A 115,343-nucleotide genomic window follows, 5' to 3' on the forward strand; every position below is an offset into this window, starting at 1 on the left:
GCTTGTACCCTACACGCCTCTTTCAAAATCGTATTCGCAAAACTTTCAATTCCATTCATCATTTTTCCCTCCCCACTATGTATATAGCATGAAGAAATCCATCTGAAAAATCGGTATTTTTGCATTTTCACTAGATAAAAAAGGAAAAATATGTTTGTGAAATTATGAACAATTTCCGAATTATTGTCTAAAATTACCTATACCCATGTTTATCTGTATTATAATGTTATTATCTTGGATAAAGTGATAAAGGTGGAGATCCTCATGGAACAAGCTTTAAAAATTACAGGTGTTTTAGCTGACCCAACTCGTTATTACATTTATAAATATATTTCTCAAAAACATAGTTACGTAACTGTACAAGAAATTGCTGATGAGTTTGACATTCATCCAAACGTAGCGCGTTTACATTTATCTAAATTAGAAGATGTTCATATGCTGAAATCTGAAACGAAGAAAACTGGAAAAGGCGGACGACCAAGCAGATTATATGTATTATCTGAAGATGTTATCCAATTACAATTCCCATTCCGTGACTATCAATTGTTAGCAAGAATCGCGTTTAATTCTTTACTTAGCCTTGGTGCTGCTGGTGAAAAAGCGCTCTACGAAACAGGGAAACAATTCGGGGCCGAATTAATGCAACAACATATGCAGCGCTTAAATGTGAGCGAAGATGCTTTAACAGTGGAGCAAAAAGTTCAAATTGCAAAGGAAGCCTTTTCAACAGCTGGCTTATCACCTGCATTTGAATTAAGTGCAGATGGAACAAAAATTTTCTATGATGTACACAATTGTCCATTTAAAGAAGTTGCTGTCCATCACCCAACTGAAATTTGTAATATGCACGGAGATATGATGAAAGGGATTTTTGAAATCCTATTCCCTAACACGGAATTAACACGAAATGATAGTTTACTAGATGGATGTAAATCTTGTAATTATAAACTAACAATTTGATTTCTCATATAAAAAGAAGCCAATTATAATTGGCTTCTTTTTATATGAACGAATATTTACAATAGTAAGAAAAATAAACTATAATGAAGTGAGGTTTACTTTTTTTAGAAAAGGAGGGAGATGGCATGGAGCGCATGTTTCGCGTTCTCGGCTTTTGGACTGGAATTTTCTCGGTTATGTTTTACGTAGGGGATATGCATTCGACTGCACTACTATTTTTAGGACAAACAGGATTCTTCGTACTTTTAAGCTATTTAAATTTAACAGAGCGTATGTATATATACGTATTCGGGGCATATTTAACTGTTTTCTTCATAGGATTTACATACTACACGACATTTTTACTTGTCCCTGGGGCTGGACATTAAAAGATGGCATTTTGCCATCTTTTTTTTAATTCCGGAATTCCCTAGTTGACTTATAGGTTTTATTGATTTATATTCTATATAACAGATTGGAATTAGGGGGAATCATCATGAATACACTGCTTGTCGGAATTAACGTTGCAGTCATGCTCATTTTAGTTGGCGTATTATATTATATGCAACGTAAGCATGTATCTTTTAATAAACGTGTATTTACCGCTTTAGGAGTCGGAATTATCTTCGGTCTTATATTACAATTTATTTATGAGCCAACTTCTAAAGTAATTATTGAATCAAATACTTGGTTTGGCTTAATCGGTAACGGTTATGTGAAGTTACTTCAAATGATCGTTATGCCACTTATTTTAGTATCTATTATTTCAGCATTTACAAAATTACAGTTAACGAAAAACCTTGGTAAAATTAGTGGTCTTATTATCGGAATTTTAATTCTGACTACAGGAATTGCTGCAGCTGTCGGTATCGCTGCAAGTGCAGGATTTGATGTTTCTGCAACTGGTCTGCAACAAGGTGATGCAGAATCTGCTCGTCTGAAGCTAGTTGAAGAAAGATTTACTTCTATTGAAAAAACAACAATTCCAGATAAATTATTAGAGCTGTTACCTACAAATCCATTTCTTGATTTAACAGGTGCTCGTCCAACTTCAACAATTTCTGTTGTAATATTTGCAGCATTTATCGGTATCGCCTTTATAGGTGTAAAACGAAAATATCCAGAACAAGCAGAGCTATTTAAGAAAATGCTTGATGCTGTATATGCAATTGTAATGCGTATGGTAACATTAATTTTACGTCTTACTCCATACGGCGTATTAGCTCTTATGGCAAAAACAGTTGCTGGTAGCGACATAAATGCTATTTTAAAACTTGGTAACTTCGTGTTAGCGTCTTACGTGGCACTTATCGTAATGTTCGTTATCCACTTATTATTAATTGCTCTATCTGGTTTAAATCCAATTCAATATTTGAAAAAGGTGTTCCCTGTATTAACATTTGCATTCACATCTCGCTCTAGTGCTGGTGCAATGCCATTAAATATTGAAGCTCAAAAAGAAAAACTTGGTATTTCTGAAGGGATTGCAAACTTCGCAGCCTCATTTGGAGTATCTATCGGACAAAACGGTTGCGCAGGTATTTATCCAGCAATGCTTGCAATGATGGTCGCTCCAACTGTAGGAATTGATCCATTACAACCACAATTTATTTTAACTTTAATCGCTGTCGTTGCGATTAGCTCATTCGGTGTTGCCGGCGTTGGTGGCGGTGCAACATTCGCAGCGTTAATCGTACTATCTACAATGAACTTACCAATCGGTATTGTCGCTCTTGTTATCTCAGTTGAACCATTAATCGATATGGGGCGTACAGCTCTTAACGTAAGTGGTTCTATGACAGCAGGTCTTATTTCTAGTAAATGGCTTGGTGAATTAGATCAAGATACGTACAATCAAGATGATACAAAAACTGGTGAAATTGCTTCATAATGAAAAGGACGCTAACAAAACGGTTAGCGTCCTTTTTTAGTTCTTTTCATCTTCCTCTTTATCTTTTATACATAAGGCATAACATATTGTTTCAAACACTATGTACAGATATAAAGAAATTACACCGTTTTTCATTTTTTTAATAACTATTAATTATAAACTACAGATTAACTATTATTCCTCACCCGCAAACTGTAAAAATTCTTCCAACCGCTCCTTTAACTCCTCCTCTATCTCACAATAAGATTCATCAACAAGTTCACCACTTAACTTACTTCCCCAAAACCTTATTGGAAGCGGTACTCCTAAAAAATAACTACAACATTCCCAGATAGGAACTGTATAAAATTCAACCATCTTTCCTTCTTCATCTAATACAGCTATCGAAATTGATGAAGAATATCCTGTTTCAAAAGGATTTTCTTTATCTCTGATGAGTTCTATAAATAATTCCATGTTTTTTTCTATGTACAAATGTGAATAATCTTTAAAAAGTTTAAATGCTATTCTCTCTATTTCCTTCTCCATGCATTGAATGTTCTCTTTTAACTCCAATGTAAAATCTCGTTCTGTATACTTCATCTCCGTCTCCTTACACATAGAAAAAGAGAATACAATAACATATTCTCTTTCCTCACATATACTTCATTATCTCACAGCCCGTCCTTTTCACAAATAACCATTTTGTTCGCACCATTTATGAAATTGTCCTACGTCTACTCCAACTAACACGATATCCTTTAGCTCTACCTCAATGATTTGTTCTCCAATTACAATAGCAAACTGCGATTCTAATTTTGTCTCGTTTTTCTTTACAATTCCAATTCGGTTCCGATGCGGTCCATCTTTTATATATGCTTTTTGTCCTACAATATCAAAGTTCAAGATCTTCACCTCTTTTACTGCGCTCAAATTGGAAATACGATCTCCACCTCGGAAAATTTCCTTTCATTGCACTATTTCTCTATATATATGACGAAACAATAAAAGAGTCCTTCCTTCTTTACAATTATTTTTTCTTTGTTTCATTTTTGTGATTGAAACGTAAAGTTTATAATAAAATACACTTGGAAGCGCTTTCTATGTAATTTTTTATGTTATAATGTATAAGTAGAACTTCGTAAAGAGGGTTAAAAAAAATGAATACAAAAATGATAAAAAAAGTAATTGAAGCATTAAAAGTATATGGCTTTCAGAATGTATCATTCTGTGACAAAACGAAGCAATTTTTATTTCATAACGAAACAGATATTATGAGCGGCTATGCAGAAATAACATATAGTAGTCAATTTGAAAAATTCAACGTACAAATTCATCCTATTGAAACGCATCACCAAGCAGAGTTACAAGAGGTTGAAAGACATATACAAGCCTGTATAAGAAAAGTGGAATATTTAAACGCACTTCTTAGCGGACAAACGAAACTAGATGATAAAATTATTATAATGTAAAAAAAGAACGTGAGGTGATCACGTTCTTTTTTTACATTATACATTCATCTTTTCTTTCAGTTGTAATCCTGTAATAGACTCTAATACATCCATTGCTTCTCCAAATGTCATGTCAAAAATTGTTTTATCTTCTATGTATGGAAATTGTCTGAAACGCTTTTCTAACATTTTCACAGCATCCGACGTAAAGTGTGCACTATCGATGCCAAATTCTGTTTCAAGAAGAACGATCCAATCTAACACATGAAAACCTAATCCATTTACGAATGAAATAAGTTTTTCTTCTGACTGTGAAGATAAGAATACGTGTCGTTCCATCTCACTAAAAAGTTCTTCTCCTAAAATATCAGCTAATTCATCATCATGTTCGCGGTCAATGATTTCTTCATAACCATAATCATCTACAAGCTCCTCAACTTCTTCACTATCTGCAAAAAGTAATTGGCTAAGAAGTGCCTCTTTCTTAAATTCGCTATTTTGTACGACTTCTAAAAAGCTCGTTTCCCATCCATTTTCTAATTTCATATTATGTACTCCTTTATATATGTTTCTTATCATCACTGTACCCAAAAGATCACTTTTATAACCTTTTAGATAGTTACTATTATTTCACATGATTCATAACATAAGATGCAAATTCTGCTGCATCTCCTTCAAAAAAAATCCCCATCTTTAAAACTTATTTGCGTTTAAATGATGGGATGCCTCATGGTCTTCTTTTATTTTTTGTTTTTTATAACTTTCATCAGCTAACATTTCTAGTTCTGCTGTTATTTCTGATTTTTCAAGCTCTCTTTCTTGCGAAAACTTCCTTGAAATATAAACAATAACACTACCAACGTACAACACAAAGCATATAATAAGTGCAGTATTTTCATAGAGACTTAGCTCCAACACAGTCACTCCTAATCCATTCGTATTTTCACGCTTCATTAATTGGAATTTCCCTACTAATTCATTTGCTATTGTAACATAAAAACACCGTTTCTTGGAATCTTTCATCCTACTAAAAGAGGCATGATTGTTTCATCATGCCTCTGAAATATGTTGAATGATTGTTTGAATTGCTTCTTTTCCATTATATTTTTTTAGAGCTGTTCTATACACTTCATTATTTTGATTTAATTCTTCGACATGCCTTATAAGAGATTTCACAGTCACATCTTCTTCATACAATACGGAAGCATATCCTTGTCTCTCAAAAGACTCTGCATTTAGTATTTGATCTCCACGACTTGCAAATTTCGATAGTGGAATTAAAACCATCGGCTTTTGCAATGTTAAAAACTCAAAAATGGCATTAGAGCCCGCACGTGAAATAACAAAATCTGTTATGGCTAATATATCTGGCAGTTCTCCGTGTACATACTCAAATTGTTTATATCCTTCTTTATTTTGTAAACTATCATCAAAATTACCTTTTCCGCAAAGGTGAACAATTTGATATTTTTTCAGAAGTTCTGGTAACGCTTCTCGAACCGTTTCATTAATTTTTTTTGCGCCCAAACTTCCTCCCATGATTGTAATAACTGGCTTTTTACGTGAAAAACCTAAAAATGCTAAACCTTTTTCACGATTTCCCTTTAGTACTTCTTCACGTACAGGAGATCCTGTATAAATTACTTTTTCTTTCGGTAAATGTTTCGCAGCTTCTTCAAATGTAACAAATATTTTTGAAGCGAAACGGAGCGCAATTTTGTTTGCTAGTCCTGGCGTCATATCAGATTCATGTAATAAAACTGGTACCCTGTTTAACCATCCTCCAATTACGACTGGTACAGATACGAAACCACCTTTTGAAAAAATTACATCTGGTTTTAGTTTTCGAATCCTTACATACGCTTCCATAACACCCTTCATCACAAGAAAAGGATCTTTTATATTTTTTAAATCAAAATAACGGCGTAGCTTTCCGCTCGCAATACTATAGTACGGAATGCCTTCCTTTTCTATAATCGTTTTCTCAATTCCTTGATGAGAACCAATATAAGAAATATCCCAATTTTGTTCTTGTAAATGTGGAATGATGGCTAAATTAGGTGTTACATGCCCTGCCGAACCGCCACCTGTAAAGACTATTTTTTTCATACGTCTCCCCCTTCTAGACTATAATACACTAAAATATCTTGCCTCGGGGTGAGAAAATACCATAGCCGTTACAGACGCTTCTGGCTCCATCATAAATCCTTCCGTTAATGAAATACCTATTTCCTCTGGATGAATTAAGCGAAATAACTTTTCTTGATCTGCGAGTTCTGGACATGCTGGATAACCGAAGGACACTCGTATCCCTCTATATTTCGTACGGAAGCGTTCTTCCATCGTCAATTCTGGCGAATCTGGAATCCCCCAGCGATCGCGAATGAGCATATGTGTTTTTTCAGCAAGTCCTTCTGCTAGTTCAAGCGCTAACGATTGAATAGCATGACTGCGTAAATAATCACCTTTCGCCTTCCACTCTTCAGCAATGTCACGAACACCTTCTCCAACCGTAACAGATAGGAAAGCAACATAGTCCATCTCATCTCCAACTGGGCGTAAATAGTCACCTAAAGTACGATATGGTGCTTTTCCTTGTCTTGGGAATGTGAAACGCTCTATAACACGCGTATGATCTTCTGGATCATATATTACAATATTCTGTCCGTCGCTTTGCGCTGGGAAAAATTGATACACTGCTTTCGGTTTTAACCAAGATTGTCCTTCCTGCAATAATTCATCTATTAAATCATTTAATTCATGCGCTCTTTTATCTCCCTCTCGCAAAAGTTTCTTCACACTTCCCTTTAGGCCAAGGTGATGTCCAAGCAGCATTTGTCTATTTAGAAATGGCGCGAGATGTGAAACAGGAACATCTCTTAATACAATTCGTTTTGTTGAATCCGGTACGATAACCTCAGCCTTCGGTAATGGCTCAATTACTGCTGGAATTTCTACTTTCTTCTCTTCTTTTGTTACGATATGAAGATGACGTTCTTTTTTATCCTGCTTCATCTTCTCACGCTCTTCTTCTTTTTGAAGCTTATTAATAATATCCAGCCCCGTCATCGCATCACTCGCATAACATACGAGCCCTTTATAAGATGGCGAAATGCGATTATCTGTAAACTTTCTCGTTAACGCTGCCCCGCCTACAACAATTGGAATATCAATATCCGCCGCTTTTAAATCTTCAGCAGTCGTTACCATTTGTTGAGCCGATTTTACTAATAAACCAGAAAGACCTATAATATCAGGCTTCTTTTCTTGTACTTCTTGCACAATTCGATCCGAGCGAACATTAATTCCTAAATTAATAATCTCATATCCGTTATTTGCTAAAATAATTTCAACGAGATTTTTCCCAATATCATGCACATCACCTTTTACAGTTGCTAATAATACTTTCCCTTTTTTCGCACTATCGCTAGATTCCATATGTGGCTCTAAATAACTTACAGCAGCTTTCATACTTTCAGCACTTTGCAATACTTCAGCAACGATAAGCTCATTATTATTAAATAATCTTCCTACCTCATCCATTCCTGTCATAAGTGGGCCATTAATAATATCCAAAGGTTTTCTTCCTTCTGTAAGTGCGAGACTTAAATCTTCGTGTAAACCTTGTTTCGTACCTTCTACAATGTAATTTGCGAGCCTTTCATCAAGTGTTAATGTTTCTTGGACAACAACATCTTTCTTTTTTGCCACGCGATAGAAGTTTGTAAATTTCTCCAACGTCTCTTGCGTCGTTTCAAAAAGCAATGCATCTGCAAGGCGTTTTTCTTCATCAGGAATTGACGCATAGCGCTCTAATTTTTCCGTATTTACAATCGCGTAATCTAACCCTGCTTTCGTTGCATGATATAAAAAGACGGAATTTAACACTTCGCGACCAGCTGGTGGTAAACCAAATGATATGTTACTTACACCTAAAATCGTTAAACACTCTGGTAATGCTTCTTTAATAAGGCGAATCCCTTCTATCGTCGCAGCCGCCGAGCCAATATACTCTTCATCACCTGTCCCTACAGGAAATACAAGTGCATCAAAAATAATATCTGATGGGCGTATACCATATTTCGTCGTCAATAACTCATAACTTCTTTTCGCAATTTCTAGTTTTCTTTCCGCACTTACTGCCATTCCATCTTCATCGATTGTTCCAACTACAATTGCAGCACCATATTTACGAAGAAGCGGTGTCACTTTTTTAAATCGCTCTTCTCCATCTTCTAAATTAATTGAATTAATAACAGCTTTCCCTTGAATATAAGTAAGAGCTCGCTCCATCACATGTTCATCTGTTGAGTCAATCATAATCGGTACTTTTAACACTTTCGTAACCTCTGCCAAGAAGTTTTCCATATCTTCTATTTCATCGCGATCCGGGTCTGCCATACAAATATCAATAATATGAGCATTTTTCTTCACTTGCGCTCTAGCGATTTCAGCAGCCTCTTCAAATTTCCCTTCTGCTACTAATCTTTTAAATTTACGTGATCCAATAACATTTGTTCTTTCACCAACAAATAACGGTCTCATAGAGTCATCATATTGCAGTGCCTCTAATCCACTAACCCCATGTCCCGCTCTCTCTTGCTGTTCACGAGGTTTAAGAGACGTTAATGCGGATTTCATTGCTTTTATATGTTCTGGTGTTGTACCACAACAACCACCGATAATATTAACCCATCCTTCTTCTGCAAATCGCTTCACTTTCTCGGCAAGCGAGGATGGAGATTCATGATAATGTCCATCTTCATCAGGAAGACCTGCATTTGGATAACAAGAAATGTAACACTCCGATAAATCAGATAGAGAACGAATATGGTCTCTCATAAACTCCGGACCAGTCGCACAGTTTAATCCAACAGATAATGGCTTCATATGTTCTACCGATAAGTAAAAAGCCTCAATTGTTTGCCCAGCTAGAGTCGTTCCCATCGGTTCAATCGTTCCCGAAATCATGATAGGTACAACTGTATTTAGTTCATCAAAAGCCGCTTGAATTCCAATATAAGCAGCCTTCACGTTACGCATATCTTGACTCGTCTCAACGAGTAATACATCCACTTCTCCTTTCAACAATCCTCTTGCCTGCCGTGTATAAGCTTCAATTAATTCTTCAAACGTTACACCACCAGTAACACTAATCGCTTTCGTTGTCGGTCCCATTGCTCCCGCAACATATACTTCCTTCCCGCTTTCTTCGACTGCTTGCTTCGCTAAACGCGCTGCCTTCTCATTTAGCTCCTCGTCTAAATGAGATAACTCATAATCACTTAGTACAATATTGGTTGCCCCAAATGTATTTGTTTCAATAATATCCGCTCCAGCTTCAATATAGGCTTTATGAATCTTTAAAATAACATCTGGTCTTGTTTCTACTAAATACTCATTACACCCTTCGTACTCCTCTCCTCCGAAATCTTCCGCAGTTAAATCCTCTTGCTGGATCATCGTTCCCATTGCACCATCTAATAGTAAGATGTTATTTTGTAATTTTTCTTCTATACATTTCATCAATTAATACCTTCTTTCACTTCTTGCTTTTCTCTCACATATTTAACAAGATGTTCTGTAATTTCATATTTTAAAAATGGTGTAATAAGATAAATGCCGTTAAAGTATTTCATCGCCGCATCGATTAATTCTTGAGAAATACGAATCCCTTCCTCAATTGCTGCCTCTTTCGTTTCATGTCCATCCATTCTCTCTCTTACTGCTTCAGGTAAAGTAATACCTGGCACCTCAAAATGAAGAAAATCTGCATTCCGTTTACTTATTAATGGCATAATCCCAATAAAAATAGGTTGTTCTAAATGCTTTGTCGCTTCATACACTTCTTCAATTAACGCGATATCATAGATTGGCTGCGTTAAGAAATATTCTGCTCCAGCATCTATTTTCCGTTCCATTCGCTTAACCGCTGCTTTTAAATGTCTTACATGCGGGTTAAATGCACCACCCACAGAAAACCTTGTTGCCGGTCCAATGGATTTCCCTAAAACGGAACGCCCATCGTTCATTTCTTTAATCATTTTAATGAGCTCGATAGAGGACAAATCATATACAGAAGTGGCACCTGGAAAATCACCAACGCGCGCTGGATCTCCAGTTAAAGCTAACACTTCTTCCATGCCTAACGCTGATAATCCTAGTAAATGAGATTGTAGTCCGATGACATTATGGTCTCTACATGTTAAGTGCGTCAATACCGGAATATCATGCTTCGTTAATAATGCTCCCATTGCCATATTCGAGATACGGGGCGATGCTAATGAATTATCTGCTAGAGTAATAGCATCTGCTCCAGCTCTTTTCAATACTCTTGCGCCTTCAAAAAACCGCTGCGTATCTAACGTTTTTGGTGGATCTAATTCCACTACTACGGTCGTTTGTTTTTTTGCTTTCTCTGCTAAAGTGACATGAGCTTTTGAACGTTTCTCATGTGTATGAACTACTTTCGGTCTTTGAACCGTATCCTTTTGTATTACAGGCGTAACATTTAGAGTAGCACGTTTCATACTTTCAATATGTTCTGGAGTCGTGCCACAACAACCGCCCAATAACCGAATACCTTGCTCAATAAATTTCGGTGTCATCGCTTCAAAATAAGCTGGACTTCCCTCATATACGTATCGTCCCTCTACATAATTTGGGAGACCTGCATTTGGATATGCTGACAAGTAACCATTTTTCGGAATCGATATCATTTTAAAAGCTTCCGTCATATGAAGTGGCCCTAGTTGGCAGTTCAATCCAACAACATTTGCACCGTAATCTAAAAGTTGTTTTAATATTTCATTTACATCATTTCCATTTTGAGTCGTACCCGCCTCATGTAACGCCAATTGCGCTACAATTGGAATATTTGTTTCTTTTCGTAACACCTGGACAGCATGAAGTAATTCAAACTCATCATAAAAAGTCTCTAATAGCAGTCCATCAACCTGTTCTTCTAATAATGCACTTGCCTGTTCCAGTAACATAAATTCTCGCTCCATATCAGTTGTCGTAACCGCCCCGATATGTTTCATACCACCAATTGTGCCTAAAATTGCATTTCTGTCTGTAACAGATGCTTTCGCCAGTTTTACTGCCGCTCTATTAATTTCAGTAACTTGATTTTCTAATCCATACATACGTAATTTCGCTTCATTTGCTCCGTACGTATTTGTTTGAATCACATCTGCCCCAGCCGCTACATATTGCTTATGAATCGATACAATTAAATCTGGATCAGATATATTCAATTCTTCAAAACTACTTTGCAAACCATGTGAATGTAATAACGTCCCAACCGCACCATCACCTATTACAATTCCTTTTGATAATAAATCTAGTAATTTCACAAATCTCCCTCATTTCTATCAATATAAAAACCCCCTCTTCACTTTGAAGAGGGGGACATAATCGATCCTCCTCTTATTATGCAAAACATTCGTTTTGCAGGTATTAGCACCGTTTCAAACATTTCGTTTGAAGGTTGCCGGGTTTCACAGGGCCTTTCCCTCCACCGCTCTCAATAAGAGTTTGTCTTTATTATTTTATTTATGTAGCTAAAAGGAAATGCGTTCCCCTTTTAACAATGTTTGTTAATTTTTTTATAAATTTAGCACGCACAAATACAAAAGTCAATGACACTTGCGGAAAAATAAAAATTATTTAAAATAAAGTTGCAATTCAATTATCTTTTGTTGTAAAGTTAAAAACATAATAAAATTTCATACGAACATTCTTATCTAGAGAGGTAGAGGGACTGGCCCTATGACGCCTCAGCAACCATTAACATTTGTTAATAAGGTGCTAATTCCAGCAAATTGTGAAAGATTTGACAGATGAGAAGAAGACTCTATTCAAACCGAAAGCCTTCTTCTTAGAAGGCTTTTTTATTTTATATTCAACTAATGGTTCAATTTAAAAAGGAGGAATTTTCACATGTCAACTATCGAAACAAAATTAGCGCAAATCGGAAACCGGAGTGAAACTACAACAGGAACTGTTAATCCACCTGTTTATTTTTCAACTGCTTATCGTCACGAAGGAATTGGTAAATCTACTGGATTTGATTATTCACGAACTGGAAATCCAACGCGCGGCCTATTAGAACAGGCAATCGCAGACTTAGAATGCGGTGAACAAGGTTATGCCTGTAGTTCAGGGATGGCAGCCGTTCTTCTTGTCCTTTCCCTATTCCGCTCTGGAGACGAACTTATTGTTTCTGAAGATTTATACGGTGGCACTTATCGATTATTTTCTGAGCACGAAAAAAAGTGGAACGTTCGATGTAGATACGTAAATACACAATCTATTAAACAAATTGAGCAAGCCATCACAACGAAAACGAAGGCTATTTTCATAGAAACTCCAACTAATCCATTAATGCAAGTTACCGATATTGCCGCTGTTGCAACTGTAGCGAAAAGACACGGACTACTTCTTATTGTAGACAACACATTCTACACACCTTATATACAGCAGCCATTAACAGAAGGTGCCGATATTGTACTTCATAGCGCAACGAAATATTTAGGTGGTCATAACGATGTACTAAGCGGACTTGTCGTTGCAAAAGGAAAGGAACTTTGTGAGGAAATCGCTCATTATCATAATGCCTCTGGTGCGGTCTTAAGTCCATTTGACTCATGGCTATTAATCCGTGGTATGAAAACGTTAGCGCTTCGCATGAGACAACATGAAGAAAATGCAAAAGCAGTTGTTGCTTATTTAAATGATGAGGATGGGGTGACAGATGTATTTTATCCTGGAAGAGGCGGCATGATCTCGTTTCGTCTGAAAGATGAAACATGGATTAATCCATTCTTACAATCTTTATCCTTAATTACATTTGCCGAAAGTCTCGGTGGTGTTGAAAGTTTAATGACATATCCAGCAACACAAACACACGCTGATATTCCTGAAGAAATTAGAACAGCAAACGGTGTATGTAATCGTCTTCTTCGATTTTCCGTTGGTATTGAAAATAGTAACGATTTAATTCAAGACTTAAAGCAAGCCATTAAACTTGTAAAAGAAGGTGTAAGAATATGAGTTATTCTATAGATACACTCTTACTGCACAACCAATATAAACATGACTCGCAAACAGGAGCTGTTAACGTTCCCATCTATAACACATCAACATTTCACCAATTTGATGTAGATACGTTCGGGAAATATGACTATAGCAGGTCAGGCAATCCAACTCGTGAAGCTCTTGAAGACATCATTGCTTTATTAGAAGGCGGAACAAAAGGATTTGCCTTCGCATCAGGAATTGCAGCGATTTCTACTGCATTCCTCCTCCTTTCACAAGGTGATCACGTACTCATTTCAGAAGACGTATACGGAGGAACTTATCGAATGATAACTGAAGTTCTCTCCCGTTACGGTGTTTCACATACATTTGTTGATATGACCAATTTAGAAGAAATAAAGCAAAACATTAAGCCAAATACAAAACTCTTTTATGTAGAAACACCTTCCAATCCACTTTTAAAAGTGACAGATATTCGTGCTGTTTCTAAACTTGCAAAATCTATTGGCGCCCTTACTTTTGTTGATAATACATTTTTGACACCACTATTCCAGAAACCACTTGACCTTGGCGCTGATGTCGTTCTTCATAGTGCCACAAAATTCATTGCCGGTCATAGTGATGTTACTGCCGGATTAGCAGTTGTAAAAGATACCGATCTCGCTCAAAAACTTGGCTTTTTACAAAATTCATTCGGCGCTATTCTAGGCCCGCAAGATTGTTCTCTCGTACTTCGTGGTCTAAAAACATTGCATGTACGTCTTGAGCATTCAGCTGCTAATGCCAATAAAATTGCACACTATTTACAAGAGCACGCTAAAGTTCAAAATGTCTATTATCCAGGATTACAAACACATCTTGGATTTAACATTCAACAATCTCAAGCTACATCAGCAGGAGCTGTCCTATCTTTCACTTTACAATCAGAAGACGCACTTCGCCAATTTTTATCAAAAGTAAAATTACCTGTCTTTGCGGTTAGTTTAGGGGCTGTCGAATCGATCCTTTCCTACCCAGCTAAAATGTCACATGCAGCACTATCGCAAGAAGCTCGTGATGAAAGAGGGATTTCAAATTCATTACTTCGGCTATCCGTCGGTCTTGAAAATGTTGACGATTTAATATCCGATTTTGAAAATGCCCTTTCTTATGTAGAAGAGCCTGTAAATGCATAGAGCGAAAAGAAGATATGAAATTAAATTTTCATATCTTCTTTTTATGTTTTCGATTATACTTTTTACTTTTCGTATAGTTCATAAAAAAAGAAAGAGTACACCCATTTCCAAGTAATGAATTAATTGATATATTAAGAAGTAAAAAAGGGGCAAAAATAATGGATACTTGTGCAGATATTTTAATCGTTATCGATCTACAAAATGGAGTATGTTATAGCGAAGAACATTTATTTGACTTACAAAATTTACTTACAAAAGTAAATAAAAGAATTTCTTCATACAGAAAATCAAATAAACCAATTCTTTTCGTTCAACATTGTGATGATGATTTAGTACCTGAAAAAGAACTTTGGGCTATTCATTCAGATTTAGATGTTCAAAAACAAGATTTTTTTGTAAGAAAAACACATGCCAATTCTTTTTATAACACAAACTTGAAAGAGATTTTAGATCAATTATCTGTACATCGTATTGAATTTTGTGGTGCCCAAACAGAGTACTGTATGGATACCACGATTAAATTTGCCCATGGACTAGGGTACGAAAACTTCATGTTCCAGAAAGCAACCTCTACGTTAAATAATCCATTTATGTCCGCAAAAGAGACAATTGATTTTTATGAAAATATATGGAACCACAGATTTTTAAAATTGATGAAAGATGAAATCTAGAATACATAACTAACATCTTGGTAATTCTAAGATTTATCAGCTATATTCAAACATTTCATTTTCACCATAAAGAAGCTGACTAAATTCGGCTTCTTTTCTTTTAACCTGTTTTATATTCTATATATAACATTATAATTCCTTTGTCATATTATTTTAAAAATTTCGTATATTCATTTGAAAGAATAAGAAAATCATGATAAAATTGTGTTACAAATATATCTATATCTTTCAATTTTTAAAACGCATCGAAATTTTCACCCAAAAATGTCATTTTACAAAACCGTGCTAAATTATCTACTTTATTTACATCAGGGTCTCTTTTCTTACAATTTCTTTACTTTAGGAATGTTTTTCTGCAACAACTGTTTTCTTTTCTTTAATTTTTTGGTATGTATAGTATGGTATAACAGCTCACACGGAGGTGGAAAAGAACATGTTAGAAACCTTTCAAAAAGAAATAGAACTATATGAAAGCAATGCAGAATTATTGAAAGTACTTGCTCATCCTGTTCGCTTATGTATTGTAAAAGGATTAATTGAACGCGGTCCAAGCAACGTTTCTACAATGTACACTGGCTTAAACATGCCACAATCTACAATTTCACAGCATTTAGCAAAGTTAAAAAGTGCTAAAATCGTTTCAAGTGAAAGAAAAGGATTGGAAATTTATTACAAAGTAGAAAACGAGACAATTATTCAACTCGTTCGCGTATTATTGGGTTAGGGACTCATAGACAGAAAAAAAGGATGTATTTTATATTTTTCATCTCATATCTTTAATATAAATATATATCATGAGAGGAAATATATGATGCTACATAAGTCGTATTAAAAAACAAGACACAGAACTATGCTGTGTCTTGTTTTTTATATTTTCAAATACCGATCCAAGTGTAACTGTTGCATATGTTTCGTATGTATAACAACATCACATGCACTCCCCAATCCTCCGCTCAAAATCATAGAATGAACTGCACGATTTTGTTTTTGAATTTCAGAAAAAGGATCCCGATCTTGATGATTCGTAAGCAGCTCTAGTATTCCTGCTGCTAACAAAAACTCAGATTGTTTCTTATGCCATACCATATTCATACCTTGCAGGCTAAACATTTCTTTCAGTTCGTCCCAATGAATATGAGTAGTAAGATCCATTTCACCTGGATACGCTAAAGGATTACGAATTAATTTATGCTCGTAATATCCTCGTAAACTACCTTCTTGATGTGCGGGATGCATCCATTCTTCTTTTGTATATCCATAATCAACTGTAATACATACACCTCGTTGAAACCATTTCGCAATTTCTTTTATATATTCTTCCATCGCAATTGGCACTTCAAAACGCTGGCCTTCAGCGAGATGAATATTATATTTCAATAAGTATCGACCAATTCTTTTATGTAACGGCCTACATACTTCTGCAAGTTTCCCTTCCTCTGTGTACGTAACACGTACTTCATACAATATTCCATTTCTCTTCTCAATTACTTCAACAGGAAATGCATCAAATAACTCATTCGAAAAAAGAATCCCCTCGAACGATTCTCCCATTTCACTATGCGACGTATAATATGACACATTAGAAAAGGAACAAAGAGTCTTTTGCTGCAATTTTCTATGAAAAGGGCTCATTTCAATTATCGAATAGTTTAAATCAATAAAGGTTTCCGGTGATAATTGCTTCCATTCTTGTAAAACATCATAGGCAAACCTTCCTGTCCCCCCACCAATCTCACAAATATGTGGAGCAACTTCACCATTTTCAACAAGACGAATAAAAAACTTAGCAAAAGTTTTTGCAAACACAGAGGATACGTTGCTACTTGTAAAAAAATCCCCTTGTCTTCCTATTTTTTCACGTTCTTTCATATAATATCCATGTTCCTCTGCATATAATGCGAGGTTCATATATGTACTGTATGAAATTGAATAATCCTTTTCTTTTTCCATCCATTCTTTTAAAATGAGCTCCATCCCCATACTAGCTCCTTACTGTAAAAATGGATTATTTTCTTTTTCAAAACCAATGCTTGTTTCTGGACCATGTCCACATAACACCGCTGTTTCATCAGGTAATACAAATAATTTCTCTTCAATACTTCCAATCAACTCTGCAAAACTTCCACCAGGTAAATCTGTTCTTCCAATACTCATTTGGAATAATACATCTCCAGAAAATACAGCATTCGCCTCTTTACAGTAATAAGAAATACTGCCTGGAGAATGTCCTGGTGTCTCAAAAATTTCAAAGTTAAATGAACCAATTGCTAATGCACCTTCTGCATCAATAATATGATCTGCTGGTTTTGCTGTAATGCTGCGATTCATCATAAAGATTTGAGAACCATTTACAGTTGCATCGCCTAACCAATCTGCTTCTTCTTTATGTACGTACACAGGAATATGAAAAGCGTCTCTTACCGCATCAACAGCACCAATATGATCAAAGTGAGCATGTGTTAATAAAACAGCCAGTGGCTTTAATTGTTCTTCTTGTAAATATGTAACGAGCTTCTCTCCTTCGTGACCAGGATCAAAGATAATACACTCATTTTGCTCATTCGTTAAAATATAAGCATTTGTTTGTAATGGGCCTAACGGCATTTGTATCCATTTCATATGAAAATCTCCTCCAATTATTAAACTTACTTTCAATGATACAACATTTTTTTCTCTTAGGAAAAGAAAGGATGCTATCTCGACAATCATTTTTAAAACATGTACAATATAAAAGAGTAAATATTCCAAAAACTCATATTAAGGAATGGGTAGACAGAGGAGGATATTGTATGGGCCTTGTTATTATTTTTACGCTTGTCACTCTGTTAGCTGTATTTGCTACGCTTAGAACACTTCGCGAAAAGAATTTTCTCGCGGGCGGCTTTGCAATTGCAACTGTACTCGTTTTCGGATGGTTTACAATCATGACTGTTCTATATAACGGGTACCCACCAGCAGCTTAATTCATTTACATGCTCGTCTTCATCAAGATTTCGCACAAAAAGAGGAAGGGTTTCCCCTTCCTCTTTTCATACTTCACAACTTATATCATCTTCGCTTCGTATTTGTGCTTTTTTACAAGCCAAGCTCCTCCGATAACACCTGCATCATTACCAAGTGTTGCAATAGCTAACTTCGTGCTCTTTACAGCACGTGAGAAAGCATATTGCTCAAAATAGCGTTGAATTGGTTCTAAAAGTGCATCTCCAGCTTTAGAAACGCCTCCGCCAATAACGATTTTCTCTGGGTTCAACGTGCTAGAAAGGTTCGCTACAGCTAATCCTAAATAAGAAGCTACCTTTTCTACTACTTCGCCTGCTAGTTCATCACCTTGTCCATGTGCTTCAAATACGTCTTTTGATGTGATACGTCCTTCTTCTGCTAACATAGAACGTAGAATACTTTCTTTATCAGTCTCTTGTATTTTTTGCATAGCAACACGCACAATACCTGTTGCAGATGCTACAGTTTCTAGGCAACCAGACTTCCCACAATTACATGGGAAAGCATTCTCTGTAACGACTGTAATGTGTCCGATTTCACCAGCAGCACCGCTTACGCCGTGTACAATCTCTCCATTGGCAATTACACCGCCGCCAACACCAGTGCCAAGCGTCATACAAATTAAATCTTTTGCTCCTTCACCAGCACCTTTCCACATTTCACCAAGCGCTGCTAAGTTCGCATCATTATCAATCACAACAGGTAATCCTGTTTCTACTTCTAATAAATCTTTTAACGGATAGTTCTTCCATCCTAAGTTAACCGCTTCATAAATCATTCCAGACGCCACGTGTACAGGGCCAGGAGCTCCCATACCAATACCGATTAACTTACTTTTTAATTCGCCTAACTCCTCTAACTTTTTATCAATAGCTTTCGCTACATCAAGTGTAATATGTTTTCCTTGCTCATTTGTATTCGTAGGGATTTCCCACTTATGTAAAATTTCACCATATACATTAATAAATGCTAATTTAATCGTTGTACCACCAAGGTCAACACCAACTAACCATTTCTCTTCCATGTTACTTACCTACCTTTATCTAATTCTTATTTAGCTCTTTTTGAATTTCTTGCTTCAATAAAAATAAAGCTGTTTGATAGTCTTGTGAATCGATTAGCTGTGATTGATTTAATTCACGCAATTCATCTTGCATTAATTGTAAATCTGCAATTCGATCTCCCGTATAAATAATCGTACCAAATTTCTTTAGCAATTGCTGAATATCATATATAGATAACATTTCATCACCCTCTATGCTCACTTACTATAAAAAATTATAATAAGAAAACGTTCACATATTTTATTATAATCAAGAAGAAAAAGTCTCGTCAATTTTTATTTGTCTATACAAGCCCATTTTTAACCATTGTTCCTTTTTCTGTAATAATTTTTTCTACATTTTTATCAAACGGCTCTATTGGAATATGGTCTACCATTTGAAAACTATAAGCTAATGATAGCGTTTTCCCTTTATAATGCATGAGATAACGATCATAATAGCCACCACCATATCCAATCCGTTCTCCTCGCTCTGTATAAGCTACACCTGGTACAATTTGAAGGTCAATTTCATCTGCATTCACTTCTTCCGTAAGCGCTGGAATTGGCTCACGTAAATTCATATACACTGTTTCCAATTGATCAAAATTACTAATTTGCCTAAAGGACATTGTTCTTGTTTCTTTATTACACTTCGGAACAACAACTTTCTTTCCTTCTTCCCAAGCTTTTTCGATAATAGGATATGTATTCACTTCATTTTCCATTGAAAGAGTGATTCCAATTGTTTTAGCTTCAGTCCACTCTTTTTGTGCATACAACGAAAATGCAATTTGCTCTGATAAAGTTGTATACCGTTCTTTTGATAAAGAATTCATGTGCTCTATTATTTGTTTACGTAAACGTAGTTTCTCTTCTCTCACACATTTTCCCCCTCACAGTGATACTTTGCTCTACGATGATAGTGTATCACTTTTAAGAGAGGAATCGAATAAAAAAAGAAACAGTAGGAAAATATTCCTACTGCTTACTTTGTTTCACGGTGTAACGTAGACTTCTTGTCACGCTTGCAATACTTTTTAAGCTCGATACGCTCAGCGTTGTTACGTTTGTTTTTCTTTGAGATATAGTTACGATCTCCGCATTCTGTACATGCTAGAGTAATATTCACACGCATTCTTATTTCCCTCCAGTACTAATAACTTAAATCAGACTATACTATAATACCACTTTTAAAATAAAAATTCTACACCTTTTGATATTGTCTAATTTTTTCTATAAGATTTTTCATGTTTTCCCTTGCTATTACTGGGTTTCTAGCATGTGAATACACTAAAAATTTCGGTTGTTTTGTGTCAGAAACGATATAAGACCACTCTTTTTCGGTATATTTGAACTGTACTCCTTCAAATATGCCTTCTTCCTTCCTTTCGATATCAGCCAATAATTTCCTCATCACCTTCCCTTTTTCATTCCACGAACATACAACTTCATCACAAAGTAAATAAAGCGGTGGGGATTGCTCTACTATGCTGAGAAAGGTTTTTCCCTGCAATGCTATTAACTCGAATAATTTTCCAATTCGATATAAAATATCTCGCTTCCATCTCGCTTGAAACGATTTTTTTTCATCCTGCGTATAAAATAGAAGATAACATTCTCCTAATTTCAAAGACATTGGGTAAATATTTCCTGCCGATTCCAGTAATAAATCTGGAATATCAATCTCTTCAAAATCCGTCCCTTGGTAAATATTACTATGATTATCATATAACTCGAAATAATTTCCTTGCTCTGAAAACATAAGCGCCATATTTGCTTTACTTGATTTCATTAAAGCTTTCACATGATCCTTTTGTTCACCAGCATAAATCCACGTAACTGTGCATCCGAGTCTTTGCAAAAAGAGCATAAGCAAATGTTGTAACATATCATTTCTCTTATTAATAAGAAGATGGAACTTCTGTTTTTTTATTTTCTCAATATCAATACGCTCTAATACAGCCTCTATATAATTATGTAAAGAAACGTGTACTAGCTTATTCCGCCCCATTTCCTTCTCACATACGTAATAAAACGACTCAGACATATACACTTGTTCTATCGCTTTTTGCTGCTTATACGTTAACTGTGCCCCATCCTTACCATACAACTTTATAACAATCTCTTTTTCTTTTTCCGCTTGAATGAAAACCCCGCCCGCACATTGCAAATCTTGAATGCTGTACTGAAAAAGTGATTCGTTCATTTCTTTGCATTCCATCGTATGAATCCCAATACCATGAATTGCATGAAGAAAAAGATTTTTATAAGAAGTCGTTTCTATATGTTCTTGACTCCCGATTAATATACTTTCCCCTTTTGTAAAAAGAGATCCGTACGCCATCGCAACCTTTACAATAAATTGAGGCGTAATCTCCACATTACCTCTTCCTACAATGCGGCTTTTTTGCAACCATCCTGCACTCTTCTCACTTTCTTGAACACCAGCCGATCCTACTACCGAATGACTATCAATCGCCTTATATGGCCATAGTTTTCCCTTTTGCTTAATTACCGTACTTTTCCCTATATGACAATGGTCCGCTACAATGCTTTTTTGAAACAATGTAACATCATCTTCCACCATTGTATGTTCTCCTATTGTCGTTTCTAGTAACTCACAATATTTCCCAATGTGCGCATTTGCAAAAATAATACTCTTTTGAAGATGAGAATAACTTGAAACAACACTATTTTTCCCGATAATAGAGTATGGCTCAATTACAGATCCAGCACCAATTCTTGCTCCTTCACCAATAAAAGAAGGACCGTGAATTTTCGTTCCTTTTCCAATCGTTACCCCTTCTCCCATCCATACCATCGGTAATACTTCCGTATATGGGATAGGTACTTGCAATTTTTTCGTTAACAAATCAAATTGTGCTTGTCGATATTGATCAAATGTACCGATATCTAACCAGTAACCTTCTGACAAATATGCAAATAATGCGTTCTTATTTGCCAATAACGGAAACACATCTTGACTAAAATCAAAAAATTCTCGGGGCGGTATGTAAGAAAAAATTTCTGGCTCCATAATATATATACCTGTATTCACAATATTAGAGACTACTTCATTCCAACTCGGTTTTTCTATGTATCGTGTAACCTCTTGTTCTTTGTTCATTACAACTAAACCAAATGAGAGTGGATTTTCTACTTCCTTTACAAACATAGTTACCATTCTTTTCTTTTGTTTATGAAACGTAATTCCTTTTGATAATTGAAAATCAGTTAACGCATCCCCACTTATGACAACAAACGGTTCATCCAAAAATTTTTCCGCTTGTTTAATACTCCCTGCAGTTCCAAGCGGTGGAGAGTCTTCAAAGTAGTACAAGTTAACGCCCCATTTGCTACCGTCACCAAAATATTGCTTAATAGCTGTACTCATATACTGAACAGTAATTGCAATCTCACGTATACCATGCTGACGCAATAATTCAATGTTGTATTCTAAAACTGGCTTTTCTAATAATGGCAACATCGGCTTTGGAGTATTACATGTTAATGGTCTAAGGCGTCGTCCTTTTCCTCCAGCTAAAATAACCCCCTTCATATACTTCAGCCTCCACTTATATAATGTTCAGTAACTTCATATACGATATGTATATTATCTACCCAGCATTAACTAGCAGTATAAAATAAAGTGAAACTTTAATCAGTGGAGGTTTTCTTCATCCCCTACTGATTATTAGCCTTGACCAATCGGGCCGACAGGCAGTAAAGTTCCCCTTATATACATTCACCTTTCAACAACTGAAGAAAGCGCTTACTATTAACTTTTAAAATATTACTTAATAAGCGAATAACATATACGCCCTATTTTTTCCATTATATTATGATACATCTTATCATCATAAACTAAAGGAAACAACGAGCTTTTTTTGTCATGTTTTGACTAAAAAAAGCAGGTGATGCTTCACCTGCTTTTTTCTTTATTCATTTAATAAGTAATGCTTTCCCTTTACTAAATAAAAAACATTTTCAGCAATATTTGTAATATGGTCTGCTACACGTTCGATATATCTCGCTACAAAGGATAATTGTGTAATTTGTGTAATTGCTTCTGGTTGTTCTGGAACTGAAGATATAAATTCACGAATCGCTTTCCCATATATTTCATCAACAGAATCATCCATTTCGGCAATTTGCTTCGCAAAAGTTAAATTTTCTTGCTCATATGCATCTAGCGCTAACTGTAACATCTTATTTGCAATCGCAAACATCTCATCAAGATTGTGCAAACTAACAGACACGTCTTTTTCCCCGAGACGAATGGTTGATTTCGCAATATTAACAGCATGATCTGCAATCCGTTCTAAATCTGTCGCTGTTTTAATTGAAATGAAAATCCTTCTTAAATCACTTGCTACAGGTTGCTGCTTCGTAATGAGCATAAGCGCAAGATCATTTATTTCCTCTTCTAAATTATCCATACGATAATCACCATCTATTACCTCTAACGCTTTCTCTACATCCTTTTTATGGAGCCCTTCCATAGCAAGCAATAAAGCTTCTCTCGCTAGTTCACCAAGCTCAATCACCTTTTGCTGTAACGTTTTTAAATCACATTGAAATTGTTCTCGTACCATTGTTTCTTCCCCCTCAATATTATGTGCCACTATATATAACTCTCCTACCTAGCCTACTTATAATAAACCTTAAGATAGGAGAAGTATTACTTCTCCTATCTTAAATAAGGTAAAAATAAGAAATACCCTCTGTTAAGAGGGTATTTGCTCTTAGCCTTGCTAGCGACATCAACCGAATCGGCCTGTAATATAATCTTCTGTACGCTTATCTGAAGGTGTCGTAAATAATTTATTTGTATCTGTATACTCCACAACTTCTCCACTTAAGAAGAAAGCAGTTTTATCTGAAATACGCGCAGCTTGTTGCATGTTATGCGTTACGATAACGATACTAAAATCTTTCTTTAACTCTTGAATTAATTCTTCTACTTTTAATGTTGAAATTGGATCTAGTGCTGATGTTGGCTCATCCATTAAAATAACGTCTGGTTCAATCGCTAAACAACGTGCAATACATAGACGCTGTTGCTGTCCACCAGATAAACCGTATGCATTATCATGCAAACGATCTTTTAACTCATCCCAAATTGCTGCTCCACGTAAACTTTTTTCAACAATTTCATCTAACGTTTTCTTGTCGCTAATCCCATGAATTTTCGGGCCATATGCTACATTTTCATAAATAGATTTTGGAAATGGATTTGGTTTTTGGAACACCATTCCTACATGTGTTCGTAATTCTTCAACTGGATATGATTTATCAAATATATTGCGCTCTCTATATTCAATTACGCCTGTAGTTCGCACGATTGGTACTAACTCTACCATACGATTTAATGTTTTTAAGTACGTTGATTTACCACAACCACTTGGCCCGATAATTGCTGTAACTTCATTCTCATGAATACTTAAGTTAATATCTTTTAAAGCATGGTCTTCTCCATACCATAAATTTAAGTTTTTCGTATCAAATACTACTTTCTTTGGCGCAGTCTCGATTTTCTCCTCGTTTTTCACCTGTACATTTACTACTGTTGCTACCATTTGAATTCCCCTTTCATCCATTTCCAACTTATTTTCGATTTCGTAACCATAGGACAACTATATTGATCAAGAGCAACAAACCTAACAAAACAATCATCCCAGCAGCTGCTACATACTGAAATTCTTCCTGTGGTCTACTCATCCAATTAAAAATTTGAATTGGTAAAACTGTAAATCTATCAAACATACTAAACGGAACATAATTTGCAAATGCAAGTGCCCCGATAACTAATAACGGTGCCGCTTCTCCAATCGCTCTTGATATCGCTAACGTACAACCTGTTATAATTCCTGGGAACGCATATGGCAATACAACTTGATACATCGTTTGCCACTTCGTAGCACCTAACCCGTAAGAAGCTTCTAATAATGACCTCGGTACAGATCGTATCGCTTCTTGACTCGCTACAACAACTGTCGGTAAGACGAGTAAGCTCATCGTCAGTGCCGCTGCAATAATACTCTCACCTAAGTGAAGAGCGTATACAAAAATGGTTAAGCCGAGTAATCCAAATACGACGGAAGGTACTCCCGCTAACGTTTGATTATTAATTTCTATTACCTTTTTAAATATAGATTCCTTCGCATATTGCTCTAAATAAAGAGCAGTTCCGACCCCAAATATAAAGGAGAGTGGTATAACAATACTCATAAATAATATTGTTCCTGACAAAGCTGCAGCAATCCCAGCTTCTTTCGGATTACGCGAAGCGAAGTTTGTAAAGAAATCTAACGAAAGGTAACTGACACCTTTTTCAAAAATTTGAAAAAGCAAAATAAGCAGGATTACTATTGAAAACAAAATTGCCATATAAAATAACAATTTGTAAATTCGATCTTTAAAAAAACGTGATGCCATATTTTCTTGTATTTTTTTATGATTCAACATGCGCATATTATGTCACCCTCCTAAAGCGGCGCATAATAAACTGCGAAATGATGTTCATTATAAAAGTAAACAAGAATAACGTTGCGCCTACAGCGTACATGCTGTAATAAGTAATTGTTCCATGCGGAGCATCACCTAAACTCACTTGCACAATATAAGCTGTTAACGTTTGAATAGAGTGTGTCGGATCGAGAGATACGTTCGGTGTGGACCCTGCTGCAATTACAACGATCATCGTTTCACCGATTGCTCTTGAAGCAGCTAATATAATCGCTGCCATAATCCCTGCGAAAGCTGAAGGAAACACGACTTGTTTTACCATCTCAAACCGAGTTGCTCCAAGTGCCAACGAAGCTTCTTTCGTTCCTTTTGCTACAGCTCTCATTGCATCTTCAGACAGAGATGCAATTGTAGGTATCATCATAAAGCCAATAACAATACCTGGACTAATCGCATTAAAAAACTGTAAATCAGGTATAATCCGTTGTAAAAGCGGTGTAACAACTGTTAATGCAAAAAAGCCATATACAATTGTCGGGATACCTGCTAATAGTTCTAACATCGGTTTTAATACTATTCTTACACTGTTTGAAGCATATTCACTTAAAAATACGGCACACGCTAAACCGATAGGAACTGCTACGCACATAGCGATTGCTGTTACAAGTACCGTTCCACATATAAGTGGTAATATACCGAATTTAGGATTTTCAAAAAAAGGTAACCATTCTTTCTCTGTCAAAAAGGAGAGCAATGATATTTTTTTAAAAAACATTATTGTTTCATTAGAAAGCGTAAAAATAATTCCAAGTGTCGTCGCAATAGACACGCTAGCAATTATTTTTAGTAATAATGGAACGATTCGATTGATTCGCTGCGTTTTTTTTCTATGTTTTGTATTTCTTTCAATCAAATGTTGTACAGAAAATGTAATTTGACTTTTGTCATTATAAGCCAAAGATGAAAACCCCTTTCCACCCTGACATTACCTTTTTATTTCTGTTAACATCCGCAGCTGTTCATTGTATTTTTCTTTTGGTAATTTTACATATCCAACCTCTTCAGCAAGATTACCAACATGCTGAATCATAAACTCAATATAATTTGCTATATTCATTTTATTTCGGATAGATGCATGATTCACATAAGCAAATAGCGACCTAGATAACGGCTTATACTCACCTGATTGGATGGTATCTTTCGTCGGAAGTACACCATTCACTTTTATTGCTCTCACCTTATCTCGATTGGCCATATAATAAGCATATCCTACAAAACCAATGGCATTTTTATCATTCATTACCCCTTGCATAATAACTTGATCATCTTCAGACAAAGAGACTTTTTTTACAATGCGACTTTTTTGTAAGATGACATTTTGAAAATAATCATACGTACCAGAGTCTACACCTGGCGCATAAAACTTTACCTGTTCACGTGGCCATGATGAATGAATTTGTGACCATCGCTTTTCACTTTCATCTTCACTCCATAATAGACGTAACTCGTCTACCGTCATATTATCTACCCAAGTATTTTGACGGTTCACAACGATCGTAAGGCCGTCATAAGCGACTTCAAACGGTGTAAACTGAATGGAGTTTTTCTTCATTTCATTTTCTTCCACTTGTTTCATTACTCTCGAAGCATTATTTATATCTACTTCTCCTTTACTGAAACGATTAAATCCTCCTCCTGTCCCAGAAACACTGATGGAAATTTTCACGTTTGGATGCACCTTTGTATATTCCTCCGCTACTGCTTCTATAATAGGAAAAACCGTTGAGGATCCATCAACTCTCACTTCTCCCATTTCATTCACAGCAAATGCAGTAGACGTGCCAACATAAAAGAAACATGTCGACAGTATGAAAACTTTAATTGATGCACTTATCCATTTCACGTGTTCTTCCTCCTAGAAGTAACCGGAAATAACAGGATTACAGATATAAGAATACTGCTAAACTATTAATTCGGTTTTAATTGTTTGTAAAAGTTTTGTAAAGTTCCACAAGAATCAACATTAGGTAAATTATTAATCCGTAGCCACTGTTCATCTTCACTGAGGATTGGTCCATAACTTCCATAGTGAATGCATACGTATTATTTGCAAGGTCCCTTAAAATTCCGATATGATCTGCTTGTCCACTTTATTAAAACGTATGCATGAATCAAAAAAAAAAGCACACTATCTTTTCAGATAGTGTGCTTTTTTACAACTTTTTTATTCATCATCTTGCTTTTTATTTTTCTTATCTATTTCCTCTTGTGTAGCTTCGCCATTTTCTACCTTTTTCAAATCAAAGTACGCGTCCATAATGTCACGACTAATATATCCGTTAATACCTGATTTATCATCTACCCAAGGTACAACAACAGAAAATGCTACTTCAGGGTCTTCAAGTGGCGCATAACCTACTAATGTTAAGTTATATGTTTCTTTACGCTCACCGTTTGCTTTTCTACCAATCTCTTTATCTCCGCCATACACAGTTTGAGCTGTACCTGTTTTACCAGCAGCTTTATATGATGCGCCTGTAAAGTATTTCGCAGCTGTACCACCAGACTCATTAAATACTTGTCTAAATCCTTCCTGAACACGTTTAATTTGTGATTCAGGCATATCAATACGGTTTAGTACTTTTGGTTCCATTGAATGAACGACTTTTCCAACTTCGCCTTGTTTCGCTTCCGGTTGACGAATTTCTTTTACAACTTGCGGTTGCATACGGTAACCACCATTTGCAATTGTTGAAACATACTGTGCTAATTGAAGTGGTGTATATGTGTCATACTGTCCAATTGATAAATCTAATAAGAAACCAGGCTGATTTCCTCTACCTATTTGACCCGCAGATTCGTTTGGTAAATCGATACCTGTTTTTACACCAAGTCCAAACTGTCCGAAATAATAGCGCATCGTATCAAATGCTTTTTTTGGTACATCTAACGTACCACCTCTCACATATTGAACACCTGCGATATTCATCGCTGTTTTAAACATATATACGTTAGAAGACATTTTTAATGCTGTCAGATCATTAATAGATCCCATCGTCTTCCAAGAAGATTTTTTCGGCGTTCCTTTCAATACGATTGGTTCATCCAGTTGGTAGGAACCCGGTTGAATCGCTTTTGTTTGATATCCTGTAAGTACTGTCGCACCTTTTACAGTTGATCCCATCGGATAAGAACTTGTCATCGTTCCTAATGCGAAATCTTGCACTTTCGTTTCGCCATTTTCTTCCACTAACTGTTTCCCTGCCATAGATAAAACTTCACCATTTTTTGGATTCATCATTACAACGAATGCGCGATCTAAAAGAGGTTGTCCCCCTTTATATCTCAATAAATTTTTCGTGATAATTTCTTCTACACGCTTTTGTAATTCCATATCAATTGTTAAATTCAGATTGTTACCACTTTGCCCTTTTGATACATTAATCGTTTCTAAAATATTACCGTTTTTATCCGTAATATTTCTCACTTCCGCTTTATTACCGTGCAAACTATCTTCATATTGCTGCTCAAGATAACTTTTCCCTACGCGGTCATTTCGATTATAATCACGAACAAGATAGTAATCTAGTCTTTCTCTAGGTAAACCTTCATCAGACGTTGACACGCCGCCAAGTACACTTCGGAATAAATCATCATAAATATACTTTCGATCCCAATCAACATTCGTATCTACACCTGGTAATGTTGCTAGATTTTCACTAATAATCGCATATTCTTGTTCTGTAGCATCCTTTTTAATGACTTGTGGCGTCATCGCATATCCGCCGTCCATTTTGCTTTTAATCGCTAGCACTTCTAAATCTTTTGCGGATAATTGATTCACTTCTTCTTCTGTCACGCGATTTCGTTGACGCTCATCTAATTCTTTATCGTCAATTTTTTTATCTTTAAACTCTTGACGATCTTTTTTCGTAATTTTTTCTTGCGCTTCTTCTTTATGAATAGCAAGCCAATAATCTTTTTTATCGCGATCTGTTAATTTATCTGTCGGTACTTCAATCAAATCTGCTAATCTTTTCGCTGTTTCTAAGCGAGCCTCTGCAGTTGATCCTTTCATTTTTGTAAATGTAATCGTACGTACAGCTGCATTATCTACTACAGCTCGCCCATAACGGTCAAATATTTTCCCACGTGGTACAGGATTACTTATCGTCGAGTTTTCTTTCCTCTCCACTTCATTCTTATATTCCTCACCGCGAACAATTTGTACATAACCAAGCCTTACAATAACCGCGGAGAACATTAAAAACACGCAGAAAAACAGCACGTTTAACCGAAAAGGAACGTGAGTCTTTTTCTTTTGTTGTTTCTGCTTCTTGCCCATACAAACCCCCTCTACCAACAGCTATGTAATTTGAAAGGGACACCTTCATACAGGTGTCCTCACTGCTGTCTTACATCTTTTTCTATTCTAGCATAAAACAAACGATAAGTTAACCTTCTGGTTCTGTTTGATTCTGCGTGGTTCCTTGCGCTACGACACTTGTGTTCCCTGCATTTCCTTCATCATATTTGACATTTTTAACTGCAAAATAAATAAGAAAATGTCCAGCACCTAAAATACATAGTAAGACAGGTAAACTCTTTTCAGGCGGAAAGAATAATACAGCACATAAAAAACTTAAAACTGAACAAATTCTCCCGGCATTTAACCATAATTCTCGGACAACAACATACTCTACACGCCACTCTCTCGCATTTTTCGCTCTACCAATTACATCATATGTCATCGATCCATATGGAACGAGTAAAATAGGGTATGCAATCGCAATGCATGCTGCATAAATAAGTAATTTTGTGTATGTAACATTGAATATAACTAAAAATACAACAGCATATAAAATAATGCCTCCAAGTAAAATTGCTTTTTTTCGCCACTCTTTCTTTAACATACGGGCGACTAAATAGTAACATACAAATGATACAGCAGAATTTACTAAGCTATATTTCCCTAATGCAAGCTCACTATCGGTTGCTAAGTACACATATACTGAAATAACAAAAATGAATGTCCCCTCTCTCAATCCTTGGAAAAAATGAGCGCGTGTAATTCTCCCCCAATTTTTATCAATCCGTCGCTCTTTCAAAACTTGTGTAACCTCATAACGACCTTCACATTCTCTCTTAGATACAAAAAAGCTTAAAACGACAGCAATTGCAAATAACAATAACGAGAGAAAGAATATGACCGTATAACCACTCCACTTCTCCATACGTGAAATTGTGTATCCAGCTGCTATCGGTCCAATCATGCCAGAGAAGGATGTAAGAAGCCCAAGAAACCCGTTAAAGAAATCTCTTGTTTCTGGTTCTGTAATCTCAAATGTTAATAAGTTAAACGCGAGCCAGTAAAAACCATATCCGACTCCTAAAAGAGCCCCCATTAATAAAATATAGTGAGAAGCGCTTTTCCCCGCTACTAAAACAACGATAAAAAAAATCGCTAACGTGCCTACGCCTATTCGTAACAAGATCGAGCGATCAATACGCTTCGCTAATTTCCCACCTATAAGAAATGTGAGGGGCTGCAATACAACGCTGGCCAAATTATACAAGCCGAGATTCACATAATTTTGTGTTTGTTTCCATAAATAAATGTTAACAAACGTATTCGATAAAGAAATTGCGAGCGTGTATAAACCTCCAATGAGGAGTAATAACACTAAATCCCGATTCACTTCAACGTCACCAATTATATGTTTCCACTTCATACACAACTCTCCTTTACTTCATGTTCTAGTCTTCCAAAGACAAGCTCAATTATGTAAAAGGAAAGCATAGAAAAAAGCTAGGAGCATTCTCCTAGCTTTTTCTATCGTTATTACAATTATTTTGCTTCTTGGTAACGTTTTTCAGCAGCGTTCCAATCTACAACGTTCCAGAATGCACCGATGTAGTCTGGACGACGGTTTTGATAATTTAAGTAGTAAGCATGTTCCCAAACATCTAAACCGATAACTGGAGTTTTACCTTCAGTTAGAGGAGAATCTTGGTTTGGCGTGCTTGTTACTTCTAACTCACCATTATTTACTACTAACCAAGCCCAACCAGAACCGAAGCGAGTTGCGCCAGCTTTTGCGAATTCTTCTTTGAATGCATCGAAGCTACCGAATTTCGCTTCAATTGCAGTTGCAAGTTCGCCTACTGGTTGTCCGCCGCCGTTTGGAGATAAGATTGTCCAGAAGAATGTGTGGTTAGCATGTCCGCCACCATTGTTACGTACTGCTGTACGGATTGCTTCTGGTACTTCGTTTAAGTTTGCAACTAATTCTTCTACGCTTTTGTCAGCTAATTCTGCATGACCTTCTAAAGCAGCGTTTAAGTTTGTGATGTACGTGTTATGGTGCTTTGTATGATGGATGTTCATTGTTTCTTTGTCAAAGTGAGGCTCTAAAGCATCATACGCATAAGGTAAATTTGGTAATTCGTGTTTTGCCATTGTTATATTCCTCCCAGTTTATGTATTGCCACTTAAGTGACATACAACTACATTCTACCCTAATTGCCATAGGGTGCAAACAAATAAATCACATTGTCTTGCTATCATTAAAGTAGCAAAATTCCCACTTCTTTTCAATTAAAATGCTCATATATTTCATAAAAAAAGCTCCCTTCTACAAGGAAGCTTCCTACTGACATAATAAACAGGTGAAATGGATATGGACCCTGTAGGACTCGAACCTACGACCGGACGGTTATGAGCCGTCTGCTCTAACCAGCTGAGCTAAGGGTCCACAATTATGTATGTAATAATACATCAAATAAAGGAATTCCTATCGGATATACCCTTTAAGAAATGTAAGATAAATTTACCATATAGAAAAGAAAACTGTCAATTGTATTTTTTTCATTTAAAAGAAGAAAATTAATAAAAATAAATTTAGTTATCGCTACTATATGTAAATATAATATATCTTGAGATTCCCTAGATTCCTACGTTACAATGATTTTATACATACATAAAGGAAGTGAATCTATGTCCATATTTACCCAATTAGTCAAAAGCGTATATTCGCCTAAAGATATGGCGCTATTCCGTTTTCAAAAAATCGGAAAAACCATTTTGTATATTATGCTACTTTGTCTAATCACTACTATTCCAAGAACATTCTTTTACGGTAGCTTTATCCAAGATAGTGTTACTATGGTAAATCAAGCAATTGAAAAAGATTTACCTGATTTTAAAATCGAAAATGGTGAACTAAAAGCTGATATTGAACAACCTATTCAAAAAGAAGAGGGAGATGCTCTTTTCGTATTTGATCCAAATACAACAGATATCGAAAAGTATCAAAATAAAACTGGTTTATTTATTTTAAAAGATAAAGTAGTTTCTATAGGAAATGGCCAGACGCAAACATACTCCTACAATGATTTATTAGGGACATCTCTTGAGAAAAAAGATTTGCAAGATTTCATTTCTGTATTTGATAGTATTTATCCAATTTTATTAGCTGTTATCGGAGTGTTAGTATATCTATTCCAATTGTTCATTACTTTCTTAGGAATTACTTTACTTGCGTTTATCGGTTCTGCTATGAGTGGTCAACGTAAATTATCTTATAAGCAAGTATGGACGTTAACTGCCTACAGCTACACAATTCCAACCATCTTCTTTATGATTATGGATTTATTCAAAATCGTTGTACCTGGCTCAACATTCATTTATATCGCAGTTGTTTTAATTGTCCTATACTTAACAATTAAAGAAGTTCCAAAACCGAACGAAAAAAATGCCTAAATAGGCATTTTTTTTTTGGACAAGCATATATTCCTAGCAAAGGAGTGAAGAATATGAAGAGATTAGGTATATTCTTATTCGTGCTTGTTCTTGGTTATATATTTTATTACGATATAAAAATCGGCACTTTACCGATGTTAAGTTCATATAAAAAGACAAATGCGGCCGAAACGATAAAACAAGAAAGTACAAATACAAAACAAAAGAAAGAAAACAAAGCGGAAAAAGAAACAGATGTCACTTATAAAACAATTGAAGTCAAAACAGGTGATACGGTTCTTTCCATTACAGAAGCGATTAATAAGAAGAAAATTCCTTCTATCGAAAAAGTAATTGATGATTTTAAACAATTAAATAAAAATACACCTGCTACAAAAATACAACTTGGAAAGTCTTATAAATTCCCGTTATATCAATAAGCAATCACTTAATCCTTGTCAATTACATAAAGGCGCTGATACAATAGTAAAAGTGAAACCGAGCACTTCGGTTTCTATAGCCCTGTATCACGTATACTATCATTGATATAAGGGACTAAATAAGAAACTTCTTTTATAAGGAGAGCGATCTATTCGTGAATGAAATGACTCATCGTACAAAAACACGTCCAGTTAAAGTCGGTAATTTAACAATTGGCGGTAATAATGAATTAATTATACAAAGTATGACAACAACAAAAACACATGATGTTGAAGCAACAGTTGCTGAAATTAAACGTTTAGAAGAAGCTGGCTGCCAAGTCGTGCGTGTTGCTGTTCCAGACGAACGCGCAGCAAATGCTATTGCTGATATTAAAAAACAAATCAACATTCCACTTGTTGCTGATATTCATTTTGATTATCGTCTTGCTTTAAAAGCAATTGAAGGCGGCATTGATAAAGTACGTATCAATCCAGGTAACATTGGTCGTCGCCATAAAGTAGAAGCTGTTGTAAATGCAGCAAAAGAGCGTGGTATTCCAATCCGTATCGGTGTAAACGCAGGTTCATTAGAGCGTCACATTTTAGAAAAGTACGGATACCCAACTGCAGATGGTATGGTTGAGAGCGCCCTGCATCACATTAAAATTTTAGAGGACTTAGATTTCCATGATATTATCGTATCTATGAAAGCCTCTGATGTTAACTTGGCAATTGAAGCATACGAAAAAGCTGCACGTGCTTTTGATTATCCACTACATTTAGGTATCACAGAATCTGGAACGTTATTTGCCGGAACTGTAAAAAGTGCCGCTGGTCTTGGAGCAATCTTAAGTAAAGGCATCGGAAATACACTACGTATTTCATTAAGTGCTGACCCAGTTGAAGAAGTAAAAGTTGCGCGTGAACTATTAAAGTCATTCGGCCTTGCATCTAATGCAGCAACACTTATTTCTTGTCCAACTTGCGGTCGTATTGAAATTGATTTAATTAGCATCGCTAACGAAGTGGAAGAGTACATTTCTACACTACAAGTACCAATTAAGGTTGCAGTACTTGGCTGCGCCGTAAATGGTCCTGGGGAAGCTCGTGAAGCTGATATCGGTATTGCCGGCGCGCGCGGAGAAGGACTATTATTCCGCAAAGGGCAAGTCGTTCGTAAAGTACCAGAAGAAATAATGGTAGAAGAACTGAAAAAAGAAATCGACGTAATTGCTGCTGAAATGGCTGCTGAACGAGAAAAAGAAAAAGAAACACAAGAACAATAAAAAGAAGGTTGCCCACAACATTTGTGAGCAACCTTCTTTTCTACGTAAAAAAGCTCGTCAGTTATAGAACTAACGAGCTTTTACTTTGCACATTTTGGACAACGTCCGTATATTTCAAACTTATGACCTGTTACTTCATAACCATTAAAATCTTTATTCATAAAATCCATCGGGCAAGAAGTAATCTCTTTCGTCCCTCCGCAATCTAAACAAATAAAATGATGATGATGTTCCATAATAGAACATGTAAAACGAAAATGTTTTTCACCGTTTAATTCCGTTTGTTCTAAAACACCGATTTCAGCAAACACCGTTAAGTTACGATAAATCGTGTCAAAGCTAAGACCTGGATAATCATCCTTCATATGCTCTAAAACGTCCTTCGCTGTTAAATAACGATTGTGAGCTGCAAATAACCTGAGCATTTCTTCCCTTTTCCCAGTATGTTTGTATCCTTTATCTTTCATTAGGCGTAAAGCTTCTGTTAGATTCATATCTATCCCTACTTTATGCAGTTTTTTTCTTCTTCCATAAAATCGCACCAATTAAAATAAGAACCGCTATCATAACAATTGTACCACCTGGTGCTAAATCAAGTTGATACGAAGCAAACATTCCACCAATTACTGCAATTTCACCAAATAAAATGGAGAAGAAAATTGTTTGTTTAAATCCATTTGCAATACGAATACTTGCTGCAACTGGTAATGTCATTAATGATGATACGAGAAGAACCCCTACTACACGCATTGATACTGCAATGACAAGCGCAACCAATATAATGAAAATAAAATGAATCCACTTTGCACTCAAACCGGTTGATACAGCGTATTCTTCATCAAACGATAGTAAAAATAACTCTTTGTATAATAAAGTAATCGTTACGATAACACCAATTGCTACAATGCCGATAATTATTAAATCCGTACTTGTTACAGCACTTACACTACCAAATAAATAACTAAATAAATCTGTGTTAAACCCATTTGCAAGTGAAATAAAAATAACGCCAATCCCCATTCCTGCTGAAAGAATAATTGGAATTGCTAATTCTTGATAATGTTTATATACAGTACGTAGTTTTTCAATAAGTAACGCCCCACCAATAGAAAAAATCATCCCCATATATAACGGATTTAAAAATCCCCCTGTGAAAATTGTTTTTTCTAGTAGTAAACTTGCAGCAATACCCGATAATGTCACGTGGCTTAATGCATCCGCAATAAGCGACATGCGGCGAATGACAACAAATACACCGATAAGCGGCGCAACAAGTCCTATTAAAATTCCTGCATATAAAGAGTTACGTAAAAAGTCATATTGTAAAAAATCTTGTATCATTATATCCTCCCGTGATGCTCATGCTCGTGTTCTAAACGATGAACATGGTGTCCATATAAGACGGACATTTCTGCATCTTCTAACTCTCGGAACTTTTCTACATTTCCATGGAAATGTAAATGTTTGTTTAAGCATGCAACATGTGTTACTTTCTCGGTAACAGCTCCCATATCATGCGTAACGAGAATTAATGTGATTCCTAGCCTTTTGTTTAAATCCTCTAATATCTCATAAAAACTTTCTACATTCTTCACATCAATTCCAACAGTGGGCTCGTCCAAAATAAGTAATTCAGGATCACTAACGAGCGCACGAGCAATAAATACGCGCTGTTGTTGTCCACCAGAAAGTTCTCCAATATTACGCCCTTGAAACTCACTCATTCCTACATCAGCAATCGCTTTTTCTACCTTTTTCTTATCGTTTTTCGTAAAAAAGCGAAACAGCCCTTTTTTCGAAACGAGTCCCATTGACACAACTTCAAACACAGTTGCCGGAAAACCAGAATTAAAGCTATTTGCCTTTTGCGACACATAACCAACTTTGTTCCATTCTTTAAACTTCTTACTATCAACACCAAACAAACGAATGCTTCCCTGTTTTGGCTTTAAAACGCCTAATAAACATTTTAGCAAAGTGGATTTCCCTGAACCATTTGGCCCAACTAAACCTAAAAAAGCTCCCTTCGGAACTTGCAAATTTATATCTTCTAACACATTTCGATCTTCATATCGAAATGACAATCCTTCTATTTCTAATATATTGTTCATAGCATCTCACCTATTTTAATTCAGAATGATTCCGATTTATATCTATTTGAATTATAGTACAGCTTATTATAGTTGTAAACCAATCTGCCTAAAATATATCTACTTTTTCAAGAAACCTTACTATTATAACAAAAAGCAGAGAAAAATTCTCTGCTTTCAAAAGATATTATAATTATTTTTTTAGTGAATAGCCGATTTAAACTTACCACCATTTGTCTCTTGTGTACTCATAATCGTAACAAACGCATTCGCATCAATTTCATACACAATTGATTTTAGCTTTGTCACTTCTAGACGTGTTACCACTGCATAAATAACTTCTTTTTCTTTATCCGTGTAACCGCCTTTCGCTACAAGCTTTGTAGTTCCACGACCAAGACGATGCAAAATCGCATTTGATACTTCCTCATATTGATCTGATACAATTAAAACAGCTTTCGTTTCATCTAAACCTTGAATGACTGTATCAATTGTTTTGAATGCAATGTAGTACGTCATAACAGAATACATCGCTTGTTCCACACCAAATACAAATGCTGCCCATGCAAAAATGAATAAGTTCACAAACATTACAAATTCGCCTACGGAGAAAGGTAATTTTTTCGTTAATAAAATACCCATAATTTCTGTTCCGTCCATTGATCCACCATGACGAATAACAAGCCCTACACCAAGCCCTAAAATAAGACCACCAAACACTGTCGCTAAAATTGGCTCTGTTGTAAATGGCGGAACAGCATGTAACGTTGATTCAATAAACGCTAAAGCTACAATACCGAACGCCGAAGATAACATGAACGTTTTTCCAATTTGCTTATAACCCGAATACATAAATGGGATATTGAGAATAACGACCAAAGTAGAGAAACTTAACCACCAAATATTAGGAGTAAGATAATCTAATATAAGAGAAATACCAATAATTCCACCATCAATAATTTTATTTGGCATTAAAAATAATTCAATCGCTACCGCTGCGCATGCTGCTCCAAAAATAATCATAACTAAACGATACATAAGATGGATAACACTTTCTTTTCGATGTTGCTTCTGCTCCATAAGTCCTCCCTTATACTCTTTTTCTATAGTTTTGTCCTTATATTATAACATACGCTTCTTTTTCTCATGAAAAAAGAAGCTCTATATGAATATGTACAAGCTACGTACTCATATATTTCGATAGAAGAACGTGTGAAGGAGGATAACTCGATGAACCTCATTAAACAACTTGTAAATAAAAAATTAAATCATATTTCTACAAAGGAATTATTGAAATATAGTAAAGAATATGATGTTCCAATTACGACTGCACAAGCTGATCAAATTGTTGGACTTATGAAAGGAAAGAATATTAACATTTACGATAATGACGAACGACTAGCGCTCTTAAAACAAATAGCTCAAGTAACCTCGCCCGCTACTGCCCAACAAGTAAATACTTTATTTCAACAACTACTAAAATAAGGAGGGGATATTCCCCTCCTTATTGCTTATTGCGCTTTAATTTTCTCAAGAAGTCCTTCATCAAAAGTACCATTTTTCAGCATTTCGATTTCCAATTTATATGGCGGCTTCTTGTCCTTTTTATCTTCACCTACATATGGTGTTTCCAGAATTTTTGGTACGTGCATTAATTGCGGATGATGCACAATATGATGCAATGCTTTATAACCGATATGACCGAAACCGATATTTTCATGACGGTCCTTTCCTGCGCCGCGTACATTTTTACTATCATTAATATGAAGTACTTGTAAACGATCGATACCAACAATCTTATCAAATTCGTTTAATACACCGTCAAAGTCATTTACAATGTCATATCCTGCATCGTGCGTATGACACGTGTCAAAGCATACCGATAGTTTTTCATTATATGTTACACCATCAATAATTTTGGCAATTTCTTCAAAGCTACGGCCGCATTCTGTTCCTTTTCCTGCCATCGTTTCTAACGCAATGTTCACCGTCTGATCTGGCGTTAATACTTCATTCAGTCCTTTAATAATTTGTTGAATGCCAGCGTCTGCCCCTGCACCAACGTGCGCACCTGGGTGAAGAACGATTTGTTTTGCCACACCTAATGCTGATGTTCTTTCAATTTCCATACGAAGGAAATCTACACCTAATTGGAATGTTTCTGGCTTCGTCGTATTTCCAACATTAATAATATATGGCGCATGTACGATAATCTCTTCGATACCGTTTTGTTCCATATGTTTTCTTCCTGCTTCTATATTCAATTCTTCAATTGGTTTTCTTCTCGTATTTTGCGGTGCACCTGTATAAATCATAAACGTCGTTGCACCGTATGAAACAGCCTCTTCACTTGCTGCTAATAACATTTTCTTACCACTCATAGAAACATGAGATCCAATCTTTAACATACAATCACCTCTTCAATATACAATAGATATAATGATAGCATAATTTGTAGAAATATGTAGTGAATTGTTTGTTCACAAAAAACGCACTACATAAATTTATACGACTATTTAAACAGACTATACTCTTCATTTACATTATCTAGATGAAGCGAAACTTTAATCAATATTTTCTATCCATATTGATTACGGCTCTCACAAATAGCTGGATAAAAAAAGATAAGGGAAATCCCTTATCTTTTTTTATTGCTATATTTTCTTTTCACTTTGTCACGTTCTGTTGCAAGTTTACGTTTATAGTTTGGTTTTACTTTTTTCGGTTTTTTAACAACTTTCGTTGCCATAACATCAAGTTCATCATTTGGTTTTTTACGGCTCTTACGACGACGACGTTCACCTAAATCTGCCCACTCATCTCCACGTAAATCTACATGTTTAAACTCGATATGACGTTGTTTTTCTAAACTATCTAATGCTTCTTCGTTTGCTGGATCATAAATCGTCACTGCAATACCTGAATAGCCTGCACGTGCTGTTCTTCCCACTCGGTGAACGAAGAAATCTAAATCTGATGGAAGTTCGTAGTTAATAACATGACTAATTCCTTCAATATCAATACCACGAGCTGCTAAATCAGTTGCAACAATATATTGGAATTCAAGGTCACGAATTTGTTTCATCATTTTTTTACGATCACGAGGTGATAAATCTCCGTGAATTCGTCCAACTTTTAAGCCGCGTTCCGTTAATCCGTCAGCAACTTGATCTGCCATTTTCTTCGTATTCGTGAAAACAACTGCTAAATACGGCTTAAATTGTAGCAACATTCTTTTCACTAAATCAATTTTGTTACGATGTTTAGAAGGCACTAAATAATGCTCGATATTTCCAGCCGCAACTTGTTTTGGATTGATATGAATATGCTCTGGATTCTCCATGTATTTCTTCAGAAACGGTTTTAGTTTTTGAGGAATTGTTGCAGAGAAAACTAACATTTGCAAGTTTTTAGGCATGCGTGCTGCAATCTTATCTACATCATGAATGAATCCCATATCAAGCATTAAGTCTGCTTCATCGACAATAATTGTATTTGCTTTATGAACAAACAGTGCTTGTTCTTCTACTAAGTCTTTAATACGTCCTGGTGTTCCAACTACAATATGAGGTTGTTTTTTCAACTTTTCAATTGATCGTTGTTTATCAGTTCCACCAATTAAACAACGTGCTGTAATCATTTGATCTTCCGCACAGAACTTTGTTAATTTCACGATTTCTTCGTAAATTTGTTGTGCTAACTCACGAGTAGGCGCTGTAATAACAAGTTGTACTTCTTCACGACCTGGGTTAATTCTGTTCAATGTAGGAAGTAAGTATGCATGTGTTTTCCCAGAACCTGTTTGGGATTGTCCAATTACACTTACACCTTTTTTCACGACCGGGAAAATTTTCTGTTGAATTCCTGTCGGCTCTGTAAAGCGTAGTTCACGAACTGCATCTATTAAAAATGGTTTAAAATCATACTGTGTAAAAGTTTGTTGTGTCATAAGTTACACCTTCTTTCTAAATTTCTACTGCGCGCACAAATCAGTCAAGTCTACATTATATCGAAATCTACAAGTAAAATCCATCTTTAGTTTAGGTTTTTACTTCAAAAACTAACCTTCTTCCCTCTTATTGCATATTGTATGTGTATATACCTAACTGAAGAAAGGAGGATTTCTCACATGTTTCCAAAATCCCCCATGAGGCAAATGTATCCGAATCCAGGGCAGCAACCTTATACACCATATCCAATTCCACAACTACCACCGATGGCACAAAAAAAGAAAGGATTTCTTGCTAAACTCTTTAAAAAACACGATCCAACCGAAGCTTTCATGCAAATGGTTCCGCCTTATCGACAAATGGAAGGACCGCCAATGATGCACCAGCAACCGCCACCTCAATATCGACAGCAATATCAGCAACAATACCAACACCAATACCCGCAACAATATCAACAGCAATATCAACCATACATGCAGCAACATCCCGAGCAAATGATCCCTCCTCAAATGTATGAATCAAACGACACGCGCGGCGGTGCAGCAAATACAGACACATCAAGTAGCGGCATCGGTAGTTTTTTTTCGAATTTAATTTCGAATCCAACTAATATGATAAATAATATCGAAAAAGTATCACAAGTCGTTCAATCTGTAAGCCCTGTCGTCGAACAGTACGGTCCCATTATGCGTAACCTACCAAGCATTGTTAAAATTCTAACCTCTGGAAAAAGTACGGAAGAAAATCCAACCGAAGATCAAACTGAAGACGTAACAGAAAAGGTTGAGGTAGCAACTCCACATCCTCCATCCAAAAAAAGAAAAAGAAAAAAAATGGTGATTGAGCCAGTCATAGAAAAAGAAGTACGAGAGGAGCCTGTTCAAAAAATAGCAACAAAACCAAAACTATATGTGTAACAATCCTTTGTTTTCTATCCACTCCTCCTTTATAATGTAAAAGACTATGCACAAAAGTATCCCTTGTTTAGAAGGAGAGGATTACTCGTATGAAAATTGTTAAAATTTCCCCTCGTGGTTATTGCTACGGTGTTGTGGACGCGATGGTTATTGCACGTAACGCCGCATTAGATACATCATTACCAAGACCTATTTATATTTTAGGTATGATTGTTCACAACAAACATGTAACAGATGCGTTCGAAGAAGATGGCATCATCACACTAGATGGTCCAAGTCGATTAGACATTTTAGATAAAATCGATTCTGGTACTGTTATTTTCACTGCACACGGTGTTTCTCCAGAAGTTAAACAACGTGCAAAAGAAAAAGGTTTAACAACAATCGATGCCACTTGCCCAGATGTTACAAAAACACATGACCTTATTGAAGCAAAGAAAGCTGAAGGTTACCATGTCATTTATATTGGCAAAAAAAATCATCCAGAACCAGAAGGCGCAGTTGGTATCGCACCTGACATCGTTCATCTTATCGAAAGAGCCGATGATTTAAAAACATTAGAAATTCCAACGGATAAAATTTTAGTTACAAATCAAACAACGATGAGTCAATGGGATGTTCAACATTTAATGGAGGACATTCAGAAGAAATTCCCAACAGCAGAGTTCCATAAGGAAATTTGTTTAGCAACTCAAGTTCGCCAAGAAGCGGTTGCCAAACAAGCTGATGTTGCAGACTTAACAATTGTTGTCGGTGACCCGAAAAGTAATAACTCAAACCGTTTAGCACAAGTATCGCAAGAAATCGCTGGTACGAAAGCATACCGCGTTGCGGACGTAAGTGAAATCAAATTAGAATGGCTACAAGGTGTCGAGAACGTAGCTGTTACAGCAGGCGCTTCTACTCCAACACCAATTACAAAAGAGGTTATCGCTTTCTTAGAGCAATATGACCCAATGAATCCTGCTACATGGGAAAGAGTTCGAAAAGTACCGTTACAAAAAATATTACCTCGTGTAAAAGTGAAAAAAGAACAATAATAAAAACCGTTGCCTATATGAGCAACGGTTTTTTATTTTTCTTATACAAATGTAAATGGATCTGTATGTAACTGCGAAGCATGAATATGTACATTCAGTTTCTTTGCATCTGCTTTTTCTTGTAATTGCTTTTGTACACCTTGCTTCATTACCTTTTCAACGTTATGTCCTGGGTCGACGATATTTAAACCGAGCATCATCGCATCATGGGCAACATGATAATACATGTCACCTGTTACATATACATCCGCACCTTTAAATTTAGCTTGATTGATGTATTTGTTACCATCGCCACCAAGTACAGCTACTTTGCGCACTTTATCCTCTAATTTCCCAACAACTCGCGCACCCTTTACATCTAACGATTGCTTTACATGTTCCGCAAACTGTCCAAGTGTCATTTCTTCTTGTAAATACCCTATTTTTCCAAGCCCTAACGTTTCACCTTTGTTATCAAGTGGATACACATCATAGGCTACTTCTTCATATGGATGTGCTGTTACCATTGCTTTAATCACTTTTCGTTGTAGTGAAGCTGGAATAATCGTTTCGATCCGCACTTCTTCTACGCGCTCTAACTGTCCAGTTTCCCCGATATAAGGATTTGTCCCCTCTTGAGGTACAAACGTACCTGTACCCTCGCTATTAAACGTACAGTGACTATAATTGCCGATATGACCAGCACCTGCGTCTCCTAATGCTTTTCGTACTTCTTCTGCATGAGTTTCAGGCACAAACACAACAATTTTTTTCATTTCTTCTGCATATGTCGGTGCCAAAACTTCTGTATTTTGCAATCCTAACGCCTCAGCAAGTAAATCATTTACCCCGCCCTTAGCAACATCCACATTTGTATGTGCGGCATAGATTGCAATATCATTTTTCATACACTTTTCAATAATTTTCCCATATGCCTTATCTGTATGAATCGCTTTTAGCGGGTTAAAAATTAAAGGATGATGCGCAATAATGACATTCGCTCCTAATTGAATTGCTTCATCCACAACTTCTTCCGTTACATCTAACGCAATTAATACGTGCTGCACGGGTTTATTAAGCGCTCCAATCTGCAAGCCAATCTTATCTCCTTCCATCGCCAAATGCTTCGGATACATACTTTCAAATAACGAAATAATTTCATGGCCATTTGGAATTTTACTCATGATAAAACCTCCCCTATCATTTTCATTTTCGCTTCTACTTCCGCACGCTTCGCTTTTGTTTCTTCAGAATCAGCCGCACGTTCTAACTGCTTTAAAATATTTTGGAAGTTTTTTAATTCTCCTTCCCACTTTTCAACGAAAGCTTCACTTTTTTCTTTCATTAAAAATGGTCCCATAAATAATTCAGCCTGTTTATTTTCAGAGTAAGGAACCGTGATATTTCCTCGCTCCCCTACTAAAATCTCGTAAATTTTCCCATCTTCTTTTACGATTTTTTCATGGATAAGCTCCCATCCATTCGCAATAAACCATTCACGAATGTGATGCGCTGCAATATTCGGCTGTAAGATTAAACGTGTTACACCTTCTAATTTTTCTTTACCACTTTCTAAAATATCACGAATTAACGCTCCGCCCATTCCGGCAACCGTAATTACATCTACTTCTCCTGGCGCGATAACAGCTAATCCATTCCCTTTACGCACATCTACTTTATCTTGTAAGCCACTTTCAGCTACAGTTGCCTGCGCAGAGCGAAATGGTCCATCTACAACCTCTCCAGCAACTGCTTTAGTAGCAATATTATTTATAATTGTATAACACGGTAAATACGCATGATCCGATCCAATATCGGCAACTGTAGATCCTACTGGTATTTCACGCACAACTTCTTCTAATCGTTTTGAAAGCTTTACTTCATTCATGTATTTCCATTACTCCTTCTCTTGTCAGTCTGTCTCCATGATAATGAATTTATAGTAGTTGTTGCAAGCCTATAACAACAATTCACTTCTCTATCATTCATCGTATTTTAGAAAATATAGAAAAACAAGCCTTTTGCTTAAGCAAAAGGCTTGTCATACGGAACTTTATTTTTTCTTCGATAACCAATCAGCTACTTTAGCGGCTTGATCAGCTGGAACTATATTCGCTGGCATATTGCCTTTTCCTTTCGAAAGAATTTCTTTAATTTCATCCTTTGAAAGTTTCCCACCAATTTTTTGTAAATTAGGTCCTACCGCCCCTTGTAATTGATCACCGTGGCAGCTCGTACAGCTTTGCTTCACAATATCCTCTGGCTTGGATGCTGTTTGTGCTGGCTTCCCGCCATTTTTTGCATCAGCTAACTCTTTAGATTTATTTAGCCCCTGAAATGAAAATACAAACATAACGATAATACCCAATGCTGCAATAAGAGCGAACGGAATCAGCGGATTACGTTTCATATCTCTTCTCCCCCCTCTATACCCCTAAATAGTTAGATGATTCAGTCATTTCCATTGTACTTGAAAACGCTCTATCAGAAAAGAGTAAACTACTAATCGTTAAAAATATTCCATAAATTCAGTTTATTGTTTTTTATTGTTATATCGCTTATTATTTCGATAATTATTAACGTTTCTCATCATATTTTTCACTTTTCTACATATATTTTTGTATAGAATAAACAAAATTAATCGAAAAATCGAAAAATGAGCATTTGCAAATCAAAAGACAATTCTGTAAAATAAATTACAAGAAATTGTAATCGTTGCTGACAGCTAAAGTTTAACAAAAATTAACAAAATAAAAAAGTTTACTTCACAAAAGTGAAGTAAACTTAAAGGTAGCCTATTCTAAGAAATCCTTAAGACGCTTACTACGGCTTGGATGTCTCAATTTACGAAGTGCTTTTGCTTCAATTTGACGGATACGTTCTCTCGTTACGCCGAATACTTTCCCAACTTCTTCAAGCGTACGAGTTCGTCCATCATCTAAACCAAAACGAAGACGTAGAACATTTTCTTCACGATCTGTTAGTGTATCTAACACATCTTCTAATTGTTCTTTTAGCAATTCATACGCTGCATGGTCCGCAGGCGATGTTGCTTCTTGGTCTTCAATGAAATCACCTAAATGGGAGTCATCTTCTTCACCAATCGGTGTTTCAAGAGAAACTGGCTCCTGTGCAATTTTCAAGATTTCACGTACTTTTTCTGGAGCAAGATCCATTTCTTCACCAATCTCTTCAGGAGATGGTTCACGTCCTAAATCTTGTAATAATTGACGTTGTACACGAATTAACTTATTAATCGTTTCAACCATATGAACTGGGATACGAATTGTTCTTGCTTGGTCTGCAATCGCACGTGTAATTGCTTGGCGAATCCACCAAGTTGCATACGTACTAAATTTGAAACCTTTACGATAATCGAACTTTTCAACCGCTTTAATTAGACCCATATTCCCTTCTTGGATTAAGTCTAAGAAAAGCATACCACGGCCCACGTAGCGCTTTGCAATACTTACTACAAGACGTAAGTTTGCTTCTGCAAGACGACGTTTCGCTTCTTCATCGCCTTCTTCAATACGCGTTGCAAGTCGAATTTCTTCTTCTGCAGATAGTAAATCTACACGACCAATTTCTTTTAAATACATACGAACAGGATCGTTGATTTTAACCCCTGGTGGTACACTTAAATCATTGAGGTCGAATTCTTCTTCCGATTTTGCTATTTGGCGATTATTAGGGCCTTCGTCGTTGTCATTGTCGCCAACTAAGTCAATCCCTTGTTCACCTAAATATTCATAGTATTCATCCATTTGATCGGATTCAATTTCAAATCCATTCATGCGTTCTGCAATCTCTTCATATGTAAGAACGCCACGTTTTTTTCCGAGCTCAGTGAGTTGTTCTTTCACTTGCTCAAGGGTCATTTCAGTTTCAATTTGTTTAGAACGAGCTGGTTTGTCAGCCATCTGTTCCCCTCCTTACGCGAGATACAAACATTCATTATACTAAAAATTTATCAAAAAAGCTATTTTCTCGCTTTTTGATTTTGTAAATATGCTACATAATATTTAGCAGCCTCTACAGGATCTGTTTTTTCCATTTGTTTTATCTTGAAGATGATTTCCATCTTTTCAAGTTTTTCTTGATGACGTCTAAGCGTCTCCAAATGGCCTTGTAACACTTCTTCTGTGTATTCTGGATTAATAAATTCATCCGTCGAAATATCAGTAATAATATTTTTCAACTTTTCATCAGAGAGCCAACTTAAAAATGTTCCGACTGAAGGTTCATTTCCCTTTTCATAATATGCGTATAGTTCATATAAAATCCCTTTATGTTCTTCTGTATGAAAATCTTCTATGTGGGATTCCATACGAACGGCCACTTCTGGACTTTGCAACATATGGTAAATAATTTCTCTTTCTGCCCTTTCAAAACCTGTTAACTTCGGTTTTGTTTGAACAATTTGAGACGGCTTAGAAACCTGCTTTACTTGTTTTTGCTGTACCTTTTGTTCTTTGCGATATTGGTGCAATTGATTCAAAAGTGTTTCCATTGAATACGAAAATTCTTGCGATAATGACTTCAAATATGATTCTGCCTGCATCGCATCCTGTAACAACGATAACTCTTTTAAAACACTTTTCACATACTCTTCTTTGCCCGACTCATCTTGCAAATTTTTCCCTAAACGCAAATAATTTATTTTAAAACCAACAAAACTTATACTTGATTTCACAAGATTTTCAAAAGCAGTTGTCCCATATTGTTGCACATATTCATCAGGATCAAGCTTATCTGGCAAGGATGTAACTTTCACTTGGCAACCAACTTGCAACAATAATTGCCCTGCTTTCATCGTCGCTTCTCGCCCTGCTTTATCACCATCATAGCAAAGAACAACAGTTTCAACGTTACGTCGCAGAAGTTTTGCTTGTTCTTCAGTTAAAGCTGTTCCCATTGTCGCAACAGCTTCTTCCACACCACTTTTTACCGCAGCTAGTACGTCAGCATACCCTTCAAAAAGGACCACTTGCCCACGTTTTCTAATAAACGGCCTCGCTTGGTGGAAGTTATACAACAATTTACTTTTGTGAAAAATTGGTGTTTCTGGGCTATTTAAATATTTCGGAGTGTCATCTCCTAATGCCCTTCCACTAAACGCTATCACTTTACCTTGTAACGTATAGATTGGAAACATAACTCTTCCACGGAAGCGATCATAATGACTACCATCCTTCTCGCTTCTTATGAGAAGACCAGCTTGTTCCATACTTGATAGCGATAAACCTCTTTTTTGTAAGATTTTCGTTGCTGCATCCCAAGCAGGTGACGCATAACCAATTTCAAACTTCTCAATCATCTCTTTTGTAATACCACGTTTTAACAAATACGAAAGTGCTTCATTTCCTTCTTCTGTATTTACTAATAAATGATGATAATACTTTTTCAAAAGTTCATGAGCCTGTTGCATGATGACAGTGTCATCAGATATGTCTTCTTGTTGTCCTTGCCCTGATGTATACTCTGCAACCGCAATTCCATTTCTTTCACCTAGCTTTTGAACAGCTTCGGTAAAAGCCAGTCCTTCCATTTTCATTAGAAAGGAAAATACATTTCCACCTTCTCCACATCCGAAGCAATGAAAAATTTGCTTGTCAGATGAAACAGAGAATGAAGGAGAATTCTCACCATGAAACGGACAAAGGCCGAAATAGTTACGTCCCTGTTTTCTAAGTTGAACGTATTCACCAATCACTTCGACAATATCGGATGATGTCCGAATTTGTTCAACAACTTCTTCAGGAATTCTGTTCCCCATAACTCCATCTCCGTGTCGTATTTTGTATTCGATATAAATTAAAAAATTCCTTTATAATTCGACAATATTTTTTCTAAACTTATTAGAAAATGTTGTCGATCACGTTATCAAGCGATTTTGCAGACCCTTTTCTGCGTAACTTCGCAGATACGTACCTACTATATAAAATTGTATCCATTTGCTCATCTATTACAAATGTACCTCATGGAGACAATACATATGCACTTTTTCATAAGAAGACTAGCAAGCATCATATCCTATGTGATCACGAGATCTGTTTTTTGCATGTTGATACATATAAAGAAATCAACTTTTGCTTATTCAGCATCTACATAGATCCAAATTCCCTCGCTGCTTCCTTAAACGATGAGCATACGATGTGACAAACAAAATTTTGACATGAAATTTCGTTCCAGCTCGCACAATTGTCAGCCTTCACAGTATATGCATCTGCATCAACTCATACCATATTGATGTTTTGCATATTTCTGTATTCTACATCCCTTCTGCGAATCCTTCCATAATGTGCGTTTTCTTGTATAGATTTTGTCGATTTAACGTAATTACATGTCATTTCTTAAATCCTATCCCTAGTTTATTCTGAAAAATTAAAGTCTAAACGTAAAATATAGGTTTTTATCACAATTTTTTATTATAATATATTTTCTTCAACTACGCTACATATCCCTTTATTTTTTCATCTTCTATTTCAGGATAGCGAAACCCTACCTTTAGCATAATAAAAAGACCGAAAAATATAAGCATAACCACTTCGCTATCATCTATTACGAAATCAGCAGGCACTGTGTTTCTCACGAGCGAAAAAAGCACATTCACCTTTGGTAAATGTGCTAAAACATTTTTTGGTTTTGCACTGCATTCACAATAATGTTAGCTGTTTCTTCAATCGCTTTGTTCGATACATCAATTACTTGACAATTTATTTTACTAACTACATTCTCAAAGTGATCAATCTCTTCTTTAATACGATTAATATTGGCATATGTTGCTCCATCACTTAGTCCAAGTGATTTCAATCGCTCTTTTCGAATATGATTTAACTTCTCTGGCGTAATTTTCAAACCGAAGCATTTTTCTTTAGCCACTTGATATAATTCTTCAGGCGGATCTACTTCTGGTACTAGTGGTACGTTGGCAACTTTCAAACGTTTGTTATGAGCTAAATATTGAGAAAGTGGTGTTTTTGATGTGCGCGAAATCCCAATTAACACGATATCTGCTTTTAAAATACCACGTGCATCTCTACCATCATCATACTTCACAGCAAACTCAATCGCTTCAATCTTTTTAAAGTATTCTTCATCTAACCTACGAACAACACCAGGCTCATATCTAGGCACTTGCCCGGTAATTTCTTCAATTTGATCGATTAGAGGACCAATAATATCATATGCCTCTACACCTTCTTTTGCAGCCTCTGTCACTAAATATTGGCGCATGTCAGGCTTTACTAACGTAAAACAAATAAGTGCTTGATTGCTCTTAGCAATCGAAATCACTTCTTTTAATGTCCCTGTATCTTCTACATACGGCACACGTCTAATATCAGGAGCAAATGGGAATTGCCCCATTGCTGCTCGAACAACCAAATCAGCCGTTTCTCCTACAGAGTCAGATACGACATATACGATTTTATTATCCATTACATTACCTCACTTTAAACAAATTACACTTATTCGTTATTTACTAAGTTTACAAACGCACGTGTAATATTTGTTTTTGTAATTCGTCCAACCACTTCTAAACCTTGTTTCGTATCTTTTACAACTGGCATCGCATCAATCTGTCTTTCTATTAATTCCATCGCAATATCATATAAAGAATCTTCTCTACGACACATCGCAATGTTTGGCATCCTTGTCATGATAATATTAACCGGAAGTGAGGTTAAATCCTGCTTCCCTAAGCTAGCTCGTAATAAATCTTTACGAGATACAACGCCTACTAATAGAGTCGATTGATCTACAACGAATAATGTACCTACATCCTCTAAAAACATAGTACAAATCGCATCGTATACCGATACATTTTTATCAATTACAACCGGTCTAGATTGATAATCTTGTACTTTAATTTTCTTAACAGCTTCAGATAATAACTGCCCCCCAGTTTTACCCGTATAAAAATAACCTACGCGTGGACGTGCTTCTAAATAACCAGCCATCGTTAAAATTGCTAAGTCTGGTCTTAGCGTTGCACGTGTTAATCCCAATTGCGCAGCAATTGACTCCCCTGTAATAGGACCGTGATCTTTTACAATCTGAATGATATGTTCTTGCCGTTTATTCAGCTCTATGATAATCACCACCTTTAATGCACAACGAAAAAAGTTATACTATCTCTTAAATATTATATACTAAATATGCTATTCGAAAAAGAAAGGATGTAAAAAGGACCGTATACGGCCCCAAATTATATTTGAAACTTATCAAGTTGTTCTAAGAAACGTCTTGATTTCAAATAAATCCCGCAATATTCATCATAATATGTATTCAATACTAAACGCATTTGTTTTTTTGTGCTATCCTTCACTGATACATTGCCAAGTCTATGTAAATCGAAGTGGTAGAAAAGACGTAATAATTTATGAACGGCTTCCCCCACTGGTATACGATACTGATCTTGCTCAGCATGACGTGAGCACAGAAAACCGCCCTCCCTAACAGAGAAGGCGACAAAATCTGTTTCTTGATGACAAATCGCACATGTATCAAAGTACGGGCGCATCCCTAATACCGGAAGCATTTTCGTTTGATAAATTAATGATAATACTTCTGGATCAACACCCTCACACATATAATGCAACGTTTGATATAACATTTCAAATAAATATGGATTATGTTTTTTATCTTCTGTTGCTTTATCAGTTAACTCAACAATAAATGATGCATAAGCAGTTAAAAATATATCCTCGCGAATTTCTTTCATAGTTGAAATAATCTCGCCTTGTTGCAAAGTTCCAAGTCCAGATCCCATTTGAATAAGAAAATGACCATGTGTCATAAGTTGCGAAACAGATGCTAACCGGCTTTTCGGTTTTTTCGCTCCTCTTGCCATTGCACTTACCTTACCCAATTCTCTTGAGAATATTGTAACAATCTTGTTCGTTTCTCCGTAATCTGTCGTACGGATAACGATGCCCTCAACTTTTTGAAACATGTTCGTCACCATCCAAGGTTTGAACAAAACGGGTCAAGAAATTGGAGAGTCTAGATGCGCTAGCTCCTCTTCATGTTGATCCATCTCATCGTTTACGTCTTTTTCCATTTCTTTCAAAAGCAAATACGTCTCAATGCTTCCTGTTTTGGAGAAAAACTTCCAGGTAAAATCTAGCATAAGAATCCACCTTTCTCAATAAGCGTAGCCTATAAACCAATTTCCTTTGTTGTTATTAAATTGACCCATTTTGTCCATTTTCATGTGAGAAAAATTTTTCCTAATTTATCAAAACTCGTAAAAACCAATAATCAGCGGATGAACAAAACATCCGCTGATTACAGCTTTACTCTATTTTAATACTCGTCTTCGCGGAAACCAAGGTCACGAAGCTGAGACATTTTATTACGCCAATCTTTTTGCACTTTTACCCATACTTCTAAAAATACTTTAGAACCAAGTAATGCTTCAATATCAAAACGAGCTCGCTTACCGACTTCTTTTAACATCTTCCCTTGTTTTCCGATAATAATCCCTTTTTGCGACGGACGTTCCACAACAATCGTTGCATTAATATAAACTGCCCCGCCCTCACGTTTTTGAATTGCATCGATAACAACAGCTACAGAATGCGGCACTTCTTCACGTGTTAAATGTAGTACTTTCTCACGAATAAGCTCTGCAATAATAAATCTCTCCGGATGATCCGTTACTTGATTATCTGGGTAGTATTGTGGTCCTTCCGGTAAATACTTTTTAATTGTACCAATTAGGGCCTCTACGTTATTACCGTCTAATGCAGAAATTGGTACGATTTCTGCAAAGTCATGTAATTTGCGATATTGATCAATTAGCTCTAATAATTGTTCTGGGTGAACTTGGTCAATTTTATTAATAACTAAAAATACTGGTTGTTTCGTTTCTTTTAACTTCTCGATGATGAATTCTTCACCACGACCAAAGCCTTCAACAGCATTCACCATAAATAGAACGATATCAACTTCTTTTAATGTCGTTTGCGCCATCTTCACCATGAAGTCGCCTAGTTTATGTTTCGGTTTATGTATTCCTGGTGTATCAATAAAAATTACTTGTGAATCATTTTCTGTATATACACCTTGAATTTTATTACGAGTTGTTTGTGGCTTGTCACTCATAATAGCAATTTTTTGACCAATAATACGATTTAAAAATGTAGATTTCCCAACATTCGGTCTGCCAATAATAGAGACAAAACCTGATTTATAACCTTTTCTATTCATGTAAATCCTCCGCTAAAAATGCTCCTGGTAACAATTCCCCGACTGTTGTCTCTTGAACGTCACCATGTAAATTTGATAGGTATACTTTCGTATCCTGTTTACATAATTCTACCATAACTTGTCGACATGCTCCACAAGGAGGTACTGGACGCTTCGTATCCGCCACAATTGCGATAGCTACAAACTCTTTATCTCCTTCAGAAACCGCCTTAAATAAAGCTGTTCTTTCTGCACAGTTACATAAGCCATATGAAGCATTCTCAACATTACATCCACGATATACTTTTCCATCCTGCGTTAATAATGCTGCACCTACTTGAAATTTAGAATATGGTACGTACGCTTGTTTACGCGCTTCGATTGCTTCTTGAATTAATTGTTGACCATTCATATTCCCGCATCCTTCCTGTTCACAGCTGTGAATAGATACACTCTCTTATTAAAGGCCTTTACGGCACCTTCAAAGCTTAAGAAAAGCTTTGGAATGCAACTATACCACATACGGTAAAAAGATAATAGCACCAATTATAACGGCTATTATCGCAAACAATAAAACCGCTCCCGCCGCGACATCCTTTGCGACTTTCGCAAACGGATGTATATCGGTAGTCGCTAAATCTACTGTTTTTTCCACAGCCGTATTTACCATCTCTAAACTCATTACAATTCCTATTACAATAAGTAATACCATCCATTCTACTTTTGTAATATGGAAATAAAAGCCGCAGCATATAACAACAACTGCGGCTAAATAATGAATTTTCATATTTCGTTCATGACGAAGACAAAAGAATATACCGACTATAGCATACCCAAAACTATCTATAAGTTTTCCTTTTTTCATCGTCCTAATCCAAATGCTTCTAAAATTTCTTTTTGTCTTCCGAACATTTCTTTTTCATCCTCTTCTGTCATGTGGTCATAACCAAGTAAATGTAAAAAGCCATGTAACGCTAAAAAGCCAAGTTCACGATCAAAAGAATGTCCATACTCTTCAGCTTGTTCTTTCGCTCTCGGAATAGAAATAATAAGATCACCTAACATACGCGGCATCTCTACACCTACAATTTCCATTTCTCCTTCTCCCATTTCTTCCATAGCAAAAGAAATGACATCAGTAGGCTGATCCTTATCTCGGTAATCACGATTAATCTCGCGAATGCGTTCGTTATCTACAAATGTTACTGATAACTCTGCACCATCCTCTATTTTTTCCATTTGAGCTGCTTTTCCTAATATCTCACGAATTAAATTCACATACTCTTCTTTCACTTCTTCTGTTTCATCAATGAAATCAATTAATAAACTCATTCTTTCTCCTTATCTTCCGGTGGTTCCGGATATGTAATACGCGAATGGAAAATACCATTTAACGTTTCACATAACGTTTTTCCAACGATTTGTAGTTCCTTAAATGTCAAATCACATTCACTAAATTGCCCATCCTGCAGGCGATCTTTAATAATACTTTGTACTAAATTATTAATTTGATCTGGCGTTGGGTGATTCATAGAACGTACCGCTGCCTCAACACTATCCGCAATACCAACGATTGCCGATTCTTTAGAAGTTGCTTTTGATCCCGGATAACGGAACATCTCTTCTGTATATTTTTCTTTATCTTCTTTAATCGCCTTATAATAAAAATATTTCAGGAGCGTTGTACCATGGTGTTGTCCAGCAATATCGATAATTTCTTGCGGAATATGGTATTCTTCGAGCATCTTTACTCCATCGGTTACATGACCAATGATAATATCTTTACTCGTCACAGGATCTAATTTATCATGCGGATTTTCAATTCCCATCTGGTTTTCAATAAAGAATTGTGGTTGTACTGTTTTTCCTACATCATGATAGTAAGCCCCTACACGCGCTAATACACCATTTGCTCCAACTGCTTCACAAGCCGCCTCAGAAAGATTCGCTACCATTACACTATGGTGATATGTCCCTGGCGCTTCTAATAAAATTCTACGCAACAGCGGATGATTCGGACTTGATAATTCCATAAGCTTCATACTTGATACAATTCCAAGTCCACTTTCTAAATATGGTAATATCCCCATAGCCAAAACGGATGAGATAATTCCTGAAAGGGAAGCCATTAATAATTGGGTACCAATTTCAAGAGGCGAAAAATTCCCATTACGTAATAATAATAACGCCGCCAAGACGACTACATTTAAGATTGAAACGAGTATACCAGCTTGTAAAATCATCGTACGACGATTTTTTTCTCTTAAGAAAATGCTCACTGATAATGAACTTAATAACACATAAATGCCTACACTATAATTTAGTGTACTTGTTACTCCTTCATTAAACATAATACTTCCGCACACAGAAAAAATCATACTTGTTAAAAATACAAATCGATCGCCAATCATTAGTTTTACAAGTATCGTTCCCATCGCAACTGGGACAACATACGCAATTCCTGCATATTCAAGCTTTTGAAACAAACTAATAATTTTCATTAAAACAATCGTGATAGACAAAATTGTAATATACGCTAAAATGTACGGTTTGTCTTCTCTTTTCCGCTGTAAAAATACTTCAAACTGTTTATGCATAAAGTATAGTAACACACCAATGAGCACCGCTAATCCAACATAAGGCTGAAAACTATTACCTTTTTCTAATAAACCGACTAATTTCAACTGATTATACATATCACTTGAAATTGTTTCACCTTCTCTAACAATAACTTGTCCTTGAAGAATATAAACAGGTGGAACTAAATCTTCTTCTGCTTTCTTCTTCTCTTTCGTTACAGCCGGGTCATAGAAATAATTTGCTGTAATCGCATATGATCCTAGCGCATTCACAGCTTCTTTCAATCCGCTATTCACATTCAGGCTTTTCATTTCATTAACAAATCGCTCTTTCGCTGCCATTTCTTCGGACATTTTAATATTTCCACCCATGATAACGCTAACAGACGTTAAAGCCGCATTCTTTGCTAATTCTAATTGATCCGGTTCTGCATTAATAAAGTATAATAAATTCTCATCCGATAATTCCTTCGTTAAATTAGATGGCAACTTCTTCTTCAACTTTTCTAATTTATTCGCATCGGTCATCTTTTTTTGCTCTTCAGGTCCAGCAGCTTTCATCTCCTGAATTACTTCATTCACCTTAGCAAAAACATCATTTACAATATCTACTCTATTTTGTTTATATTCACTTCTATATGTATATTGATCCCCGACTTTTTGAGCGGCCTCTTGTTTTTTTCTTTCCGTTATAACCTTATCTTCAATTTTAATAGGAGAATGAATTGTTTTTTTCGCAATAGAATACATATCAACATCTAATTGCTCTGGTTTCACATTATTCATAAGTGCGAAAAACAGCACTGCTCCTAATAAAACGTAAGAAATCCAACTTAGTTTTTTCGAATGTTGTAAATTACGAAACCACTTAGAAATTTCTTGAGATCTTAACATGATTTCAATACCTTCTCCTCTCTAGAAATAAAGTGAAACTATTTATAGCTTTCATTTCTTCTAGCCAACGATACTTTTAGGTAACATTTTTATACACCAGTACCTATAGTTTATTTCTCTTATCTTTTATGATAGTAAAAAATATGCCGTTCGCCAACCTTAATACAAAAAGAAATGATCCTGACAAATAGGATCATTCCATTTTATCATATGCCTCAATAATACGTTGTACCAGTGGATGCCTTACAACGTCCGTTTGTTCTAACGTAATGAATGAAAGACCTGATACACCAGATAAAATGTTAGCGGCTAGCGTAAGCCCTGATTTTACCCCCTTTGGTAAGTCTACTTGTGAAGGGTCCCCCGTAATAACCATTTTAGAACTAAAACCTAATCTAGTTAAAAACATTTTTATTTGTGCACCCGTTGTATTTTGCGCTTCATCTAAAATAACAAATGAATCATCGAGCGTACGTCCTCTCATATAAGCAAGAGGCGCGATTTCAATTACACCTCTCTCCATCATACGCTGCGTATATTCTTGTCCAAGAATATCGTGCAGAGCATCATACAATGGACGTAAGTACGGATCTACCTTCTCTTTCAAATCACCTGGTAAAAATCCTAAACTTTCTCCAGCTTCTACAGCCGGTCTCGTTAAAATGATTTTCTTTACATACCCTTGCTTTAAAGCTCTTACAGCCATTACTACAGCTAAGTATGTTTTCCCAGTCCCGGCAGGTCCTATTCCAAATACAATATCATTTTTCTTCATTGCATGAATATATCTTCTTTGTCCCATCGTTTTTACACGAATGGATTTACCTTTTGCCGTTTTAAAGATTTCTTCTTCATATAACTCTTCAAATTGAGCAATTTTCCCTTGTTGTGCGAGCTGAATTGCATACGCAACATCTCTTTCTGTAATTAACACACCTTTTCGAATAACAACAAGTAGTTGTTGTAAGATTTTTTCTACGAGTGTCACAGTTTCAACTGCTCCAGATGCATGAACAGTTTCACCTCTAGTTACGATTGATACATTCAGTTCCCGTTCAATTACTTTCAAATGAGCATCATTGACTCCAAAAAGAGCGATTGCTTCGTTAGTATTTTCCAATTGTTGGTTCATTTCTACTAATTGTTCTGCCATTACTCAGTCTCCTTGAATATCGGATTCGGATATTGGTTGTGGCTCTGCAATATTTTCAATCACAGTATAATGCAAAGTGACTTTTAGTTGATCCGCCTCAACCTCTTTACTCAAAATCTTATCACTTACAATCATAGCATGTTCATCCAATTTTTTCTTTAGTTCTTTTTCGGCCATTTCTTTCGCTACTTTCATTGCCTGTTTTTCTGTATATTCTCGGTTCGCCTCTTCCTCTTCTCGCACTACATCTTTTTCATATGCAATCGGCAGTGTAAAACCAAATAATTTCACATCATGTTTTACACTTTCCGTACGAGAACGTTTATACTTATCATGCTGAAATCCCCATATTTTTATTTTTGTACTCCCAAATGTAAGGTAATGCTCATTATACGTATTACCAGTATATACTTGAAATTGCGTCTTGAGTGGTACATTCACCTCAGAGGTGTACCACGTTTCTCCATATACAATACCTTTCGCCGAAACAATGGTTGGACTCTCCTCATTACCGTATATCCCTGATACGAGAAGCTGCCCTTTTTCTACATGATCATTTTTTAAAACGACTGGTTTTCCAACTTCAACAAATGTTTTTGTAACAATCGCTTCTTTTTTTGCCACTAAATTTTGCGGCCTTTGTTCTTTTTCTTTTTTCGGCTCATTTTTTTCAACAATTTTAAAATGGTACGTCGTTCCCCTTACTTCTAGTCCTGCCCAAGTAATCGCATTAATATTGTCCGTCAAATGACGTTGTACATCTTCTACACTAGGCATTTGGAATTGTAATTTTCCTTTTTTAATACCCATTTTGTCCAATTCTTTCATCAATATATATTCTGTTTCAGGTTTCGCTCCTGTAATTTCAATTTTCCAAACCATATTCGATAATGCAATCATACCAAAGAAGAAAATTAAAAAACCAATTAAGAATCCACTATTTTTAATTAAGCGCTTATTCCAAAATGGAAAACCGTAACGCCCAATAAAATATAGTTTACACTCATTTTTTCTATAAATCGGCTTTATTTTTTTCACATCTCGTAATAGCATACAAAAGACTAACGTTTCATCGGCAATTTTCTTAACGTCCCAAACTAATAATTTTCTACGCACACATTCGTTAACAAACCGCTCCGCTCCTCTACCTTCAATTCGTACCTTCACATATCCAAGCCACTTTATAAACCATTTATTTTTCATCTACTACCTTCACTACCTTTCCAAAAGTAGACACACTACTTTTCACTTTAATTAGCAAAATAGCTCGTACGAAAATGAAATAAAGAGTTTTATTTTCCATAAATAGCGGGATAAAGTGAGACTTTAATCAGCCCTCACCAATTGGACTTTAATGGATAGCCCGACCCCCACCTAACTTCTTTGCTTTCGCTGAATTTTGAGGCGGGGGCTTACTGCCCATTAAAGCGGGATAAACTTAAATAGTAGGGACAAATCATTAGAATAAAGAAGAAAAACTTCACATACGGAAGTTTCCCTTACTTCTCTTTCTGTTCGTCTTCTAAAAACGTCACTTGCTCAATTATCCCTTCAAGCAAAAGTTCTTCCGGAAGGATTGTTTTAATAACAAAGGACTGCCCCTTAATCAATAACTGACCATGTTTTAACAACAATCTTACTTCTTTATCTGAAAACACTAATAAACCTCGATGATTTTCTATATAGATATGCACTTGCCCAACAAGCGTGATCCGAGGTAGATCCATTAGCACATCCACTGGTAGGTCTATTTGCTTCGTTAACCAATTCTTCATTTGTTCTAATTTTTTCATCCCAAAAGACCCCCTCTCATCCCATATGTATGAAAAAAGAGCTTGTAATATCACGTCCAAACTGAAAAAAGCATAAAAAAACGTCTCATACGAAATGAGACGTTTTTTTATGCTAATAGCTGGATAACCAGCTTATTCACAAGCGATCCATCTGTTTTACCTTTTACTTTCGGCATAACAGCAGTCATCACCTTACCCATATCTGCTTTAGACGTCGCACCAACTTCAGAAATAACTTGCTTGATTATATCAACTAGCTCTTCTTCCGTTAATTGCTCCGGCAAATATGCGCTTAAAATCTGAATTTCACTTTGCAGTTTATTAACAAGGTCTTCACGACCAGCTTTTTTAAATTCAAGGAGGGAGTCCTTATGCTGTTTTACTTCACGAGCTAAAACTGTTAGTTCCTCTTCTTCAGTAAGAGTATGCTGTAGTTTAATACCTTCATTTTGTAAAGCAGCCTTAACCATACGAATGACGGTTAATTTTTCTTTTTGTTTATTCTTCATCGCTTGTTTCATATCATCGTTTAAACGACCGAGAAGACTCATAACTTACACCCTCTCTTAGAATTTACGCTTTCTTGCCGCTTCAGATTTCTTCTTACGTTTTACACTTGGTTTTTCATAAAACTCGCGCTTTCTTGCTTCAGCAAGTGTACCAGTTTTAGAAACCGATCTTTTAAAACGGCGAAGTGCATCCTCCAAAGACTCGTTTTTACGAACGACTGTTTTTGACATTCTCTTTCCCTCCCTCCGAAACATCACACTTACATACTAACTCCAGCATGCAAAAAGAAACACTTCTTCAGCATGTCTTTTACGATTATAATACATTTTATCACTTCAGGTCAACTATTTGACAGAATAAAAGAAGAATAGATGCTCTTCCTTTTTCAAAAACTATGCAGATAGCTGTTATCTTTTCCCCTGAAGGCAACTATATTTTTGTCATTATACCTTTTTTCATGCAGAAACGTACGGAAAAACTACTCATTTCGTACATTTTCAGTACTTAACTTCTCCACTAAAAAAGAAAGCATGCAAATCGTTTCCGTTTGCATGCTTTTTTATCCCGATTGGTGCGGGCTAATAATGAGCGGGGAATGAATCCCACGCTCATTAAAGTTTCACTTTATGCGCTTGCTGATTCCTTTTTCACATCATCTTCAAGGACACGAACAAATTGCGCTTCGTTATATGGATAACCAGCTTTTGTGATTTTTACTTTCACTAATTTACCGATTAATTCTTCTGATCCTTCAAATACAATTTTCAAGTAGTTATCTGTATAACCTACATATAGGCCTTCACGGTCGCCCTCTTTAAATTGTTCTTCTGGAATAATTTCAAGTACTTCTCCTTCAAACTGTGATGCATACTCTTTCGCTAATTGATTAGATAGTTCAATTAAACGGTGAACACGATCATTCTTCACATCTTCAGGAACTTGATCTTCCATACGCGCTGCAGGTGTTCCTGTACGTTTTGAGTACGGGAATACGTGCAACTCAGAGAAGCGATTCTCTTTAATGAAATTGTATGTTTCCATGAATTCTTCTTCTGTTTCACCTGGGAAACCAACGATTACGTCTGATGTAATCGCAAGACCTGGTAACGCTTCTTTCAAACGATCTAAGCGCTCCTGGAAAAATTCCATCGTATATTTACGACGCATACGCTTTAATACAGTATTAGATCCAGATTGCAACGGAATGTGTAAATGACGTACAACTACTTCAGACTTATCTAACACTTCAATTACTTCATCTGAAATCTGACTCGCTTCAATAGAAGAAATACGAAGACGTTTTAATCCGTCTACTTCCGCTTCCATATCACGAAGTAATCCAGCTAAGTTATAATCTTTAATATCTTCACCGTATCCACCTGTATGAATACCTGTTAATACGATTTCCTTATAGCCTGCATCTACTAATTGCTGCGCTTGTTTAATAACTTCTTTCCCATCGCGAGAACGCATTAAACCACGCGCCCAAGGAATAATACAGAATGTACAGAAGTTATTACAACCTTCTTGTATTTTTAAAGATGCACGTGTACGATCCGTGAAATAAGGTACATCCAGTTCTTCGTATACACGTGTTTTCATAATGTTGCGGACAGCATTAATTGGCTGACGCTCTTTACGGAATTCTTCGATGTATCCTAACATCTTTTCACGATCTTGTGTACCAACTACAATATCTACACCTGGAATCGCCATAATTTCCGCTGGAGATGTTTGTGCATAACATCCCGTTACACAAATAACCGCATCTGGGTTTTGACGAACAGCACGTCTAATAACTTGACGACTTTTCTTATCTCCCGTATTTGTTACTGTACATGTATTGATAACATATACATCAGCTTTCTTTTCATATTCAGTTCTTTCATATCCACCTTGTTTAAACAATTGCCAAATGGCTTCTGTTTCATAGTGGTTTACTTTACAACCTAACGTATGGAACGCAACAGTTGACATTGATCATCACCCCATCAATTCAAAATGATACGAAGCAGCACTTAACGCGTATAACGGCGCCGTTTCTGTTCTTAAAATTCTTGGTCCTAAACTACATGGTACAAATTTATGTTCACGAAGCGCTGTAATCTCTTCCTCAGCTAAACCGCCTTCTGGGCCAAATACAATCAATAGCTTTTGACCTGGTTTCATCATCGTTAAAGCTTTCGCAAAATTAGATTTCTCGCCTTGTTTCGCTTCCTCTTCGTAAGCAACAAGGCAAACATCATACTCACCACTCATTGACAGCAATTGTTTAAACGATGCTGGGGTGTGTACTTCTGGAATTTCACTTCTATGTGATTGTTCCGCAGCTTCTTTCACAATTTTTCTTAAACGCTCAACTTTTTTATCAGCTTTTTTCGCATCCCATTTTACGATAGAGCGAGATGCTTGAAATGGTAAGAATGCAGCTGCCCCAAGCTCAGTTCCTTTTTGAAAAATTAACTCTAGCTTGTCTCCTTTCGGCAGTCCACTTGCAATCGTCACGAAAACAGGAAGTTCACTTGACGTCTCTACCCATTCTACAATAGCCGTATGAATAAATTCACTGGTAATTTCATCAATTGAACATACGGCTGTTTTTCCGTTTACACAGCAATAAATGTGATCACCAGCTGACATACGCATCACTCTTGCTATATGATGTACGTCATCACCTACAATGCGAATACTTGTCTCATTTACATATTTCTCTTCTACAAAATAACGTTGCATATAATCACCTTAGTAGAGTTTCGTTCCTTTCGTAAGCCAATACTTACGAAAAGAACGAAACGTTATCATTTTTCATATAACAAACGGCAAGTCCCTCACCTTATAGTGAGAGACTCCCCTTTTCATTATAGACTAAAATCTATATTACGCATTTCGTGCAATAATTGCTACCCAATCTTCCATTCGCAACACTTCTTCAATTGTAAATCCAGCTTTTTCTAGCGCTTCAGAAATTACTTTTTCCTTTGCAGCAATAATGCCCGATGTAATAAATAATCCGCCTGACTTCACAACTCTTGCTGCATCTTCAGGGAATAAAAGAATAATTTCTGCTAATAAGTTAGCTACGATTAAATCAACAGGACCTTCAATACCCTCTAAAAGACTATTTTGTCCAACAGTCACGATATCATCTGTTTTATTTAAACGTACATTCATTTCTGCACTTTCAACCGCAACCGGATCTAAATCATATGCTTGAACAGAAGACGCACCTAGTTTTGCTGCTGCAATACTCAGCACACCAGAACCTGTTCCTACATCAATGATTGTGTTACCTGGCTGTACTGTTTTTTCTAAAGCACGGATACACATCGTTGTTGTTGGATGAGTTCCTGTCCCAAACGCCATACCTGGATCTAATTCAATAATTTTTTCTTCCGGAGAAGATGGTGTATATTCTTCCCAAGTCGGTACAATTGTGAATGTATCAGAAATTTGTACTGGATGGTAATATTTTTTCCAAGCAGTAGCCCAATCTTCTTCATTGACTTCGTTAACGGTAATATTTCCAGTACCAATTTCGATGTCGTAAGATGGAAGCACATCAATAGATGATTTTACACCTGCAATTGTTTCATGTAAAGAATCCGTTTGCGGGAAATATGCTTTTATTAACACACCTTCTGCCGGATACTCATCTGGGTTCAATGCATAAATTTCACCATATTGTTGCTCGCGCTCTTTCGTCAACTCCGCTGGGTCCTCAATCGCAACTCCACTAGCACCAGCTTCATGTAAAATATGAGAGACAGCTTCTACTGCTTCTTCTGTTGTATGAATACTAATTTCTGACCATTTCACAATTTACCAACTCCATTTTTTATTTCCATTATTCCCCTTTGAAAGCACGTTTAAGCTTTCCGAATAAACTATCATCCTGCTCTTCTTGTCCTGCAAATTCACGCAATAAATCTTTTTGCTGTGAAGTTAATTTCGTCGGTACAACAACACGCACGACTACATATTGATCTCCTTGACCGTATCCACGTACGTTCGGAGCACCCTTTCCTTTTAGGCGGAATTCTGTTCCTGTTTGTGTTCCTGCTGGAATTTTCAGCTTCACTTTACCATGAACAGTAGGAACTTCTACTTCATCACCAAGTGCCATTTGCGCAAATGTTAATGGCATTTCGCAAATAATGTGATCTCCTTCGCGCTCAAAGAATTCATGATTTCTTACATGAACAACAACATATAAATCTCCTGCTGGGCCGCCATTTACGCCCGCTTCACCTTTTCCAGATACGCGGATTTGTTGACCATTATCGATACCTGCTGGAATTTTAACATTGATTTTTTTACGTTTACGAACTTTACCAGAACCGTGGCATGTCGTACATTTTTCTTTAATGATTTGCCCAGTTCCTGAACAATGACCGCAAGCTTGACGGTTTACGATACGACCAAATGGTGTATTTTGTTCTACACTTACTTGCCCTGATCCTGAGCAATGTTTACATGTTTCTTTTGAAGTTCCTGGTTTTGCCCCGCTACCTTTACAAGTATCACATGGATCTTCTACTGGAATCTCAACATTTAACTCTTTACCAAAAATAGCTTCTTCAAAATCTAAAGTGACTTGATATTGTAAGTCAGCACCTTGGCGCGGAGCATTTGGATCACGACGTCTGCCGCCACCGCCGCCAAAGAATGAACTAAAGATATCTTCAAAACCGAAGCCACCACCGAAGTCTCCTCCGCCGCCAAAGCCACCGAAGCCTTGATTAGCACCAGCATGACCAAATTGATCATATTGCGCACGCTTTTGATCGTCGCTTAATACTTCGTATGCTTCTTGTACTTCTTTAAACTTTTCAATTGCATTTTCTTCTTTACTTACGTCTGGATGGTATTTTTTAGCCAAACGACGATACGCTTTTTTTATTTCATCTTTTGAAGCACCCTTGCTAAGTCCAAGGACCTCATAATAATCTCGTTTACTCATAAATTTACAACCCCCGAATCTTTCACATAAACGTAATTTTAACACCGAAAGAAAGTGCTTTGCAACAAAGTTTCCTCACTTACAGTATGCAAAGTAAAAAACTTAAGACCCTTACACATTCCTTCTCATTCGTGAAAAAAGCCAAAGCCAAGGCACGCTTGACTTTGACTTTTTGTCATCTTACTTATTATGTTTAAAGTTGAATTACTTGTCTTCTTTTACTTCTTCAAACTCAGCGTCTACTACATTGTCTTTCTTCGCGCCAGCATCTTGTGCTCCTTGTGCACCTTCTGCTTGCCCTGCAGCTGCTTGAGCTTGCTCATATAGTTTAACAGTTAGTTGTTGTACGATTTCTTGTAAAGCGTCTTTTTTCGCACGGATTTCCTCAAGCTCGTTCTTCTCAATCGCAGCTTGTAATGCTTCTTTCGCTTCTGTTGCTTTTGCAACTTCAGCTGCATCTACTTTACCTTCTAAATCTTTTACAACTTTATCTGTTTGGAATACAAGTTGGTCAGCTTCGTTACGAAGTTCAACTTCTTCCTTACGTTTTTGGTCAGCGTCAGCGTTTGCTTCTGCTTCTTTTACCATACGATCTACTTCTTCATCAGAAAGACCTGAAGAAGATTGGATTGTAATAGCTTGTTCTTTGCTTGTTCCTAAATCTTTTGCACGTACGTTAACGATACCGTTCGCATCAATATCGAATGTTACTTCGATTTGTGGAATACCACGTGGTGCTGGTGGGATATCCGTTAATTGGAAACGTCCTAACGTTTTGTTGTCAGCTGACATTGGACGCTCACCTTGTAATACGTGAATGTCTACTGCTGGTTGGTTATCAGCAGCTGTTGAGAATACTTGTGATTTACTCGTTGGAATTGTAGTGTTACGCTCGATTAATTTCGTGAACACACCACCCATAGTTTCAATACCTAAAGAAAGTGGAGTTACATCTAATAATAGTACGCCTTCTACATCACCAGTAAGTACGCCACCTTGAACTGCAGCACCTAATGCTACAACTTCATCCGGGTTTACACCTTTATATGGTTCTTTACCAGTTTCACGTTTAATAGCTTCTTGTACAGCTGGGATACGAGTAGAACCACCTACAAGGATAACGCGATCTAATTCACTTGCAGATAGACCAGCATCTTTTAAAGCACGACGAGTTGGTTCTAATGTTCTTTCAACAAGGTTTGCTGAAAGCTCTTCGAATTTCGCTCTTGTTAATGTTAATTCTAAGTGTAATGGACCAGCAGCTCCAGCACTAATGAATGGCAATGAAATTTGTGTTTGTGTTACACCTGAAAGATCTTTTTTCGCTTTTTCAGCTGCATCTTTCAAACGTTGAAGTGCCATTTTATCTTGGCTTAAATCAATGTTATTTTCTTTTTTGAACTCAGCTACTAAGTGATCAATGATAACTTGGTCAAAGTCATCTCCACCAAGACGGTTGTCACCAGCAGTTGAAATAACTTCAAATGTTCCATCTGCTAACTCAAGGATAGATACGTCAAATGTACCGCCACCTAAGTCATATACTAAGATTTTTTGCTCTTCATCTTGTTTTTCTAAACCGTAAGCAAGCGCTGCTGCTGTTGGTTCGTTAATGATACGCTCAACTTCTAAACCAGCGATACGACCAGCATCTTTCGTTGCTTGACGCTCTGCATCGTTGAAGTATGCAGGTACTGTAATAACAGCTTTCGTTACTGTTTCACCTAAATATGCTTCAGCAGAAGCTTTTAAGTTTTGTAAAATGATTGCAGAAATTTCTTGAGGTGTATATTCTTTACCTTCGATTTCTACTTTGTAGTCTGTACCCATATGACGTTTAACAGACATGATTGTATTTGGGTTTGTAATTGCTTGACGCTTTGCTACTTCCCCAACTTGACGTTCTTCATTTTTGAAAGCTACAACAGAAGGTGTTGTACGGTTTCCTTCTGGATTTGGGATAACCTTTGGTTCTCCACCTTCCATAACAGCTACACAAGAGTTTGTTGTACCTAAGTCAATACCGATAATTTTACTCATGGCGAATCCTCCTACTTTTATGTAAATTATTGATTTACTTTTACCATCGATGGGCGAATTACACGGTCTTTTAATTTATAACCTTTTTGGAATTCTTCCACAACCGCATTTGATTCAAATTCGCTGTCTTCTACTTGCATAACAGCTTGGTGTTCATGAGGATCAAACTGTTTACCAACAGCTTCAATCGCTTCTACACCTTCTTTTGTCATCGCTTCTAACAATTGACGATATACCATTTCCATCCCTTGTAATAAGGACTTCATTTGCTCATCAGTTGCTTCCACTTGCATCGCTCTTTCAAAATTATCAAGAGCTGGCAAAATATCTGAAACAAGACTTTGTGCTCTATATTTTTCAGCAGCCTGTTTATCCATTTGAACACGACGCTTATAATTTTCAAAATCAGCTTGTAGACGTAGCATACGGCCTTCCGTTTCCGTCAGTTTCGCTTGCAATTCATCTACTTTTTCTTGTAAAAGAGCAGCCTCGCTTTTTTCTTCAACAGTTTCTTCGCTGTCTTCAGATGTTACGGCTTCTTCAACTTGTGCTTCTTTTACTTCTTCTTTCACTTCTTCTACAACTTGTTCGTTACGCTCTTCCACAATTTTCACCTCCTTAAAAGGTATTAGGTATCATGCATAGCATGATTACCTAAGTATAGTTATATATTACACACAGTGATGTATTGCTTATCACTTGAGCGAATGTATTCTTCTTTATTCTTTATTTTTTTAGTCCATCTGTAATTTGCCTTGTAAATAACTGCAACAAACTAATTACACGAGAGTATTGCATTCTCGTTGGACCTAAAATTGCAATTGTTCCAAGTTGTTCTTCTCCAATCGAATATGTTGCAGAAATCAAACTACAATCTTCCATGGCTGTCGCAGAGTTTTCCCTACCAATTTTCACTTGAATACCAACTTGTTTATGACGCAAAATATCATAAAACTCAGCTTCGTTATCAATCATGGTAAGTAAAGATCTAACTTTTTGAATGTCATGAAACTCTGGTTGCGAAAGCATATTTGCCTTCCCTCCAAAGTATATCTTTTCCGATAACGGAACTTGAAATGTACCATCCAATATTTTTATTGCACTATCGTAATTATGAACATACCCACGCAATACCGTAACAATCTCCTTAAAGATTTTATTATGGAGTTCCGACATTGGTACGCCCGATAGCTTTTCATTTAAAATATTAACCATTTTTTCTAAATCTGATAAATCAACAGATTCCGGAACGGTAATCGTTTTGCTTTGTACATGCCCTGTATCCGTTACAATAATAGCGACTGCGGTTTGACGATCAAGCGGAACAATTTGTACGTTTTTAAGTTTATTTGTGCTTAACTTCGGTCCAAGAACAATGGCCGTATAATTTGTAAGCTCTGATAAAATTTGAGCTGATTGTTGTGCAATCTTTTCCGCTTCAAAAATTCTTTCAGCAAATAAATCTTTAATTTGTACAATTTCATCGTTCGGTAAATTTTGCGGCGCTAAAAGATGGTCTACATAAAATCGGTATCCTTTTTCAGAAGGAACACGTCCAGAAGAACTGTGCGTTTTCTCAATAAATCCTAGTTCCTCTAAATCAGCCATTTCATTTCGTATAGTAGCTGAACTAAATGTAATTTCATCTTTTTTAGCCAACGTCCTTGACCCAACAGGTTGCGCTGATCCAATAAAGTCATCAATAATTGTTTGTAAAATTAAGAGCTGACGTTCCGTAAGCATCTCATCATCACCTCTGTTAGCACTCTTTGTCTTCGAGTGCTAAATCTATTAATAACTTACCAAAATTGACATTCAATTGTCAACGGAAACGTCACGAAATAATGAAACTTTTTCACGTTAATGGAACATTTAATTAGTCAATCAAAAATGATTGGAATACTTCATTCCCTAATAATTTTCCTTTTCGCGTTAAACGAACATATCCATCGCTCTCTTCAAGCAATCCTTGTTCTTGGTTGTTTTGTAACTGCTTCGCGAAAACTTGATCCATTTCCATATTAAATTTCTTTTGAAACGCTATTTTAGATACACCTTTTGTTTTTCGGAGTCCTAAGAACAATTCTTCTTCCATTTTTTCTTTCTCCGTCACCACGTGAACATCTAAATACGGAAATCCGGTTTCATCGATTTTATTGAAATATTGCTTGAGCGGCCCTACATTTTGGATACGTTCTCCATTTACATAACTATGCGCTCCAGCTCCAAATCCATAATACTCTTCATTATTCCAGTATGTGAGATTATGTCTACTTTCATTATTACCTTTTGAAAAATTACTAATTTCATACTGGGTATAGCCATGTTTCTCCATTTCATCCATTACCATTTCGTACATTTTCGCTTCATGGTCTTCACCTGGAAGCCTTAATTTCCCTTTATTCATTAAGTTATAAAATACTGTTTTCGGTTCCACAATTAATGAATATGCCGAGAAATGTTGTACACCAAGCGTAAAAGCAATGTCTAATGTTTCTTTTACATCTTCTATCGTCTGTCCTGGCAGAGCATAAATAATATCTACATTTATATTTTTAAAGCCTACTTCCTGCGCTTCTCTAATTGCTACAAACGCATCTTCTCTCGTATGCTTACGTCCAATTTTCTCAAGCAATTCATCTCGAAATGTTTGCACCCCAAAACTAATTCGGTTCACTCCACCTTCTAGCAATACATTTAATTTCTCTTTCGGCAAATCACCTGGATTCGCTTCAAATGTTAATTCACAATTCGGGGCAAACGGACGTAAACGACGATTTATAATATTTAATAATTTCTTTGTCTGTTCCATATTTAATGCTGTTGGAGTTCCCCCGCCAACAAAAATCGTTTTCATACTATCAAACGGTACCTTTTGAACTGTATTTATTATTTCTTTCTCTAAATACTCTAAATATTGATCGACCGGCTGGCGTTCAATAAACACTTTATTAAAATCACAATAGTGACAAATATGCTGACAAAACGGAATATGAATATATGCAGCTTGCACCAAAAATAACTCCTACCTTTCTAAAAAGAAAACCTCCACGCTCGGGAGGCTTCTTTTACTTCTCTAACGTATTACGAATTTGTTCCATTCGCATTTTTCCCCAATCATACATCATTTCAACGATTGGTAAAAGCGACATGCCTAATTCCGTCATATAATATTCCACTCGCGGTGGAATTTCTGGGTATACTGTTCGATCAACAATCCCATCTTCCATTAACTCTTTTAATTGGTTTGATAAAACTTTATGAGAAATGCTCGGAAATAATCGCTGTAATTCACTAAAACGATGAGGCCCTTCCACACCAAGATGCCACAATATCACAACTTTCCACTTTCCACTAATAATAGAAAGCGTCAATTCCTTTTCACAATTAAAATTGCCATTTTGTATTTTTTCTTGAATATCTTTTCGAATATTTTCGGACATTAACAAACTCCTAACTTTATATGAACTAAAAAGCTCTCTCACTATTGTAAATGAGAGCTACTCGGATGTCTAAAAAGTAATTATACGTAAAAAAGAAGCCGCATAAACGACTTCTTTTTTCATTCCAACTATTAGTTGTCATCCATTTTCAGTACAGCCATGAATGCTTCTTGCGGTACTTCTACAGAACCAACAGACTTCATACGTTTTTTACCTTCTTTTTGCTTATCAAGAAGTTTACGCTTACGAGAAATGTCACCACCGTAACATTTCGCAAGTACGTTTTTACGCATCGCTTTAATTGTAGAACGCGCTACAACTTTGTTTCCGATCGTCGCTTGAATTGGCACTTCGAACTGCTGTCTTGGAATTAATTCTTTTAATTTTTCTACGATTACTTTACCACGGTCATACGCTGAATCACGGTGTACGATAAATGATAGAGCATCGACTTGCTCAGAATTTAAAAGAATATCCATTTTCACAAGTTTAGATGGCTTGTAACCAATTAACTCATAATCAAATGATGCATATCCTTTCGTATTTGATTTCAACTGATCGAAGAAGTCATATACGATTTCTGATAATGGGATTTCATATGTCAAAGTAACACGCGTTTCATCTAAATATTGCATATCAATAAACGTTCCGCGTTTACCTTGGCAAATTTCCATTACAGCTCCAACATAGTCATTCGGAACCATAATTGCTGCTTTAACAAATGGCTCTTCAACGCGATCAATTGTCTGTGGATCCGGCATATTAGACGGGTTATCGACAATCATGTCTTCACCATTCGTTAAGAATACTTTATAAATAACACTTGGCGCTGTTGTAATTAAATCAATTTTAAATTCACGTTCAATACGCTCTTGAATGATTTCCATATGAAGAAGTCCTAAGAATCCACAACGGAAACCAAATCCTAGCGCTTGAGATGTTTCTGGCTCAAACTCAAGAGCAGAATCGTTTAATTCTAATTTCTCTAGCGCATCACGTAAGTCGTTGTAACGTGCAGAGTCAATCGGGTACAGACCACAGAATACCATTGGATTTAATTTACGGTAACCAGGTAATGGCTCAGCTGCTGGACGTTTCGCATGTGTAATCGTATCACCAACGCGTGTGTCACCAACATTTTTAATCGATGCCGCTAAGAAACCTACATCACCTACTGTTAACTCATCACGTTGCGTAGTTTTCGGTGTAAACACACCTACTTCTGTTACTTCAAATTCTTTTCCAGTTGCCATCATACGTACTTTATCGCCAACTTTTACCGTTCCATTTACAACACGGATATACGCAATTACACCGCGGTATGGATCATATAAAGAGTCAAAGATCATACATTGTAACGGTTCTTCTGAATCACCTGTTGGTGCTGGCACTTTTTCAACGATTTGTTCTAAAATCTCTTCGATACCAATCCCAGCTTTTGCCGAAGCAAGTACAGCTTCTGATGCATCTAACCCAATTACATCTTCCACCTCTTGGCGTACACGCTCTGGGTCTGCACTTGGTAAATCGATTTTATTAATAACCGGTAAAATTTCTAAATTGTTATCAAGCGCTAAGTATACGTTCGCTAACGTTTGCGCTTCAATACCTTGCGCTGCATCTACTACAAGAATTGCACCTTCACAAGCCGCTAAACTACGAGATACTTCGTACGTAAAGTCGACGTGTCCTGGTGTATCAATTAAGTGAAGAATATATTCTTCGCCGTCTTTTGCTTTATAGTTTAATTGTACTGCGTTTAATTTAATTGTAATACCACGCTCACGCTCTAAATCCATAGAGTCAAGCAACTGAGCTTTCATTTCACGTTGTGTTAACGCGTTTGTTTTCTCTAAAATACGGTCTGCTAACGTTGACTTTCCGTGGTCAATATGAGCAATGATAGAGAAATTACGAATTTTGGACTGTCTTTTTGCTCTTTCTTCTTTGTTCATCTATGTTCTCAACTCCTAATAGTCTCGCCAATATACACTAGCACTGATTATATCAATAGAGCAGCAAAGATTCAATGAAAACTCGTGCTGCTTACAATACAAATCATTCTATTTATATCTTATGCGAACAAACCATAAGAGACAAACCTTTTTCAAATTAAAGAACGGCTGTCTTACAAACCTGTAAAACAACCGTCCTCCGTTTGACTCTTAACTAAAAATCCCTTTTACTTTCCCAACAACTATATCTGTTCCAAACTTTGTTATTTCATAGGCAACGCTTGCTATCGCCATACCCATTCCTTCTACAATATTAAAACTTTTTAAGCTTTCTAATTGTTTTTGTTTTTCAGTAGCGGAAAACGAACCTTCCAAAGTTTCTGATTCAGTGGCCTCACCTTTTGTTCCTGTCATATGAGCGATTTGTTCATACGACATTTGCTGATAACCTTTCATACTTTTCAACCCATGATTTGCAAGTGCCACCCCTGCTATTACCATAAGTAAGCATATAGCCACACTACATATACATAAAAGCGAAAAGCGGCTTACATGATTATCGTCACTTCCCATCAATGTGTATATGCTCCTGTATTATCTTGGTCAATTTGATGATGCAGCGCTGCATTTAAACCACTTGCTATTACATTTGCCATATCCTCTATGAAAGCATCCACTTCTTTCGGAGTCACCATTAAATTATGACCAAGAGGAGATAACACTTCATAAATTAATTTTCTCTTCTCTTCATCTTCCAGTGTACCTACAGCACCTAAAAACATATTCCGGCTCTTTTCATCCGGCATATCCTCTTCTGTTAATTTTTTCTTTTCTCCAAATGTAAAACCAGCCGGCAACAAAGATCGGGAAGGTTTATTTCCTTCTTTCATCTCCCGGCCAAAATGTTTCAAAATAAAATCAATTGTATCGCTTGTAATCGAAACGGCATCCACCACAGTCGGAACACCAATTGCGATAACAGGAATACCTAATGTTTCTTTACTGAGTTCCTTACGTTTATTCCCAACACCCGACCCTGGATGAATTCCTGTATCAGAAATTTGTATCGTACTATTTACCCTTTCAATAGAACGAGCAGCTAATGCATCAATTGCAATGACAAAGTCTGGCTTTGTCTTCTCAATGATTCCATAAATAACATCGCTCGTTTCAATTCCTGTAATCCCCATTACCCCCGGCCGAATTGCACTAACAGGCCTAAACCCTTCTTCTACACTTTCAGGTTGCAATTGAAACAAATGTCTCGTTACCAATACATTTTCTACAACTATCGGTCCAAGCGCATCCGGCGTTACATTCCAATTTCCAAGACCAACAATTAAACAACTCGCTTCTTTCGTAACGCCAACCTCTTCTAAGAAATAAGAAAATTCTTTTGCAAAAATACGCTCTACTTTTTGTTGCAGCTCCGTATCTTGTTGACGTATACCTTGTACTTCAAGCGTTAAATAATTTCCAGGTTTTTTACCCATCGATTCCGAGGCAACTTCATCAATCGTTACTTTTGTAATGGTAATACCTTCTTCTTCCCTCTCTTTTACAACAACTCCTTGTATCCCTTGTTGCTCTTCTTGGCGCTCTTGCAGCATTTGATGTGCCTCTACAGCAAGGTCCGTTCTAACACTATATTTACTTAAATCTAGTGGTTCTTTCATCGTATCTCCTCCGTCATTCATAGTAAATATCGTTAGATTTCCCAAAGTTATATAAGGTCATTCTTTCCTTTACGTGAAATTTCATGGATATACTATTGCAATTCTCTTCACCGTTTGATAGAATATCACTTGTTCTATGTTAAGAATCGAGTCATTCGATTGCACCAGGGAGGTGAAAAGTATGGCAAACATCAAATCTGCTATCAAACGCGCTAAACTTAGCGAAGAGCGTCGTGCACATAACGCTTCTATCAAGTCTGACATGCGTTCTGCTGTTAAAACTGTAGAAGCTTTAGTTACTAATAACGATCTTGAAAATGCTAAAGAAGCTTTCAAAACTGCTTCTAAAAAACTTGACAAAGCAGCTCGTAAAGGTCTTATCCACCAAAACGCTGCAGCTCGTCAAAAATCTCGCTTAGCGAAACAAGTAAACGCGTAAGGCGTTTAAAAAACGATCCATTCGGATCGTTTTTTTATATACAAAAAAGTTCACGCTCTTAGCACGTGAACTTTTTTTGTTTCATCACATATGATTTAACCGCATTAAGAAAAACTCGAGCACAAGTTTTTTATCCATTTTTCCCGTTTTCATACTATAATCAGCTTCCGCTAATTCCATTATCACTTTTTTTAATGCTTCAAAAGAGAAAAACTTCGTTTGATTCATCGCTAATTTTACACGATATGGATGCACACCAATATGAGACGCGATTTGATTTTGGCCGTAACCACGCTGCTGTAACTCTTTCACTTGATGCAGTAAACGGAATTGACTTACTAATAACGCAAGCAATTTAATAGGTTCCTCCTGCTGCGTAAATAATCCATCCAAAATTTGCATCGCACCCGCGATATCTTTTTTCACCACTTTTTCTGTCAAAGCAAACACATTTTGTTCAACTGATTTTGGTACAAGCTCTGCAACGAGTTTTGGTGTAATCTCTCCGCCCATACCGACGTATAACGTTAACTTGTCCATTTCCTTCGCCAACATTGTTACATTACTTCCCACAAGCTCTAACAACAAACTAACAGCCGCATGATCAATATGCACATGTACTTCATCCGCCCGAGCAACAATCCACTTCTGAACATCCTGCACTTGCATTGCATTCGCTTCTACTACATCCGCTGTTTTCTTTAATAGTTTTGTAATTTTTTTTCGTTCATCCAGCTTTTCGTAAGGCGCAACAAAAACAAGAATAGAAAAGGGAGAAGGTTCCCCGATATATTCTTCTAAAATTTTTATATTTTGTTCCAATTTTTCTTTTTGTGAAGTTAAAAAGAGTGGTGATTTTATTAATAACACTTTACGTTCTCCGAAAAAAGGAAGTGTACGTGCATCTTCAACCACATCTTCTAAATACGCTTCTTCTAAATCATATGTAACAACATTAAACTCGCGATCTTCCTCTTCAAGCGCTTCTGTTGTAATAAGCTTTATCGTTTCATTTATAAAAAACGCTTCCGTTCCATACAGTAAATATAACGGAGCAAACTGCTTCTTTTTAATCTTTTTATGTATATCACTCATACTTTTTCCTACTCCCTAACTTGGCAATATATATTTATACTAATGCCCTAGCTTTTGTTTTACAAGTACAAAGGAACAGGCAATATAACCCGTCCCTTTATTTATATTAAACGCCACGCAATAAGCCCCGGGTTTCTTATTGGTGTGCGGTAATCACCTTCCCTTTATTATTCGCAATAAAAATTCGAGTATAAGTGCCAACTGTTAACATGCTTGGAAACAAAAATTCACATTACTTCATGATCTAAAAGTAGTAAAAACGCTCTATTTCTCCTCACATGGAAATTGTAGATTTTTTTCTGACAATATTTTATACTAAAGTGGAATGTTGGGGAGGGATTCTAAATGAATGATTTTGAACAAAACGTTCAAAGTAAACGCAATGACGCTATTGATTCAGGGGTAGGATTTATCGTCTCATTTGGTTTTTTCGCAACACTTTTCATCATTGCAACTGTTATTAAATTTATCGGTTCTTAAAGACTGCTGCTTACTGGCAGTCTTTTTTATCTATTATGTGTTTCATCATATGTGATTTTGCTGCGAAAGGTTCCGTTTTCCCCTTTAAAAACATAGGAGATAGCCCCTTGCTTATCCGTACGCCATATTTCAATCCCCCTCTTCTCAAAACGCTCTATAACGTCCTTATGGGGGTGCCCATACCTATTACGCTCACCGGCAGAAATAACGGCTATATTAGGCTGTACGACGCTCAGAAAAGTTGTTGTAGATGACGTATTACTCCCATGATGAGCAACCTTTAAAACATCCGCTCGCAACTCTGGATACGTAGCTACTAAAAACTTCTCACCTTCTTCTTCTAAATCACCTGTAAACAACCACGTTAGTCCTCCTAATTTTGCCAACATTACAATTGAAGCGTTATTTTCACTGCTCTTCTTCCCTGTTGGCGCTAATACGAAAAATTCCGCTCCATTTATGCTCCAACTTTCTCCTTCTCTCACTTCTCTTATTTTCACTTCCTTTTCTAAAGCCTGTTTCTTTACTATTTTTTCTAATTCCGCATCTTGTTCCTTTCGGCCAAATACAACTTCTTTTACGGTTATATTTGATAACAACTCTTGTGCAGCACCTATATGGTCCGCATCTCCATGCGTTATAATTAATTTATCGATCTTTTTAATACCTTCCTTTTGTAAATAAGGAATCAAAATATCATTTCCGACAGAAAATTCATGCTTTTTACGTTGCCATTCTTCCTTGTTTGGACGAATTGTTCCACCAGTATCAATAAGGTAAATCTCTTGATCATACGGGAGGCGAATTAATATTGCATCTCCCTGTCCAACATCGAGAAAGGTAACACTCCCACTTTCTCGAAAATACGGATATACATAATGGCATGTACTAATAAAAAGAAATACACCCGCAGATATAAACAGAATCCCCTTCGTCATTCGCCTTTCCCAAACCATCAATATACTAATAATACTCACGCAATATAGGGCTACAAGAAGTATAGGTGTTTGTCCGAAATTAAGACGGGTAAATGGTAAGTTTTCGCAATAACTTAAAAAATCATTAGAAAGATTCAAACCTATTGATAATACATTCCCAAGCCTTTTTGCCAGAAACGGAATGATTGGTATACATATCAAAATAACAATACTGCACGGCAATACAACGAGAGATAAAAACGGAACGTATAGGATATTTAAGAAAATACTATATGGAGAAAAATAACCGAAGTGATATAACAAAATCGGAGTACTAACGAGCTGTGAAATGAAAGAAATATAAATAGAATTTCGAATTACTCCATTACCACTCTCTAGTAAAAGCGGGGCAGATAAAAGTAAAGCAAAACTACCGACGAAAGAAAACTGAAAACCAATATTAAACACGAGATATGGATCAAATATAAGCATACATATAGCTGTTATACTTAAAGCATCTAAGCTAGATAAACGAATAGAACACATAAAAGCAATTAACATGAAAACTCCTGTTAGAGAAGCTCTTATAACAGATGGTGACGCCCCTGCTAAAATCATATATAGAGGAATGCAGAAGATAAGACATACTGTCGCTACCTCCCTTGTCACACCGCTTCTTAGCAAAATAAAATACACGATTACCATTAACAATACGATATGCGATCCTGAAATCGCCAACAAATGCACGAGACCGAATTGTTGATATTGCTCTTCAACTTCAAATGTCATTTGTTGTCTATCACCAAATACTAATGCATTCATAAAAGCACCTGATTGTTCTGGAAACATTTCTGTAACTTCTGAGATTGCTTGTTGCCTCAAAAGAAGAATCCACTGCACCAGTGACAACGATATTTTATGGCATTCAGAAATATATGTAGCGTCCAATATGAAATGAATATTTTGCTTATATAAATAATCACGATAATTAAAACCATGAAAATTCCGAGCTATTTGTGGTTCTTTCCTCTCACCTTCGAATACACATGATACTCCTGCATGTAATTGTCGCATTTGTTTCTTTTCCGAGGCTGATTTCATTTTGTAACTTAACTGCACTATATTTTTATTCTGATCTTCAACTTGAAATGAGAGGCGATCGCCGTTAATAAGAGGTGTAGTATGTATCACTCCTCTTGTAGCTTCATAGGACTCTCTCAGAGGCTTGTTTTGCCCTTGAACATACGCGGTGTACATAGCGCCACTAAAACACGCTATCATACAATAAAAGAAGGTTTTACGCGAAGTACGATATAAACAAAAGAAAACATATACAACGAGACAACAAGTTAGCAATACAACTGAAGAGGAGAAGGCAATTGCAATCCCTATTATAAATGAGATTGCAACATAGCCCCATTGTCCTTGCAACTCATACCCACTCCTTATAGCATCATTTTTGCTTTCGTGAATACATGCTGTAATTCTTCCATTGATAAGTTCTCTTTTTCTAAAGATGCAAATAGTTCTTTTAACTCCATATGACGTTTTTGATCCTCTAATGCTGCAATATCATATTCTAGCGGAACGTGTTTCACCGTTACATTCGCTTTTTCAAATAACTCTACGGCATACGGATGATTTTTATAATCCTGTGCATAATAAACTGCTGTAATACCACTTTGAATAATCGCCTTACAACATTGTAAACAAGGAAAATGCGTAACATAAATTTCCGCTTCCTCCGTTTTCACACCAAATTTTGCACATTGTAATAAAGCATTCATTTCTGCGTGAATTGTACGAACACAATGATTGTCAATAACGTAGCATCCATCATCTATACAATGTACGCCACCTTTAATTGAACCATTATATCCACCAGCAATAATTCGTTTATCACGAACAATTGTCGCTCCTACTGCAAGCCTTGTACATGTACTACGTAAAGATAACAAATGGCTTTGCGTCATAAAATATTGATCCCATGAAATTCGTTCCATATTCTTCACCTACTTTTTTGTCTACTTGTAGTGTAGCGAATGAAGAAAAACTTCGTCAATCTTTTACGGAATAATAATTTGATCTTTTATTTTCTCCAAAGACTTCACACCAATCCCATCAATCTCTAACAAATCTTCTATTTTTTGAAACGGACCATGTTCCTCTCGATATTTCAAAATACTTTCTGCTTTCCGAGAACCAATACCTGTAATTTTTTCAAGTTGTTCTTTAGAAGCTGCATTTATTTGAACTTTTCCCTCTCCCTTTGAAACAGCAGCTACTTCTTGCACTTGTTCGTTTTTATTCGGTACGTAAAGAATCATTTGGTCTTGTACCATTTGTGCTAAATTTACCTTCATCCTATCTGCCTCAGGCAAAAAACCACCTGCTTTTTCAATAGCATCCTTGACCCGGTCCCCTTCTTTCATTTCATACACCCCCTCTTTAACAACAGCCCCTTTCATATCAATTACAATTATTTTTTTCTGCTGCTTTGTATCCGATATTTTCGGTTTACTTTTCTTCTCTATATCTTTCGCTTGAACATCCGTTGCAATAACTGATCGCTCTGTATGCTCATTCGTTTTCCAGAAAATAAGAAAAAGCACAGTTCCAATAATAGCAACTAATCCTAACCATTTCTTTGGAAAATCCCACATCATTTTTCACCTCTAATCATAAATTTATAACATCATTCATATTGTTTAGGAGAAAGCTGTTACGAAGGAGGGATGAAACATTGAACATAGGAATTATAGGGACAGGAAACATGGGGAATATACTAATCGATGCATTTTTAGAAACCCGTGCTGTCAAACCTTCGTGCCTTACGATCATTAATCGGACGCCCGCCAAAGCATATCATATAAAGGAAAAACACCCTTCTGTTCATATAGCCAAAACTATTGATGAGGTAATCGAACGATCACATCTTATTTTTATTTGCGTAAAGCCGATAGATATATACCCAATCTTGCAAAAATACGCTGAACATTTTTCTGATGAAAAGTGCTTAGTTTCTATCACAAGTCCAATATCTCCATCACAATTAGAGACACTTGTACCTTGCCATGTTGCCCGTATTATTCCGAGCATTACAAACCGCGCCCTATCCGGCGCATCACTATTTACATTTGGAAGTAACTGCTCTGAAGAATGGCAACAAAAACTATTTCGCTTATTCAAAAACATTTCTACTCCCCTTGTAATAGAAGAAGATATAACGCGCGTTTCATCTGATATAGCAAGCTGCGGCCCTGCATTCTTTAGTTATTTATTACAATGTTTCATTAATGCTGCTGTAGATAAAACAAATATTACACATGAAGAAGCCACTACTTTAGTAAGTGAAATGGTCGTTGGAATGGGGAAACTACTCGAAAAAGGAATTTTCACATTGCCTACTTTACAAGAAAAAGTATGTGTGAAAGGCGGCGTTACAGGAGAAGGTATTCGGGTTTTAGAAGAACATGTTGGAGATATGTTTCATAAATTAATCGAGCGGACACACGAGAAATTTGATGAAGATTTAAAATGCGTTGATCAGCAATTCAATAAACACACATAACAAATACGTCATCGTCATTCCAAATCCTTTTTATAAATACTTAATTTTTCACATTACATTTTTACTTAAACTAGCTTTTTCACAATCCACGTATGTCATTTTCTTATTATCCTAGAACTAAAATTACAGCTTCTTCACAAAACAAAAGCAACCTTCTCGGTTGCTTTTGTTTTATCCGTTTTTCTTCGCCATGAAGAAAATACGCTCTGTTTGTTCTGTAACTTCAAGTCGCTCAAAGTCACCAGTTACACGAAGCACTGTAAAACCAGCTTCTTCAAGCCATTTCGTTAACTCTTCAACCGGATATGCACGTTGTACGTGACATTCGTCAAAACGATGGTACACATCTTCTTCTGGGTCTTGAACAAAGAATGTTAAATCATGTTCTACACTGTTTGAATCTTCACCAGGGAAGCAATTCCAAATAAGAGATATTTCTTCTCCATTCACTGTGTATGTTTCATTTTGAAATACATGATGTATTTTATATAAAGAATGTACATCAAATAAAAACAAACCATCTTGACGTAAATGATGAAACACTCTTCGGAATGTTTCTTGCACTCCATCTTCTTGCAATACATAGTTTAATGAATCACAAAAGATCGTTACACAGTCAAACTCACCTGGAACATCAAGCTCCCGCATATCTTGTTGGTAAAAAGGAATAAAATATCCTGCCTCGCCTAGTTTTTGCTGTGCGACTGCTAACATTTCTTCTGAAAGATCGACACCGATTACATCGTAACCCTTTTGTACAAGCGGAAGCGTTACATTACCAGTACCGCATGCTACATCAAGAATCTTCGCCTCTTTCATATCCGCTTGCTGCAAGCTTTCCTCTGTGAATTCCACCCATTTATCATAAGGGACATCATTCATTAGTTCATCGTACAGCAACGCAAATTGCTCGTAGTTCATTGGCCTAACTCTTCTGTAATATCTTCACGTGGCACATCGCCCCATAGACGCTCTAAATTATAGTGATTACGCTCATCTTTATGGAATACATGAGCAACTACATCTCCAAGGTCAACTAATACCCAGCGAGCTTCGTCAAAACCTTCCATACGTTGTACGTCGATTTGGAACTCGTGTGCTTTCGCTTTAATTTCACGTGCAATTGCTTGCACTTGCTTATCTGAATTACCGTGACAAATAATGAAATAATCTGCAATTGGTGAAATACCTTGCATATTTAGGACAACCATATCTTCTGCTCTCTTATCATCAGCTGCTTTTGCTGCTAATACTAATAAATCTTTATCTTTCATTTACTCATTTCCTCCTTGATAACTGCATTGTATGTTTGGAATGTTAATGGATAAATCGTTTGATCTTTTTCCATTAAAAATTGAATTGTTCTCTTTAGCGCAAATAATAAAGCTTGATCTATATCCGTATATGCGAGTTTACGAGCTTCCTCCACCCCTGGAAACTTTCGCCCAGGCTCAATGTAATCAGCTACATAAATTACTTTATCTAACATCGTCATTTTCTCATGACCACTTGTATGATATGTAATAGCTTGCAGGATTTCAGAATCTGTAATACCTACTTCTTTTTCTACTAAGTATGCCCCAACAGGTGCATGCCATAACTCTTTGTTATAACAAAGTAAATCTTTCGGCAAACCTTCACTTTTAATGATCTCTTCCATCTCTGAAATCGCTCTACACTTCGCATAATCATGGAATATAGCTGCAACTTCAGCCTTTTTTTCATCCACACCGTATAATTTAGCAAGTTCAATTGCCGTCTCCATTACACCAATTGTGTGTATATAACGTTTTTCATGCATTTGTTGTTTCACAATATGAAGTGCTTCCTCACGATTCATACAACCCATTCCTCTCGATATATACCTGTACTTTTTCAGGAAGTAAATATTTGCATGTTTTCTTCTCTTTATATCTCTCACGTAATAAAGATGAAGAAACTGCAAACTCCGGAATTTCTACAGTGGTGATAGGATAAGGTGTATGCAATGTATAACCCGGTCTTGCAACCCCAACAAACGTTACAAGATCAAGTAACGCTTCAATGTTATACCACTTCGGTAAATACTCAACCATATCTCCACCAATAATAAAGTGAAACTGCACATCCGGATGCTTCTTCGTTAATTGTAGCATAGTGTCATACGTATAAGATGGGCCCTTCCTGCTTAGCTCTTCTAAACAAATAGAAAAATGTTCCTCTTCCTCAGTCGCAAGTTCTAACATTTGTAAGCGACTTTCTACACTTGTAATATTCCGCCCTTGTTTATGCGGCGGAATTTGGTTCGGTAAGAACCATACTTCTTCTAAATTCAAAGCATGATATACTTCATTTGCAATGAGCAAATGTCCATAATGTGGCGGATCAAATGTACCGCCAATGATGCCAACTTTTCTCAAAAGAAACGCCCCTTCCTTTTACATACAGCAACTCTCTTCATTTCCATCCGAAGAGAGTTTACTGTTAATAAAAGTTCAATTGGTTTCGATCTCTACACCATTACTAGTGATAAAAATAACATATGCTATTTTTATCGAGGAAGTTTAATTTGCTTGTTTTCTCTTGATTCTTTGTATAAAACAATTGTACTTCCAATTACTTGAACGATTTCCGCACGTGCACCTTTTGCAAGTTCTTCTGCAACTTCACGGCGATCGAATTCACAGTTTTGTAGCACACTTACTTTAAATAACTCACGAGCTTCTAAAGTATCTGCAATTTGTTTAATCATATTTTCATTTACTCCGCCTTTTCCTACTTGAAAAATTGGTGTTAAATGATGTGCTTGTGCACGTAAAAATCTTTTTTGTTTTCCTGTTAACATATATGTTAGCCTCCAAGCTTTCTTATAACTAATTGTTTCATTCGTTCAATATTCGGTACGCAACCTGTCCACATTTCAAATGCAAGCGCTCCTTGATAAACAAACATATCAATACCATTTTGAATGATTGCACCTTGCTCTTTCGCCTCACATAAAATTTTCGTTTCAAATGGATTATAAATTATATCTGATACAATCGTTCCCTTTTTCAACGAAGAAATTTGTAACGGCGTATGTTCGACACGTGGATGCATACCTATCGTTGTCGTCTGAATGATAATATCATAATTCTCTTGTTCTTCTGTTGCTTCCTCTAACGATAAAGCAACAGAATGAACAGTAGCCGTACATGCAGTAATAAGTTCTTTCGCCTTATCTACTGTACGATTCGCTACATCAATCTCTTTTACACCTACATCAGCAAGTGAAAAATAAATAGCTCGACTAGCACCACCTGCGCCAAGCAATAAAATACGTTTCTCTTGAAGTGGTTCACTACTAATTGACTGTAGCGCTTTGACAAAACCAATTCCATCTGTATTGTAGCCAATCAATTTCCCATCCTTATGAACCACCGTATTTACTGCACCAATTTGTTTTGCTAGCGGGTCAATCTCATCCAAATAATCCATAATCGCAACTTTGTGCGGAGTTGTTACATTAAATCCTGAAATACCTAACGCTTTTAAACCTCTTACTGCTTCCCCTAGCACTTCCTCTTTAACAAGAAAGGCATGATAATAGGCATCCATATTCAAGTGTTCAAATGCATCGTTATGCATAACGGGTGATAATGAATGTCCAATTGGATTTCCGATTACACCATATAATTGTTTCATAAATCCCTCTCCATATTAAATTAAAGATTTACGCAATGAAACACTTACTCCTTTTGGTACGTGTGCAACAATTTTTGCTCCCGGTTCGTTCACAGTAACCCATCCTAATCCAGAGAATACAACATCCGTTTTTGGTTCACGAATATTAAACTCGTATTTCACTAACTCTGGCATATTTTCTAATTCTTCTGGTGTTGGCGGGCTTAGTAAATCCCCTGCATGATTTTTATACAATTCATCTGCTTTCTCAAGCTTTGTACGATGGATTGTTAAACGATTTGAGAAGTGACAAGTAAATGCGCGACGACCGCCACTTACGTAATCAAAACGTGCCAATCCGCTAAAGAACAATGTTTGTTCTTCATTTAATTGGAATACCATTGGCTTAATTTCTTTTGTTGGTGTAATAAGCTTTAAGCTTTGTTTTCCAACATAATGAGCCATTTGATGGTGGTTAATAATACCTGGCGTATCATATAAAGAAGATTCTTCGTCTAACGGGATATCAATTAAATCAAGCGTTGTTCCTGGGAAATGAGATGTTGTAATTACATTTTCAGTCTCATCACTAAATTCTTTAATCATACGATTAATGAATGTTGATTTCCCTACATTTGTACATCCAACAACGTAAACATCTTTTCCGCCGCGGTAATACTCAATCGCATCTGCCAGCTCAGCAATCCCTTGTCCTTTCGCTGCACTAATTAAAAAGACATCTTCTGGCTTTAATCCTAGCTGCTTTGCACTATAGCGCATCCAATGCTTTACTTTATCATGTTTTACTGACTTAGGAATTAAATCCGCTTTATTCCCAACAAGTAATACTTTATTATTTCCCACGAAACGATGTAAGCCAGGTAACCAGCTACCATTAAAATCGAAAATATCTACAATTTTAACTACTAACGCATCCGATTTTCCAATACCGTTTAGAATACGTAGGAAATCATCATCTGTTAATGAGACATCTTGAATTTCGTTATAATGTTTCAATCGAAAACAGCGTTGACAAATGACTTGTTCTTTTTCTAAAGATGAGGCAGGAGCATATCCCACTTCATTTTTATCTTCTGTTTGAATTTCTACACCGCAACCAATACATTTAATTGTTTCAGTCAAACTTTATTCCTCCCAGTTAATTAAACCTTTTTTCTTCATGTTTCTCATAATTCTTCGTTCAATTTTTCGATTAAAGCGCGTTACTAATCCGTCTGTTTGTGCTACTGGTACAACTAAAATTGTATGCAGTCCAACTCGGTTTCCACCTAGCACATCTGTCAGTAACTGATCCCCAATTACTACAACTTCATCTGGTTGCAACTGCATCTCTCGTATCGCACGCTTAAACGCACGAACAAATGGCTTACGCGCACTATGAATAAATGGAATGCCTAATGGATCAGCAAAATCTTTCACTCGTTGCTCATTATTATTTGAAACGACCGTTACTTGAATGCCTTGCTCTTTCATTTTCAAAAACCATTCTTCAAGTTGTGGCGTTGCATTTGGACGATCCCATTCAATTAAAGTGTTATCTAAATCAGTAATAACACCTTTAATTCCACGTTTTTTCAAATCTTCTGGTTGAACATGATATACATTTTTCACATATTCATTTGGTAAAAATAGTTTCAATTTCTTTCACCTCTTTGAGGAGTTTTCATAAAAATTTTTCGACAACATATTTCGATATATGGCCTGTGGATAAAATTGTACACATTTTCCACATTAATTTTTCGGTTAATTTGGAATTTACTAACAATCTATACACATTTTATCCACCTAGGTATGTGGATAACCACCCGTTTGTGACTGTCATATTTTTTTGGTACATTAAATGCAACAACGAATCAATCCTTATATTATTAGGAGGTGACTCACCTTGAAAACAAAACATATGGAACAGTTATCTACTGAGTTACTCACTGAGTCTTATTATAAAGCAAAAGAACTAAAATTAAATCCCGACTTCATTTTACTTATAAAACAAGAAATTATTAGACGCTCATTAGAGGACAAGCTCGTCAAATCGTCTTGATTACATATAAAGTGAAATTTTAAGTAACTAACTTGTAAAAAGAGCCATCCTGCGATGGCTCTCGAATAAACAAGTACTCCCATCTAGGGAATTTCATCATTACGCATCTTTGTCCATAAATCTTACTTACAGTTATAAAATCTTTTTTACTTATGAGCCAATCGAGTAGCAATCTTTTCACCAAGGCGAAGCTCTTGTCCACTCTTCAATTCTTGCACTACTTCTATCATATCTTTTTCAAACAATAACACAACTGTTGAACCGAATGTAAAGTATGCCATTTCTTCACCTTTTTGAACAGTGTCTCTTTCATGCAGCAGCTCAATACTATTTACAAACATAGCTCCTACTTTTACAAGCGCCATATGTTCACCGTCACTATTCACTTCTGTAACGGAGCGATAGTTTTTTGACAATGGTTCTTTCCCGTATTCCATACCAGCTGCATTTACCGGATATGATTTTCTACCGAGTACAAATCTTTCAATCACAGCACCAGAAAGCGGACTATGAATACGATGATAATGACTTGGGCTTAAATAAATAACCATATATGTACCACCTGCATATCGCTGTGCACGTTCTTCATTACCTAGCATATCCACAATCGAATAACGCTTGCCTTTAATATCAAATGTTTTTGTGTCCTCAATAGGACCGTGATCAGCAAAAACACCATCAACAGGACTAACGATACTCGATGCATCTGTATCAATACTACGCTTTCCTTCTTTTAGCTTACGTGTAAATAATTCATGCAATGTTCTATATTCCTTCAAACCCTTTTCCATCTCATCTTGATTAATTTGAAATACTTTCGCATACGATGGAATAATGATAGAGCTCAAACGAGATTGTGCAAATTTACGTAATATATAAGAAGTAAAACGACCATTTGTAAGTTCGATCATAAGTCGATATAATGTACGTCGCAAATTGCGGAACCTCCTAATCAGTCTATAACTTTAGCTTCCCCTTCTTTTCCTTCTATATCATATGTAAAATTAGTTCTTATTCCCACATATCATATAGAACCGCCATATTATACATGCAGAAAACTAAGTACGGTATCATTCTTAAATTGTTTAGCACCTTCTAATATTACAGATAGAATCCGTCATTTTCAACAGTGAACATGGATTTCTTCTGAACACAACTCTTTTTCTTTCCTTATTTCCAAAAAGAAAAGCAGCCCATTTTAAAATACAGCTGCTTGTAATGTACATTATTCTTTTGCTTTTTTCTCTTTCTCTGCTCTTACAAATTCATGGAACATTTTCATTAAAGCGCGCTTTTCAATTCTTGATACGTAGCTTCTGGAAATACCAAGTGCCTTCGCAATCTCTCGTTGCGTCTTCTCCTTATCAAGCCCCAGTCCAAAACGCTTCACGATTACTTCTTTCTCTCGTTCGTCTAAAATATCGATATACTCTTTAATCTTTTCTAACTCCATACTAAGCTGGATCATATCAATTACATCTTCAGACTCTGATTTTAATATATCAATAAGCGATATTTCATTCCCCTCTTTATCTTGCCCGATTGGATCATGAAGTGAAACGTCCTTTTTCGTTTTCTTTAATACACGTAAATGCATCAAAATTTCATTTTCAATACAGCGTGCTGCGTACGTCGCAAGTTTTGTACCTTTTCCTGCCGAATAGCTCTCGATTGCTTTAATGAGCCCGATTGTACCAATTGAAATTAAATCTTCTGCATCTTCCCCTGTATTTTCAAATTTTTTAACGATATGAGCTACAAGCCGTAAATTATGTTCAATTAACAGATTCCTCGCTTGAGCATCACCTTGCTCCATTAACTCTAAGTACTTTCTCTCATCGTCTGATGATAATGGCTGCGGAAACGCATTGTTCTTCACATAAGAAACAAAAACAAACACTTCTCGAACCATATATCCAATTGCGGCGAATAGACTCAAACCTTTCACCTCCGCCAAAATAGTGGTCTTTACTAAGTGTATGTGGGCATGAGGTTGTTTGTGTCTGTACAGTTTATTTATAAAACTCAACACTTCCAACATTTAAAATATTTTATTGTTATATTATAATTATATAAAATTGTTATTTATATATGAATATGCTATTAAAGGGGACACTATTCATGCTCACATTAGATCGATTATTAAATGTAACAATTTATTTAGGGGTATTTTTACTTTTCATTTCATTCATTACTTTTGTTATTAAGAGAGGGCCTGATTTATTATTTTTTCAATTTGGAATTTCCTTGTTTTTTGGAGCTCAAATTATAATTGGAATGAAATTTTTTCATAACTATGGTTTCTCCTTTCACTCAAAATTAGAACTACTTATCTTTATTTTCTATGTAATTGGATTTATTACATGTATACTATCGTTCTTTCACTTTCAAAATCCCTATCGAATTTTTTTATTAATTTGTAGTTTTTTATTTTTAACTGGATCCAATTATTACTTTAAAGAAACATTTAAGTTTAGTAAAAAAATTCCAAAGCAACATAAAACTTTTTTAAGTACACAAGAAGAAGACTCTTTCCCAAAAGAAGTCCGTAAATTTTCAGAGGATTACAACAACATAATAAGGAATGATTTTTATGAAATACCGATGATTCCTACTGAATTACAGATTACAAGCAAAAAAGATTCTTCCCATAGTACATCTTTCTTAGTTGAACTTCATAATATGGAGGATGAAATTACTGATGACTCTGTACAATTAACTCCATCAGACCGTTTTTATATACTGTTAAATACACAAAAAACAAAAATATCAAAAATAGTATATGAAGGGCGAGATTTTTTCACATTAACAGTCACACTAAAGACTCTTAATTTACAGCAGGAACCAGAAATTCATAATATGTTTTTAGAAATAGATAAACGTAGAGCAATGAATCTTCTTGATTTCGAAATTAAAGCCCACTCTAAAGAATGGAAAGTAACATTTAAAAGTGATAGTTCTCCTTCCAACCTTCCTATCACATTTACATTTGAAAAACGAACAGGCAAATTATAAAAATAAAAAGAGTTATTTTCTTTGAAAAATAACTCTTTTTATTTTACTTGCTCCAAATTTTCTCCCCAGTATGCGCATCAATATAACGAATTTCTCGACTACCGTCGAAGAATTCTTTATAATTTTCACCCGTTATTTGTTTATACAGCAATTGATATACCGTTTCCTCTACATCATGATCTATAGACCATTCTAATTTAACTCGGATAGCATCTCTGTATATTTCTAACGCTTCTTCTTTCGTTACTTTTGGTGTTGTTTCGTATGTAAGTAATTCTTTTATAAATTTGCTAGACTCTCCAGAGTAGTGCATCACAGCACCGTTTTCCGTATTGATGTTAATCATAAATTGGTTATACTCTGCCGGAATATCATTTATATATACAGAAAAAATAAATCTTTCAATCCCATCTTCAGCTTCTTCACGTTCCTCCCAAAGACGCAGATATTGTGTGATATCTGGAATAACTTGTTCCAAAAATTGAAGTGCTTTTTTTAAACATTCCTCTCTAGGCAGTATTTGCTTTACTTCTTTATCATCTGTCAATTTTATAAAACCAGTTAATTCATTGGTTAATTTATCAATTGTAACGCTAACTAAATTATTATATTTCAGCATCGGTAAATGCTTTTTAAAGAATTCATTCATTAAATATGAATTCTTTTCTTCTTTCTGTTTTTGTAATTCCTCTTTCGGAACAAATTTCATCCTTATTTCATTATTATTTTCCGTCTCATCTACTTTTGCAAAACTTTCTTTATCCCAGTCAAATAATTCGAATATGTCATCTTGCCGGTTACCTTCTTCTATTTTTTCAACAACTACTGTTGGCGGTAATTTATAATGTTCTGGCCCATATAAATCTTTACCTGTACTTGCATCAATACATGCATGGCTAGGATCTGGTTCATATACAAGATGGTACCCTTTTACTTCTTCTCCATTTTCATACTCACATGAGGAGTGTGTTAAATCTACAAATGCAAGTCTCATATCTTGTCTAGCCTTCAAATTTTCTAAGACGACGTTCTCCTCAACAATATCACTTGGCCATAACGGTTTTTTCTCGATAGCTTTTTGTCCATTATAATGAAAATGCATCACATCACCTAATGGATGTACTAGCACAACACACCCCGTATTCGGCAATGGATAGCCATTCACTTCTTGCATATAATTTACTTCTTTCCAACCACGCCTGTCGTCCTTAACAGTTACATATGTATAAAATTCATATCCTTCTTTTGTATATTTTGTTAAAAATATATTTGCAATCTCTCTCGCTTGATTTTCCTCTAGAGCTTCCTTATCGTCCGAAAAAGAATTTTCATCATCTATACTAAATTCAATTAAATTACCAGTATGTCTATTCAGCGTAATTTGTATCGTTCTCTCTTCATCCTCTTTATGCTCCCACCATAATAGATGATACGGGTCATCTACGCCTTCTTGATCGTCTACAACAAGTCTATAATCATCTGGAATGTTGATCATATGAGCCACTTGCTCTTTTCTTTCTATATCTTTTTGATTCATCATACCGCCCCCTTGTTACAATTTAAGGTAATTATAACAAACAAAACCAAAGGATAATAAACAAAAAAGACTAGAGATATCTCTAGTCTTCTACTTCGTTTCACGATGTAACGTTACTCGCTTTAATCGTGGACAATATTTTTTTAGTTCGATGCGCTCTGGATTGTTTCGTTTATTTTTTTTAGAAATATAATTACGATCACCGCACTCCGTACAAGCTAGTGTAATATTTACACGCATATGTAATTCTCCTTTCTTTTAAAGATCGCAAAATAAATCGTAATGATTACGATTTATATATTATATAACTTCATTCTATTTGTCAATTGCAAAATAAAAGGGATCTAAATAGAACCCTTTTATTTAAGTAATCTATACCTTGTATTAAAATGTCTCATATGTAACAAACTCACTAATTGGTTTTCTATATCCTCGTGGGCGAATTTTAGTAGTATCACTTTTTCCTATCGTAATCATTAAAACAGGTACTACATGCTCTGGCATATTCAATTCACCTTGTACTGCTTTCTCATCAAAACCGATCATTGGACACGTATCATATCCATAATACTTAGCTGCGTACATAAAAGTCATCGCACTTAGCGAAGCATTTCTAATCGCTTCCTCTTCCATGAAGCGTTCTCCTTTTCCTTCATATAACCCTTTCGTTTGCTTAATTGTATCTTCATACTCACATTCATCAATCATCTTTAAAACCTTCATACCGAAATAAATATTTTCGACATTTTGGTATGCTCTCTTGTCACCACAAACAAGTATTACCGCAGATGCACTCGATACTTTATATTGTCCGAAGGCTAACTCTTTTAATCTTTCTTTGCGCTCTTGATCACGAATTACAACATAATGTGTATGTTGCAAATTGTAACAAGATGGAGAAAGCTTTGTGAGCTCAAATATTTTTTTAAAGTCCTCATCTGGGATTTCTATTCCTTGTACAAATTTCATTGCAGAACGTCTAGCAATTGCTAATTCTTCAAAGTTCACCGTATAGCCTCCTTAATAACTATAAATTCAAATATACGTTAATTTATACAAATGAATAAATCAAATAAAAACACTTTAAATTATCGAGAATAATGATGATTTGCAAAAAAAGACAAAAAGCTGAAACAATTAGTTCATACGAAATTCACACGAATCTATTACTATAGAAATTGTACATAGTGAATTTATTAACAATCACGTTTATTCATATAGAATTTTTAATCGAAAGGAGTTGAAAGTATGAAAACTAAATATCGTTTTATGATCTCATCATTTGCTGCTTGCGCCTACATGATTTGGTGTTTAGTATAATAACAACCTCACTTGTAAATAGGAAAAGGTGTGTATATAAATGGAATATAATCAATCAACAGTTAACTACTGGAAAGCTTTTGTACTACCATATACATTTGCTTTAGAAGAGTTAAAAACTAAATTTGAAATTATGAACCGGGAAGCCCAATTTTTAGAGGATTACAACCCGTTTGAACATATAAAAACAAGATTAAAACAACCTGAAAGTATTATTAAAAAACTTGAGCGTAAAAATTTATTACCGACAGTTGAAAATGCGCAAACGCATTTACAAGACATCATTGGCATTCGTATTACATGTTGCTTCGTAGAAGATATCTATCATTTGAAAGAAGTCATTCAAAAGCGTGAAGATATGGAAATCATAGAGGTAAAAGATTATATCGCTAATCCAAAACAAAATGGATATAAAAGTTTACACATGATTATTAAATATCCTTTATCACTGAATTCTGGTACAAAAGAAGTCTTTGCAGAAATTCAGTTACGTACGCTCGCAATGGACTTTTGGGCAAGTTTAGAACATAAACTTTATTATAAATATGAAGGGAAAATACCTGATTATTTAAAAGATGAACTACATGATGCCGCAATGAAAGCTGAGGATCTTGATAATAAAATGGCAACCATTCGCCAAGATATTGATGATATCGAAGCATGCTCAGATCAAATTATGTTACCACTATAAAAAAAGGTTCTCGCCAATGAGAACCTTTTTGCGCTATTTACGGAAAATTTCACTTTATTTCTTCTCTATCGTGCGAACCTCTTCAATTTTCCAGCCATCCTCTTCTTTTCCAAGTGCATACTGTACTTTTTTCTGAAGAGTGATTTCTCCATCTATTTCCTTTTCTTTTGTTTCAACAACAACATACCCTGCTTTACTAGCTTTTATGTCTATATGTTCCAATTCAATTTTCTTATTTCCCTTTTGAAAAGCTGCTTCTTTTTGCGTTTTTAAGTCTTCGGCACTAGGCATCTTCTTTGAAAATAATTCTATATGTTCAGCAAGATTTTTTTCATTTGTTGTCCTTACAAATTTATCCATAACATCTTGAATCGATTTCTCTTCTTCTTTCGTTATTTGTACCTTTTCCTCAGCTTTTGTAGTAGTAGCTTTTTGTTCTATCTGATTCTCTTTGGATTGACATCCAACTAGCAATAATACACCTATTAGAAAGGGTCCTATCCCCCTGAAAAAAGCTCTCATCTTCCCATCTCCTAAAAAGAAAAGTGAGGCATTTCGCCTCACTTTCGTTTATAATTAGCGTCTTCCTTTATTCGGGTCGCCACCGCCAACAATATCAAAGACACGTTTCGCGATATTTGTATTCTCTTGAACGCCAGAGAACAAGTATTTACCAGGACCAAATGCATATACGTTTACATCCTCTCCTGTATGTCCACCTGTTGTCCATCCTGTAACCGAACGCTTATTGAAAATATCTTCAATCGCATTATCAATCTTTGTTACATCTTTTGAAGGAGCAATATCATTTACCGCTTTAATTTCTTCAGGTGTTAATTGTAAATCAATATATTTTTTCAATGTTTCTTCTACATTTGCACCGTTTGCAATCTCATTTGCCATAAAGTCTGGTGTGCGTTTTGCAGCTTTAATTGAATCTACTTTAAAGTTATACTCACCATTTGCACCTAAAGATAATCCACCAGTAGCGTGGTCTGCCGTTGCAATAACTAACGTATTTTTATCTTTTTTCGCAAACTCAATCGCAGCTTTAAATGCTTTTTCAAAGTCTTCCATTTCACTCATTGCACCAACGATATCATTATCGTGTCCTGCCCAGTCAATTTGACTTCCTTCAACCATTAAGAAGAAACCTTTTTTATTTTTGTTCAAACGCTCAATTGCTGCATTTGTCATTTCTTCTAATGAAGGTGTCTTCTCATTGCGGTCAATCATTTTATCTAAACCGCCTGGTGCAAATAAACCAAGAATTTGATCATTTTTATCATTTAACAATTGATCTCGATCTGTTACGTAACTATAACCAGATTTCTTAAATTCTTCTGTAAGATTGCGATCTTTTCTAACAAAGTTTTTTACGCCGCCGCCAAGCATAACATCTACTTTATGCTTCCCTTTAATTTTCTCATCAAAATAATCATTTGCAATTGCGTCCATATTTTTACGACTAATGTCATGCGCACCGAAAGCAGCTGGTGTTGCATGTGTAATTTCAGAAGTAGCAACTAGTCCTGTTGATTTCCCCTTTTCTTTCGCTTGTTCAAGAACAGTTTTCACTTCTGCTTTATCATTATCAACTGCAATTGCCGCATTATATGTTTTAATTCCTGCTGACATAGCTGTTGCTGCAGATGCAGAGTCTGTGATATTTTCATGTTCATCTTCTGGATATGTCTTTTGTGTTCCTACAAGATGTTTATCAAACTCTGTAGATTCCATCTCAAAAGTTTTTGGATTATCTTTCATATAACGGTGAGCTGTCATATATGAAGGGCCCATACCATCCCCAATTAATACAATGACATTTTTAATCTTTGCATTGCTTCCGTTCTCATCTGCACTCACTTCACTAGAACGTGTAAAATTCCATGTTGCTACCGAAGTAACTGCTAATGATGCCACAACTGCAAATGGCCATGCTTTTTTCACAAACTTTTTCACTGTCTTGTCCCCCTAATTACGTTATTCATTTCCCACTATCAAATCTAATAGAAGACTATTAAGAGAAAATTAGTTATATGTAAATTTTTTGTTAACTTATGTAAATATCAGTTATAATTTGTATAAGTTTGTCTTTTCATATCAACCATCTTCACCTTTACAATCAAAATATAAACAAGTTGGATTTCATTTAACGTAAATCTCTTATTTAACATTTTCCATCTACTTTTATGAAAATTAATAGAAATGTGGTGAACATGTATGAAAATAATAAAGCTAGATGAAACTTTTATTTTTGATTTACTCGACCTTTGCAAATCTATTGGATGGTTACAAAATAAAGCATTTATGAAAAAACAATTCGAAATGTACCTTTCTCTCGGTACACTTGTCGGTTATATGCATGAAAATAAACTGATTGCAGCTGGAGGCGTATTTCCTTTTAAAGAAAGTTTTTCTACTATTGGCATGTTAATCGTCCATCCTCATTTTCAAAGACGAGGTATCGGGCGTATTTTGCTTAATCACTGCTTAGAACACACTCACCCAAAACAACCAATTGCACTTATTGCAACAAAAGCTGGCGAGCCTCTGTATACATCATGCGGATTTCAAACAGTAACGACGATTCATCGTTTTGAAAAACAAACTACTAAGACACATATCACTCATCCAAAACAAGTAAAAGAAAAAGATCTTATATCGCTTATTTCTCTCGATCAAAGTACAACTGGTGCCGATCGTTCTTTACTTTATTCATTACTATTACCAAGAACGAGCCACTCTTTTAAAATTGAGAGACATAACTGTATAGAAGCTTTTTCCTTATGCATACAAAAGGGGAATGTATTATGTATCAATCCACTTATCGCCAAACGAGAAGAAGATGCTATTCAATTACTACAAAACATATGTGAATGTTGGAATGGCACAGTAAGAATTGATGTCCCACATTCACAATTTTCATTTCGCAAATTTCTTCAAACAGAACATTTCCAAGAAACGCTCCTTTCACCTCTTATGATCAAAAATGGTAGCCAACTTCCTGGAAATCGTAATATGCTATTTGCTATGATAGATACAGCGTTATGTTAGAAAGGGGACACCTAATTGAAGCGATTTAGCTATTTTATGGTAGGTTGTCTTACTCTTACACTATTAGTAGGATGTAGTGCAGCAGAAAAGCCAGTAGAACAAGTAAAACAAGTTAAAAATACACTTACAGCAAAACTAGCTACCGAGGAAAAAATGGTAGAAATAGATGGTCAAACCATTTACTTCAAAAAGATTGGCAATGAAAAACCACCTTTACTTATGATCCATGGATTTGGAGGATCGTCAGATGGTTTTCAAAAGATTTACTCAGACTTAGCAAAAGATCATACAATTATTTCTGTAGATGCTTTAGGATTCGGGCGCTCATCTAAGCCGATGGATTTTTATTATTCTTTCCCAACTCATGCAAATTTGTATTATAAATTAATGAAAAAACTAGGTTACGATTCGTTTGCAATATTGGGCCACTCAATGGGCGGAGAAATTTCTCTTAATTTAACATATTTATATCCAGAATCCGTTACCCACCTTATTTTAACTGATGCTACGGGCGGTGCTCATACACTCGTTAATAAACAAGGATCACCAAGACCACAGTTGTCGACTGATTTAAATACCGTTTCTGCCATTGCAGATTATGATGAGAGCAAAGTGAAATTTAAACGTAATGATGAAGAGCATTACAATAAAATGAAATTATGGCCTAGACGTCTTCAAATCAACGCAAATGAAATAAAACAACCGACCTTAATTATATGGGGAAGAAATGATAGTAGCGTTTCGTGGAAAGAAGGAGAAACGTATCATCAATTCTTAAAAAATAGCACTTTCCATATTATCGAGAAAGGCTATCACGCACCATTTCGTCAGGAACCACAGGAGTTTGTAGGGTATGTGAAAGATTTCTTTGGCAAAAACCCTATAATAACTGAAAAATAAACGGGTATCTCATTTTGAGATACCCGTTTTCATATATTAAGCAGCTTGCTTTTGGCGTTTTTGAGTTTTTGAACCTAATACTTTCGGAATAACGAAACCATCTATTCCAAATTTACCAGCATTCATACCAGAAACTAGAACGAACATTGATAGAATAACCATTTCAGGATTCACACCAATTGACCCACTAAACATATAGGAAAAGTTCATTACAAGACCGAAAAAGACCGCTGTTTTTGTTAAACAGCCTACAATTAAACCAATTCCGACTAAAATTTCTCCCCACGTTACAAGTGTATTAAATAGATCAACGTTTGGAATTGCGAAATCTTGTAAAAATGATGCCCACCAAGATTGAACAGCCGGTTGTGCTCCTTTAGATTTTTCAATTGCACCTTGTAAATAACCCGTTGCATCGAATCCTTTTCCTTGTAGTTTACCAATTCCAGCCATTAACCATGTGTAACCAAGATACACTCGAATTACCGCTAACACAAAAGAAACTGCTTTGTTTTCTCTTAAAAATTGAATAACCATATATTCCTCCTAAATTTGTAATTAAGTTAGTTACAAGTTATAAAATAACATTAGTTACTTATTTTTAAAATGTTAATTATGAATAATTCATGACATGTGTATGAAACATTAAAAACTAACGTTTATATAGTAACTTTTATTACCTGTAAAAACTTGAACATATCATACCATAAGTGATAATGGTTTTCATTGAAGAAAATGTAAAAAAAATGTGAGTTAAATGTGAAACACGTTTATTCGAATATAGAATAAACGTGTTTCACACTACTTATATAATCGAAATGTATGTGTCTCTTTATCAATTAACCGTGCTTCTTCAAAAACCTCTCCTAACGTTTTTTCATGGTTAATAAGCCCGTAAAATAAGCGTATTGTAAACATAAGTGCTGCATTTCCATCTACATAATCTATCGATCCAATATACGATTTCGCACCACTACGTAAGAAAGATTCTGCTAGTTTTTGTTCCCCTAACGTACACCCACTATTTACAATATTTGTATTATGTAATTTTGCATATTTATAAATTTCTTCTGCACCAAAGTATCCTCTCGGTTCATCTTGTTCATATATATCTTCACCTAACTCTTCCATGACAAACTTTCCTTCCTCACCATGAAAGCAAAAGACGACATAATTAATATCGTTATATAAACCCTTTCCAGAAAGAATGTCGATGAATTCTTTCGGTCTACCAATCCAGTACGTTATAACTTTCGCCCCAAAGTATTCAAGTGATGCTCGGATTGATTGTGCCTCTAAATCAGAATTAAAGCCAACTACTAGTGCAACATTCCACATACACCCACCATCCTATAATTAGATCTCCTCTATCAAAATTTTAAGGGATACATCCATTTCATATATACCCGTTTCTTGCAAAAAATCAGCTCTAGTTAAAACGACTTTTTGTAAATATTGCCGATACGCAGTAATTGTCCCGTCGTGAGATACAATGCAAATTCTTTCAGCGCCTAGCTGACAACACCAAAGAAGAAATTCATCTACGATTTGCTGAAAACGATTCTCTGGAATAGTATTTATACCTTCCGTCCATAGCTGTTTATTTGTACTTTTCTCTATCAAAAAATGTGGAAATAAATTTGTTATTACCCCCTGATCTACTATGTGATCACATGGTAATGTTGTCGCTCCTTCTCGATAAGGAAAAATACGTGGGGATACATATGGGTGGACAATTTTTTGACAAGCTACTTTCGCACTCCATATTGTTGCCGTTTGTAAAGTTCTAATTGTAGGACTAGCAATTAATATATCCGTTTCTTGCAAGGGTACATTGCATTGAAGTAATTTAGCCTGATTCCTTCCCTCATCCGTTAACGGTGGATGAGGCACTTGTAAACTTGATGGCGAATCTTTTGTATGTTCTCCTTCACCGTGCCGAACAAAGATGAGTTTCATCCCCATCCTCCTCTCACTATAAAATCCTCTTACATATTTCTTCCCTATTCCATCCTTTATTCCTGCTATATGAAACATCGATATGTAAAAAATATTTGACACAACAAATTGGAAAAAATTACAATTATATGTGTAAAATACTTTTTACAAGAGAGAGGAGAAACATGCATATGAAATGGCTAACCATCTTAATTGGCATGATTATATGGGGGTATATAAACGGATTTTTTAGCAGTGATAAAACTGCTAACCCTTGGATTACAGATGATGAACGCGAAACAAAAATTAAGCAAAAGGCAATCATTGCAAGCTGGTCCGGTGTTTTTATGTTTTGTACCATTAATCTCTTAAACAAATGGTTAGGTATAAAAACGAGTAATACATCACCATACTTACCAACTTCTGTCGCAACTATTTTAAAAGAAAATGTAGAGTTACAAATTTTATTTATGCTATTTATTACGTATGGCATATTTTACGTATACTATCGAAGAAAATTAAGCGCTTAACTTTTTATCTCATGATTATCCTCCTAAATGGTTATAGTAATTAGGACAAGATGAAAGGAAAGGAGCGATAGAAAAATGAGTAACTCGAATGACTTTTTAGATACACTGCATGAAAAACAAGCAAAAGATGAACAAAATAGAAAACGTCAAGGGAACGGAAACCCAGCGAAAAAAAAGCCAAATAAAACACATAAATAATAATAAAAAATCTGCTTAAAATTATCTTTTAGGCAGATTTTTTATTGTTATTTCACCGATATAACATTTCCCCAATTCCATTTCTCATAATACCACTCTGGTACATCTATATTTTCAATCCACTTCATTTCATGCTTTCCATATCTATGAGCAAGCCATACATCTGCTTTCTTACGGTCTGAACGTATCCATATTAATTGATTGCTCTTCTTCATAAAGATTGGATGATAATCACCCTGCTTATGAGGTGGCTTTGTGATTCGATGCTGTACATTGCTTGTACTATCAACTTCATATAAAGATGGTAGTGGCCTTTTTTCTGGCAATGTTTCAAATCCTCCCTCTTTTGCTCGAGAGACGATAATTACGTTATCGTTCTTCCATGTAAAATCCCAATCGACATATCCTTTCGGTGTAAATGTGTTCTGCTGAAGTGCTGGCAATTCTTTTACTTTCAAATGTTTATTCTCTAATGCAACTCTCCCGCTTCCTTCAATATAGGCCAATATATTGTTGGCTGGCGCCCATTTGAACCATTGTGTGTTTAATAACATTTGATCTACCTTTTCAAAACGACTACCATCTGCACGAACTAAGCAAAGCGTATTGCTATCAGCTGACCATGAAGCTGTCGGTACTGCTAAAAATGAAATCCACTTTTGATCTGGCGACCACTGAAAGCCACTTGCAACTAACGCTAGGAAATCATCATGTTCATTTGGCAATGCATACAAATGCTTCATTTTGTGAGGATTCATATGTGCATCTTTTTGTACTTCATATAGCTGAGCTCCTGTCCATCCAGTTGGAAGTAAGTGTGCTTCAGAAGATACAAGAAACTTCTTTCCATTCGGGTACCATGCATAATCTCCTACACCTGCCGATACATTTTCAAAATCTGTATTCTTTTTTTGGACATCAAACGTATTTAATGTATCCGCAAATACAAATGCAATTATATTTTCTTTTGGTGACCATTGATAATTCGATGCTTCTGAGTGAAACGGCGTAACTTTCTTTCCATCTTTCAGCCGATATAACTCAAGACTACCTTGTTTCTTTCCTTTTACATATGCCAGCCACTCTCCATCATGAGACCACTTTGGCCCTGTTATATACTCTCCTTTTGTAAGTTGTTTTTCTTTTCCATCAACTTTAATCCAGAGGTCATGATGACGAATAAAAGCAATTTTAAATTCATTATTTTCTGCGCTACTATTAATGGTTGAACATAAAAATACGACTAACATTGTACCAACGCTTACTATGAACCGTTTCATAACACCCCTCCATTCCCCTCATAGCATTCCTCAATGTTCACCTACAATATGTAAAAAATACCTATTCGACATAATCAGAAAAAATTTCCCAAGAAATTTTAAATTCATAGAGGATTGGTATGAATTATGTCGAAAATATAGTTTAGCTAACATCAGATTATGTAATTCGAGATCAATTTGTAAGATTATTTTTCGGAATATTACCACTTTTTATTAGGGGGAGTTTCAATGAAAAAAACTACATCTACACTATTAAGTATGGCGCTCGTCTTTTCCAGTTTTGGAGCTTTAAGCGCACATGCTGAATCGCTACAAAAGGAGAAGCAATTTAGTCCACAGTTAAAAGCGAACATTGAACAATGGGGAGAAAACAAAATTGCGCAAAATGTTGAAACAAAAACATCAAAAGAAATTTCTGTCATTGTAGAATTGCAACATGCTCCACTCGCTTCACAAAGTAACATTCAGCATGCTCCAGATTTACAAAATAATCATACACAGTCTTATCATACCGAGCTTAAAAAAGCACAAGAAGGTACAACTAAGAAAATAAAAGAAAAAGCACCTGGTGCAAAAATTAAAGAAGTGTATAATACGTTATTTTCTGGATTCTCTATTTCAGTTCCTGGAGATCAAATTACCGCTCTTGCTTCTTTACCTGAAGTAAAAGCAGTCTATCCGAACTTAACATATAAATTACATGAAACATCAAAAAGTACTACTAATGAAGAAGCACCAAATATCGGCGGACCAACAATTGGTGCAACTGAAGCATGGAATTTAAAAGACCCATCTGGTAAACCGCTTGATGGAAAAGGTATGAAAGTAGCGATTATCGACTCTGGTGTAGACTATACACATCCTGACTTAAAAGCAAATTATATCGGTGGATATGACACAGTTGATGAAGATAATGATCCAATGGATGGTAACGTACATGGTACTCATGTAGCTGGAATTATTGCTGGTAACGGAAAAATTAAAGGCGTTGCTCCGAATGCTTCTATTTTAGCTTATCGTGTCATGAATGACGGTGGTACTGGTACAACAGATGATATTATTCAAGGTATTGAACGAGCAATTCAAGATGGTGCTGATGTGTTAAATCTATCCCTTGGACAAGATTTAAATGTACCTGATCAGCCTGTAACTTTAACGTTAGAACGTGCAGCAAAGCTTGGGGTTACTGCAGTCGTTTCCAATGGAAATGATGGTCCAAAACCTTGGTCTGTTGATGCACCTGGAAATGCAAGTAGCGTGATATCAGTTGGAGCATCTACAGTTTCTATTCCGTTTCCAACATTCCAAGTAGCTGGTTCCAGCAAAACATACCAAGGATTACCGTTATCAAAATCAGATTTCCCAATAGGAAATGATTCTCCACTTGTATATGTTGGCTATGGTAATCCAAGCGATTATGCAAAACAAGATGTGAAAGGAAAATTTGCACTTGTTTTACAAGGTACTTCTAGCACGTTAGTAAAAGCTGAACAAGCGAAGCAAGCTGGTGCAATTGGTGTACTATTCATTTCTACAGAAAAAGAAATCAATATTATGCCTGAATACTTTACACGTGAAAACCTAGCCCTTCCAGTTATGCAACTATCCAATGTAAACGGTGAAGAGTTGAAAAACTTAATTACAAAGCGTAAGAAAAATATAAAAATTGGCCAACCAAATCCAACCGAATTGATTGCTAACTTCAGTTCCAGAGGTCCGTCACAAGGAAGTTGGCTTATAAAACCAGATATAATTGCACCTGGCGTACAAATTACGAGTACAGTACCGAGAGGCGGCTATGAATCTCATAATGGTACAAGTATGGCTGCTCCACAAGTAGCTGGAGCGGTTGCCCTCTTGCGTCAAATGCATCCTGATTGGACGACAGAGCAATTAAAAGCATCCCTTGCCAATACCGCAAAAACTTTAAAAGATGTGAATGAAAATACATATCCTATTATGACACAAGGGTCTGGTTTAATTAACATCCCGAAAGCAGCTCAAACAGATGTATTAGTCAAACCTAACAATGTGAGCTTCGGTCTTATTAAGCCAAACAGTGGGAAAGTAAAACTGACGCAAAATATTACGTTACAAAATCTATCTAGTAAAAAGAAAAGTTTTTCAACTCGTGTGGAATTGCTAGATACAAACACAAAAACAAAAGTAAAAACTTCTGTACCTTCATCGATTAGCATACAGCCGAATAGTAGTACCGAAAAACCATTTACTATCACTGTCGATAGTTCGCTACCCCAAGGTGTCTATACTGGAAATGTGTATATAAAAGAACAAGGTAAGAAGGAAGAAACTCGCATTCCATTTACATTTAGTATCGATCCTAAAGATTACAAACGTATAGATGGACTCGAAATTATTAATTCTACATTTAGTCCAAATGGTGACCAAATATTAGACGATAATCTCATCAACTACTATTTAGTTGCACCTGTGGATGATGTAACATTGCACGCAAATTTAGTTACAAAAGAACGTGTAACGTACCAAGGGATTATCCATCAAGCTAAAAATGAAACAGCTGGATACAAACCTTTCAAATGGAATGGTACAAAAGCAGATGGTACTCCGTTAGCTGACGGTCTATACCAAATCGAAGCAGTTGCCTCTAATTCTGGTGGGGAAACAAAACAAACAGCTGCTGTATTTCTGGATCGAACTGCACCTAAGTTAACATACGAAATTGACCAAGAAAACCTTGTAATCACAGGAAAAGTGGATGATATCTTACTAGATTGGATGACAGAATCTGGTTGGGTAGCACCTGGAATTCCAGTGAGACTACAGTATGAAATCAACGGAAATGGTGTATGGGAAAGTGCATTCCTAAATCCTTGGGAGAAAAATTACGGCATTTATTTAGAGCGTACTCAATTACAAGAAGGTAAAAATACAATTCACATTGTAGCAACAGATGCAGCTGGAAATACATCTAATTTAAATGTTGATTTAGATGTGAAATAAGGTAGTAACCCGATTCTTTCGCCCCTATCGGATTTTCCGATAGGGGCTTTTTCTATTTCTCACAGAAACAAATATTAAATAATTCCGAATCTTATGATAAAATTTTATAAGCGCTTACAATTTTTGAAAGGGGGTGATACAAGCTATACGAAACCGATACTTAATTTTATTTAAAAAAAGGAGGATGTCTAAATGACAAAGAAAAGAGAAATTCCATCGCATTTAAAACCATTCGTATCCACACAGCATTATGATCAATACACACCGGTGAACCACGCTGTATGGCGTTACATTATGAGACAAAATCATAGCTTCTTAAAAGACGTTGCTCATCCAGCCTATGTGAACGGACTACAATCATCTGGTATTAATATAGATGCAATTCCAAAGGTAGAAGAAATGAATGAATGTTTGGCGCCAAGCGGCTGGGGCGCTGTAACGATTGACGGACTTATTCCTGGCGTCGCATTTTTCGATTTTCAAGGGCACGGATTGCTACCAATCGCAACAGATATTCGCAAGGTAGAGAATATCGAGTATACACCAGCTCCAGATATTGTACACGAAGCTGCAGGACACGCACCTATTTTACTTGATCCTACATATGCAAAATATGTGAAACGATTTGGACAAATTGGTGCAAAAGCTTTCTCAACAAAAGAAGAACATGATGCATTCGAAGCTGTTCGTACATTAACAATTGTAAAAGAAAGCCCTACTTCTACTCCTGATGAAGTTACAGCTGCTGAGAATAATGTACTTGAAAAACAAAAGTTAGTTTCTGGCTTATCAGAAGCGGAACAAATTTCACGTCTTTTCTGGTGGACAGTAGAATATGGATTAATTGGAAATATAGATGCTCCAAAAATATATGGTGCTGGTCTCCTTTCTTCTGTTGGCGAAAGCAAATATTGCTTAACAGACGCTGTAGAAAAGGTTCCATTCTCTATAGAGGCATGTACAAGTACAACTTATGACGTAACAAAAATGCAACCACAACTATTTGTTTGTGAATCATTTGAAGAATTAACAGAAGCACTTGAGAAATTCTCTGAAACGATGGCCTTTAAAACAGGTGGTAAAGAAGGATTAGAAAAAGCAATTCGCTCTGAAAATCATGCAACTGCTGAATTAAATAGCGGCTTACAAATTACAGGTACATTTACCGAGACAATTGAAAACGATGCAGGTGAATTGATTTACATGCGAACGAGCTCGCCAACAGCATTAGCAATTCACAATAAACAGCTAGCGAATCATTCTACGTCTGTACACAGTGACGGGTTTGGAACACCAATTGGATTACTCACTGAAAATATTGCATTAGAAAATTGTACAGATGAACAATTACAATCATTAGGAATTACAATTGGAAATGTTGCTGAGTTTACTTTTGCAAGTGGTATTCATGTAAAAGGAACAGTAACAGATATTGTAAAAAACGATAATAAAATCGCTCTTATTTCCTTTATCAATTGTACAGTTACTTATAACGACCGCGTTTTATTTGATGCTTCATGGGGCGCATTTGATATGGCTGTTGGTTCAACAATCACTTCGGTATTCCCAGGTGCCGCAGATGCTGCAGCATTTTTCCCAATGGATGAAGAAATCCAAGAAATTCCTGCTCCACTTGTACTGAATGAACTTGAACGTATGTATCAAACAGTTCGCGATATCCGAAATGAAGGTATTTTACACGACGCGCATATCGAGCAATTAGTAGCAATTCAAGAAGTATTAAATAAATTGTATCCGAAAGAATGGTTACTTCGCCTTGAAATATTAGAATTGCTTTTAGAGCATAACAAAGGGCACGAAACATCAGCAGCATTATTACAACAACTTTCTACTTTCACAACGGATGAAGCTGTAACACGTCTTATTAACAATGGTCTTACGCTACTTCCAGTAAAGGATGTGAAAAATGATGCTACGATTAACTGAAGAGGAAGTTCAAGAAGAATTATTGAGGTTAGATAAATGGGTAGTAAAAGATGAAAAATGGATTGAAAGAAAATATATGTTTTCCGACTACTTAAAAGGAGTCGAATTTGTCTCTGAAGCCGCCAAACTATCAGAAGAACATAATCACCACCCATTTATCCTTATCCAGTATAAAGCAGTCATTATTACTTTGTCATCTTGGAATGCAAAAGGTTTAACGAAACTCGATTTTGAGCTTGCGAAGCAATTTGATGAACTATTTGTCCAAAATGAAAAAGCCATTATAAGAAAGTAAAAAAGAGAAGCCTTTATTAGGCTTCTCCTTTTATTTTGAAATGGATACAATGTCCAAATGGATCCTCTACTTGTAATATTCCATCTTTGTACGTAGCAATCTTGCCAATATTTTTTAAGCTTTCACATACTTGCTCTTTTTGTTTTTCATCTGCTAGTACAATTGTGAAATATTTCAAGCCAACAGAATTTGGCATTTGCGGTAGTATTCCTTCACCTTGCCACGTATTTAAACCGATATGGTGATGGTAGCCGCCTGCCGATACAAAGAGCGCCCCATTACGGGCTGGGATCGTTACTTCAAAGCCAAGACCATCCACATAGAAACGTTTCGCTTCTTCCAAATCAGCTACATGGAAATGAATATGTCCCATCACAGTACCAGCTGGAAACCCACTCCATTTACTTCCTTGCTGTAATAATTCTTCACCAGCTAACGGGTTACTAACAAATGGTAGCTCTCCATTCTCATCACGCCAAACTTCTTTTTGACGATCATGATAAATTTCAATCCCGTTTCCATCTGGATCAGCTAAATAAAGGGCCTCACTAAAGTAATGGTCAGCTCCGCCGTGCAGTGGATATACCATTTCTACAAGATGACGAAGGATATTCGCTAAATCCTGTCTGCTCGGTAATAAAATTGCGTAATGATATAAACCCGTTCTCCCTCTTTGCTTTGGTAAGGCTTCTTTCTTTTCTTCAATGATAAGGAGTGGTTCGTTATTTTCATTCCCAAATGTAACGACCATTTCATCTTCTTTTAGCACTTTCATACGTAGTACTTCTGTATAAAACTCTAGTGATTTCTTTATATTTGATACATATAAATGAACAACATCAAGTGTTGTATCGGGATGAAGTTGAAAACTCATCTTGTTAGCCTCCCATTTAAATTAGTTCTTCTTTGACATTTTCTCTTTTAAGAAATTATCTACAAAACCATCCTCTTTCGCAACAAATAAGTACGCACCCATTGCTAACAATGCAAGCTCTAATTCGAAACCAGGATTTTTTCCATCTCCTAATAAACCAGCTGACCATTTTACTTTTACAATTGCTCCAACCATAACTAGTGCAAATAATAATCCAATATATCTTACACCTAAACCTAGAATTAATAATAGACCGCCAACTAATTCAACTGTTGCTACACCGTATGCAAGTCCTCCTGGTAAACCAATGCTTGTGAACCACCCTGCAATATTGTCAATTCCCGATTGGAATTTTGTTAAACCGTGCATAAAGAACGTTACCCCTAACACGATACGAATAATTAAGTTACCAATATGTTGATTCATTTCCTTCTCTCCTTTATAGTTTTCTTATACAAAACTTTTATTTACATTACAAAACATACACTAATTTTTTTTATTCGTCAATTCATTTTCACTGGGAAAATATATATTTTTTTTGCTATGATACAAATAGTTGTTTATAAAAAGGAGCTTGATTTTATGAATATTGGTTCTGCAATACGTGAAATTCGTCAACGTAGAGGCATAACAATTGCACAAATTTGTGAGGGAACAGGTCTTTCTAAAGGGTTTATGAGTCAGGTTGAAAATAATAAAACATCACCATCTATCTCAACTTTAGAAACAATCTCCAATTTTTTAAACGTTCCTCTTCCCTATTTATTGTTAGAACAAAAAGATCGATTGAAAGTTGTCAAAAAGGTAGAGCGTAAATATAGTGTATACGGAAAAGATGAACAAAGAATTGAACATGTTGCAGAGCAAGGTGGCCTTCGCCTCAATCTCGTAGAAATTCCTGCTGGATTTCCGAAAGAAAACACACCAAATGCCCATGAAGGAGAAGAATGTCACCTTGTATTACGCGGAAAACTAGAAGTTCAACATGGAGAAGATGTTGCAATTGTAGAAGAAGGAGATTCTTTCTCCTGGAATGCATGTGTTCCTCATATCGTTCGTAATATAGGAGAAGAAACTGCATTATTACTCATCTCTAGTCATGCAGAAAATCGAAAACGTGTTTATTAAAAAAAGAAGCCTGTAAATCAGGCTTCTTTTTATCCTCTTATAACTCCATAGCTTGTCCCAACTAGTACAGTCTTTTCGTGTTGATTACGATAAACTGACTCGATTGAAACCTTTTTGTATCCTTCCATCTGTTCAACATTCGTTAAAGTTAATTCACAAGTGATCGTATCTCCTGTAAAAACTGGTCTAATAAACTCACTTACTAATTCTCTTGCTATGTAATGTAATTCTTCGCCTACTTTCGTTCCAATACTAGCAGTCAATAAACCATGAACCATTAAACGTCCATTTTCATCATATTCCATATGATGCCTACCTTTATCCCCTGTAATATTTGCAAATTCAAAAACCTCTTCCTCAGTAAATCTTCTTTCGTATTTAAATACATCCCCAACTTTTATACTCATTTTTATCCCCCTAATAATAAACAGAATTTTCTTTCATTTTATCATAAAATGAATCTTAGTTCAGTTTATATTATTAAAATAGTAAGCCTTTTTCTGTTCTACTTTTTCTCCTTATCGGTGCCCCTCTTTTTTGGCTATTTGATATCCATAGTACGCACATGTTCCATTTCTCGATAACTCTCTCACCTCAAAACCACAACTTCTATAAAAATCAAAATTACTCGCAGAAGTATGCGCAAACCAGTCACCATGTGGCAATTTTTGCAAACAAAGAGCAACAAGTTTCTTACCTAATCCCTTCCCTCTATATTCACATTTCACAACTAAATTTACTATGTTGGCGACCATGATTCCATCAGAAATGACTCTAACCATCGCAATCATCTCTTCTTCATCCCAAATTGTGAATGCCCATGTTGAATTTTCAAATGCTATCGTGAATTTTTCAATTTGCCAAGAAGGGATATTATCATTGCTCCAACCGGCATCTTCGAATAAAGTTTTAATTGCATATGCAGGTACACCATTCGTTCCCTCACGAATAATAAGTCCATTATGATAAATGTACATGTAATCCCCCCTTTATTTTTATATACCATTCTTCAAAAGATGCAATTCACCTTTTTTCATCCAATGCGCCTAATGGAATAAACGAGAACATCCATCCCATGAAATGAAGTTGTTTTCTCATAACTAAGCCCCGTTTTTCTAGCAACAAAGATTGAAGCGGGGTGATCCGGATTAATAAGAGAGATTAATTTATTCATTCGTAACGCTTGGAAGCCATAATCTCGAAATGCTGCCGCTGCTTCTTTCGCATACCCTTTTCCCCAATACTGAGGTAATAACCAATAACCAATTTCAATTTCCTCTTTTCCATCTATTTGCTGCTTTACTAATCCTGCATGACCAATTCGTATTCCCGTTTCCTTTTCAATCAATACAAATAAACCGAGACCGTTTTTATAGCTAGGAATCACCCACTCCTCCAAACTTTTTTTACACTGCATATATGTTTTTAACGTCCCATTTCCAATATAGCGCATTACCTTCTCATTTCCCCATAGTGAAGCGTAGAACTGTAAATCATCCATTGTATATTTGCGAATTTGTAAACGATCTGTATGAAACATTTCTGCACTCCTTCCCACGAATTTGTACTTCATTACACGCTCACGTCTTGTATCCATACTAAATGTTACTATCTATTATAAATGAACTAACATTGAAATACAGAATATTCAATCTCAAAAGAATTAAAAAAGGCAGTAGACAAATATTGTCTACTGCATCCATATCATAACTAGCATAAAGAAAACTACAATTGAGGGGGGTGTAGGATTTTCAAATACACTAGATACTTATCCCGTTCTAACGGGCGGTAAACTTTCCAATTATATAAAAGTGAAAAGTTTACCGCACATAAGAACTTTGGCGGTCAGTAAGAAAGCACCGTTAAGTAGTCAAATACACGCTGTGCTTTTTCTCCACCCATTCGTGCATGTTGCAGAAGAGAAATACCATGTGGACCAGATGCACGTAATGCTTCTGGTTGTGCTACTAAAATAGCTTGTACAACTTCTAATTCCCCCAGCATAGCGGCCGCGAAAATATCCATTCGAGCCCCCTTTTCTAATAAGTAAAGAGCAATATCTTTACGCCCTACATGTGCCGCTGCTCCTAACGCACTTTCCCAATCTGATCCACCCCAATTGTAAGAAGCATGAAGTAAACTTGGCGATTCAGCCAACAGTTCTTGTACTTTTTCTAAATCTCCGTGAGCTGCCATAACAAATTCCCTTACTAACTCAGTGGTAACACGTTCTTCTGTTCGCATTTTGCTCCTCCTTTTTTAGAAATTCGTTTCGGTGTAAAAAATGGCTTATCGCTTCCTTGAAAAATATCTACCTCTATGCCAAATACATGTTGAAACATTTCATGACATAACACTTCTTCTGGTATGCCATCATACTGAAGCTTCCCTCGCTTTAATACGAGTAAACGATCACTATATTGAGCCGCTTGGTTAATATCATGTAAAACCATTATAATTGTCATGCCAAATTCCTCGTTTAGTCGTTTCACAAGTTCCATTACTTCCAACTGATGAACGATATCTAAAAAAGTTGTTGGCTCATCCAATAATAAGACATTCGTACGTTGTGCTAGCGTCATTGCAATCCAAGCGCGTTGTCTTTCCCCTCCTGATAAAGATTGTAAAAGACGATATTCATACCCTTCAAGATTTGTAACAGACAATGCCCAATCAACAATTTCTTCATCTTCTTTATTTAAGCGACCTCTCCATAACTTATGAGGTCCTCTTCCAAATTCGATTAATTCTTTCACTGTTAAATCTAATTGATGATCATGCATTTGTGGTAACATCGCTAATTGCTTCGCTACATCGGCACTTTTCATCGTATGAATACTTTTTCCATCTAAAACGATATCCCCTTCGCTTTGTTTAAGTAGTCTTGCTATTAAACGAAGCAAAGTAGATTTCCCAGATCCATTCGGTCCAATCAAACTAACGACTTCTCCAGCTTTAATATGTACATTCATATTTTGCATTTGAAATCTTTCAGAATGTGCGTAAAACACTTTATTAACGGAAATCACGCTGTTTTCCCCCTCTATGAATTAAATATAAGAAGAACGGACCGCCTAAGAAGGATAATAAAATACCGACAGGCAATTCAATTGGATCAAACCAACTTCGAGCTATCGCATCCGCGAAAACAAGTAATATCCCTCCGCCAATGCATGATAATGGCAGTAAATATTTATAGTCATTTCCAACTAATAAACGTAACATATGTGGTACGACAAGGCCGACAAATCCAATAAGACCAGAAACACTAACTGCTATTCCAGCTAATAATGTGCTTACTACTATTAAATAAAAACGACTTCTCTCCACGTTATGACCTAATAATTTCGCCATTTCATCTCCAAGCATTAATACTCGAATATGCTTGATACCGAAGAAGGCCAATATAATAGCGAATATTGCATAATAAATAATCATATGTAAATGTGCCCAACTTACACCGCCAATACCACCCGCTAACCACGGTAACACGGATTGTACTTTGTCACTATGTAATAACATTAATGCTGACGTCGCTGCACCTATTAATGCATTAATTGACACACCTACTAAGACAATTCTTGAAGGTGGCGCCCCTTTTTGCCATGATAAAGCATAAATGATCATCGCCGTTATGAAAGCTCCTAAAAACGCACCGAGTGGTAAAAACGCCATATGCTGAGGGAATAAAATCATAATTACAATTGCAACAAGGCCTGCTCCAGATGACACCCCGATAATACCAGGGTCTGCAAGAGGATTTCTCATCACCCCTTGCAGCATTGCGCCAGATGCAGCTAAACATGTTCCTACTATAAATCCAACGAGCACTCTTGGTATACGAAGGTCCCATACAATTCGATGAACTGTCGAACCTTCATCTTGTATCCCTGTTACAATATCTCGTAAAGAAAAGGATAGGCTTCCTGCGAAAAGACCGTAAAAAAGACATAAAACCGTTAATACAACTAAGGTAACTGCTATGATCCATCTTTTTTTCGCAAAAGGATGTTCCTTTTCCCTTACTACTTCACTACTTTCCATACTTATCATTTCCTTACATCTTGTATACTTTTATACATAAAGTCCATCGCTTCTGTAACTTTTGTTCCAGGATTTGATCCAAATAAGTCTGGTGGCAAAATAACTACGCGATTTTGTTTTACTGCATCTAAATTTTTCCACGCTTCATTTTTCATCATTTCACCTTCAAATGCTTTTTTAACGCTATTTGGATCTCCATGTGTAATTAAGTAAATCACATCAGGATTCGCCTCAATAATGCGTTCTACACTTAGCTGTGCATATTGCGGATATTCCTTCATTTCTGGAAAATCAGCGGCAATATTTTTCCCACCTGTTTTCTCTAAAATATCACCTGATAAAGAAGTTGGTAATGCTGCTAAATAAGTACCAGGTGCTCCATACACTAGCAATGCTTTCACATCACTCTTTTTCTCATATGTCTTCATTTGATTCGTAATTTTTTGGTTAAGTTCTTTTGCTTTATCTTCTTTTTTCATTATCGTTCCGTATAGTTCAATATTCTTTAGAATATCTTGTACAGAATTCGTAGAAGAAATCATTACTTTCGTTCCTTGCCCTTCAACTGTTGGAACATTCTTTTGGAACCCATTATTAGCAATAAGTACATCGGGCTTTAAGCTGGCAATTTGCTCAAAATTCGGCTGATGTGCATTTCCGATTACTTGTACTTTCTTTATATCCTCTGGAAGAGTTATTTTTGCATCCGGACGACCCACTATTTTTCCGCCTAAAGCATGAATAATATTCATGTCTCCCATACTTAATGTTGCAAAACTCTCTGGCACTTTATCGAATATTACCTTTCTTCCTGACAGGTCGGTAACTTCTATTTTCTCTTTTCCTTTTTCTGTTTTTGTTGCCGCTGCTTTTTCGTCTCCCTTTGCACTGCAACCTATTAATAAGAAAAAAATAGATAAAATCGCTGTAAATAGCGTAATAGATTTTTTCATTCTCCCACCTCTAATTGATAATGATAATCATTAACTACTATTCTACTTTAATTGATAAGGATTATCATTGTCAATATGAAACACATACATTTTCTAGAAAAAACAAAAAGCGTTACAAAAAGATTCCTTCTTTTTGTAACGCACTATTTATCAATATTATTCACATTCGTTTCCCTCTAACTTGTCTCGCATCACTTTCACACGCTGAAAGAAAAAGAAAGATAAACTTAAAAATATAACGATGCTCCCCATCATAACAAAAAATTGTATCGTTTCTTTTGCTCCATTTGGAATCAATAAGCCAACCATTAACAATGTACTTACAGCGAGAAGAATTTGTCCGAACCGAGTATAATCTTCTATTTTCTCTTGTAATTCTTTCATTATATTCTCACTCCTCCATTTCACTGTATCATATTCTACTAAACTTAAAGACAAGTAAATACAGCCATTCTGGGAGATGTTTTCCAAAAGAAAAAGAGCCGCTTTATTGCGACTCTTTCATAACCATTACTCACCTTTATATGCTTTCATATAAATTTCTTTCAGCTCTGAAATGAGAGGTAATTTCGGATTAGCTGTTGTACATTGATCTTCAAAAGCTCTTTCTGCTAATAATCCAACAACCTCTTCAAATTGGTCTTTAGCAACTCCTTGTCCCGCAATACTCATATTTATATTTAAACTTTTTCCGAGATCAATAATTGCTTTGACGAGTGATTCTACACCTTCTGCCACCGAACTTGCTGGTAGCCCGAGCATTCTCGCAATATGTGCATAGCGTTCATCAGCTACAAAATGCTCATATTTTGGGAACAATGCGTGTTTTCTTGGCTTAATAGCATTATAGCGAACTACGTGCGGCATAAGAATTGCATTCGCACGCCCATGCGGAATATGAAATTCTGGTCCAATTTTATGTGCTAAACTGTGATTAATACCTAGGAAAGCATTTGCAAATGCCATCCCTGCAATTGCAGAAGCATTATGCATTTTTTCTCGTGCGTCTTCATCATGTCCATCTTTAAATGCTCTTGGTAAATATTTAAATACGAGATCAATAGCCTTTAATGCTAATCCATCTGTATAGTCATTTGCTAAAACAGACACATACGCCTCGATTGCATGCGTTAATACGTCCATCCCAGTGTCTGCTGTTACATGTGGTGGTACTGTCATTACAAATTGTGGATCAACAATTGCTACATCTGGCGTTAATTCATAATCGGCGAGTGGATACTTTATATTATTTTTCTTATCTGTAATAACCGCAAATGGTGTCACTTCTGATCCTGTTCCAGATGTTGTTGGAATAGCAACAAACTGCGCCTTACTTCCTAATTCCGGATATTTACATGTACGTTTTCTTATATCTAAAAACTTCTGTTTAATTCCATAGAATGTTGTTTCTGGGTGCTCATAGAAAAGCCACATCCCTTTCGCTGCATCCATCGCTGAACCACCACCAAGTGCGATAATGACATCAGGCTGAAAACTTCTCATCATTTCCGCACCTTTAAACACAGTTTCATCTGACGGATCTGGCTCGACCTCAAAGAAAACTTCAACTTTCACATCATTTGCATGTTTACGTAAATAATGCGTAACCGTATCTACATATCCGTGCTCAACCATTCCTGGATCCGTTACAATAAACGCACGTGAAATGTTAGGCATATTTGCTAAATATGATGTCGCATGTTTTTCAAAATAAATTTTTGGTGGTAATTTGAACCACTGCATATTCTTTTTTCTATTTGCCAACCTTTTTATATTTAATAAGTGCGTCGCTGTTACGTTTTGAGAAACCGAGTTTTTCCCGTAGGAACCGCAGCCAAGCGTAAGTGATGGAATAAATCCATTATATATGTCACCGATTCCACCTTGTGATGAAGGGGCATTTATAATAAGGCGGCAAGCTTTCATACGTAATCCAAATTGCTTTTGCACTTCTTTATTTACAGAATGGATAACTGCTGAATGTCCTAAACCACCGAGGTTTAACATTTCTTCACAATATGTAAACCCTTCTTCTAATGAATTTGCTTTTACACAAGCTAATACTGGACTTAACTTCTCACGAGATAGTGGATATGCAGCTCCGATGCCTTGTATTTCAGCTACAAGCATTTTTGTATTTTTAGGTACAGTAATTCCAA

The 115,343-nt window shown here is 36.0% G+C and carries 124 protein-coding genes, 1 tRNA gene and 2 riboswitches (2 of these 127 only partly in view); of the genes, 29 read left to right on the plus strand and 96 right to left on the minus strand.

From position 1 onward, the window contains the following. Positions 1-59: the start of a competence protein ComGA gene (gene comGA / locus PQF83_RS11965; RefSeq protein ID WP_001013206.1), read on the minus strand. The gene continues 985 nt to the left of window position 1, outside the view; only the first 59 of its 1,044 coding nucleotides appear in the window; it begins with the start codon at positions 57-59; its stop codon lies off the left edge, out of view. 205 nt (positions 60-264) lie between these two features. Between comGA and PQF83_RS11970 the strand changes: the two genes are divergently transcribed. The 3 genes from PQF83_RS11970 to PQF83_RS11980 all read left to right on the plus strand — a co-directional run bounded on the left by PQF83_RS11970 (position 265) and on the right by PQF83_RS11980 (position 2,830). Continuing rightward, positions 265-960 carry a helix-turn-helix transcriptional regulator gene (locus tag PQF83_RS11970; RefSeq protein ID WP_000434109.1) on the plus strand — a complete coding sequence of 232 codons (696 nt, stop codon included), beginning with the start codon at positions 265-267 and terminating at the stop codon, positions 958-960. Positions 961-1,085: 125 nt separating this feature from the next. Then, complete coding sequence (locus PQF83_RS11975) at positions 1,086-1,328, plus strand: DUF2626 domain-containing protein (RefSeq protein WP_000440714.1); 243 nt, start codon at positions 1,086-1,088, stop codon at positions 1,326-1,328. Positions 1,329-1,435: 107 nt separating this feature from the next. Further along, positions 1,436-2,830: an L-cystine transporter gene (locus PQF83_RS11980; protein ID WP_001094339.1), complete on the plus strand. Its 1,395-nt coding sequence runs from the start codon at positions 1,436-1,438 to the stop codon at positions 2,828-2,830. Positions 2,831-3,004: 174 nt separating this feature from the next. On the opposite strand, the gene PQF83_RS11985 is transcribed toward PQF83_RS11980, so the two are convergent. After that, positions 3,005-3,412, minus strand: a complete 408-nt coding sequence (locus tag PQF83_RS11985; RefSeq protein ID WP_000877912.1) for a hypothetical protein — start codon at positions 3,410-3,412, stop codon at positions 3,005-3,007. 87 nt (positions 3,413-3,499) lie between these two features. Next, positions 3,500-3,715 (minus strand): DUF3912 family protein, encoded by a 216-nt coding sequence (locus PQF83_RS11990; protein ID WP_001008331.1) that lies wholly within the window; start codon positions 3,713-3,715, stop codon positions 3,500-3,502. Between the two features lie 254 nt (positions 3,716-3,969). On the opposite strand from PQF83_RS11990, the gene PQF83_RS11995 reads away from it, so the two are divergent. Then, complete coding sequence (locus PQF83_RS11995) at positions 3,970-4,281, plus strand: hypothetical protein (protein WP_001093243.1); 312 nt, start codon at positions 3,970-3,972, stop codon at positions 4,279-4,281. Between the two features lie 36 nt (positions 4,282-4,317). On the opposite strand, the gene PQF83_RS12000 is transcribed toward PQF83_RS11995, so the two are convergent. The 5 genes from PQF83_RS12000 to PQF83_RS12020 form a co-directional block, all read right to left on the minus strand. Beyond that, a complete protein-coding gene (locus tag PQF83_RS12000) occupies positions 4,318-4,806 on the minus strand; it encodes a hypothetical protein (protein ID WP_000764271.1) in 489 nt (162 codons plus the stop codon). 147 nt (positions 4,807-4,953) lie between these two features. Continuing rightward, complete coding sequence (locus PQF83_RS12005; RefSeq protein ID WP_000817964.1) at positions 4,954-5,214, minus strand: DUF3966 domain-containing protein; 261 nt, start codon at positions 5,212-5,214, stop codon at positions 4,954-4,956. A gap of 96 nt (positions 5,215-5,310) precedes the next feature. Continuing rightward, positions 5,311-6,369, minus strand: a complete 1,059-nt coding sequence (murG, locus tag PQF83_RS12010; RefSeq protein WP_000724752.1) for an undecaprenyldiphospho-muramoylpentapeptide beta-N-acetylglucosaminyltransferase — start codon at positions 6,367-6,369, stop codon at positions 5,311-5,313. An 18-nt stretch (positions 6,370-6,387) separates the two neighbouring features. Then, entirely contained in the window at positions 6,388-9,786 is a 3,399-nt protein-coding gene (gene metH / locus PQF83_RS12015) for a methionine synthase (protein ID WP_000649710.1), read from the minus strand. Further along, positions 9,786-11,618: a bifunctional homocysteine S-methyltransferase/methylenetetrahydrofolate reductase gene (locus tag PQF83_RS12020; RefSeq protein ID WP_000770345.1), complete on the minus strand. Its 1,833-nt coding sequence runs from the start codon at positions 11,616-11,618 to the stop codon at positions 9,786-9,788. The genes metH and PQF83_RS12020 overlap by 1 nt, the downstream gene beginning before the upstream one ends. Before the next feature lie 70 nt (positions 11,619-11,688). After that, positions 11,689-11,798, minus strand: a riboswitch (SAM riboswitch). A 203-nt stretch (positions 11,799-12,001) separates the two neighbouring features. Continuing rightward, positions 12,002-12,111: riboswitch (SAM riboswitch) on the plus strand. Between the two features lie 93 nt (positions 12,112-12,204). Between PQF83_RS12020 and metI the strand changes: the two genes are divergently transcribed. The 4 genes from metI to PQF83_RS12040 all read left to right on the plus strand — a co-directional run bounded on the left by metI (position 12,205) and on the right by PQF83_RS12040 (position 15,872). Then, positions 12,205-13,317, plus strand: a complete 1,113-nt coding sequence (gene metI, locus PQF83_RS12025) for a cystathionine gamma-synthase/O-acetylhomoserine thiolyase (RefSeq protein WP_000103875.1) — start codon at positions 12,205-12,207, stop codon at positions 13,315-13,317. Beyond that, positions 13,314-14,477 (plus strand): cystathionine beta-lyase, encoded by a 1,164-nt coding sequence (gene metC, locus PQF83_RS12030; protein WP_000122291.1) that lies wholly within the window; start codon positions 13,314-13,316, stop codon positions 14,475-14,477. The genes metI and metC overlap by 4 nt, the downstream gene beginning before the upstream one ends. A gap of 158 nt (positions 14,478-14,635) precedes the next feature. Continuing rightward, positions 14,636-15,148, plus strand: coding sequence for a cysteine hydrolase family protein (locus PQF83_RS12035; RefSeq protein WP_000379161.1), 513 nt, complete (start codon positions 14,636-14,638; stop codon positions 15,146-15,148). Between the two features lie 433 nt (positions 15,149-15,581). Beyond that, a complete protein-coding gene (locus PQF83_RS12040) occupies positions 15,582-15,872 on the plus strand; it encodes an ArsR/SmtB family transcription factor (RefSeq protein ID WP_000894375.1) in 291 nt (96 codons plus the stop codon). A gap of 143 nt (positions 15,873-16,015) precedes the next feature. Here PQF83_RS12040 and PQF83_RS12045 read toward each other — a convergent pair whose 3' ends face one another. Next, positions 16,016-17,128 carry a class I SAM-dependent methyltransferase gene (locus tag PQF83_RS12045; RefSeq protein ID WP_000525121.1) on the minus strand — a complete coding sequence of 371 codons (1,113 nt, stop codon included), beginning with the start codon at positions 17,126-17,128 and terminating at the stop codon, positions 16,016-16,018. Positions 17,129-17,137: 9 nt separating this feature from the next. After that, entirely contained in the window at positions 17,138-17,767 is a 630-nt protein-coding gene (locus tag PQF83_RS12050; RefSeq protein WP_000871248.1) for an MBL fold metallo-hydrolase, read from the minus strand. A gap of 170 nt (positions 17,768-17,937) precedes the next feature. Here PQF83_RS12050 and PQF83_RS12055 point away from each other — a divergent pair, with 170 nt between their 5' ends. Then, on the plus strand, positions 17,938-18,111 hold the full coding sequence (locus tag PQF83_RS12055; protein WP_000524853.1) for a DUF2759 domain-containing protein: 174 nt from the start codon (positions 17,938-17,940) through the stop codon (positions 18,109-18,111). A gap of 80 nt (positions 18,112-18,191) precedes the next feature. On the opposite strand, the gene glcK is transcribed toward PQF83_RS12055, so the two are convergent. From glcK to PQF83_RS12125, 14 genes are all read right to left on the minus strand, one after another. Continuing rightward, a complete protein-coding gene (glcK, locus tag PQF83_RS12060; protein WP_000391706.1) occupies positions 18,192-19,175 on the minus strand; it encodes a glucokinase in 984 nt (327 codons plus the stop codon). 19 nt (positions 19,176-19,194) lie between these two features. Then, on the minus strand, positions 19,195-19,395 hold the full coding sequence (locus PQF83_RS12065) for a YqgQ family protein (protein ID WP_000949156.1): 201 nt from the start codon (positions 19,393-19,395) through the stop codon (positions 19,195-19,197). 103 nt (positions 19,396-19,498) lie between these two features. After that, positions 19,499-20,077: a 5-formyltetrahydrofolate cyclo-ligase gene (locus PQF83_RS12070; protein WP_001206419.1), complete on the minus strand. Its 579-nt coding sequence runs from the start codon at positions 20,075-20,077 to the stop codon at positions 19,499-19,501. A gap of 104 nt (positions 20,078-20,181) precedes the next feature. Further along, positions 20,182-20,331: a 50S ribosomal protein L33 gene (gene rpmG / locus PQF83_RS12075; RefSeq protein ID WP_001265616.1), complete on the minus strand. Its 150-nt coding sequence runs from the start codon at positions 20,329-20,331 to the stop codon at positions 20,182-20,184. A 69-nt stretch (positions 20,332-20,400) separates the two neighbouring features. Further along, on the minus strand, positions 20,401-22,755 hold the full coding sequence (locus PQF83_RS12080; RefSeq protein WP_000679299.1) for a sugar phosphate nucleotidyltransferase: 2,355 nt from the start codon (positions 22,753-22,755) through the stop codon (positions 20,401-20,403). Between the two features lie 379 nt (positions 22,756-23,134). Then, on the minus strand, positions 23,135-23,791 hold the full coding sequence (gene phoU / locus PQF83_RS12085) for a phosphate signaling complex protein PhoU (RefSeq protein ID WP_000251231.1): 657 nt from the start codon (positions 23,789-23,791) through the stop codon (positions 23,135-23,137). 168 nt (positions 23,792-23,959) lie between these two features. After that, positions 23,960-24,775, minus strand: coding sequence for a phosphate ABC transporter ATP-binding protein (pstB, locus tag PQF83_RS12090; RefSeq protein ID WP_000226683.1), 816 nt, complete (start codon positions 24,773-24,775; stop codon positions 23,960-23,962). A 28-nt stretch (positions 24,776-24,803) separates the two neighbouring features. After that, positions 24,804-25,670 (minus strand): phosphate ABC transporter permease PstA, encoded by an 867-nt coding sequence (gene pstA / locus PQF83_RS12095; protein WP_001242539.1) that lies wholly within the window; start codon positions 25,668-25,670, stop codon positions 24,804-24,806. Between the two features lies 1 nt (position 25,671). Then, complete coding sequence (gene pstC / locus PQF83_RS12100; RefSeq protein ID WP_000323872.1) at positions 25,672-26,622, minus strand: phosphate ABC transporter permease subunit PstC; 951 nt, start codon at positions 26,620-26,622, stop codon at positions 25,672-25,674. Between the two features lie 27 nt (positions 26,623-26,649). Beyond that, the gene (gene phoX, locus PQF83_RS12105; RefSeq protein WP_000871258.1) at positions 26,650-27,567 is read right to left on the minus strand and encodes a phosphate ABC transporter substrate-binding protein PhoX; all 918 of its coding nucleotides are present in this window, start codon (positions 27,565-27,567) and stop codon (positions 26,650-26,652) included. A gap of 321 nt (positions 27,568-27,888) precedes the next feature. After that, on the minus strand, positions 27,889-30,009 hold the full coding sequence (locus PQF83_RS12110) for a peptidoglycan D,D-transpeptidase FtsI family protein (protein WP_000516826.1): 2,121 nt from the start codon (positions 30,007-30,009) through the stop codon (positions 27,889-27,891). A 109-nt stretch (positions 30,010-30,118) separates the two neighbouring features. After that, a complete protein-coding gene (locus PQF83_RS12115) occupies positions 30,119-31,396 on the minus strand; it encodes an MFS transporter (protein WP_000871368.1) in 1,278 nt (425 codons plus the stop codon). 116 nt (positions 31,397-31,512) lie between these two features. Continuing rightward, positions 31,513-32,124 (minus strand): superoxide dismutase [Mn], encoded by a 612-nt coding sequence (gene sodA, locus PQF83_RS12120; protein ID WP_001052031.1) that lies wholly within the window; start codon positions 32,122-32,124, stop codon positions 31,513-31,515. Between the two features lie 221 nt (positions 32,125-32,345). Continuing rightward, positions 32,346-32,419, minus strand: a tRNA-Ile gene (locus PQF83_RS12125). 242 nt (positions 32,420-32,661) lie between these two features. Here PQF83_RS12125 and PQF83_RS12130 point away from each other — a divergent pair. The 3 genes from PQF83_RS12130 (at position 32,662) to ispG (ending at position 35,113) form a co-directional block, all read left to right on the plus strand. Further along, complete coding sequence (locus tag PQF83_RS12130) at positions 32,662-33,426, plus strand: DUF1189 domain-containing protein (RefSeq protein ID WP_000021910.1); 765 nt, start codon at positions 32,662-32,664, stop codon at positions 33,424-33,426. Positions 33,427-33,479: 53 nt separating this feature from the next. Beyond that, a complete protein-coding gene (locus PQF83_RS12135) occupies positions 33,480-33,845 on the plus strand; it encodes a hypothetical protein (protein ID WP_000825406.1) in 366 nt (121 codons plus the stop codon). A 164-nt stretch (positions 33,846-34,009) separates the two neighbouring features. After that, complete coding sequence (gene ispG, locus PQF83_RS12140; RefSeq protein WP_011040674.1) at positions 34,010-35,113, plus strand: flavodoxin-dependent (E)-4-hydroxy-3-methylbut-2-enyl-diphosphate synthase; 1,104 nt, start codon at positions 34,010-34,012, stop codon at positions 35,111-35,113. 80 nt (positions 35,114-35,193) lie between these two features. On the opposite strand, the gene PQF83_RS12145 is transcribed toward ispG, so the two are convergent. From PQF83_RS12145 to PQF83_RS12160, 4 genes are all read right to left on the minus strand, one after another. Next, entirely contained in the window at positions 35,194-35,607 is a 414-nt protein-coding gene (locus PQF83_RS12145; protein ID WP_001054512.1) for a Fur family transcriptional regulator, read from the minus strand. 13 nt (positions 35,608-35,620) lie between these two features. Beyond that, on the minus strand, positions 35,621-36,454 hold the full coding sequence (locus PQF83_RS12150; RefSeq protein ID WP_000613821.1) for a metal ABC transporter permease: 834 nt from the start codon (positions 36,452-36,454) through the stop codon (positions 35,621-35,623). Then, positions 36,454-37,224, minus strand: coding sequence for a metal ABC transporter ATP-binding protein (locus PQF83_RS12155; RefSeq protein ID WP_001059652.1), 771 nt, complete (start codon positions 37,222-37,224; stop codon positions 36,454-36,456). Before PQF83_RS12155 ends, PQF83_RS12150 begins: the two co-directional genes overlap by 1 nt. 180 nt (positions 37,225-37,404) lie before the next feature. Beyond that, the gene (locus PQF83_RS12160) at positions 37,405-38,283 is read right to left on the minus strand and encodes a YitT family protein (RefSeq protein ID WP_000435966.1); all 879 of its coding nucleotides are present in this window, start codon (positions 38,281-38,283) and stop codon (positions 37,405-37,407) included. A 150-nt stretch (positions 38,284-38,433) separates the two neighbouring features. On the opposite strand from PQF83_RS12160, the gene PQF83_RS12165 reads away from it, so the two are divergent. Next, a complete protein-coding gene (locus tag PQF83_RS12165; protein WP_001048963.1) occupies positions 38,434-38,688 on the plus strand; it encodes a DUF2624 domain-containing protein in 255 nt (84 codons plus the stop codon). A 26-nt stretch (positions 38,689-38,714) separates the two neighbouring features. Here PQF83_RS12165 and PQF83_RS12170 read toward each other — a convergent pair whose 3' ends face one another. Beyond that, positions 38,715-39,611, minus strand: coding sequence for a deoxyribonuclease IV (locus tag PQF83_RS12170; protein WP_000912469.1), 897 nt, complete (start codon positions 39,609-39,611; stop codon positions 38,715-38,717). 230 nt (positions 39,612-39,841) lie between these two features. Beyond that, positions 39,842-41,152, minus strand: coding sequence for a DEAD/DEAH box helicase (locus PQF83_RS12175; RefSeq protein WP_000194027.1), 1,311 nt, complete (start codon positions 41,150-41,152; stop codon positions 39,842-39,844). Between the two features lie 180 nt (positions 41,153-41,332). Between PQF83_RS12175 and vrrA the strand changes: the two genes are divergently transcribed. Then, the gene (gene vrrA, locus PQF83_RS12180; RefSeq protein WP_000484140.1) at positions 41,333-42,070 is read left to right on the plus strand and encodes a VrrA/YqfQ family protein; all 738 of its coding nucleotides are present in this window, start codon (positions 41,333-41,335) and stop codon (positions 42,068-42,070) included. A gap of 89 nt (positions 42,071-42,159) precedes the next feature. Next, positions 42,160-43,110 (plus strand): 4-hydroxy-3-methylbut-2-enyl diphosphate reductase, encoded by a 951-nt coding sequence (locus PQF83_RS12185; RefSeq protein WP_000706669.1) that lies wholly within the window; start codon positions 42,160-42,162, stop codon positions 43,108-43,110. 41 nt (positions 43,111-43,151) lie between these two features. Here PQF83_RS12185 and PQF83_RS12190 read toward each other — a convergent pair whose 3' ends face one another. The 32 genes from PQF83_RS12190 to gpr form a co-directional block, all read right to left on the minus strand. Then, complete coding sequence (locus tag PQF83_RS12190) at positions 43,152-44,273, minus strand: Nif3-like dinuclear metal center hexameric protein (protein WP_000036223.1); 1,122 nt, start codon at positions 44,271-44,273, stop codon at positions 43,152-43,154. Continuing rightward, a complete protein-coding gene (locus tag PQF83_RS12195) occupies positions 44,270-44,977 on the minus strand; it encodes a tRNA (adenine(22)-N(1))-methyltransferase (RefSeq protein ID WP_001006536.1) in 708 nt (235 codons plus the stop codon). The genes PQF83_RS12190 and PQF83_RS12195 overlap by 4 nt, the downstream gene beginning before the upstream one ends. Positions 44,978-45,142: 165 nt before the next feature. Beyond that, entirely contained in the window at positions 45,143-45,499 is a 357-nt protein-coding gene (gene cccA, locus PQF83_RS12200) for a cytochrome c550 (protein WP_000828141.1), read from the minus strand. 385 nt (positions 45,500-45,884) lie between these two features. Beyond that, the gene (rpoD, locus tag PQF83_RS12205) at positions 45,885-47,012 is read right to left on the minus strand and encodes an RNA polymerase sigma factor RpoD (protein WP_000764060.1); all 1,128 of its coding nucleotides are present in this window, start codon (positions 47,010-47,012) and stop codon (positions 45,885-45,887) included. Between the two features lie 59 nt (positions 47,013-47,071). Next, entirely contained in the window at positions 47,072-48,868 is a 1,797-nt protein-coding gene (gene dnaG, locus PQF83_RS12210) for a DNA primase (protein ID WP_000528216.1), read from the minus strand. Between the two features lie 672 nt (positions 48,869-49,540). Then, complete coding sequence (locus tag PQF83_RS12215; RefSeq protein WP_001110543.1) at positions 49,541-49,672, minus strand: hypothetical protein; 132 nt, start codon at positions 49,670-49,672, stop codon at positions 49,541-49,543. A gap of 47 nt (positions 49,673-49,719) precedes the next feature. Next, complete coding sequence (locus PQF83_RS12220) at positions 49,720-50,532, minus strand: pyruvate, water dikinase regulatory protein (protein ID WP_000368943.1); 813 nt, start codon at positions 50,530-50,532, stop codon at positions 49,720-49,722. 29 nt (positions 50,533-50,561) lie between these two features. Further along, complete coding sequence (locus PQF83_RS12225) at positions 50,562-51,194, minus strand: helix-turn-helix transcriptional regulator (RefSeq protein ID WP_000583759.1); 633 nt, start codon at positions 51,192-51,194, stop codon at positions 50,562-50,564. Between the two features lie 107 nt (positions 51,195-51,301). Beyond that, positions 51,302-52,048 carry a DNA repair protein RecO gene (recO, locus tag PQF83_RS12230; protein WP_000487010.1) on the minus strand — a complete coding sequence of 249 codons (747 nt, stop codon included), beginning with the start codon at positions 52,046-52,048 and terminating at the stop codon, positions 51,302-51,304. A gap of 33 nt (positions 52,049-52,081) precedes the next feature. Beyond that, positions 52,082-52,225 carry a YqzL family protein gene (locus PQF83_RS12235; RefSeq protein WP_000883924.1) on the minus strand — a complete coding sequence of 48 codons (144 nt, stop codon included), beginning with the start codon at positions 52,223-52,225 and terminating at the stop codon, positions 52,082-52,084. 176 nt (positions 52,226-52,401) lie between these two features. After that, a complete protein-coding gene (era, locus tag PQF83_RS12240; protein WP_001080241.1) occupies positions 52,402-53,307 on the minus strand; it encodes a GTPase Era in 906 nt (301 codons plus the stop codon). Further along, a complete protein-coding gene (locus tag PQF83_RS12245; protein ID WP_001014347.1) occupies positions 53,300-53,698 on the minus strand; it encodes a cytidine deaminase in 399 nt (132 codons plus the stop codon). Before PQF83_RS12245 ends, era begins: the two co-directional genes overlap by 8 nt. A 99-nt stretch (positions 53,699-53,797) precedes the next feature. Further along, positions 53,798-54,151 carry a diacylglycerol kinase family protein gene (locus PQF83_RS12250; RefSeq protein ID WP_000715482.1) on the minus strand — a complete coding sequence of 118 codons (354 nt, stop codon included), beginning with the start codon at positions 54,149-54,151 and terminating at the stop codon, positions 53,798-53,800. After that, positions 54,148-54,618: an rRNA maturation RNase YbeY gene (ybeY, locus tag PQF83_RS12255; RefSeq protein ID WP_000054692.1), complete on the minus strand. Its 471-nt coding sequence runs from the start codon at positions 54,616-54,618 to the stop codon at positions 54,148-54,150. Before ybeY ends, PQF83_RS12250 begins: the two co-directional genes overlap by 4 nt. After that, positions 54,615-56,759 (minus strand): HD family phosphohydrolase, encoded by a 2,145-nt coding sequence (locus tag PQF83_RS12260; protein WP_000946451.1) that lies wholly within the window; start codon positions 56,757-56,759, stop codon positions 54,615-54,617. Before PQF83_RS12260 ends, ybeY begins: the two co-directional genes overlap by 4 nt. A 193-nt stretch (positions 56,760-56,952) precedes the next feature. Next, positions 56,953-57,912: a PhoH family protein gene (locus tag PQF83_RS12265; protein WP_000840514.1), complete on the minus strand. Its 960-nt coding sequence runs from the start codon at positions 57,910-57,912 to the stop codon at positions 56,953-56,955. A gap of 3 nt (positions 57,913-57,915) precedes the next feature. Continuing rightward, the gene (yqfD, locus tag PQF83_RS12270; RefSeq protein ID WP_000792485.1) at positions 57,916-59,115 is read right to left on the minus strand and encodes a sporulation protein YqfD; all 1,200 of its coding nucleotides are present in this window, start codon (positions 59,113-59,115) and stop codon (positions 57,916-57,918) included. Positions 59,116-59,411: 296 nt separating this feature from the next. Next, positions 59,412-59,705 carry a sporulation protein YqfC gene (yqfC, locus tag PQF83_RS12275; protein WP_000732266.1) on the minus strand — a complete coding sequence of 98 codons (294 nt, stop codon included), beginning with the start codon at positions 59,703-59,705 and terminating at the stop codon, positions 59,412-59,414. Between the two features lie 107 nt (positions 59,706-59,812). Next, entirely contained in the window at positions 59,813-60,256 is a 444-nt protein-coding gene (locus PQF83_RS12280; protein WP_000054571.1) for a GatB/YqeY domain-containing protein, read from the minus strand. A gap of 15 nt (positions 60,257-60,271) precedes the next feature. Continuing rightward, complete coding sequence (rpsU, locus tag PQF83_RS12285) at positions 60,272-60,445, minus strand: 30S ribosomal protein S21 (protein WP_000048061.1); 174 nt, start codon at positions 60,443-60,445, stop codon at positions 60,272-60,274. 394 nt (positions 60,446-60,839) lie between these two features. Beyond that, positions 60,840-62,192: a tRNA (N(6)-L-threonylcarbamoyladenosine(37)-C(2))-methylthiotransferase MtaB gene (gene mtaB, locus PQF83_RS12290; protein ID WP_000108677.1), complete on the minus strand. Its 1,353-nt coding sequence runs from the start codon at positions 62,190-62,192 to the stop codon at positions 60,840-60,842. Positions 62,193-62,198: 6 nt separating this feature from the next. Continuing rightward, positions 62,199-62,948: a 16S rRNA (uracil(1498)-N(3))-methyltransferase gene (locus PQF83_RS12295; protein ID WP_001190152.1), complete on the minus strand. Its 750-nt coding sequence runs from the start codon at positions 62,946-62,948 to the stop codon at positions 62,199-62,201. Positions 62,949-63,092: 144 nt separating this feature from the next. Then, positions 63,093-64,031: a 50S ribosomal protein L11 methyltransferase gene (gene prmA, locus PQF83_RS12300; RefSeq protein WP_000872108.1), complete on the minus strand. Its 939-nt coding sequence runs from the start codon at positions 64,029-64,031 to the stop codon at positions 63,093-63,095. Positions 64,032-64,059: 28 nt separating this feature from the next. After that, complete coding sequence (dnaJ, locus tag PQF83_RS12305; RefSeq protein ID WP_000043935.1) at positions 64,060-65,175, minus strand: chaperone protein DnaJ; 1,116 nt, start codon at positions 65,173-65,175, stop codon at positions 64,060-64,062. 204 nt (positions 65,176-65,379) lie between these two features. After that, positions 65,380-67,215, minus strand: a complete 1,836-nt coding sequence (gene dnaK / locus PQF83_RS12310; RefSeq protein WP_000034690.1) for a chaperone protein DnaK — start codon at positions 67,213-67,215, stop codon at positions 65,380-65,382. A gap of 26 nt (positions 67,216-67,241) precedes the next feature. Then, positions 67,242-67,820, minus strand: a complete 579-nt coding sequence (gene grpE, locus PQF83_RS12315) for a nucleotide exchange factor GrpE (RefSeq protein ID WP_000392720.1) — start codon at positions 67,818-67,820, stop codon at positions 67,242-67,244. 121 nt (positions 67,821-67,941) lie between these two features. Further along, positions 67,942-68,958: a heat-inducible transcriptional repressor HrcA gene (hrcA, locus tag PQF83_RS12320; protein ID WP_000954950.1), complete on the minus strand. Its 1,017-nt coding sequence runs from the start codon at positions 68,956-68,958 to the stop codon at positions 67,942-67,944. A gap of 133 nt (positions 68,959-69,091) precedes the next feature. After that, positions 69,092-70,231, minus strand: a complete 1,140-nt coding sequence (gene hemW / locus PQF83_RS12325) for a radical SAM family heme chaperone HemW (RefSeq protein WP_025991619.1) — start codon at positions 70,229-70,231, stop codon at positions 69,092-69,094. Positions 70,232-70,283: 52 nt separating this feature from the next. Next, positions 70,284-70,658 carry a winged helix-turn-helix transcriptional regulator gene (locus tag PQF83_RS12330; RefSeq protein ID WP_001293546.1) on the minus strand — a complete coding sequence of 125 codons (375 nt, stop codon included), beginning with the start codon at positions 70,656-70,658 and terminating at the stop codon, positions 70,284-70,286. A gap of 131 nt (positions 70,659-70,789) precedes the next feature. After that, positions 70,790-72,613, minus strand: coding sequence for an elongation factor 4 (lepA, locus tag PQF83_RS12335; RefSeq protein WP_001030957.1), 1,824 nt, complete (start codon positions 72,611-72,613; stop codon positions 70,790-70,792). 210 nt (positions 72,614-72,823) lie between these two features. Further along, the gene (locus PQF83_RS12340) at positions 72,824-73,186 is read right to left on the minus strand and encodes a YqxA family protein (protein ID WP_000534316.1); all 363 of its coding nucleotides are present in this window, start codon (positions 73,184-73,186) and stop codon (positions 72,824-72,826) included. Then, entirely contained in the window at positions 73,186-74,289 is a 1,104-nt protein-coding gene (gene gpr, locus PQF83_RS12345; RefSeq protein ID WP_000662638.1) for a GPR endopeptidase, read from the minus strand. Before gpr ends, PQF83_RS12340 begins: the two co-directional genes overlap by 1 nt. A gap of 181 nt (positions 74,290-74,470) precedes the next feature. On the opposite strand from gpr, the gene rpsT reads away from it, so the two are divergent. Further along, the gene (rpsT, locus tag PQF83_RS12350; RefSeq protein WP_001274011.1) at positions 74,471-74,728 is read left to right on the plus strand and encodes a 30S ribosomal protein S20; all 258 of its coding nucleotides are present in this window, start codon (positions 74,471-74,473) and stop codon (positions 74,726-74,728) included. A gap of 84 nt (positions 74,729-74,812) precedes the next feature. Here rpsT and holA read toward each other — a convergent pair whose 3' ends face one another. Continuing rightward, the gene (gene holA / locus PQF83_RS12355) at positions 74,813-75,823 is read right to left on the minus strand and encodes a DNA polymerase III subunit delta (protein ID WP_001279919.1); all 1,011 of its coding nucleotides are present in this window, start codon (positions 75,821-75,823) and stop codon (positions 74,813-74,815) included. A 345-nt stretch (positions 75,824-76,168) separates the two neighbouring features. On the opposite strand from holA, the gene PQF83_RS12360 reads away from it, so the two are divergent. Next, on the plus strand, positions 76,169-76,303 hold the full coding sequence (locus tag PQF83_RS12360; protein WP_000997609.1) for a YqzM family protein: 135 nt from the start codon (positions 76,169-76,171) through the stop codon (positions 76,301-76,303). A gap of 26 nt (positions 76,304-76,329) precedes the next feature. On the opposite strand, the gene PQF83_RS12365 is transcribed toward PQF83_RS12360, so the two are convergent. The 3 genes from PQF83_RS12365 to PQF83_RS12375 form a co-directional block, all read right to left on the minus strand. Further along, entirely contained in the window at positions 76,330-78,651 is a 2,322-nt protein-coding gene (locus tag PQF83_RS12365) for a DNA internalization-related competence protein ComEC/Rec2 (protein ID WP_001162021.1), read from the minus strand. Between the two features lie 14 nt (positions 78,652-78,665). Next, positions 78,666-79,223: a ComE operon protein 2 gene (locus PQF83_RS12370; protein WP_000439783.1), complete on the minus strand. Its 558-nt coding sequence runs from the start codon at positions 79,221-79,223 to the stop codon at positions 78,666-78,668. Between the two features lie 63 nt (positions 79,224-79,286). Continuing rightward, on the minus strand, positions 79,287-79,886 hold the full coding sequence (locus tag PQF83_RS12375; protein ID WP_000989939.1) for a helix-hairpin-helix domain-containing protein: 600 nt from the start codon (positions 79,884-79,886) through the stop codon (positions 79,287-79,289). A 77-nt stretch (positions 79,887-79,963) separates the two neighbouring features. Between PQF83_RS12375 and comER the strand changes: the two genes are divergently transcribed. Next, positions 79,964-80,791 carry a late competence protein ComER gene (comER, locus tag PQF83_RS12380; protein WP_001020541.1) on the plus strand — a complete coding sequence of 276 codons (828 nt, stop codon included), beginning with the start codon at positions 79,964-79,966 and terminating at the stop codon, positions 80,789-80,791. Positions 80,792-80,962: 171 nt separating this feature from the next. Here the strand turns inward: comER and PQF83_RS12385 are convergent, their stop codons facing one another. From PQF83_RS12385 to PQF83_RS12420, 8 genes are all read right to left on the minus strand, one after another. Further along, a complete protein-coding gene (locus tag PQF83_RS12385; RefSeq protein WP_001105568.1) occupies positions 80,963-81,712 on the minus strand; it encodes a class I SAM-dependent DNA methyltransferase in 750 nt (249 codons plus the stop codon). Further along, the gene (gene rsfS, locus PQF83_RS12390) at positions 81,709-82,065 is read right to left on the minus strand and encodes a ribosome silencing factor (RefSeq protein WP_000653200.1); all 357 of its coding nucleotides are present in this window, start codon (positions 82,063-82,065) and stop codon (positions 81,709-81,711) included. Before rsfS ends, PQF83_RS12385 begins: the two co-directional genes overlap by 4 nt. Next, on the minus strand, positions 82,062-82,631 hold the full coding sequence (gene yqeK, locus PQF83_RS12395) for a bis(5'-nucleosyl)-tetraphosphatase (symmetrical) YqeK (RefSeq protein WP_001078247.1): 570 nt from the start codon (positions 82,629-82,631) through the stop codon (positions 82,062-82,064). The genes rsfS and yqeK overlap by 4 nt, the downstream gene beginning before the upstream one ends. Beyond that, positions 82,621-83,190: a nicotinate-nucleotide adenylyltransferase gene (nadD, locus tag PQF83_RS12400; RefSeq protein ID WP_001233255.1), complete on the minus strand. Its 570-nt coding sequence runs from the start codon at positions 83,188-83,190 to the stop codon at positions 82,621-82,623. Before nadD ends, yqeK begins: the two co-directional genes overlap by 11 nt. 131 nt (positions 83,191-83,321) lie before the next feature. Beyond that, positions 83,322-83,615 (minus strand): ribosome assembly RNA-binding protein YhbY, encoded by a 294-nt coding sequence (gene yhbY / locus PQF83_RS12405; protein WP_000955224.1) that lies wholly within the window; start codon positions 83,613-83,615, stop codon positions 83,322-83,324. 5 nt (positions 83,616-83,620) lie between these two features. Continuing rightward, positions 83,621-84,454 (minus strand): shikimate dehydrogenase, encoded by an 834-nt coding sequence (gene aroE, locus PQF83_RS12410; protein ID WP_000812102.1) that lies wholly within the window; start codon positions 84,452-84,454, stop codon positions 83,621-83,623. Between the two features lie 15 nt (positions 84,455-84,469). Continuing rightward, a complete protein-coding gene (yqeH, locus tag PQF83_RS12415; RefSeq protein ID WP_000140795.1) occupies positions 84,470-85,576 on the minus strand; it encodes a ribosome biogenesis GTPase YqeH in 1,107 nt (368 codons plus the stop codon). Between the two features lie 3 nt (positions 85,577-85,579). Next, on the minus strand, positions 85,580-86,092 hold the full coding sequence (locus PQF83_RS12420) for a YqeG family HAD IIIA-type phosphatase (protein WP_000765311.1): 513 nt from the start codon (positions 86,090-86,092) through the stop codon (positions 85,580-85,582). Positions 86,093-86,339: 247 nt separating this feature from the next. Between PQF83_RS12420 and PQF83_RS12425 the strand changes: the two genes are divergently transcribed. After that, positions 86,340-86,495: a sporulation histidine kinase inhibitor Sda gene (locus PQF83_RS12425; RefSeq protein ID WP_000850094.1), complete on the plus strand. Its 156-nt coding sequence runs from the start codon at positions 86,340-86,342 to the stop codon at positions 86,493-86,495. 146 nt (positions 86,496-86,641) lie between these two features. Here PQF83_RS12425 and PQF83_RS12430 read toward each other — a convergent pair whose 3' ends face one another. Both PQF83_RS12430 and sigK read right to left on the minus strand, forming a co-directional pair. After that, positions 86,642-87,430, minus strand: coding sequence for a phosphatidylserine decarboxylase (locus PQF83_RS12430; protein WP_001254995.1), 789 nt, complete (start codon positions 87,428-87,430; stop codon positions 86,642-86,644). 290 nt (positions 87,431-87,720) lie between these two features. Further along, complete coding sequence (gene sigK, locus PQF83_RS12435) at positions 87,721-88,434, minus strand: RNA polymerase sporulation sigma factor SigK (protein ID WP_000051382.1); 714 nt, start codon at positions 88,432-88,434, stop codon at positions 87,721-87,723. Between the two features lie 182 nt (positions 88,435-88,616). Here sigK and PQF83_RS12440 point away from each other — a divergent pair, with 182 nt between their 5' ends. Further along, on the plus strand, positions 88,617-89,510 hold the full coding sequence (locus tag PQF83_RS12440; RefSeq protein ID WP_000956571.1) for a hypothetical protein: 894 nt from the start codon (positions 88,617-88,619) through the stop codon (positions 89,508-89,510). A 43-nt stretch (positions 89,511-89,553) separates the two neighbouring features. On the opposite strand, the gene PQF83_RS12445 is transcribed toward PQF83_RS12440, so the two are convergent. From PQF83_RS12445 to PQF83_RS12455, 3 genes are all read right to left on the minus strand, one after another. Further along, a complete protein-coding gene (locus tag PQF83_RS12445; RefSeq protein WP_001072052.1) occupies positions 89,554-91,047 on the minus strand; it encodes a YcdB/YcdC domain-containing protein in 1,494 nt (497 codons plus the stop codon). 90 nt (positions 91,048-91,137) lie between these two features. Further along, positions 91,138-91,287: a 50S ribosomal protein L33 gene (gene rpmG / locus PQF83_RS12450; protein ID WP_001265617.1), complete on the minus strand. Its 150-nt coding sequence runs from the start codon at positions 91,285-91,287 to the stop codon at positions 91,138-91,140. 144 nt (positions 91,288-91,431) lie between these two features. Beyond that, positions 91,432-92,055 carry a nitroreductase family protein gene (locus tag PQF83_RS12455; protein ID WP_001008505.1) on the minus strand — a complete coding sequence of 208 codons (624 nt, stop codon included), beginning with the start codon at positions 92,053-92,055 and terminating at the stop codon, positions 91,432-91,434. 352 nt (positions 92,056-92,407) lie between these two features. Between PQF83_RS12455 and PQF83_RS12460 the strand changes: the two genes are divergently transcribed. Continuing rightward, on the plus strand, positions 92,408-93,058 hold the full coding sequence (locus PQF83_RS12460) for a GTP pyrophosphokinase (protein ID WP_000456216.1): 651 nt from the start codon (positions 92,408-92,410) through the stop codon (positions 93,056-93,058). 54 nt (positions 93,059-93,112) lie between these two features. Here PQF83_RS12460 and PQF83_RS12465 read toward each other — a convergent pair whose 3' ends face one another. Together PQF83_RS12465 and PQF83_RS12470 are read right to left on the minus strand one after the other, a co-directional pair. Next, positions 93,113-93,580: a hypothetical protein gene (locus PQF83_RS12465; RefSeq protein WP_001201015.1), complete on the minus strand. Its 468-nt coding sequence runs from the start codon at positions 93,578-93,580 to the stop codon at positions 93,113-93,115. 54 nt (positions 93,581-93,634) lie between these two features. Then, positions 93,635-95,020: an alkaline phosphatase gene (locus tag PQF83_RS12470; protein ID WP_000714929.1), complete on the minus strand. Its 1,386-nt coding sequence runs from the start codon at positions 95,018-95,020 to the stop codon at positions 93,635-93,637. Between the two features lie 261 nt (positions 95,021-95,281). On the opposite strand from PQF83_RS12470, the gene PQF83_RS12475 reads away from it, so the two are divergent. After that, the gene (locus PQF83_RS12475) at positions 95,282-96,115 is read left to right on the plus strand and encodes a GNAT family N-acetyltransferase (protein WP_000691519.1); all 834 of its coding nucleotides are present in this window, start codon (positions 95,282-95,284) and stop codon (positions 96,113-96,115) included. A 15-nt stretch (positions 96,116-96,130) separates the two neighbouring features. Further along, the gene (locus PQF83_RS12480; RefSeq protein ID WP_000819826.1) at positions 96,131-97,015 is read left to right on the plus strand and encodes an alpha/beta fold hydrolase; all 885 of its coding nucleotides are present in this window, start codon (positions 96,131-96,133) and stop codon (positions 97,013-97,015) included. A 36-nt stretch (positions 97,016-97,051) separates the two neighbouring features. Here PQF83_RS12480 and PQF83_RS12485 read toward each other — a convergent pair whose 3' ends face one another. The 3 genes from PQF83_RS12485 to PQF83_RS12495 all read right to left on the minus strand — a co-directional run bounded on the left by PQF83_RS12485 (position 97,052) and on the right by PQF83_RS12495 (position 98,974). Continuing rightward, entirely contained in the window at positions 97,052-97,552 is a 501-nt protein-coding gene (locus tag PQF83_RS12485; protein ID WP_000236600.1) for a DoxX family protein, read from the minus strand. A gap of 264 nt (positions 97,553-97,816) precedes the next feature. Beyond that, a complete protein-coding gene (locus tag PQF83_RS12490; RefSeq protein WP_000267385.1) occupies positions 97,817-98,353 on the minus strand; it encodes a hypothetical protein in 537 nt (178 codons plus the stop codon). 18 nt (positions 98,354-98,371) lie between these two features. Then, positions 98,372-98,974, minus strand: coding sequence for a histidine phosphatase family protein (locus PQF83_RS12495; RefSeq protein WP_000766621.1), 603 nt, complete (start codon positions 98,972-98,974; stop codon positions 98,372-98,374). Between the two features lie 170 nt (positions 98,975-99,144). Between PQF83_RS12495 and PQF83_RS12500 the strand changes: the two genes are divergently transcribed. Beyond that, positions 99,145-99,483 (plus strand): hypothetical protein, encoded by a 339-nt coding sequence (locus PQF83_RS12500; RefSeq protein ID WP_000871757.1) that lies wholly within the window; start codon positions 99,145-99,147, stop codon positions 99,481-99,483. Between the two features lie 75 nt (positions 99,484-99,558). Further along, positions 99,559-99,681, plus strand: a complete 123-nt coding sequence (locus tag PQF83_RS12505; protein ID WP_000071861.1) for a DUF4023 domain-containing protein — start codon at positions 99,559-99,561, stop codon at positions 99,679-99,681. A 47-nt stretch (positions 99,682-99,728) separates the two neighbouring features. Here the strand turns inward: PQF83_RS12505 and PQF83_RS12510 are convergent, their stop codons facing one another. After that, positions 99,729-100,961, minus strand: coding sequence for an eIF2A-related protein (locus tag PQF83_RS12510; RefSeq protein WP_000819449.1), 1,233 nt, complete (start codon positions 100,959-100,961; stop codon positions 99,729-99,731). 228 nt (positions 100,962-101,189) lie between these two features. Here PQF83_RS12510 and PQF83_RS12515 point away from each other — a divergent pair, with 228 nt between their 5' ends. From PQF83_RS12515 to PQF83_RS12525, 3 genes are all read left to right on the plus strand, one after another. Beyond that, positions 101,190-103,943, plus strand: coding sequence for a S8 family serine peptidase (locus PQF83_RS12515; protein ID WP_000754138.1), 2,754 nt, complete (start codon positions 101,190-101,192; stop codon positions 103,941-103,943). 192 nt (positions 103,944-104,135) lie between these two features. Then, entirely contained in the window at positions 104,136-105,890 is a 1,755-nt protein-coding gene (locus PQF83_RS12520) for an aromatic amino acid hydroxylase (protein ID WP_000163099.1), read from the plus strand. Then, complete coding sequence (locus PQF83_RS12525; protein WP_000979545.1) at positions 105,871-106,185, plus strand: 4a-hydroxytetrahydrobiopterin dehydratase; 315 nt, start codon at positions 105,871-105,873, stop codon at positions 106,183-106,185. The genes PQF83_RS12520 and PQF83_RS12525 overlap by 20 nt, the downstream gene beginning before the upstream one ends. Before the next feature lie 16 nt (positions 106,186-106,201). Here the strand turns inward: PQF83_RS12525 and PQF83_RS12530 are convergent, their stop codons facing one another. Together PQF83_RS12530 and PQF83_RS12535 are read right to left on the minus strand one after the other, a co-directional pair. After that, positions 106,202-107,059, minus strand: a complete 858-nt coding sequence (locus PQF83_RS12530) for a VOC family protein (protein WP_000009821.1) — start codon at positions 107,057-107,059, stop codon at positions 106,202-106,204. Positions 107,060-107,080: 21 nt separating this feature from the next. Further along, a complete protein-coding gene (locus tag PQF83_RS12535; protein WP_001071558.1) occupies positions 107,081-107,485 on the minus strand; it encodes a DoxX family protein in 405 nt (134 codons plus the stop codon). A gap of 156 nt (positions 107,486-107,641) precedes the next feature. Between PQF83_RS12535 and PQF83_RS12540 the strand changes: the two genes are divergently transcribed. Then, positions 107,642-108,187 carry a helix-turn-helix domain-containing protein gene (locus PQF83_RS12540; RefSeq protein ID WP_001020702.1) on the plus strand — a complete coding sequence of 182 codons (546 nt, stop codon included), beginning with the start codon at positions 107,642-107,644 and terminating at the stop codon, positions 108,185-108,187. A gap of 29 nt (positions 108,188-108,216) precedes the next feature. Here PQF83_RS12540 and PQF83_RS12545 read toward each other — a convergent pair whose 3' ends face one another. From PQF83_RS12545 to adhE, 9 genes are all read right to left on the minus strand, one after another. Next, positions 108,217-108,594 (minus strand): MaoC/PaaZ C-terminal domain-containing protein, encoded by a 378-nt coding sequence (locus PQF83_RS12545; RefSeq protein WP_000025011.1) that lies wholly within the window; start codon positions 108,592-108,594, stop codon positions 108,217-108,219. Between the two features lie 111 nt (positions 108,595-108,705). Continuing rightward, the gene (locus PQF83_RS12550) at positions 108,706-109,164 is read right to left on the minus strand and encodes a GNAT family N-acetyltransferase (RefSeq protein WP_000276116.1); all 459 of its coding nucleotides are present in this window, start codon (positions 109,162-109,164) and stop codon (positions 108,706-108,708) included. A 56-nt stretch (positions 109,165-109,220) separates the two neighbouring features. Beyond that, positions 109,221-109,760, minus strand: coding sequence for a GNAT family N-acetyltransferase (locus PQF83_RS12555; RefSeq protein WP_370647175.1), 540 nt, complete (start codon positions 109,758-109,760; stop codon positions 109,221-109,223). Positions 109,761-110,032: 272 nt separating this feature from the next. After that, complete coding sequence (locus PQF83_RS12560) at positions 110,033-110,431, minus strand: ankyrin repeat domain-containing protein (RefSeq protein ID WP_001258470.1); 399 nt, start codon at positions 110,429-110,431, stop codon at positions 110,033-110,035. After that, positions 110,398-111,216, minus strand: coding sequence for an ABC transporter ATP-binding protein (locus PQF83_RS12565; RefSeq protein WP_000626533.1), 819 nt, complete (start codon positions 111,214-111,216; stop codon positions 110,398-110,400). The genes PQF83_RS12560 and PQF83_RS12565 overlap by 34 nt, the downstream gene beginning before the upstream one ends. Beyond that, positions 111,203-112,231, minus strand: a complete 1,029-nt coding sequence (locus PQF83_RS12570; RefSeq protein ID WP_000445966.1) for a FecCD family ABC transporter permease — start codon at positions 112,229-112,231, stop codon at positions 111,203-111,205. Before PQF83_RS12570 ends, PQF83_RS12565 begins: the two co-directional genes overlap by 14 nt. A gap of 5 nt (positions 112,232-112,236) precedes the next feature. Further along, positions 112,237-113,184, minus strand: a complete 948-nt coding sequence (locus PQF83_RS12575) for an ABC transporter substrate-binding protein (RefSeq protein WP_000748449.1) — start codon at positions 113,182-113,184, stop codon at positions 112,237-112,239. Between the two features lie 156 nt (positions 113,185-113,340). After that, positions 113,341-113,568, minus strand: coding sequence for a YrhC family protein (locus PQF83_RS12580; protein WP_000661441.1), 228 nt, complete (start codon positions 113,566-113,568; stop codon positions 113,341-113,343). A 126-nt stretch (positions 113,569-113,694) separates the two neighbouring features. Then, positions 113,695-115,343 carry the 3' portion of a bifunctional acetaldehyde-CoA/alcohol dehydrogenase gene (gene adhE / locus PQF83_RS12585; protein WP_048519975.1) on the minus strand. It continues 955 nt past the right edge of the window, so 1,649 of the gene's 2,604 nt are visible here — the last part of the coding sequence; its start codon lies beyond the right edge, outside the window; its stop codon occupies positions 113,695-113,697.

This window comes from Bacillus sp. FF-1, from assembly GCF_028548245.1.
Classification (GTDB): domain Bacteria; phylum Bacillota; class Bacilli; order Bacillales; family Bacillaceae_G; genus Bacillus_A; species Bacillus_A paranthracis.

Coding starts and splice junctions, on each gene's coding strand:
- rpsU (WP_000048061.1), bottom strand. CDS start 60,445: ATGTCAAAAACAGTCGTTCGTAAAAACGAGTCTTTGGAGGATGCACTT.
- rsfS (WP_000653200.1), bottom strand. CDS start 82,065: ATGAAAGATAAAGATTTATTAGTATTAGCAGCAAAAGCAGCTGATGAT.
- PQF83_RS12560 (WP_001258470.1), bottom strand. CDS start 110,431: ATGCGAACAGAAGAACGTGTTACCACTGAGTTAGTAAGGGAATTTGTT.
- PQF83_RS12570 (WP_000445966.1), bottom strand. CDS start 112,231: ATGGAAAGTAGTGAAGTAGTAAGGGAAAAGGAACATCCTTTTGCGAAA.
- PQF83_RS12485 (WP_000236600.1), bottom strand. CDS start 97,552: ATGGTTATTCAATTTTTAAGAGAAAACAAAGCAGTTTCTTTTGTGTTA.
- PQF83_RS11975 (WP_000440714.1), top strand. CDS start 1,086: ATGGAGCGCATGTTTCGCGTTCTCGGCTTTTGGACTGGAATTTTCTCG.
- PQF83_RS12160 (WP_000435966.1), bottom strand. CDS start 38,283: ATGGAGCAGAAGCAACATCGAAAAGAAAGTGTTATCCATCTTATGTAT.
- PQF83_RS11970 (WP_000434109.1), top strand. CDS start 265: ATGGAACAAGCTTTAAAAATTACAGGTGTTTTAGCTGACCCAACTCGT.
- aroE (WP_000812102.1), bottom strand. CDS start 84,454: ATGAAACAATTATATGGTGTAATCGGAAATCCAATTGGACATTCATTA.
- PQF83_RS12235 (WP_000883924.1), bottom strand. CDS start 52,225: ATGCTAGATTTTACCTGGAAGTTTTTCTCCAAAACAGGAAGCATTGAG.
- PQF83_RS12520 (WP_000163099.1), top strand. CDS start 104,136: ATGACAAAGAAAAGAGAAATTCCATCGCATTTAAAACCATTCGTATCC.
- rpsT (WP_001274011.1), top strand. CDS start 74,471: ATGGCAAACATCAAATCTGCTATCAAACGCGCTAAACTTAGCGAAGAG.
- glcK (WP_000391706.1), bottom strand. CDS start 19,175: ATGGAAGAGAAATGGTTAGTTGGTGTTGACCTTGGTGGTACAACGATT.
- PQF83_RS12340 (WP_000534316.1), bottom strand. CDS start 73,186: ATGGGAAGTGACGATAATCATGTAAGCCGCTTTTCGCTTTTATGTATA.
- PQF83_RS12580 (WP_000661441.1), bottom strand. CDS start 113,568: ATGAAAGAATTACAAGAGAAAATAGAAGATTATACTCGGTTCGGACAA.
- PQF83_RS12510 (WP_000819449.1), bottom strand. CDS start 100,961: ATGAAACGGTTCATAGTAAGCGTTGGTACAATGTTAGTCGTATTTTTA.
- PQF83_RS12190 (WP_000036223.1), bottom strand. CDS start 44,273: ATGAGTAAAATTCCAAATGGCCATGAAATTATTTCGTTATTTGAAAGT.
- PQF83_RS12550 (WP_000276116.1), bottom strand. CDS start 109,164: ATGTACATTTATCATAATGGACTTATTATTCGTGAGGGAACGAATGGT.
- era (WP_001080241.1), bottom strand. CDS start 53,307: ATGAATAGAAAAGGTTATAAATCAGGTTTTGTCTCTATTATTGGCAGA.
- rpoD (WP_000764060.1), bottom strand. CDS start 47,012: ATGGCTGACAAACCAGCTCGTTCTAAACAAATTGAAACTGAAATGACC.
- metC (WP_000122291.1), top strand. CDS start 13,314: ATGAGTTATTCTATAGATACACTCTTACTGCACAACCAATATAAACAT.
- PQF83_RS12170 (WP_000912469.1), bottom strand. CDS start 39,611: ATGTTAAAGATTGGATCTCATGTTTCTATGAGTGGTAAGAAAATGTTA.
- PQF83_RS12475 (WP_000691519.1), top strand. CDS start 95,282: ATGAAAATAATAAAGCTAGATGAAACTTTTATTTTTGATTTACTCGAC.
- PQF83_RS12530 (WP_000009821.1), bottom strand. CDS start 107,059: ATGAGTTTTCAACTTCATCCCGATACAACACTTGATGTTGTTCATTTA.
- PQF83_RS12185 (WP_000706669.1), top strand. CDS start 42,160: ATGAAAATTGTTAAAATTTCCCCTCGTGGTTATTGCTACGGTGTTGTG.
- hrcA (WP_000954950.1), bottom strand. CDS start 68,958: ATGCTTACGGAACGTCAGCTCTTAATTTTACAAACAATTATTGATGAC.
- pstB (WP_000226683.1), bottom strand. CDS start 24,775: ATGGTAGCAACAGTAGTAAATGTACAGGTGAAAAACGAGGAGAAAATC.
- PQF83_RS12495 (WP_000766621.1), bottom strand. CDS start 98,974: ATGAAACTCATCTTTGTTCGGCACGGTGAAGGAGAACATACAAAAGAT.
- PQF83_RS11995 (WP_001093243.1), top strand. CDS start 3,970: ATGAATACAAAAATGATAAAAAAAGTAATTGAAGCATTAAAAGTATAT.
- metI (WP_000103875.1), top strand. CDS start 12,205: ATGTCAACTATCGAAACAAAATTAGCGCAAATCGGAAACCGGAGTGAA.
- PQF83_RS12535 (WP_001071558.1), bottom strand. CDS start 107,485: ATGAATCAACATATTGGTAACTTAATTATTCGTATCGTGTTAGGGGTA.
- cccA (WP_000828141.1), bottom strand. CDS start 45,499: ATGAAACGTAATCCGCTGATTCCGTTCGCTCTTATTGCAGCATTGGGT.
- PQF83_RS12130 (WP_000021910.1), top strand. CDS start 32,662: ATGTCCATATTTACCCAATTAGTCAAAAGCGTATATTCGCCTAAAGAT.
- PQF83_RS12115 (WP_000871368.1), bottom strand. CDS start 31,396: ATGAAGTGGAAACATATAATTGGTGACGTTGAAGTGAATCGGGATTTA.
- lepA (WP_001030957.1), bottom strand. CDS start 72,613: ATGAACAAAGAAGAAAGAGCAAAAAGACAGTCCAAAATTCGTAATTTC.
- PQF83_RS12265 (WP_000840514.1), bottom strand. CDS start 57,912: ATGGCAGAACAATTAGTAGAAATGAACCAACAATTGGAAAATACTAAC.
- dnaK (WP_000034690.1), bottom strand. CDS start 67,215: ATGAGTAAAATTATCGGTATTGACTTAGGTACAACAAACTCTTGTGTA.
- PQF83_RS12540 (WP_001020702.1), top strand. CDS start 107,642: ATGAATATTGGTTCTGCAATACGTGAAATTCGTCAACGTAGAGGCATA.
- PQF83_RS11985 (WP_000877912.1), bottom strand. CDS start 3,412: ATGAAGTATACAGAACGAGATTTTACATTGGAGTTAAAAGAGAACATT.
- PQF83_RS12500 (WP_000871757.1), top strand. CDS start 99,145: ATGAAATGGCTAACCATCTTAATTGGCATGATTATATGGGGGTATATA.
- PQF83_RS12545 (WP_000025011.1), bottom strand. CDS start 108,594: ATGAGTATAAAAGTTGGGGATGTATTTAAATACGAAAGAAGATTTACT.
- PQF83_RS12040 (WP_000894375.1), top strand. CDS start 15,582: ATGTTAGAAACCTTTCAAAAAGAAATAGAACTATATGAAAGCAATGCA.
- yhbY (WP_000955224.1), bottom strand. CDS start 83,615: ATGTTAACAGGAAAACAAAAAAGATTTTTACGTGCACAAGCACATCAT.
- PQF83_RS12080 (WP_000679299.1), bottom strand. CDS start 22,755: ATGAAGGGGGTTATTTTAGCTGGAGGAAAAGGACGACGCCTTAGACCA.
- PQF83_RS12110 (WP_000516826.1), bottom strand. CDS start 30,009: ATGGGCAAGAAGCAGAAACAACAAAAGAAAAAGACTCACGTTCCTTTT.
- dnaJ (WP_000043935.1), bottom strand. CDS start 65,175: ATGAGTAAACGAGATTATTATGAGGTCCTTGGACTTAGCAAGGGTGCT.
- ispG (WP_011040674.1), top strand. CDS start 34,010: ATGACTCATCGTACAAAAACACGTCCAGTTAAAGTCGGTAATTTAACA.
- PQF83_RS12385 (WP_001105568.1), bottom strand. CDS start 81,712: ATGAACTACGAGCAATTTGCGTTGCTGTACGATGAACTAATGAATGAT.
- murG (WP_000724752.1), bottom strand. CDS start 6,369: ATGAAAAAAATAGTCTTTACAGGTGGCGGTTCGGCAGGGCATGTAACA.
- dnaG (WP_000528216.1), bottom strand. CDS start 48,868: ATGGGGAACAGAATTCCTGAAGAAGTTGTTGAACAAATTCGGACATCA.
- rpmG (WP_001265616.1), bottom strand. CDS start 20,331: ATGCGTGTGAATATTACTCTAGCATGTACAGAATGCGGAGATCGTAAC.
- PQF83_RS12175 (WP_000194027.1), bottom strand. CDS start 41,152: ATGACACAACAAACTTTTACACAGTATGATTTTAAACCATTTTTAATA.
- PQF83_RS12445 (WP_001072052.1), bottom strand. CDS start 91,047: ATGAATCAAAAAGATATAGAAAGAAAAGAGCAAGTGGCTCATATGATC.
- holA (WP_001279919.1), bottom strand. CDS start 75,823: ATGAGTGATATACATAAAAAGATTAAAAAGAAGCAGTTTGCTCCGTTA.
- yqfD (WP_000792485.1), bottom strand. CDS start 59,115: ATGAAAAATAAATGGTTTATAAAGTGGCTTGGATATGTGAAGGTACGA.
- metH (WP_000649710.1), bottom strand. CDS start 9,786: ATGAAATGTATAGAAGAAAAATTACAAAATAACATCTTACTATTAGAT.
- PQF83_RS12050 (WP_000871248.1), bottom strand. CDS start 17,767: ATGAAATGGATACAAATGCCGTTAGGCCCATTACAAACAAATGCTTAT.
- PQF83_RS12065 (WP_000949156.1), bottom strand. CDS start 19,395: ATGTTATCTATATATGATATTCAGCAATTGCTAAAGAAATTTGGTACG.
- PQF83_RS12505 (WP_000071861.1), top strand. CDS start 99,559: ATGAGTAACTCGAATGACTTTTTAGATACACTGCATGAAAAACAAGCA.
- PQF83_RS12360 (WP_000997609.1), top strand. CDS start 76,169: ATGAATGATTTTGAACAAAACGTTCAAAGTAAACGCAATGACGCTATT.
- PQF83_RS12375 (WP_000989939.1), bottom strand. CDS start 79,886: ATGATGTGGGATTTTCCAAAGAAATGGTTAGGATTAGTTGCTATTATT.
- sodA (WP_001052031.1), bottom strand. CDS start 32,124: ATGGCAAAACACGAATTACCAAATTTACCTTATGCGTATGATGCTTTA.
- PQF83_RS12005 (WP_000817964.1), bottom strand. CDS start 5,214: ATGAAGCGTGAAAATACGAATGGATTAGGAGTGACTGTGTTGGAGCTA.
- PQF83_RS12295 (WP_001190152.1), bottom strand. CDS start 62,948: ATGCAACGTTATTTTGTAGAAGAGAAATATGTAAATGAGACAAGTATT.
- PQF83_RS12330 (WP_001293546.1), bottom strand. CDS start 70,658: ATGTCCGAAAATATTCGAAAAGATATTCAAGAAAAAATACAAAATGGC.
- gpr (WP_000662638.1), bottom strand. CDS start 74,289: ATGAAAGAACCACTAGATTTAAGTAAATATAGTGTTAGAACGGACCTT.
- PQF83_RS12000 (WP_000764271.1), bottom strand. CDS start 4,806: ATGAAATTAGAAAATGGATGGGAAACGAGCTTTTTAGAAGTCGTACAA.
- PQF83_RS12260 (WP_000946451.1), bottom strand. CDS start 56,759: ATGTTAAGATCTCAAGAAATTTCTAAGTGGTTTCGTAATTTACAACAT.
- PQF83_RS12135 (WP_000825406.1), top strand. CDS start 33,480: ATGAAGAGATTAGGTATATTCTTATTCGTGCTTGTTCTTGGTTATATA.
- vrrA (WP_000484140.1), top strand. CDS start 41,333: ATGTTTCCAAAATCCCCCATGAGGCAAATGTATCCGAATCCAGGGCAG.
- recO (WP_000487010.1), bottom strand. CDS start 52,048: ATGTTTCAAAAAGTTGAGGGCATCGTTATCCGTACGACAGATTACGGA.
- mtaB (WP_000108677.1), bottom strand. CDS start 62,192: ATGTCAACTGTTGCGTTCCATACGTTAGGTTGTAAAGTAAACCACTAT.
- pstA (WP_001242539.1), bottom strand. CDS start 25,670: ATGCGCATGTTGAATCATAAAAAAATACAAGAAAATATGGCATCACGT.
- PQF83_RS12250 (WP_000715482.1), bottom strand. CDS start 54,151: ATGAAAAAAGGAAAACTTATAGATAGTTTTGGGTATGCTATAGTCGGT.
- PQF83_RS12165 (WP_001048963.1), top strand. CDS start 38,434: ATGAACCTCATTAAACAACTTGTAAATAAAAAATTAAATCATATTTCT.
- PQF83_RS12555 (WP_370647175.1), bottom strand. CDS start 109,760: ATGAAGTACAAATTCGTGGGAAGGAGTGCAGAAATGTTTCATACAGAT.
- PQF83_RS12055 (WP_000524853.1), top strand. CDS start 17,938: ATGGGCCTTGTTATTATTTTTACGCTTGTCACTCTGTTAGCTGTATTT.
- PQF83_RS12280 (WP_000054571.1), bottom strand. CDS start 60,256: ATGAGTCTTCTCGGTCGTTTAAACGATGATATGAAACAAGCGATGAAG.
- PQF83_RS12370 (WP_000439783.1), bottom strand. CDS start 79,223: ATGGAACGAATTTCATGGGATCAATATTTTATGACGCAAAGCCATTTG.
- yqeK (WP_001078247.1), bottom strand. CDS start 82,631: ATGAATCGTGAGGAAGCACTTCATATTGTGAAACAACAAATGCATGAA.
- PQF83_RS12220 (WP_000368943.1), bottom strand. CDS start 50,532: ATGGATAATAAAATCGTATATGTCGTATCTGACTCTGTAGGAGAAACG.
- PQF83_RS12035 (WP_000379161.1), top strand. CDS start 14,636: ATGGATACTTGTGCAGATATTTTAATCGTTATCGATCTACAAAATGGA.
- PQF83_RS12150 (WP_000613821.1), bottom strand. CDS start 36,454: ATGATACAAGATTTTTTACAATATGACTTTTTACGTAACTCTTTATAT.
- PQF83_RS12490 (WP_000267385.1), bottom strand. CDS start 98,353: ATGTGGAATGTTGCACTAGTAGTTGGCTTTAATTCTGATTTAGAGGCA.
- PQF83_RS12515 (WP_000754138.1), top strand. CDS start 101,190: ATGAAAAAAACTACATCTACACTATTAAGTATGGCGCTCGTCTTTTCC.
- PQF83_RS12195 (WP_001006536.1), bottom strand. CDS start 44,977: ATGAATGAAGTAAAGCTTTCAAAACGATTAGAAGAAGTTGTGCGTGAA.
- yqfC (WP_000732266.1), bottom strand. CDS start 59,705: ATGAAAAAATTAGAACAAATGAAGAATTGGTTAACGAAGCAAATAGAC.
- PQF83_RS12465 (WP_001201015.1), bottom strand. CDS start 93,580: ATGAGAGCTTTTTTCAGGGGGATAGGACCCTTTCTAATAGGTGTATTA.
- rpmG (WP_001265617.1), bottom strand. CDS start 91,287: ATGCGTGTAAATATTACACTAGCTTGTACGGAGTGCGGTGATCGTAAT.
- PQF83_RS12145 (WP_001054512.1), bottom strand. CDS start 35,607: ATGAATCTAACAGAAGCTTTACGCCTAATGAAAGATAAAGGATACAAA.
- phoU (WP_000251231.1), bottom strand. CDS start 23,791: ATGGTACGAGAACAATTTCAATGTGATTTAAAAACGTTACAGCAAAAG.
- PQF83_RS11980 (WP_001094339.1), top strand. CDS start 1,436: ATGAATACACTGCTTGTCGGAATTAACGTTGCAGTCATGCTCATTTTA.
- PQF83_RS12245 (WP_001014347.1), bottom strand. CDS start 53,698: ATGAATGGTCAACAATTAATTCAAGAAGCAATCGAAGCGCGTAAACAA.
- ybeY (WP_000054692.1), bottom strand. CDS start 54,618: ATGAGTTTATTAATTGATTTCATTGATGAAACAGAAGAAGTGAAAGAA.
- PQF83_RS12575 (WP_000748449.1), bottom strand. CDS start 113,184: ATGAAAAAATCTATTACGCTATTTACAGCGATTTTATCTATTTTTTTC.
- PQF83_RS12440 (WP_000956571.1), top strand. CDS start 88,617: ATGCTCACATTAGATCGATTATTAAATGTAACAATTTATTTAGGGGTA.
- PQF83_RS12155 (WP_001059652.1), bottom strand. CDS start 37,224: ATGAACAATATATTAGAAATAGAAGGATTGTCATTTCGATATGAAGAT.
- PQF83_RS12460 (WP_000456216.1), top strand. CDS start 92,408: ATGGAATATAATCAATCAACAGTTAACTACTGGAAAGCTTTTGTACTA.
- PQF83_RS12045 (WP_000525121.1), bottom strand. CDS start 17,128: ATGGGGATGGAGCTCATTTTAAAAGAATGGATGGAAAAAGAAAAGGAT.
- PQF83_RS12525 (WP_000979545.1), top strand. CDS start 105,871: ATGATGCTACGATTAACTGAAGAGGAAGTTCAAGAAGAATTATTGAGG.